Annotated in this window: 101 protein-coding genes, 1 tRNA gene and 1 pseudogene (2 of these 103 cut by a window edge); 70 read left to right on the forward strand and 33 right to left on the reverse strand. The window is 73.6% G+C overall.

Features of this window, described 5'->3' with window-relative positions; translation table 11 throughout:
- Positions 1-537 carry the 5' end (the start) of a polyprenyl synthetase family protein gene (locus ACIOHG_RS06355; protein WP_400945995.1) on the reverse strand. It extends 570 nt beyond the left edge of the window, so the window shows 537 of its 1,107 coding nt (coding positions 1-537); it begins with the start codon at positions 535-537; its stop codon lies beyond the left edge, outside the window.
- Between the two features lie 216 nt (positions 538-753).
- Between ACIOHG_RS06355 and metF the strand changes: the two genes are divergently transcribed.
- Together metF and ACIOHG_RS06365 are read left to right on the forward strand one after the other, a co-directional pair.
- The gene (gene metF, locus ACIOHG_RS06360) at positions 754-1,668 is read left to right on the forward strand and encodes a methylenetetrahydrofolate reductase [NAD(P)H] (RefSeq protein WP_400945997.1); all 915 of its coding nucleotides are present in this window, start codon (positions 754-756) and stop codon (positions 1,666-1,668) included.
- 506 nt (positions 1,669-2,174) lie between these two features.
- Positions 2,175-2,894, forward strand: coding sequence for a hypothetical protein (locus ACIOHG_RS06365; RefSeq protein ID WP_400945999.1), 720 nt, complete (start codon positions 2,175-2,177; stop codon positions 2,892-2,894).
- 7 nt (positions 2,895-2,901) lie between these two features.
- On the opposite strand, the gene ACIOHG_RS06370 is transcribed toward ACIOHG_RS06365, so the two are convergent.
- Both ACIOHG_RS06370 and ACIOHG_RS06375 read right to left on the reverse strand, forming a co-directional pair.
- Positions 2,902-4,293, reverse strand: coding sequence for a phytoene desaturase family protein (locus tag ACIOHG_RS06370; RefSeq protein WP_400946001.1), 1,392 nt, complete (start codon positions 4,291-4,293; stop codon positions 2,902-2,904).
- Between the two features lie 282 nt (positions 4,294-4,575).
- Positions 4,576-5,175 carry a DUF4126 domain-containing protein gene (locus tag ACIOHG_RS06375; protein ID WP_400946003.1) on the reverse strand — a complete coding sequence of 200 codons (600 nt, stop codon included), beginning with the start codon at positions 5,173-5,175 and terminating at the stop codon, positions 4,576-4,578.
- A 467-nt stretch (positions 5,176-5,642) separates the two neighbouring features.
- Between ACIOHG_RS06375 and ACIOHG_RS06380 the strand changes: the two genes are divergently transcribed.
- The 3 genes from ACIOHG_RS06380 to ACIOHG_RS06390 all read left to right on the forward strand — a co-directional run bounded on the left by ACIOHG_RS06380 (position 5,643) and on the right by ACIOHG_RS06390 (position 7,605).
- Positions 5,643-6,128: an SAV_6107 family HEPN domain-containing protein gene (locus ACIOHG_RS06380; protein WP_400946006.1), complete on the forward strand. Its 486-nt coding sequence runs from the start codon at positions 5,643-5,645 to the stop codon at positions 6,126-6,128.
- A gap of 116 nt (positions 6,129-6,244) precedes the next feature.
- Positions 6,245-6,997 carry a methyltransferase domain-containing protein gene (locus tag ACIOHG_RS06385; protein WP_400946008.1) on the forward strand — a complete coding sequence of 251 codons (753 nt, stop codon included), beginning with the start codon at positions 6,245-6,247 and terminating at the stop codon, positions 6,995-6,997.
- A gap of 230 nt (positions 6,998-7,227) precedes the next feature.
- Positions 7,228-7,605, forward strand: a complete 378-nt coding sequence (locus ACIOHG_RS06390) for a DUF3040 domain-containing protein (protein ID WP_400946010.1) — start codon at positions 7,228-7,230, stop codon at positions 7,603-7,605.
- Positions 7,606-7,689: 84 nt separating this feature from the next.
- On the opposite strand, the gene ACIOHG_RS06395 is transcribed toward ACIOHG_RS06390, so the two are convergent.
- From ACIOHG_RS06395 to ACIOHG_RS06410, 4 genes are all read right to left on the reverse strand, one after another.
- Positions 7,690-10,119: a transglutaminaseTgpA domain-containing protein gene (locus ACIOHG_RS06395; RefSeq protein WP_400946012.1), complete on the reverse strand. Its 2,430-nt coding sequence runs from the start codon at positions 10,117-10,119 to the stop codon at positions 7,690-7,692.
- Positions 10,116-11,435, reverse strand: coding sequence for a DUF58 domain-containing protein (locus tag ACIOHG_RS06400; protein ID WP_400946015.1), 1,320 nt, complete (start codon positions 11,433-11,435; stop codon positions 10,116-10,118). The genes ACIOHG_RS06395 and ACIOHG_RS06400 overlap by 4 nt, the downstream gene beginning before the upstream one ends.
- A 1-nt stretch (position 11,436) precedes the next feature.
- On the reverse strand, positions 11,437-12,384 hold the full coding sequence (locus ACIOHG_RS06405) for an AAA family ATPase (protein WP_400946682.1): 948 nt from the start codon (positions 12,382-12,384) through the stop codon (positions 11,437-11,439).
- A 233-nt stretch (positions 12,385-12,617) separates the two neighbouring features.
- Positions 12,618-13,133, reverse strand: a complete 516-nt coding sequence (locus ACIOHG_RS06410) for a beta-class carbonic anhydrase (RefSeq protein ID WP_400946018.1) — start codon at positions 13,131-13,133, stop codon at positions 12,618-12,620.
- A gap of 488 nt (positions 13,134-13,621) precedes the next feature.
- Between ACIOHG_RS06410 and rsmH the strand changes: the two genes are divergently transcribed.
- The 16 genes from rsmH (at position 13,622) to ACIOHG_RS06490 (ending at position 31,689) form a co-directional block, all read left to right on the forward strand.
- On the forward strand, positions 13,622-14,590 hold the full coding sequence (rsmH, locus tag ACIOHG_RS06415; RefSeq protein WP_400946021.1) for a 16S rRNA (cytosine(1402)-N(4))-methyltransferase RsmH: 969 nt from the start codon (positions 13,622-13,624) through the stop codon (positions 14,588-14,590).
- A gap of 39 nt (positions 14,591-14,629) precedes the next feature.
- Positions 14,630-15,169, forward strand: a complete 540-nt coding sequence (locus tag ACIOHG_RS06420) for a cell division protein FtsL (RefSeq protein ID WP_400946024.1) — start codon at positions 14,630-14,632, stop codon at positions 15,167-15,169.
- Positions 15,166-17,301, forward strand: a complete 2,136-nt coding sequence (locus ACIOHG_RS06425; RefSeq protein ID WP_400946027.1) for a peptidoglycan D,D-transpeptidase FtsI family protein — start codon at positions 15,166-15,168, stop codon at positions 17,299-17,301. Before ACIOHG_RS06420 ends, ACIOHG_RS06425 begins: the two co-directional genes overlap by 4 nt.
- Before the next feature lie 103 nt (positions 17,302-17,404).
- On the forward strand, positions 17,405-18,952 hold the full coding sequence (locus ACIOHG_RS06430; protein WP_400946029.1) for a UDP-N-acetylmuramoyl-L-alanyl-D-glutamate--2,6-diaminopimelate ligase: 1,548 nt from the start codon (positions 17,405-17,407) through the stop codon (positions 18,950-18,952).
- Positions 18,949-20,352 (forward strand): UDP-N-acetylmuramoyl-tripeptide--D-alanyl-D-alanine ligase, encoded by a 1,404-nt coding sequence (gene murF / locus ACIOHG_RS06435; RefSeq protein ID WP_400946032.1) that lies wholly within the window; start codon positions 18,949-18,951, stop codon positions 20,350-20,352. Before ACIOHG_RS06430 ends, murF begins: the two co-directional genes overlap by 4 nt.
- The gene (mraY, locus tag ACIOHG_RS06440; RefSeq protein WP_400946035.1) at positions 20,349-21,410 is read left to right on the forward strand and encodes a phospho-N-acetylmuramoyl-pentapeptide-transferase; all 1,062 of its coding nucleotides are present in this window, start codon (positions 20,349-20,351) and stop codon (positions 21,408-21,410) included. The genes murF and mraY overlap by 4 nt, the downstream gene beginning before the upstream one ends.
- Positions 21,407-22,831 (forward strand): UDP-N-acetylmuramoyl-L-alanine--D-glutamate ligase, encoded by a 1,425-nt coding sequence (gene murD, locus ACIOHG_RS06445; RefSeq protein ID WP_400946685.1) that lies wholly within the window; start codon positions 21,407-21,409, stop codon positions 22,829-22,831. Before mraY ends, murD begins: the two co-directional genes overlap by 4 nt.
- An 11-nt stretch (positions 22,832-22,842) precedes the next feature.
- A complete protein-coding gene (gene ftsW, locus ACIOHG_RS06450) occupies positions 22,843-24,210 on the forward strand; it encodes a putative lipid II flippase FtsW (RefSeq protein WP_400946037.1) in 1,368 nt (455 codons plus the stop codon).
- A 6-nt stretch (positions 24,211-24,216) separates the two neighbouring features.
- Positions 24,217-25,323, forward strand: coding sequence for an undecaprenyldiphospho-muramoylpentapeptide beta-N-acetylglucosaminyltransferase (murG, locus tag ACIOHG_RS06455; protein WP_400946039.1), 1,107 nt, complete (start codon positions 24,217-24,219; stop codon positions 25,321-25,323).
- Positions 25,316-26,092, forward strand: a complete 777-nt coding sequence (locus tag ACIOHG_RS06460) for a cell division protein FtsQ/DivIB (RefSeq protein WP_400946042.1) — start codon at positions 25,316-25,318, stop codon at positions 26,090-26,092. Before murG ends, ACIOHG_RS06460 begins: the two co-directional genes overlap by 8 nt.
- 334 nt (positions 26,093-26,426) lie before the next feature.
- Positions 26,427-27,629 (forward strand): cell division protein FtsZ, encoded by a 1,203-nt coding sequence (gene ftsZ, locus ACIOHG_RS06465; protein WP_400946045.1) that lies wholly within the window; start codon positions 26,427-26,429, stop codon positions 27,627-27,629.
- Entirely contained in the window at positions 27,626-28,360 is a 735-nt protein-coding gene (pgeF, locus tag ACIOHG_RS06470; protein ID WP_400946048.1) for a peptidoglycan editing factor PgeF, read from the forward strand. The genes ftsZ and pgeF overlap by 4 nt, the downstream gene beginning before the upstream one ends.
- Positions 28,357-29,145, forward strand: coding sequence for a YggS family pyridoxal phosphate-dependent enzyme (locus ACIOHG_RS06475; RefSeq protein WP_400946050.1), 789 nt, complete (start codon positions 28,357-28,359; stop codon positions 29,143-29,145). The genes pgeF and ACIOHG_RS06475 overlap by 4 nt, the downstream gene beginning before the upstream one ends.
- A gap of 205 nt (positions 29,146-29,350) precedes the next feature.
- Positions 29,351-29,968, forward strand: coding sequence for a cell division protein SepF (locus tag ACIOHG_RS06480; RefSeq protein ID WP_400946053.1), 618 nt, complete (start codon positions 29,351-29,353; stop codon positions 29,966-29,968).
- Positions 29,969-30,044: 76 nt separating this feature from the next.
- The gene (locus ACIOHG_RS06485; protein ID WP_400946056.1) at positions 30,045-30,332 is read left to right on the forward strand and encodes a YggT family protein; all 288 of its coding nucleotides are present in this window, start codon (positions 30,045-30,047) and stop codon (positions 30,330-30,332) included.
- Positions 30,333-30,378: 46 nt separating this feature from the next.
- The gene (locus tag ACIOHG_RS06490) at positions 30,379-31,689 is read left to right on the forward strand and encodes a DivIVA domain-containing protein (RefSeq protein WP_400946059.1); all 1,311 of its coding nucleotides are present in this window, start codon (positions 30,379-30,381) and stop codon (positions 31,687-31,689) included.
- Between the two features lie 341 nt (positions 31,690-32,030).
- Here the strand turns inward: ACIOHG_RS06490 and ileS are convergent, their stop codons facing one another.
- Positions 32,031-35,162 carry an isoleucine--tRNA ligase gene (ileS, locus tag ACIOHG_RS06495; RefSeq protein WP_400946062.1) on the reverse strand — a complete coding sequence of 1,044 codons (3,132 nt, stop codon included), beginning with the start codon at positions 35,160-35,162 and terminating at the stop codon, positions 32,031-32,033.
- 587 nt (positions 35,163-35,749) lie between these two features.
- Here ileS and ACIOHG_RS06500 point away from each other — a divergent pair.
- Positions 35,750-36,256, forward strand: a complete 507-nt coding sequence (locus tag ACIOHG_RS06500) for a TraR/DksA family transcriptional regulator (protein WP_400946065.1) — start codon at positions 35,750-35,752, stop codon at positions 36,254-36,256.
- 145 nt (positions 36,257-36,401) lie between these two features.
- Entirely contained in the window at positions 36,402-37,094 is a 693-nt protein-coding gene (lspA, locus tag ACIOHG_RS06505; RefSeq protein WP_400946688.1) for a signal peptidase II, read from the forward strand.
- A gap of 80 nt (positions 37,095-37,174) precedes the next feature.
- Here the strand turns inward: lspA and ACIOHG_RS06510 are convergent, their stop codons facing one another.
- Positions 37,175-38,701, reverse strand: a complete 1,527-nt coding sequence (locus ACIOHG_RS06510; RefSeq protein ID WP_400946068.1) for an FMN-binding glutamate synthase family protein — start codon at positions 38,699-38,701, stop codon at positions 37,175-37,177.
- A gap of 132 nt (positions 38,702-38,833) precedes the next feature.
- Between ACIOHG_RS06510 and ACIOHG_RS06515 the strand changes: the two genes are divergently transcribed.
- Both ACIOHG_RS06515 and ACIOHG_RS06520 read left to right on the forward strand, forming a co-directional pair.
- Positions 38,834-39,772, forward strand: coding sequence for an RluA family pseudouridine synthase (locus ACIOHG_RS06515; protein ID WP_400946071.1), 939 nt, complete (start codon positions 38,834-38,836; stop codon positions 39,770-39,772).
- A 1-nt stretch (position 39,773) separates the two neighbouring features.
- The gene (locus ACIOHG_RS06520; RefSeq protein WP_400946073.1) at positions 39,774-40,238 is read left to right on the forward strand and encodes a GNAT family N-acetyltransferase; all 465 of its coding nucleotides are present in this window, start codon (positions 39,774-39,776) and stop codon (positions 40,236-40,238) included.
- A gap of 46 nt (positions 40,239-40,284) precedes the next feature.
- On the opposite strand, the gene ACIOHG_RS06525 is transcribed toward ACIOHG_RS06520, so the two are convergent.
- On the reverse strand, positions 40,285-41,295 hold the full coding sequence (locus tag ACIOHG_RS06525; protein WP_400946076.1) for a mechanosensitive ion channel family protein: 1,011 nt from the start codon (positions 41,293-41,295) through the stop codon (positions 40,285-40,287).
- 149 nt (positions 41,296-41,444) lie between these two features.
- Between ACIOHG_RS06525 and ACIOHG_RS06530 the strand changes: the two genes are divergently transcribed.
- On the forward strand, positions 41,445-44,180 hold the full coding sequence (locus ACIOHG_RS06530) for an alpha/beta fold hydrolase (protein WP_400946079.1): 2,736 nt from the start codon (positions 41,445-41,447) through the stop codon (positions 44,178-44,180).
- On the forward strand, positions 44,177-45,043 hold the full coding sequence (locus ACIOHG_RS06535) for an ABC transporter permease (RefSeq protein WP_400946082.1): 867 nt from the start codon (positions 44,177-44,179) through the stop codon (positions 45,041-45,043). Before ACIOHG_RS06530 ends, ACIOHG_RS06535 begins: the two co-directional genes overlap by 4 nt.
- A gap of 24 nt (positions 45,044-45,067) precedes the next feature.
- Here the strand turns inward: ACIOHG_RS06535 and ACIOHG_RS06540 are convergent, their stop codons facing one another.
- Positions 45,068-45,625 carry a hypothetical protein gene (locus ACIOHG_RS06540; protein WP_400946085.1) on the reverse strand — a complete coding sequence of 186 codons (558 nt, stop codon included), beginning with the start codon at positions 45,623-45,625 and terminating at the stop codon, positions 45,068-45,070.
- 340 nt (positions 45,626-45,965) lie between these two features.
- Here ACIOHG_RS06540 and ACIOHG_RS06545 point away from each other — a divergent pair, with 340 nt between their 5' ends.
- Complete coding sequence (locus ACIOHG_RS06545; protein WP_400946088.1) at positions 45,966-46,427, forward strand: hypothetical protein; 462 nt, start codon at positions 45,966-45,968, stop codon at positions 46,425-46,427.
- A gap of 7 nt (positions 46,428-46,434) precedes the next feature.
- Here ACIOHG_RS06545 and ACIOHG_RS06550 read toward each other — a convergent pair whose 3' ends face one another.
- From ACIOHG_RS06550 to ACIOHG_RS06560, 3 genes are all read right to left on the reverse strand, one after another.
- Positions 46,435-48,312 (reverse strand): protein kinase, encoded by a 1,878-nt coding sequence (locus ACIOHG_RS06550; protein WP_400946090.1) that lies wholly within the window; start codon positions 48,310-48,312, stop codon positions 46,435-46,437.
- Positions 48,313-48,477: 165 nt separating this feature from the next.
- Positions 48,478-49,323 (reverse strand): hypothetical protein, encoded by an 846-nt coding sequence (locus ACIOHG_RS06555; protein WP_400946092.1) that lies wholly within the window; start codon positions 49,321-49,323, stop codon positions 48,478-48,480.
- A 108-nt stretch (positions 49,324-49,431) separates the two neighbouring features.
- Positions 49,432-50,439 carry a serine protein kinase RIO gene (locus tag ACIOHG_RS06560; protein ID WP_400946095.1) on the reverse strand — a complete coding sequence of 336 codons (1,008 nt, stop codon included), beginning with the start codon at positions 50,437-50,439 and terminating at the stop codon, positions 49,432-49,434.
- A gap of 307 nt (positions 50,440-50,746) precedes the next feature.
- On the opposite strand from ACIOHG_RS06560, the gene ACIOHG_RS06565 reads away from it, so the two are divergent.
- The 4 genes from ACIOHG_RS06565 to ACIOHG_RS06580 all read left to right on the forward strand — a co-directional run bounded on the left by ACIOHG_RS06565 (position 50,747) and on the right by ACIOHG_RS06580 (position 54,664).
- Positions 50,747-51,166 carry a helix-turn-helix domain-containing protein gene (locus ACIOHG_RS06565; protein ID WP_400946097.1) on the forward strand — a complete coding sequence of 140 codons (420 nt, stop codon included), beginning with the start codon at positions 50,747-50,749 and terminating at the stop codon, positions 51,164-51,166.
- Positions 51,166-51,546 (forward strand): DUF4180 domain-containing protein, encoded by a 381-nt coding sequence (locus tag ACIOHG_RS06570; RefSeq protein WP_400946099.1) that lies wholly within the window; start codon positions 51,166-51,168, stop codon positions 51,544-51,546. Before ACIOHG_RS06565 ends, ACIOHG_RS06570 begins: the two co-directional genes overlap by 1 nt.
- A 138-nt stretch (positions 51,547-51,684) precedes the next feature.
- On the forward strand, positions 51,685-53,964 hold the full coding sequence (locus ACIOHG_RS06575; protein ID WP_400946101.1) for a M9 family metallopeptidase: 2,280 nt from the start codon (positions 51,685-51,687) through the stop codon (positions 53,962-53,964).
- A 112-nt stretch (positions 53,965-54,076) separates the two neighbouring features.
- Positions 54,077-54,664 (forward strand): dienelactone hydrolase family protein, encoded by a 588-nt coding sequence (locus ACIOHG_RS06580; RefSeq protein WP_400946103.1) that lies wholly within the window; start codon positions 54,077-54,079, stop codon positions 54,662-54,664.
- Positions 54,665-54,671: 7 nt separating this feature from the next.
- Here ACIOHG_RS06580 and ACIOHG_RS06585 read toward each other — a convergent pair whose 3' ends face one another.
- Positions 54,672-55,766 carry a winged helix DNA-binding domain-containing protein gene (locus tag ACIOHG_RS06585; RefSeq protein ID WP_400946105.1) on the reverse strand — a complete coding sequence of 365 codons (1,095 nt, stop codon included), beginning with the start codon at positions 55,764-55,766 and terminating at the stop codon, positions 54,672-54,674.
- 171 nt (positions 55,767-55,937) lie between these two features.
- Here ACIOHG_RS06585 and dnaE point away from each other — a divergent pair, with 171 nt between their 5' ends.
- Entirely contained in the window at positions 55,938-59,471 is a 3,534-nt protein-coding gene (gene dnaE / locus ACIOHG_RS06590; RefSeq protein ID WP_400946107.1) for a DNA polymerase III subunit alpha, read from the forward strand.
- 78 nt (positions 59,472-59,549) lie between these two features.
- On the opposite strand, the gene ACIOHG_RS06595 is transcribed toward dnaE, so the two are convergent.
- The 3 genes from ACIOHG_RS06595 to ACIOHG_RS06605 form a co-directional block, all read right to left on the reverse strand.
- Entirely contained in the window at positions 59,550-60,275 is a 726-nt protein-coding gene (locus ACIOHG_RS06595) for an RDD family protein (RefSeq protein WP_400946110.1), read from the reverse strand.
- Positions 60,276-60,364: 89 nt separating this feature from the next.
- Entirely contained in the window at positions 60,365-60,814 is a 450-nt protein-coding gene (locus tag ACIOHG_RS06600) for a type II toxin-antitoxin system PemK/MazF family toxin (RefSeq protein ID WP_400946112.1), read from the reverse strand.
- Positions 60,815-60,868: 54 nt separating this feature from the next.
- Complete coding sequence (locus ACIOHG_RS06605) at positions 60,869-61,753, reverse strand: LysR substrate-binding domain-containing protein (protein ID WP_400946114.1); 885 nt, start codon at positions 61,751-61,753, stop codon at positions 60,869-60,871.
- 29 nt (positions 61,754-61,782) lie between these two features.
- Between ACIOHG_RS06605 and ACIOHG_RS06610 the strand changes: the two genes are divergently transcribed.
- From ACIOHG_RS06610 to ACIOHG_RS06640, 7 genes are all read left to right on the forward strand, one after another.
- Positions 61,783-62,652 (forward strand): dihydrodipicolinate synthase family protein, encoded by an 870-nt coding sequence (locus ACIOHG_RS06610; RefSeq protein ID WP_400946116.1) that lies wholly within the window; start codon positions 61,783-61,785, stop codon positions 62,650-62,652.
- A 148-nt stretch (positions 62,653-62,800) separates the two neighbouring features.
- Positions 62,801-63,829 (forward strand): aspartate-semialdehyde dehydrogenase, encoded by a 1,029-nt coding sequence (locus ACIOHG_RS06615; RefSeq protein ID WP_400946119.1) that lies wholly within the window; start codon positions 62,801-62,803, stop codon positions 63,827-63,829.
- Positions 63,830-64,057: 228 nt separating this feature from the next.
- Complete coding sequence (locus ACIOHG_RS06620) at positions 64,058-64,477, forward strand: hypothetical protein (protein ID WP_400946121.1); 420 nt, start codon at positions 64,058-64,060, stop codon at positions 64,475-64,477.
- A 154-nt stretch (positions 64,478-64,631) separates the two neighbouring features.
- Positions 64,632-65,828: an NYN domain-containing protein gene (locus ACIOHG_RS06625; protein ID WP_400946123.1), complete on the forward strand. Its 1,197-nt coding sequence runs from the start codon at positions 64,632-64,634 to the stop codon at positions 65,826-65,828.
- 82 nt (positions 65,829-65,910) lie between these two features.
- Positions 65,911-66,876, forward strand: coding sequence for an ABC transporter ATP-binding protein (locus tag ACIOHG_RS06630; protein WP_400946125.1), 966 nt, complete (start codon positions 65,911-65,913; stop codon positions 66,874-66,876).
- Positions 66,873-67,667 (forward strand): ABC transporter permease, encoded by a 795-nt coding sequence (locus ACIOHG_RS06635; protein WP_400946127.1) that lies wholly within the window; start codon positions 66,873-66,875, stop codon positions 67,665-67,667. Before ACIOHG_RS06630 ends, ACIOHG_RS06635 begins: the two co-directional genes overlap by 4 nt.
- Before the next feature lie 105 nt (positions 67,668-67,772).
- A complete protein-coding gene (locus ACIOHG_RS06640; protein ID WP_400946129.1) occupies positions 67,773-68,453 on the forward strand; it encodes a DUF2567 domain-containing protein in 681 nt (226 codons plus the stop codon).
- A 19-nt stretch (positions 68,454-68,472) separates the two neighbouring features.
- On the opposite strand, the gene ybaK is transcribed toward ACIOHG_RS06640, so the two are convergent.
- The 3 genes from ybaK to ACIOHG_RS06655 form a co-directional block, all read right to left on the reverse strand.
- The gene (gene ybaK / locus ACIOHG_RS06645) at positions 68,473-68,964 is read right to left on the reverse strand and encodes a Cys-tRNA(Pro) deacylase (RefSeq protein WP_400946132.1); all 492 of its coding nucleotides are present in this window, start codon (positions 68,962-68,964) and stop codon (positions 68,473-68,475) included.
- Positions 68,965-68,978: 14 nt separating this feature from the next.
- Positions 68,979-69,707 (reverse strand): LON peptidase substrate-binding domain-containing protein, encoded by a 729-nt coding sequence (locus tag ACIOHG_RS06650; protein ID WP_400946134.1) that lies wholly within the window; start codon positions 69,705-69,707, stop codon positions 68,979-68,981.
- Between the two features lie 84 nt (positions 69,708-69,791).
- Positions 69,792-71,450 carry an oxidoreductase gene (locus ACIOHG_RS06655; protein ID WP_400946137.1) on the reverse strand — a complete coding sequence of 553 codons (1,659 nt, stop codon included), beginning with the start codon at positions 71,448-71,450 and terminating at the stop codon, positions 69,792-69,794.
- Between the two features lie 95 nt (positions 71,451-71,545).
- On the opposite strand from ACIOHG_RS06655, the gene hisD reads away from it, so the two are divergent.
- The 8 genes and pseudogenes from hisD to hisF all read left to right on the forward strand — a co-directional run bounded on the left by hisD (position 71,546) and on the right by hisF (position 77,342).
- Positions 71,546-72,853 carry a histidinol dehydrogenase gene (gene hisD, locus ACIOHG_RS06660; RefSeq protein WP_400946139.1) on the forward strand — a complete coding sequence of 436 codons (1,308 nt, stop codon included), beginning with the start codon at positions 71,546-71,548 and terminating at the stop codon, positions 72,851-72,853.
- Positions 72,850-73,944: pseudogene (locus tag ACIOHG_RS06665) on the forward strand (histidinol-phosphate transaminase); the annotation flags it as partial. The gene hisD and the pseudogene ACIOHG_RS06665, both read left to right, overlap by 4 nt.
- A gap of 12 nt (positions 73,945-73,956) precedes the next feature.
- Positions 73,957-74,550 (forward strand): imidazoleglycerol-phosphate dehydratase HisB, encoded by a 594-nt coding sequence (gene hisB / locus ACIOHG_RS06670; protein WP_400946690.1) that lies wholly within the window; start codon positions 73,957-73,959, stop codon positions 74,548-74,550.
- A complete protein-coding gene (locus ACIOHG_RS06675) occupies positions 74,550-74,693 on the forward strand; it encodes a hypothetical protein (RefSeq protein ID WP_400688326.1) in 144 nt (47 codons plus the stop codon). The genes hisB and ACIOHG_RS06675 overlap by 1 nt, the downstream gene beginning before the upstream one ends.
- A 12-nt stretch (positions 74,694-74,705) precedes the next feature.
- Positions 74,706-75,341, forward strand: a complete 636-nt coding sequence (hisH, locus tag ACIOHG_RS06680) for an imidazole glycerol phosphate synthase subunit HisH (RefSeq protein WP_400946142.1) — start codon at positions 74,706-74,708, stop codon at positions 75,339-75,341.
- Between the two features lie 32 nt (positions 75,342-75,373).
- A complete protein-coding gene (gene priA / locus ACIOHG_RS06685; protein WP_400946144.1) occupies positions 75,374-76,102 on the forward strand; it encodes a bifunctional 1-(5-phosphoribosyl)-5-((5-phosphoribosylamino)methylideneamino)imidazole-4-carboxamide isomerase/phosphoribosylanthranilate isomerase PriA in 729 nt (242 codons plus the stop codon).
- Complete coding sequence (locus ACIOHG_RS06690) at positions 76,099-76,575, forward strand: Rid family hydrolase (protein WP_400946147.1); 477 nt, start codon at positions 76,099-76,101, stop codon at positions 76,573-76,575. The genes priA and ACIOHG_RS06690 overlap by 4 nt, the downstream gene beginning before the upstream one ends.
- Entirely contained in the window at positions 76,572-77,342 is a 771-nt protein-coding gene (hisF, locus tag ACIOHG_RS06695) for an imidazole glycerol phosphate synthase subunit HisF (RefSeq protein ID WP_400946149.1), read from the forward strand. The genes ACIOHG_RS06690 and hisF overlap by 4 nt, the downstream gene beginning before the upstream one ends.
- Before the next feature lie 19 nt (positions 77,343-77,361).
- On the opposite strand, the gene ACIOHG_RS06700 is transcribed toward hisF, so the two are convergent.
- From ACIOHG_RS06700 to ACIOHG_RS06710, 3 genes are all read right to left on the reverse strand, one after another.
- Positions 77,362-78,147 (reverse strand): VOC family protein, encoded by a 786-nt coding sequence (locus ACIOHG_RS06700; protein ID WP_400946152.1) that lies wholly within the window; start codon positions 78,145-78,147, stop codon positions 77,362-77,364.
- Between the two features lie 86 nt (positions 78,148-78,233).
- Positions 78,234-78,872: a TIGR03085 family metal-binding protein gene (locus ACIOHG_RS06705; RefSeq protein WP_400946154.1), complete on the reverse strand. Its 639-nt coding sequence runs from the start codon at positions 78,870-78,872 to the stop codon at positions 78,234-78,236.
- A 32-nt stretch (positions 78,873-78,904) separates the two neighbouring features.
- The gene (locus ACIOHG_RS06710) at positions 78,905-79,411 is read right to left on the reverse strand and encodes a hypothetical protein (RefSeq protein ID WP_400946156.1); all 507 of its coding nucleotides are present in this window, start codon (positions 79,409-79,411) and stop codon (positions 78,905-78,907) included.
- A gap of 144 nt (positions 79,412-79,555) precedes the next feature.
- Between ACIOHG_RS06710 and ACIOHG_RS06715 the strand changes: the two genes are divergently transcribed.
- From ACIOHG_RS06715 to ACIOHG_RS06810, 20 genes are all read left to right on the forward strand, one after another.
- Positions 79,556-79,870, forward strand: a complete 315-nt coding sequence (locus ACIOHG_RS06715; protein ID WP_400946158.1) for a hypothetical protein — start codon at positions 79,556-79,558, stop codon at positions 79,868-79,870.
- On the forward strand, positions 79,870-81,531 hold the full coding sequence (locus tag ACIOHG_RS06720) for a WXG100 family type VII secretion target (protein WP_400946161.1): 1,662 nt from the start codon (positions 79,870-79,872) through the stop codon (positions 81,529-81,531). Before ACIOHG_RS06715 ends, ACIOHG_RS06720 begins: the two co-directional genes overlap by 1 nt.
- 135 nt (positions 81,532-81,666) lie before the next feature.
- On the forward strand, positions 81,667-82,050 hold the full coding sequence (gene hisI, locus ACIOHG_RS06725; protein ID WP_400946163.1) for a phosphoribosyl-AMP cyclohydrolase: 384 nt from the start codon (positions 81,667-81,669) through the stop codon (positions 82,048-82,050).
- Positions 82,051-82,092: 42 nt separating this feature from the next.
- The gene (locus ACIOHG_RS06730) at positions 82,093-83,598 is read left to right on the forward strand and encodes an anthranilate synthase component I (protein ID WP_400946165.1); all 1,506 of its coding nucleotides are present in this window, start codon (positions 82,093-82,095) and stop codon (positions 83,596-83,598) included.
- 762 nt (positions 83,599-84,360) lie between these two features.
- Positions 84,361-84,948, forward strand: a complete 588-nt coding sequence (locus tag ACIOHG_RS06735) for a TIGR02234 family membrane protein (RefSeq protein WP_400946166.1) — start codon at positions 84,361-84,363, stop codon at positions 84,946-84,948.
- Positions 84,949-85,079: 131 nt separating this feature from the next.
- Positions 85,080-85,328: an HGxxPAAW family protein gene (locus ACIOHG_RS06740; RefSeq protein WP_400946169.1), complete on the forward strand. Its 249-nt coding sequence runs from the start codon at positions 85,080-85,082 to the stop codon at positions 85,326-85,328.
- A 109-nt stretch (positions 85,329-85,437) separates the two neighbouring features.
- Positions 85,438-85,962: a DUF2752 domain-containing protein gene (locus ACIOHG_RS06745; protein WP_400946171.1), complete on the forward strand. Its 525-nt coding sequence runs from the start codon at positions 85,438-85,440 to the stop codon at positions 85,960-85,962.
- A 166-nt stretch (positions 85,963-86,128) separates the two neighbouring features.
- Positions 86,129-86,941, forward strand: a complete 813-nt coding sequence (gene trpC / locus ACIOHG_RS06750) for an indole-3-glycerol phosphate synthase TrpC (protein WP_400710477.1) — start codon at positions 86,129-86,131, stop codon at positions 86,939-86,941.
- Between the two features lie 8 nt (positions 86,942-86,949).
- Complete coding sequence (gene trpM, locus ACIOHG_RS06755; protein ID WP_400946173.1) at positions 86,950-87,099, forward strand: tryptophan biosynthesis modulator TrpM; 150 nt, start codon at positions 86,950-86,952, stop codon at positions 87,097-87,099.
- 55 nt (positions 87,100-87,154) lie between these two features.
- Positions 87,155-88,384 (forward strand): tryptophan synthase subunit beta, encoded by a 1,230-nt coding sequence (trpB, locus tag ACIOHG_RS06760; RefSeq protein WP_400946175.1) that lies wholly within the window; start codon positions 87,155-87,157, stop codon positions 88,382-88,384.
- A 1-nt stretch (position 88,385) separates the two neighbouring features.
- A complete protein-coding gene (gene trpA, locus ACIOHG_RS06765; protein WP_400946177.1) occupies positions 88,386-89,195 on the forward strand; it encodes a tryptophan synthase subunit alpha in 810 nt (269 codons plus the stop codon).
- 175 nt (positions 89,196-89,370) lie between these two features.
- On the forward strand, positions 89,371-89,571 hold the full coding sequence (locus ACIOHG_RS06770) for a hypothetical protein (RefSeq protein WP_400946179.1): 201 nt from the start codon (positions 89,371-89,373) through the stop codon (positions 89,569-89,571).
- Between the two features lie 130 nt (positions 89,572-89,701).
- On the forward strand, positions 89,702-90,214 hold the full coding sequence (locus ACIOHG_RS06775; protein WP_400946180.1) for a MauE/DoxX family redox-associated membrane protein: 513 nt from the start codon (positions 89,702-89,704) through the stop codon (positions 90,212-90,214).
- A 95-nt stretch (positions 90,215-90,309) separates the two neighbouring features.
- On the forward strand, positions 90,310-91,167 hold the full coding sequence (locus ACIOHG_RS06780) for a DsbA family protein (protein ID WP_400946183.1): 858 nt from the start codon (positions 90,310-90,312) through the stop codon (positions 91,165-91,167).
- 81 nt (positions 91,168-91,248) lie between these two features.
- On the forward strand, positions 91,249-92,223 hold the full coding sequence (gene lgt, locus ACIOHG_RS06785; RefSeq protein WP_400946185.1) for a prolipoprotein diacylglyceryl transferase: 975 nt from the start codon (positions 91,249-91,251) through the stop codon (positions 92,221-92,223).
- A 198-nt stretch (positions 92,224-92,421) separates the two neighbouring features.
- Positions 92,422-93,162, forward strand: coding sequence for a VIT1/CCC1 transporter family protein (locus ACIOHG_RS06790; protein WP_400946187.1), 741 nt, complete (start codon positions 92,422-92,424; stop codon positions 93,160-93,162).
- A 423-nt stretch (positions 93,163-93,585) separates the two neighbouring features.
- Complete coding sequence (gene gltB / locus ACIOHG_RS06795; protein WP_400946190.1) at positions 93,586-98,181, forward strand: glutamate synthase large subunit; 4,596 nt, start codon at positions 93,586-93,588, stop codon at positions 98,179-98,181.
- The gene (locus ACIOHG_RS06800) at positions 98,174-99,634 is read left to right on the forward strand and encodes a glutamate synthase subunit beta (protein ID WP_400946192.1); all 1,461 of its coding nucleotides are present in this window, start codon (positions 98,174-98,176) and stop codon (positions 99,632-99,634) included. Before gltB ends, ACIOHG_RS06800 begins: the two co-directional genes overlap by 8 nt.
- A gap of 308 nt (positions 99,635-99,942) precedes the next feature.
- Complete coding sequence (locus tag ACIOHG_RS06805; protein WP_400946195.1) at positions 99,943-100,812, forward strand: helix-turn-helix domain-containing protein; 870 nt, start codon at positions 99,943-99,945, stop codon at positions 100,810-100,812.
- 60 nt (positions 100,813-100,872) lie between these two features.
- Positions 100,873-102,330: an aldehyde dehydrogenase family protein gene (locus ACIOHG_RS06810; protein ID WP_400946196.1), complete on the forward strand. Its 1,458-nt coding sequence runs from the start codon at positions 100,873-100,875 to the stop codon at positions 102,328-102,330.
- 52 nt (positions 102,331-102,382) lie between these two features.
- Here the strand turns inward: ACIOHG_RS06810 and ACIOHG_RS06815 are convergent, their stop codons facing one another.
- The 3 genes from ACIOHG_RS06815 to ACIOHG_RS06825 form a co-directional block, all read right to left on the reverse strand.
- A complete protein-coding gene (locus tag ACIOHG_RS06815) occupies positions 102,383-102,889 on the reverse strand; it encodes a GNAT family N-acetyltransferase (protein ID WP_400946198.1) in 507 nt (168 codons plus the stop codon).
- Between the two features lie 9 nt (positions 102,890-102,898).
- Positions 102,899-103,837 carry a hypothetical protein gene (locus ACIOHG_RS06820; RefSeq protein ID WP_400946201.1) on the reverse strand — a complete coding sequence of 313 codons (939 nt, stop codon included), beginning with the start codon at positions 103,835-103,837 and terminating at the stop codon, positions 102,899-102,901.
- A 165-nt stretch (positions 103,838-104,002) separates the two neighbouring features.
- Positions 104,003-105,838, reverse strand: coding sequence for a bifunctional metallophosphatase/5'-nucleotidase (locus ACIOHG_RS06825; RefSeq protein ID WP_400946203.1), 1,836 nt, complete (start codon positions 105,836-105,838; stop codon positions 104,003-104,005).
- Between the two features lie 356 nt (positions 105,839-106,194).
- On the opposite strand from ACIOHG_RS06825, the gene pyk reads away from it, so the two are divergent.
- Positions 106,195-107,622 (forward strand): pyruvate kinase, encoded by a 1,428-nt coding sequence (pyk, locus tag ACIOHG_RS06830; protein ID WP_400946205.1) that lies wholly within the window; start codon positions 106,195-106,197, stop codon positions 107,620-107,622.
- Between the two features lie 56 nt (positions 107,623-107,678).
- Here the strand turns inward: pyk and ACIOHG_RS06835 are convergent, their stop codons facing one another.
- Together ACIOHG_RS06835 and ACIOHG_RS06840 are read right to left on the reverse strand one after the other, a co-directional pair.
- Entirely contained in the window at positions 107,679-108,461 is a 783-nt protein-coding gene (locus tag ACIOHG_RS06835; RefSeq protein WP_400946207.1) for a helix-turn-helix domain-containing protein, read from the reverse strand.
- A 108-nt stretch (positions 108,462-108,569) separates the two neighbouring features.
- Positions 108,570-108,652: transfer RNA gene (locus ACIOHG_RS06840), tRNA-Leu, on the reverse strand.
- Between the two features lie 92 nt (positions 108,653-108,744).
- Between ACIOHG_RS06840 and ACIOHG_RS06845 the strand changes: the two genes are divergently transcribed.
- Entirely contained in the window at positions 108,745-109,398 is a 654-nt protein-coding gene (locus ACIOHG_RS06845; protein ID WP_400946209.1) for an ANTAR domain-containing response regulator, read from the forward strand.
- A 65-nt stretch (positions 109,399-109,463) separates the two neighbouring features.
- Here the strand turns inward: ACIOHG_RS06845 and ACIOHG_RS06850 are convergent, their stop codons facing one another.
- The 4 genes in view from ACIOHG_RS06850 to ACIOHG_RS06865 are tightly spaced (at most 17 nt apart) and all read right to left on the reverse strand, a layout consistent with a single transcriptional unit that may run on beyond the window.
- Positions 109,464-110,180: an ABC transporter ATP-binding protein gene (locus ACIOHG_RS06850; RefSeq protein WP_400946211.1), complete on the reverse strand. Its 717-nt coding sequence runs from the start codon at positions 110,178-110,180 to the stop codon at positions 109,464-109,466.
- Complete coding sequence (locus ACIOHG_RS06855) at positions 110,177-111,019, reverse strand: ABC transporter ATP-binding protein (RefSeq protein WP_400946214.1); 843 nt, start codon at positions 111,017-111,019, stop codon at positions 110,177-110,179. The genes ACIOHG_RS06850 and ACIOHG_RS06855 overlap by 4 nt, the downstream gene beginning before the upstream one ends.
- A gap of 8 nt (positions 111,020-111,027) precedes the next feature.
- Positions 111,028-112,845: a branched-chain amino acid ABC transporter permease gene (locus ACIOHG_RS06860; RefSeq protein WP_400946216.1), complete on the reverse strand. Its 1,818-nt coding sequence runs from the start codon at positions 112,843-112,845 to the stop codon at positions 111,028-111,030.
- A gap of 17 nt (positions 112,846-112,862) precedes the next feature.
- Positions 112,863-113,650, reverse strand: partial view of a branched-chain amino acid ABC transporter permease gene (locus tag ACIOHG_RS06865; protein WP_400946218.1) — the 3' portion only. The gene runs 142 nt beyond the window's last position; only the last 788 of its 930 coding nucleotides appear in the window; the start codon falls outside the window, past its right edge — the gene reads right to left on this strand; its stop codon occupies positions 112,863-112,865.

Here is a 113,650-nt window from a genome sequence, read left to right on the forward strand (position 1 = left end):
CACCTCGGTGCGCATCAGGTCGAAGGCCGGCTTCGCGGCCGAGACGGCCGCCGCCGACAGCCCCGAGCGGTGGAACAGCTCGTCGCACCAGATCAGCAGCAGGTCGCCGAGCAGCACGGCGGCCGAGGTCCCGTACTGCTCGCGGTCGCCGCGCCAGCCGCTGGCCCGGTGCAGGTTCTCGAAGCGGCGGTGGACGGCGGGCAGGCCGCGGCGGGTGTCGCTGCGGTCCATCAGGTCGTCGTGCACCAGGGCGCTCGCCTGCAGCAGTTCCAGCGCGGCGGCCGCCCGTTCGATGCCGGGGTCGTCGGCCGCGCCGCCGGCCGCCCGCCAGCCCCAGTAGCAGAACGCGGGCCGCAGCCGCTTGCCGCCGTCCAGCAGGAAGTCGCGCAGCGCGTCGGCGACCGGCCCGAGCTGGTCGGAGATGCCGGAGAGCAGGGCGGTCCGCTCGGCCATGAAGGTGCCGAGCGCGGTGTTGACGCGGTCGCGCACGTCCTCCGCGTCGACGGGGTTGCGGGGAAGGCGGATGGAGGAGGGCACCTGGAACTCCGGATCGTGGGCTGACAGTCAGACTAACGCGCCCGATCGGGTGCCCCGGCCCGCCGTCGGGCCCGCCCGCGCCCCGTCCAGCCGTTCGCCCGGTCGTTCGTCCAGCTGTTCGGGCAGTTCGGCGGGGGAGTGGCGGGATCTCATCCGGTGTCTCACGGGCTGGACGCCGTTTGTCCGGGCCGCGCCGCCGACGGCTAACCTGCCTGCATGGCACTCGGCATTCCCTCCACCAGAAGCGACCGCGCACAGACCGTGCGCGACCTGCTGGCGGCAGGCGACCGCTCCTTCTCCTTCGAGTTCATGCCGCCCCGCGGCGAGGAGGGCGAGCGCAAGCTCTGGGACGCGATCCGCCGGGTCGAGTGCCTGGAACCGAACTTCGTCTGCATGACCTACGGCGCGGGCGGCTCCTCGCGCGGCCGCACCGTCGACCTGGTCGGCCGGATCGCCACCGAGACGACGCTGACGCCGGTCGCCCACCTCACCGCCGTCGACCACTCGACCGCCGAACTGCGCAACATCATCGGCCAGTACGCGGACCAGGGCGTGCGCAACGTCCTCGCGGTGCGCGGCGACCCGCCCGGCGACCCGATGGGCGAGTGGGTCCGGCACCCCGAGGGCGTCGACTACGCCTACCAGTTGGTCGAACTCATCAAGGGCATCGGCGACTTCTGCGTCGGGGTGGCCGCGTTCCCGCAGATGCACCCGCGCTCCGAGAACTGGGACGAGGACATCCGGCACTTCGTCGCCAAGTGCCGGGCCGGCGCGGACTACGCCATCACCCAGATGTTCTTCGAGGTCGAGGACTACCTGCGGCTGCGCGACCGGGTCGCCGCGGCCGGCTGCGCGACGCCGATCATCCCGGAGATCATGCCGGTCACCAACATCCGCCAGCTGGTGCGCTTCCCGCAGCTCTGCGGCTCGGACTTCCCGCCCGAGTTCCGGCGCCGCCTCGAAGCCGCCGCCGAAGACCCGGCCGCCGTCCGCGCGGTGGGCCTGGAACACGCGACGGCCATGGCCGAAAGGCTCCTCGCGGAGGGCGCCCCGGGCCTGCACTTCATCACCCTCAACCACTCCACCTCCACCCTGGAGATCTACCAGAACCTGGGCCTCCACCAGCGTTGACCCCGCCTGCGGCGGGCTTCCGGGGGTTTCGCCTGCGGCGGGCTGATCGGGGCGAGGGGTGTTCGGCCCGCGGCCGGCTGTTGCGGGCGCCCCGGCCTGCGGCGGGCAGCTGGGGTGGAGGGTTTCGCCTCCGGCGGGCCGGTGGGGGCGATGGATGCTCGCTCTGCGGTGGGCGCCCTGGGTTTGGCGGTCGGTGCTTCCGGCGGGGCTGGGATTTCGCCTGCGGCGGGCTGGTCGGGGGCAGGAGCCTTCGGCCTGCGGCCGGGTGCGGTGTGGGTTGCCCCGGTCTGCGGCGGGCGTCGTGGGCTCGGTGGGCGGGGGTTTCGCCTGCGGTGGGCTGATCGGGGGCGGCCTGCGGCCGGGTGTTGAGGGGGCCCCGGCTTGGGGTTGGCGGTGGCTCTGGGCCGGGGTGGGGGCTGCCGGGTGGCGGGGCGGTCGGGGATGAGGTGGTGTTCGGCCGGAGGCTGTACAGTCGCCCGCAACTGTGCGGTGACGGAGGTGGCGGGATGGGCGTCGGGTACCTGCTCCTCTATGGCGCGCTGGGGGTGGTCGCGGTCTGGCTGACGGCCGAGTTGCTGTTGCAGAACCGGGCCGCGTTGCACTGGCGGGCGGTGGCGCTGGGCGGGTTCCTGGGCGTGGTGCTGGGGATGGCGATGTCCTCGGTGGCGGTGATAGCGGTGGGCGCGGGCGCCTTCGCGGTGGGGCAGGCGATGGTGACCGCCTCGGTGAAGCGCGGCCGCCCGGTCGGCCGGTCGCTGCGCCGGGCCGACGGGAGCCTGCCCGGTCCGCTGGCCCGGGTGCCGCTGCTGGCGGCCGCGACCGGCGGGGCCGCGGTGGTGGCCGAGGAGGCCGCCGCGGTGGAGCCGGTCGGCGAGGTCGGGCCGGTCGAGGACCAGCCGCTCGACGAACTGCCGTACGCGTACCAGGAGTTCCAGGAGCTGGACGCGGGCGTGTACGAGGAGGCGCCGGTCGTCCAGCAGGGGTACGTCCAGCAGGAGTACGTCCAGCCGCAGCAGTGGGTCGCGCAGCCGCAGCTGATCGGCTACGACCAGTACGGCCAGCCGGTCTACCAGTACCAGGACCCGTACGCGCAGCCCGGCTACCAGGACCCGTACGGCCAGCAGCAGTACCAGTACCCGCAGCAGCAGCCGTACATCCCCGAGCAGCCGGGCCCGGCCCAGGACCAGCAACAGCAGCAGAACTGGTACTACCAGCAGCAGTACTGACGCACCGTCAGGCCGGGCCGAGCAGGCCCGCGGTGATCGAGGCGGACATCCCGACCCGGGCCAGGCCGCCGCCGGGGTGGGCGTGCGCGCCGATCAGGTACAGGCCCGCCGGGCCGGGCTCGTTGGCGGTGGCGAGCCGCCCCCCGGCCAGCGAGGGCACCGGGACGGCGGGCGTCCAGCGGGTCTCCCGCCAGCGCAGGCGCGGGCGCAGGTCGAGCCCGGCGGCGGCCAGGTGGGAGAGCAACCGGTCGACCCAGGCGTCCAGTTCGGCGGTGGCCGGGGCGGGCCCGCCGGGCACCGTGACGGTCAGCACGGCGGCCTCCGCGTCCGGGCCCGGCACCAGCGAGGGGTCGTCGGGGCGCAGCAGTTGGACGGTCGGCCGCTCGGGCAGCGTGCCGTCGGTGAAGACCGCGCGGGCCTCGGCGGCACCGTCCGCGGCGTGCACGACGGTGCGGTGCGCGGTGCCGGCCGGGCGGGCCCCGTCCAGGGCGAGCAGCACGGTGCAGCGGCCGGGCGCGGGCGCGGCGGGCTCCGGGAAGCCCAGGCCGGGGACGGCGGAGAGCACCGCGTCGGCGGGCAGCACCCCGTCGTCGGTGCGGACGCCGGTGACCCGGCCGTCGGCGACGGTCTCCAGGGCGCGCACGGGCGTGTCGAAGCGGAACTCGACGCCGCGCTCCCCGCAGCGCGCGAACACCGCGTCGGCGAGCGCCCGCAGACCGCCGTCGACGTACCAGACGCCGAAGGACTGCTCCATGTACGGCAGCACCGTCGCCGAGGCGGGCGCGGTCCGCGGGTCCAGGCCGTACCGCAGCGCGTACTCGGCGAGCAGCGCGGCCGGGCCCGGCCCGCCGCCGAGCTCGCGGGCGGCGTCGGCCAGGGTGGGCCGGCCGCGCGGCAGCAGCCGGGACAGGCCGCGGCGCGGCGGCACCGGGTACGGGTCGGCCGGGTCGACGGCCGGCCGGGGCTCCTCCAGCAGCGGACGGCGGGTGGCCTCCCAGACGGTGCGGCCCCGGTTCACCAGCGCGCCCCAGCGCTCACCGGTGCCCGCGCCGAACGCGGCGTCCAGCGCCTGGCCGACCCCGCCCCGGGAGGCGTTCGGCAGCACCAGCTCGGTGCCGTCCGGGAACAGGTGCCGGCTCTCCGGGTCGACCGGCCGCAGCCCGACCAGCTGCTCCAGCGGCTCCCGACCGGTCTTCAGCGCGAGGTCCCGGTAGACGGCGGGCAGCGCGAGCAGGCCCGGCCCGGTGTCGAACCCGAAGCCGTCCCGCCGGTACGCCCCCACCTGGCCGCCGTGGGTCCCGGTGGCCTCCAGCACCGTCACCCGGTGCCCGAGGGTGGCCAACCTGGACGCGGCCGCGAGACCGCCCATACCTGCGCCGACGACGATGATCCGAGCCATGGCAGAAGATCCTAGGGGGTGCCCGCACGGCGGCTGCCCGAGGCCGGGAACGGCGCCTCCGGCGGGGCAGGCGGGGCAGGCGGGGCAGGCGGGGCGGCCGGGCCGGCCGGGGAACCGGGCCGGTGCGGGAGGGCGGGGCCTGCGCCCGGGCTGCCCGAGGCCGGGAAGGGCGCCTCTGGCGGGGGAATGGGTCCTGCGGTGGAGGGGGTGCCCGCACGACGGCTGCCGCCCGCGCCGGAGGGTGCGGGGCCTGTGGCCGGTGCGGCTGCCGCGGGCCGGGGCTCAGGCTGCGGCGGCCGCCCGGGAGAGGCGGCGTTCGCGGCGGCGGAGCCAGAAGCGGCGGATGCGGGAGACCGCGAACCAGACCAGCAGGAGTCCGAGGGCCAGCAGGACCGCCGACACCGAGGCCGCCAGCCAGGGGTGGAAGACCGCCAGGGTGACCAGGCCCGCCACCGAGAGGTCCTCGCCCAGGCTGACCACGATGTTCGAGGCCGGTTCGGGGGAGGTGTTCACCGCCATCCGCAGGCCCGCCTTGACGCCGTGGCTGAGCAGCGCCGTCGCGCCGCCGACCGCGCCCGCCGCGACCTCGCCCAGCGAGCCCGGGTCGTGCGCCGCCAGCAGCGCGCCCACCGTGGCGCCCGCGACCGGGCGGACGAAGGTGTGCACCACGTCCCAGACGCTGTCCACGTACGGGATCTTGTCGAGCACCGCCTCGCAGAGGAACAGCACCCCGGCGGCGATCAGTACGTCGGTGCGCTCCAGCACCGGCGGGACCGACTCGGCGCCGCCGAACCGCCCGAACAGGCCCAGCAGCAGCACCACGGCGTAGGCGTTGATCCCGCTCGCCCACCCGCTGGTGAAGATCAGCGGCACGGCCTCCACGGCGGCCCCCCTTCCACGCGCCCGCCCGCACCTCGGACGGGACCCGGCCACCGTACCGGGCCCCGCCGACCGGGTCGGGCGCCCGGCGGCCCGGGCGTCTGAGTACCCGTACTCAGATCACCGGTTGAGTACCCGGGCGGATTCCGCCGCCCGCCCCGGGACGGCAGAGTGGTGCGCACCGGGAAGGCCACCGCAGGGCGGAGCCTCCCGGAGCGCCCGGGGCCCGGGTCACCACCGTGGGGGAGAGGTGACCGGAACGCGGCCCGGGGCGCGCCGACGGCCGGAGAACGGGGGCCGGGCACCGCCGACACGGGGCGGCGGAGCCCGGCCCCCTCCCAGGGGGGACCGGCCGTGGGGACGACGGAAAGGGTGGAAAACGGCCCGAGTTGTCAGACCCCCCGTTCACGATGGATGCATGCGCGGGCCGACCGGCCCGGGCAAAGGTCCGGAGTGAACGGGGGAGACCCATGACCATCAGTCGTCCTGAGCCTGTCGCCCGCCCTGCCGTCGATCAACCCACCCTGCCCGCCGGTCGCGGTGGCGACGTCCACCCGGTGCTGCGCCGGGTCGCGCCGTCGCCCGCCGCCCTCGAACTGCTCCGCCACGCGCACCGCACCCTGGTGCACGCCCGGGGCCGGCAGGATCCGCTGGAGCGCTACGCCACCGCCCACCTCGCCGCCCTGCGCGCCACCGCGGCCGTGCTCGCCGTCCGGGGCCGCCCCGAGCGGCACCCGCGCCGCCGCCACGCGATCCGCCCCGCCTGGGAGCTGCTGCCCGAGGTCGCCCCCGAACTCTCCGAGTGGGCCGCCTACTTCGCGGCCGGCGCGCGCCGCCGGGCCGCCGCCGAGGCGGGCATCGCCGGTGCCGCCGGCGAGCGGGACGCGGACGACCTGATCCGCAACGCCGCCCTGTACCTGCGGATCGTGGAGCGCATCCTGGCCCTGCACCCCTGAGCCCGGGGCGGCCGCCCCGGCCCGGTGGCGCGCTGCGCCGGGCCCGGGCGGCCGGGGCACGGCGGATAAGGTGGGGGCGTTCCCGCCGTGGAAGACCTGCCAAGAGGGGTGCCGCCTTGTATCCGACTCGTCCCCGCAGTGCGCTGCGTACCGCCGTGGTGTGGGAGGTGGTGCGGGCGGCGCTGGAGCGCCGGGCCGCCGAGCTCGGACGGCCGGTGCTGGAGGTCGTCGACACCGGCGGCGGCACCGGCAACTTCGCCGTGCCCGTGGCCCGGCTCGGCCACCGGGTGACGGTGGTCGACCCCAGCCCGGACGCGCTGTTCGCGCTGGAGCGCCGGGCCGCCGAGGCCGGGGTCACCGACCTGGTCCGGGCCGTCCAGGGCGACACCCAGACGCTGCCCGAGCTGGTCCCGGCCGGCTCGGTGGACGCGGTGCTCTGCCACGGCGTCCTGGAGGTCGTCGACGACCCCGCCGAGGCGCTCGGCCACCTGGTCGGCACCCTGGCCCCGGGCGGCCTGGTCAGCCTGCTCGCCGCCAACCGGAACGGCGCCGTGCTGGCCCGCGCGGTGGCCGGCCACTTCACCGACGCCCGCACCGCGCTGGACGCGCCGGACGGCCGCTGGGGCGCCGGCGACCCGATGCCGCGCCGCTTCACCGGCGAGCAGCTCGACGCGCTCGCCACCGGGGCCGGGCTGAAGGTCGCCGCCGTGCACGGCATCCGGGTCTTCGCCGACCTGGTCCCGGGCGTCCTGGTCGACACCGAGCCCGGCGCGCTGGACGCGCTGCTCAAGCTGGAGCTGGCCGCCGCCGAGCAGCCCGCCTTCCACGCCGTCGCCACCCAGCTGCACCTGCTCGCCGCGGCGGTCTGATCCCCCGGCCCGGGCACCAACGCGGCGGTCCGCTCGTTGGGCTGGACGGGCCGTCCGCGGAGGCGGCCCGAGCCACGCCTGATTGACCACGCCGAACCGGGGCGGTGGACCGTATGATCTGGGTAAAGCCGGTAAGCATGACGGTCGGACCCGTGGGGCATATGGACCACACAGGCCCGAGCCAGGGGTGGCGGACCGGTCGCCCCGCGACCGACGAGTAGGAGGACTCCGTGCCGCTCTCGGAGCACGAGCAGCGACTGCTCGAGCAGATGGAGCGAGCGCTGTACGCCGAAGATCCCAAGTTCGCGTCGGCGCTCGAGGGAACCGGCCTGCGCACCTACACCCGCCGGCGGGTCTACCTGGCCGGGGCGGGGTTCGTGGCAGGCGTCGCGCTGCTGATGGGCGGCCTGGTCGCGCAGGTCATCTGGATCAGCGTGGCCGGGTTCCTGGTGATGCTCGGTTGTGCGGTCCTCGCGGTCACCGCCTGGCGGCGGGGCCCGGTCGGGCCCGGCCCGCGGCAGGTCGCGGCGCCACGCCGACGGGCGGGTGTGATGGACCGAATGGAACAGCGCTGGCAGCGGCGCCGCGACGAGCAGAGCGGGCTGTAGCAGCCGGACCGGCAACCACGTGGAAGAGCCGCCCGCGGAGAGGACCCCCTCTCCGCGGGCGGCTCTTCGCCGTGTCCGGCGGGCTCACCGGCCGTCGTCCGCGTCCTTCCCCCGGCGCAGCGGCCGGGCCAGCGCCGCGCGGAGCCGGGCCGAGCGGGCGGCGGAGCGTTCGCGCAGCGCGGCCGCCCGGTCCTGGGTCCGCCACCACAGCCGTACCGCGGAGGCCGGGAGCAGCAGGGCGCGCAGCCGGCGGCCCCGGCCGGCGCCGTCGAGCAGGCCCGCGCGGGCGGTGCGGACGTCGGCGCCGAGCTGCGGCGGCGGGTCGCTCTCCCGGGCGTACAGCACCCGTTCGGTGGCCAGCGCGACCCGGCCGGCGGCGGCCGCCGCCTCGGGGGCGAGACCGGCCTCCTCGGCGAGCCGGCGGGCGGCGTTGCGCGGGGTGCGGGCCTCGTCCGGCGGGAGGCCGAGGTCCCAGGCGGAGTCGATCAGCTCGGCCCAGGCGGCGAGCACCTGCGCGTCGGTGAGGCGCGGCCCGTCCTGGCCGGGCAGGTGGCGCCCGCCGCCGCCGAGCCGGCGGCGGCGGAGCCTGGTCCGCCAGAGCATCGGGAAGGCCAGCAGCAGGAGCGCCAGCACCACCGCGGCGGCGCCGACCAGCGCGGGCCAGCTCCGCCACCACGGGGTCGCGGCGGCCTTCACCTCGACGGTCGCGGCCTCGGCGCCGCATTCGCCGGTCTTGCGCTGCTGCGCGCTGCAGTTGCTGGACGGGGACGGCCCGGCCGAGGGCTGGTCGGTCGGCGCCGCGGTGGTCGGGGCGGCGCTGGGCGCGGCGGTCGGCGCGGTCTGCGGGACGGAGTACAGCGGCAGCGAGCCCTGGTTGGGGGTGGGCTCGAAGCGCATCCAGCCGAGGCCGTTGAAGTACAGCTCGGGCCAGGCGTGGTAGTTGGAGCTGCGCACCACCCGGTTCGAGGCGTCGCCGGTGCCGGGGGTGAAGCCGATCCCCACCCGGGCCGGGATGCCGAGCGACCGGGCCATCGCCGCCATGGTGGAGGCGAAGTGGACGCAGAAGCCCTCCTTGTCCTGGAGGAACTTGGCGATCGCGTCCGGGCCGGTGCGGGCCTCGATCTTGGTGTTGTAGGTGAACTGGCCGCCGGTGAAGTACTGCTGGAGGGCGACGGCCTGGTCGTAGGGGGTGGTCCGCCCCTTGGTGACCTGCTTGGCGGTGTCGCCGACCACGGCGGGCAGGCCGGCCGGCAGCGCCAGGTAGTGCTCGGCGATGTCGGCGGGCGGGGGCCCGGCGGCGCGCAGCTGGGCGGCGGTGGCGCCGACGGTGACCGAGCCGACCGTGTACGAGAGGCCGCCGGCCTTCTGGCCGTTGACGGCGCTCACGGTGCGCCCGGCCTTGTCGAAGCGCCAGTTCGCCGCGGACGGCAGCTGCACGTAGGACACCGGGTACGGCATCGGCAGCCAGGTGGTGTTGAGGTTGTCGGCGATCCTGACGTTGGTGCGGACCGTGGCGGTGGTGACGTTCGCGGCCAGCCCCTCGGGCGCGGGCAGGGTGGACGGCAGCGCCTCGGGGTTCTGGTCGCCGGCCCGCCACTCCTGGCCGTTGAACTCGGTGAGCGCGGCGATCCGCAGGTAGAGCTGGTTGACGTCGGGGGAGTCGGTGGAGAAGCGCAGCAGCTCGGTGTCGTCGCTGGAGCGCAGGTTGGCGGTGAGCGCGACGACCAGGTTGAGCGAGTGCTCGTCGCCCCGGCCGTTACCGCCGCCGCCCGTCCCGTTGCCGTGCCCGCCCAGGCCGTCGAACAGGCCGGTGCCGACCGCGGGCACGAAGGCCGGCAGCAGGAGGGCGGCGGCCAGTGCGATCACGCCGACCCGGCGGCCGCCGTTGGAGAGCCCCGCGGTGGCGCGGCCGGTGCCGTGGAAGACCCGGCCCCAGCGGGTCAGCCGGTCCTGGCCCTCGGTGTACAGCAGGACCAGGTAGCCGGCGGCCGCGCACAGGAACCACAGCCACATGCCGCCGGGGGAGCCGGCCAGGCCGCTGCCCACCGAGTACAGGGCGAGCAGCGGCAGGCCCGCGGCGGCGGCCCGGCGGTAGGTGACGGCGAGGGCGTCGACCAGGACGGCGACCAGGGCGACCGAGCCGACCACGATCAGCCGCAGGCCGTCGCTGGTCGGGGCCGGGATCGCGTACTCCTGGATGTCGTTGCCGCCGGAGCTCAGCAGCCCGGACAGGGCGTCCAGCGCGCCCGCGCCCGGCAGCACGCCGAAGGCCATCGAGGACTGCACGGTGGTGAGCATCAGCACGTACAGCACGGCGAGCAGCTGCAGCGGCGTCACCAGGGCGCGGGGCAGCGGCAGGACGCGCAGGCCGGCGCCGGCGCCGGCGGTGACCGCGATCATCAGCAGGCCGTGCGGGGCCAGCCCGAAGGAGTCCTTGAACAGCGGGGACAGGCACAGCGCCGCCAGGGCGGTGGCCAGGGCCGCGCAGAGCGTCAACTTGGCCCGGGTGGTCACGCGCCGACCTCGTCTCGGTAGGGAACGGAGTTCAGGGTGCGGTCCGCGCTCCGCCACAGGGCGGGCAGCGAGTCGCCGGCCCGGACCGGCAGGACCGTCCAGCCGGACTCGCGGAGCCGGGTCACCCGGGCGGCGGTCTGCTCGTCCGGGGTGTCCGGGAGGACGTGGCGCAGGCCGGACCAGGTGCCGGTGTCCAGCAGCAGGACGACCGCGCCGCCGGTGCGGCGGCGCAGCCGGGCCAGCCGGTCGGCCTGGTCCTCGTCGAGGGCGCCGACCACGGCGACCAGCAGGCCCTCGCCGTCCAGCCGGAGCACCTCCTCGGCGCGGGCCAGGGTGCCCAGGTCGGAGTGCTCGACCACGGCGAGGGCGTCCAGCAGCGCGCCGACCGACTCGGCGGCGGTGCTGCCGTGGGCGCTCTGCCCGGGCACCGTGCGGCCGGTGTCGGTGAGCAGCCTGGTCCGGTAGCCGCGCTGCACCAGGTCGACGCCGATCGAGGCGGCGGCGGACACCGCCCACTCGAAGGAGGAGGCCGGGCCGGAGCCACGGTGCGCGCCCTCCCGGGTGTCGAGCAGCACGGTGGCGCGGGCCTTGAGCGGCTGCTCCTCCCGGCGGACCATCAGTTCGCCGTACCGGGCGGTGGACTTCCAGTGCACCCGGCGCAGGTCGTCGCCGTGCCGGTACTCGCGCGGGATGACGTCGTCGTCGCCGGCCAGCGCCAGGGTGTGCGCGTTGGAGTCGCCCTGCCCGGCGGACTCGCCGGGCAGCCGGACCGGCGGCAGGTCCTGGGTCTGCGGGACGACGGTGAGCACGTCGGCGGCGCTGAACGCGCGGGTCAGCTCGCACATCCCGAACGGGTCGGACAGCCGGAGCTGGAGCGGGCCGAGCGGGTAGCGGCCGCGCAGGTCGGAGCGGACCCGGTAGGAGACCTCGCGGAAGCCGCGCGGCTCGACCCGGTCCAGCACGAAGCGCGGGCGCGGGCCCAGCACGTACGGGACCTTGTCCTCCAGCAGCAGCAGGCCGGTGGGCACCCGGGAGACGTTGTCCAGCCGCAGGTGCACCCGGGCCTCCTGGCCGGCGGCGGCCCGGTGCGGGCTGAGCCGGCGGCCCGAGGCGACCCGGTAGCGGGTGCGCACCAGCAGGCCGGCGGCGGCCAGCGGCAGCGCCGCCAGCAGCGCGCCGACCTGGAGCAGCGCGCCCTGGCCGAACACGAAGGCGCAGACGGCGGCGGTCAGGCCGGCGGCCAGGAAGGAGCGGCCGCGGGTGGTCAGCCCGCGCAGCGCCGCGCGCAGTCCGGAGACCCGGCCGGAGGCCGCCACCTCAGCGGCCCTGCGGGCGCGGGACGGGCTGTCGGGCCACCAGGTCGAGCACGACCTGCTCGACGGTGCGGCGGCTCAGCTGGGTCTCCGAGGTGGGCAGCAGGCGGTGCGCCAGTACCGGGACGGCGAGCGCCTGCAGGTCGTCCGGGAGCACGTAGTCGCGGCCGTCCAGGGCGGCGTGCGCGCGGGCGGCGCGGACCAGGTGCAGGGTGGCCCGGGGGGAGGCGCCCAGGCGCAGTTCGGGGCAGCTGCGGGTGGCGGCGACCAGGTCGACGGCGTAGCGGCGGACCGGGTCGGAGACGTAGACGGTCTTCACCAGCTCGATCAGCTTGAGCAGGTCGGCGGCGTGCGCCACCGGCTGCAGGTCGTCGAGCGGGTTGGCGGCCGAGTGCAGGTCGAGCATGGCGAACTCGGCGTCGGCGCTGGGGTAGCCGATCGAGATCCGGGCCATGAAGCGGTCGCGCTGGGCCTCCGGCAGGGCGTAGGTGCCCTCCATCTCGACCGGGTTCTGGGTGGCGATCACCATGAACGGCGAGGGCAGCTCGTGGGTGGTGCCGTCGATGGTGACCTGGCGCTCCTCCATCGACTCCAGCAGCGCGGACTGGGTCTTCGGCGAGGCCCGGTTGATCTCGTCGCCGACCACGATCTGCGCGAAGATCGCGCCGGGCCGGAACTCGAAGTCCCGCTGGTGCTGGTCGAAGACGTTGGTGCCGGTGACGTCCGAGGGCAGCAGGTCCGGGGTGAACTGGATCCGGCGCACCGTGCAGTCCACCGAGCGGGCCAGCGCCTTCGCCAGCATGGTCTTGCCGACGCCCGGCACGTCCTCCAGCAGCAGGTGGCCCTCGGCGAGCAGCACCGTCAGGGCGATCCGGACGGCCTCCGGCTTGCCCTCGATCACGCTCTCCACGGAGCCCCGGACGCGGCCCACGACCGCCGCCAGCTCGGCCAGCCCGGCGGGCTCCCGCCGGTCCTGGCGACCCGCCTGCGGCTGCTGCGCGCCCTGTCCGTTGATGGTCGTCACCCGTAACGCTCCCATGTTGCACAGTCGCCGGGCGGCTGGTTCGAGCCCGGTCCACCCCGAATACTTGGCGCATTCTTCCCTGTCGAACGGCCAGAAGTCACCCGCTCGGCCGACACGCGAAGGCTGTCCCGGTTTGGGACGGTCCGGTGGTCCGGACGGTTTCAGGAGATCTCGCGGAGCAGACCGGTGTGCACGTCGAAGACGAAACCGCGGACGTCCCCGGTGTGCGGCAGGAACGGGGAGGTGCGGACCCGCTGCATCGACTGCCGGACGTCGCGGTCCAGGTCGGTGAACGCCTCCACCGCCCACTGCGGGCGCTGGCCGACCTCCCGCTCCAGCTCGTGCCGGAAGTCCTCGGTCAGGCCGAGCAGGCCGCAGCCGGTGTGGTGGATCAGCACCACGGTGCGGGTGCCCAGGGCGCGCTGGCTGATCGTCAGCGAGCGGATGGTGTCGTCGGTGACCACGCCGCCCGCGTTGCGGATGATGTGCGCGTCGCCGAGCTCCAGGCCGAGCGCGGCGAACAGGTCGAGCCGGGCGTCCATGCACGCCACCACGGCGACCCGGCGGACCGGGCGGGCGTCCATGCCGCCGTCCCGGAAGGTCTCCGCGTACGAGCGGTTGGACACCACGAAGCGATCGGTCTCGGAGGGCCGCTCGGGGCCGGGGGCAGTCGCCATGGCGACGACGGTAGTGGCCGCGCGGCCCCGCCGGGGACGGAACGCGGTCGGGCCCTCGGCCCGGCCGCATCCCGTTCGGGCGGCTTCGCCCCGGTTCGCCCGGCGCGCCCGCCGACCGCCCGCGCCCCGGCCCGGCGGATCCGCCGCACCGCCCCCACCTGCGCGAACGGGTGCGTCCGCCCGGGTGGTGCACCGCCGTGGAGCGTTGACCGGCGGGGCGCGGGCGATAGGCTGGCGGGGCAGCGGAGCACGGCGGACGGCACCCGGTGAGCGGGGTGTCCGGCGCTCTCCGCGCCGGGTCGGCCCGCCCGTGCGCAGCCTGCGGCCTCCTCCCGCTCCGTGCCCACCTGGCGCACCTTCCCCGGTGCCGGGCGGTCGCTCCTTCCCCCAGCGAGCGGGCGGGGACCACGGGCGGCGTGCGGCGGGGCCGCCCGGGTGCGGGACAATGGCCCGGCCACACCGCACCTGAGGAAGGGCCCCGCCCCCGTATGAGTACCGACAGCCCTGCCCCCCGGCACGTCCCGGTGATGCTGGAGCGCTGCCTGGACGCCCTCGCCCCGGCGATCTCCGGGCCGGGCGCCGTGGTGGTGGACGCCACCCTGGGCCTGGGCGGCCACAGCGAGGCGCTGCTGACCCGCTTCCCCGAGGTCCGCCTGATCGCCGTCGACCGCGACCCGCGGGCCCTGGAGCTGTCCGCCGAGCGGCTGGCCCGGTTCGGCGACCGGGCCACCCTGGTGCACGCCGTCTACGACGAGATCCCGCGCGTGCTGGACGAGCTGGGCGTCCCCGAGGTGCACGGCGTGCTGTTCGACCTGGGCGTCTCCTCGATGCAGCTGGACGAGGCCGACCGCGGCTTCGCCTACTCCCAGGACGCCCCGCTGGACATGCGGATGGACCAGACCCGGGGCATCTCGGCCGCCGAGGTGCTGAACACCTACGGGCACGGTGACCTGGCCCGGATTCTCAAGGTCTACGGTGAGGAGCGGTTCGCCGGCAAGATCGCCTCCGCGGTGCTCCGGGAGCGGGCGAAGGAACCGTTCACCACCAGCGCGCGTCTGGTCGAGTTGGTGCGCAACGCCATCCCGGCCGCCACCCGGCGGACCGGCGGCAACCCGGCCAAGCGGACCTTCCAGGCGCTGCGGATCGAGGTCAACGGCGAGCTGGAGGTGCTGGACCGGGCGATTCCCGGCGCACTGGACGCCCTCGCGGTGGGCGGCCGGATCGTCGTGATGTCCTACCAGTCGCTGGAGGACCGCCTGGTCAAGCAGTACCTGCAGGCCGGCGCCACCTCCACCGCCCCGCCGGGCCTCCCGGTGATCCCGGAGGAGCTGCAGCCCTGGCTGAAGCTGCTCACCCGCGGTGCCGAACTGGCCACCGAGGAGGAGATCGAGGAGAACCGGCGCGCCGCGCCCGTACGGCTGCGGGTGGCGGAGAGGATCAGACGGACCCGGAGGTAGCCAGCCGCCGGGAGCAGCGGAGCGAAGGGGAGTGGAGCGGTGCCGGTGGCCGGCGGGCGGACCCGGGGGAGCGTCCCCGGGCAGGGGGGCAGGGCACGGATCACCGTCCGGCCGGGGGCGCGCCAGCTGCGCGGGCGCACCCCGTTCGCGGTGCTGGTGGTGGCCCTGCTGTCGGCCGGGCTGCTCGGCCTGCTGATGCTCAACACCGCCCTCAACGAAGGCTCGTTCACGCTGTCCCGGCTGAAGAAGCAGACCACCGACGCCACCGACCAGCAGCAGACCCTGCAGCAGCAGATCGCCGAGCAGTCCGCGCCCGACGCGCTGGAGCAGCGCGCCCGCGGCCTCGGCATGGTCCCCGGCGGCGACCCGGCCTTCCTCAACCCCGACGGCAGCGTCACCGGCAAGGCCCGGCCCGCCGAGGACAGCCCGCCGGTGCCGCGCTCCAGTGCCGAGCCCTGGCAGCGCCCCGGCGGCAGCCCCTCGCCCACCCCCGGCGCCACCACCAGCCCCGGCGACCCCGGCATCGAACTCGCCCCCGCCCCGCCCGTCGCCCCGTCCGCCACCGGGGCCGCCCGATGACCCGCCCGCCCGGCGACGGCCCCCGCCCGCGCCGCACCCCGTCCGCCGGCGGCCGCCCCGGCCCCGCCCGCCCCGCCGCCCCGCGCCGCCGGGTCGGCGAGCCGCGCCGCTCCGCCGACGGCACCCCGCCGCGCCCGGCCCGGCCGCGCCCCGCCTCGGCCGGGCACCGCCAGGTCGCCCCGCCGCGCCCCGGCGCCCGCCCGGCCCGCCGCCCCGGCCCGCCGCGCCGCCCGGCCCGCCCGGGCCCGCGCTCGATCAGACTGGCCGATCCGCGCCGCCGGCTGCGGCTGGTGACGGTCTGCCTGCTGCTGGTGTTCGCGGTCTTCGCGGCCCGGCTGGTGCAGCTCCAGCTGTTCGACTCGGACGAGATGGCGGCCGCCGCGGGCGCCAACAAGTACGTCCGGGTGGCGCTGCCCGCCGAGCGCGGCTCGATCTCGGCGGCCGACGGCACCGTGCTGGCGACCTCGGTGGACGCCTACGACCTGACCGCCGACCCGACCATGTTCACCCCCGCGGTGGCCCGGCTGCCGGACGCCCCGGAGCAGGCCGCCGCGCTGCTCGCGCCGATCCTCGGCCAGCCGAAGGAGAAGCTGGCCGAGAAGCTGCACCTGAACAGCAAGAACCCGAAGAGCCAGTACGCGCTGGTGATGGCCCGTCAGTCCCCGCAGGTCAAGGGGCAGATCACCGACCTGCGCAACCAGCTGGGCAAGCAGGCGGACACCGCGGCCTGCCGGGCCCAGCGGCTGCCGGTCGACAAGGGCGGCCGGCAGTTCCTGGACGCGTCCTGCGTGAACCCGCTGACCGGCCTGTTCTGGGAGCAGTCCACCCGGCGCAGCTACCCGGCGAACGGGCTGGCCGCGAACCTGGTCGGCTTCGTCAACGCCGAGGGCACCGGCACCGGCGGCCTGGAACTGCAGTACCAGCAGCAGCTGGCCGGCCGGGACGGCTACGCCACCTACGCGGCGTCGGCCGGCCGCCGGGTCGCCACCGCCGGGGGCAGCCGGGAGGACGCGGTGCCCGGCACCGACCTGCGGCTGACCGTGAACCCCGACGTCCAGTGGGCGGCCCAGCGCGCCATCACCGACCAGGTCGCCAACGCCGGGGCGGAGAAGGGCTACGTGGTCGTCCAGGACGTCCGGACCGGCCAGGTGCTGGCGATGGCCACCTCGCCCGGCTTCAACCCGAACGACCTGGCCTCGGCCCGGGCCGACCAGCTCGGCAACGCGGCGCTCCAGGACGCCTACGAGCCCGGCTCCACCGCCAAGCTGATGACCATGGCCGCGGTGCTGGACACCGGCACCGCCAAGTGGGACACCCACGTGACGGTGCCGAACACGCTGCAGCGCGCCGACCGGGTGTTCCACGACGACGTGGACCACGAGACCTGGTACCTGACGCTGGCGGGCGTACTGGCCAAGTCCTCCAACATCGGCACCATCGAGGCCGCCGAGCACCTGGGCCCGACCCAGGCCGAGTCCAACAAGGTGCTCGCCGGGTACCTCGACCGGTTCGGCATCGGCAAGCCCAGCGGGCTCGGCTTCCCCGGCGAGACCCGCGGCATCCTGGCCAAGCCGGAGGACTGGAACGGCTCGCAGCAGTACACCATCCCGTTCGGCCAGGGCCTGTCGGTGAACGCGCTGCAGGCCACCTCGGTGTTCTCCACCATCGCCAACGGCGGTGTGCGGGTCGCCCCGAGCCTGCTGGCCGGCACCACCGGCCCGGACGGCCGCTTCACCCCGGCCCCGGCCGGGGCGCAGACCAGGGTGGTGACACCGGAGACCGCGAAGACGCTGACCGAGATGCTGGAGTCCGTCGTCACCGACGAGCAGGGCACCGGCAACAAGGCGCAGATCCCGGGCTACCGGGTGGCCGGCAAGACCGGCACCGCGAACCGGGTGGACCCGAAGACCGGCAAGTACTCCGGGTACACCGCCTCCTTCATCGGCTTCGCGCCCGCCGACCAGCCCCGGGTGACGGTCTCCTGCGTCATCCAGGACCCGGTCAACGGGCACTTCGGCGGGCAGCTGTGCGGGCCCGTCTTCAAGCAGGTGATGGAGTTCACCCTCAAGACCCTCCAGGTCCCGCCGAGCACCAGCGAGGCACCGAACCTGGCCGTCGACTGGAAGCCCTGAGATGAGCGACACCCCCGAGCGCCCCGCGCGCGAAGTGAGCAGCGTCACGGCCGAGCAGACCCGGTTTGGCCCCGGGGGGCGTGCGGCCGATAGCCTTCCGGCCGTGCCGAAACCCGATCAAATCTCCGCGAGTCCGCCCCGTCCGAGCCGTACCGCGGCGCTGCCCCTCGCCGAGGCGGCCCGGCTGCTCGGACTGGCCCCCCTGGACGGCCCCGAGGTCACCGGCGTCACCCACGACTCCCGGGCGGTGCGGCCCGGCGACGTGTACGTGGCCTTCCCCGGCGCCAACCACCACGGCGCGGCGTTCGCCGCCGGCGCGGCGGCCGCGGGCGCGGTCGCGGTGCTCACCGACCCGGCCGGTGCCGAGCTGGCGGCCGGCGCCGGGGTGCCGCTGCTGGTGGTGGAGCGCCCGCGCGAGGTGATGGGCGCGCTGGCCGCCGCGGTCTACGGGGCGCCCAGCGCGAGCATGCTGATGATCGGTCTGACCGGCACCAACGGCAAGACCACCACCTCCTACCTGGTCGAGGGCGGCCTGCGCGGGGCCGGCCGGCTCCCCGGCGTGATCGGCACCGTGGAGATGCGGGTCGGCGACGAGCGGATCAAGTCCGAGCGCACCACCCCCGAGGCCACCGACCTGCACGCGGTGCTCGGCGTGATGCGCGAGGCCGGCGCCGACGCGGTGGTGATGGAGGTCTCCAGTCACGCGCTGGTCTACGGCCGCACCGACGGCGTGGTCTACGACGTGGCGCTGTTCAACAACCTGACGCCGGAACACCTCGACTTCCACCCCGACATGGAGGACTACTACCGGGCCAAGGCCCGGCTGTTCGAGGAGGGCAAGGCCCGCCGCGGCGTCGCCAACCGGGACGACTCCTACGGCCGCCGGCTGGCCGGCGAGGCCCGGATCCCGATGACCACCTTCTCGGCGGCCGGCGACCCGGCCGCCGACTGGCGCGCCGTCGACGTCCGGCTCGGCCCGGCCGGTTCGACGTTCCGGGTGCTCGGCCCGAACGGCGAGCGGGCCGACGCCGCGGTGCCGCTGCCCGGCCCGTTCAACGTGGCCAACGCGCTCGGCGCGATCACCGCGCTGGTCACCGCGGGCGTCGACCTGGACGCGGCGGTCGCCGGGGTGGCCGCCGTTCCCGGCGTGCCCGGCCGGCTGGAGAAGGTCGAGGCCGGCCAGGACTACGTCGCCGTGGTCGACTACGCGCACAAGCCGGACGCGCTCAGCGCCGTCCTCGCCTCGCTCCGCGAGGTCACCAAGGGCCGGCTGCACGTGGTGGTCGGCTGCGGCGGCGACCGCGACCCCTACAAGCGCGCGCCGATGGGCGCGATCGCCGCCCGGCTCGCCGACACCGCCGTCCTCACCAGCGACAACCCGCGCTCCGAGGACCCGCTGGCGATCCTCGCCACCATGCTGGCCGGCGCCACCGAGGTGCCCGAGCCGGAGCGCGGCGAGGTGCTCGCCGTCCCCGACCGGAGCGAGGCGATCGCCCTCGCGGTGTCCCGCGCGCACAGCGGCGACACCGTCCTGGTGGCCGGCAAGGGCCACGAACTCGGCCAGTACGTCAAGGGCGAGGTCCGCCCGTTCGACGACCGCCAGGTCCTGCGGGCCGCCATCGAGCAGACCACGACGGAGGCCGGACGATGATTCCCCTGACGCTCGCTCAGGCCGCGCAGGCGGTCGGCGGCACCCTGGACGGCGCCGACCCGGCGGCCGCGATCACCGGCGAGGTGGTCACCGACAACCGGCGGATCGAGCCCGGCGGGCTGTTCGTCTGCGTGCTCGGCGAGCGCGTCGACGGCCACGCGTTCGCCGAGCGGGCGGTCGCCGACGGCGCGGTCGCGGTGCTCGCCACCCGGCCGGTCGGCGTGCCCGCCATCCTGGTCGACGACGTGGTGGTGGCGCTCGGCCGGCTGGCCCGCGCCGTGGTGGCCCGGGCCGAGGACGTCCGGACCGTCGCGCTGACCGGCTCGGCCGGCAAGACCTCCACCAAGGACCTGATCGGCCAACTGCTCGGCAAGCACGGCGAGACGGTCTTCCCGGCCGGTTCGCACAACAACGAGATCGGCCACCCGCTGACCGCGCTGCGGGTCGCCCCGACGACCCGTCACCTGGTGATGGAGATGGGCGCCCGGCACAAGGGCGACATCGAGTACCTGACCGGGATCACCCCGCCCACCGTCGGCCTGGTCCTCAACATCGGCACCGCGCACCTCGGCGAGTTCGGCTCCAAGGAGGCCATCGCCGAGGCCAAGGGCGAGATGGTGGAGGCCCTTTCGGCCGACGGCGTCGCCGTGCTGAACGCCGACGACCCGCTGGTGCGGGCGATGCGCACCCGCACCAAGGCCCGGGTGGTGCTGTTCGGCGAGAGCCCGGACGCCGACGTCCGGGCCACGGACGTTCGCCTGGACGCCACCGGACGGCCACGGTTCACGCTCAGCACCCCGGCCGGTTCCGCACCCGTGCAGCTGCGCCTGTACGGTGAGCACCACATCTCGAACGCCCTCGCCGCCGCCGCGGTGGCGGTGGAGCTCGGGATGTCCGTCGACCGCGTCGCCGAAGCACTCAGCGAGGCGGGTGCGCTGTCCCGCTGGCGCATGGAGGTGGTCGACCGGGCCGACGGTCTGACCGTCGTCAACGACGCCTACAACGCGAACCCGGAATCGATGCGGGCCGCGCTGCGGACGCTGGCGACGATGGCGGGCACCGGCCCGGAGCGCCGCCGCACCTGGGCGGTGCTCGGCGAGATGCGGGAGCTCGGCGAGGACAGCCTCGACGAGCACGACGCCATCGGGCGGCTCGCCGTCCGGCTCGACATCAGCAAGCTGGTGGCGGTCGGCGGACGCGAGGCGGCCCGGATGGAACTGGGCGCGAGGAACGAAGGTTCGTGGGGTGAGGAGTCGGTGCTGGTGTCCGACACGGACGCGGCGATCGAGCTGCTGCGCAGTCAGGTCCGGCCGGGGGACGTGGTCCTGGTGAAGGCCTCCCGTTCGGTCGGCCTGGAGAAGGTCGCCGAGGCGCTGCTCGCGGACGGTGCCGCCGAGTGAAGCAGATCCTCTTCGCCGGCATGATCGGCCTGGTGCTGACCCTGCTCGGCACCCCCGCCCTGATCAAGCTGCTCGCCAAGCACGGCTACGGCCAGTACATCCGCGACGACGGCCCCAAGGCGCACCACAGCAAGAAGGGCACGCCCACCATGGGCGGCATCGCCTTCATCCTGGCGACCCTGATCGCGTACTTCGCCACCAAGGCGATAACGGGCGTGTCGCCCAGCGCCTCCGGCCTGCTGGTGCTCTTCCTCACCGCGGGCATGGGCCTGGTCGGCTTCCTGGACGACTACATCAAGGTGGTCAAGCGCCGCTCGCTGGGCCTGCGGGCCAAGGCGAAGCTGCTCGGCCAGTCCTTCGTGGCGCTGGCGTTCGCGGTGCTCGCCCTGCAGTTCCAGGACAACCGCGGCCTGACCCCGGCCTCCGACCACCTGTCCTTCGTGCAGGACTTCAAGTGGTCGATCGGCCCGGTGCTGTTCGTCATCTTCGCCTACTTCATGATCGCCGCGATGTCGAACGGCGTGAACCTGACGGACGGTCTGGACGGCCTGGCCACCGGCGCCTCGGTGATGGTCTTCGGCGCCTACACCTTCATCGGCCTGTGGGAGCACAGCCAGAACTGCGCCTACGCGATCCAGGCCACCGCCTCCTGCTACGACGTCCGCGACCCGCTGGACCTCGCCGTGGTCGCCGCCGCCCTGATGGGCTCCTGCTTCGGCTTCCTGTGGTGGAACACCTCGCCCGCCAAGATCTTCATGGGCGACACCGGCTCGCTCGCCCTCGGCGGCGCGCTGGCCGGCCTGGCCGTGGTCTCCCGCACCGAGCTGCTGCTCGCCGTGCTCGGCGGCCTGTTCGTGATCATCACTCTTTCGGTGATCATCCAGGTCGGCTCGTTCCGGATGACCGGCAAGCGCGTTTTCAAGATGGCGCCGCTCCAGCACCACTTCGAACTGAAGGGCTGGAGCGAGGTCCTGATCGTGGTCCGGTTCTGGATCATCCAGGGCCTGTGCGTCGCCGTCGGACTCGGACTCTTCTACGCGGGATGGGTGACCGGATGAACAACCCGGAGTGGGCCGGACTGCCGGTCGTCGTCGCCGGACTCGGCCTCTCCGGGATCAGTGCCGCCCGGGTCCTGCACGGGCTCGGCGCGCACGTCACCGTGGTCGACGGCGGGGACGGCCCGGGCCTCGCGGCCAAGGCCGCCCCCCTGGTCGACCAGGGCGTCACCGTCCGCCTCGGCGACGGCGCGAGCCTGCCCGCGGGCACCCGACTGGTCGTCACCTCGCCCGGCTGGGCCCCCGACGGCCCGCTGTTCGCGGCCGCCGCCGAGGCCGGCGTCCCGGTCTGGGGCGACGTCGAACTCGCCTGGCGGCTGCGCACCCCGCACCCCGCCACCGGCGAGCCCGCCCCCTGGCTGGCCGTCACCGGCACCAACGGCAAGACCACCACCGTGCAGATGCTGGCCTCGATCCTCACCGCCGCCGGCAAGCGGACCGCCGCGGTCGGCAACGTCGGCGTCTCCGTGCTGGACGCGGTGCTCGCCGAGGAGCCCTACGACGTGCTCGCCGTCGAGCTCTCCAGCTACCAGCTGCACTGGGCGCCCTCGCTGCGGGTGCACTCCGCCGCGGTGCTCAACCTCGCGCCCGACCACCTGGACTGGCACGGCTCGATGGAGGCGTACGCCGCCGACAAGGGCCGGATCTACGAAGGCAACCAGGTCGCCTGCGTCTACAACCTGGCCGACCCCGCCACCGAGGCGCTGGTCCGCGAGGCCGACGTCGAGGAGGGCTGCCGGGCGATCGGCTTCGGCCTCGACGCGCCCGCCGTCTCCCACCTCGGCGTGGTCGACGGCCTGCTGGTCGACCGGGCCTTCGTCGCCGACCGGGCCAACTCCGCCGCCGAGCTGGGCGCCGTCGCCGACGTGAACCCGCCCGCGCCGCACAACATCGCCAACGCGCTCGCCGCCGCCGCGCTCGCCCGCGCCTACGGGGTCGACGCCAAGGCCGTCCGGGACGGCCTGCGCGCCTTCAGCCCCGACAAGCACCGGATCGCGCACGTCGCCGAGGTCGACGGCGTGACCTGGATCGACGACTCCAAGGCCACCAACACCCACGCCGCCGCCGCCTCGCTGGCCGCCTACCGGCCCGTGGTGTGGATCGCCGGCGGCCTGGCCAAGGGCGCCGCCTTCGACGAACTGGTCGCGGGCGCCGCCGACCGGCTGCGCGCCGCCGTGCTGATCGGCCAGGACCGGCAGCTGATCCGCGAGGCGCTGGAGCGACACGCCCCCGACGTCCCGGTGTTCGAGCCCGCCCCGGGCCAGACTGGCGCCGAGGCGATGACCGCGATCGTCGCGGCCGCGGCCGCCGCCGCCGAGAAGGGCGACACCGTCCTGCTGGCACCGGCCTGCGCGTCGATGGACATGTTCACCCACTACGGCGAGCGCGGCGACCTGTTCGCCGCCGCGGTCCGCGCGCTGTAGCCCAGGAGGTCGTGGTGTCCACCAGCGAGAAGCCGCCGCGCGAACGCCTGCGGCTGATCTCGGCGACCACGACCACCTTCAAGTCGGCCGGCCCGGTCGCCCGGGCCCGGGCCGCCCGGGAGCGGTTCGGGTACCTGATGGCCCGTCCGCTGACGCCCTACTACCTGATCCTGGGTGCCGCCCTGCTGCTGGTGGTGCTCGGCCTGGTGATGGTGTTCTCGGCCTCGCAGTCCTTCGTCACCGAGCACGGCCTGCCGATGACGTTCTTCTTCCGCAAGCAGCTGCTCGCCCTGCTGCTCGGCGGCGCCCTCGCGGTGGTGCTGACCCGGACCCCGGTCAAGGCGCTGCGCCGGGCCGTCTACCCGCTGCTGTTCGGCGTGGTCGGCGCGCTGGTGCTGGTGGCGATCCCCGGGATCGGCTCGCGGATCAACGGCAACCGGAACTGGATCAACCTGGGCTTCTTCCAGGTCCAGCCCTCCGAGTTCGCCAAGCTGGCGCTGCTGCTCTGGGCGGCCGACCTGCTGGCCCGCAAGCAGCGCACCCACATGCTCGACCAGTGGAAGCACCTGCTGGTCCCGCTGGTGCCGGGCACCCTGGTGCTGATGGTGCTGATCATGATCGGCGGCGACATGGGCACCACCATGGTGCTGATCGCCATGCTGTTCGGGCTGCTCTGGATGGTCGGCGCCCCGCTGCGGCTGTTCGCCGCCACCCTCGGCATCGCGGTGGTCGCCTGCACCGCGCTGATCATCACCGTCCCGCACCGGCTGGGCCGGCTCTCCTGCGTCGGCGTCACCAAGCCCGACCCGAACCTGGACTGCTTCCAGGCCCTGCACGGCCTCTACGCCCTGGCGGCGGGCGGGCCGTTCGGGTCCGGACTGGGCGCCGGCGTCGAGAAGTGGGGCCAACTCCCGGAGGCGCACACCGACTTCATCTTCGCCGCGACCGGCGAGGAACTGGGCCTGGTGGGGACGCTGTCGGTACTCGCCCTGTTCGCGGCACTAGGCTACGCGGGTATCCGAGTGGCCCTCGGTACCGCGGACCCGTTCGTCCGGTACGCGGCGGGCGCCGCCACCACCTGGATCATGGCGCAGGCCGTGGTCAACCTGGGGTCGGCGCTGGGACTCCTGCCCATCGCGGGCGTCCCGCTGCCGCTGTTCTCGTACGGCGGTTCGGCGATGCTGTCGGCCATGTGCGCCATCGGGCTGCTGCTGTGCTTCGCGCGCAGCACCCCGGCGGCGAAGGCAGCGCTGGCTGCCCGGCCCCGCAAGTGGCGGAAGGGGGCCAACTCCCGGTTCGGGCCCGTCCTGGGCCGGGTGCTGCCAGGTAGGAAGACCACAGCGCGCGAGGCCGTCCGGCCGCCGCGCAGGGAGCGGTGAATTTCGGTGCATGTCGTACTCGCCGGCGGCGGGACCGCCGGTCACATCGAGCCGGCCATGGCGCTCGCGGACGCGCTGCGCAGGCACGACCCGTCCGTCGGGATCACCGCGCTCGGCACCGAGCGGGGCCTGGAGACCCGGCTGGTCCCGGAGCGCGGCTACGAACTGGCGCTGATCCCGGCCGTCCCGCTGCCCCGCAAGCCCACCCCGGAGCTGATCACCGTCCCCGGCCGGCTGCGCGGCACCGTGCGCGCCGCCCAGGAGGTGATCGAGCGGGTCAACGCGGACGTGGTGGTCGGCTTCGGCGGCTACGTGGCGATGCCCGCCTACCTGGCGGCCAAGCGGGTCGGGGTGCCGATCGTGGTGCACGAGGCGAACGCCCGCCCCGGCCTGGCCAACAAGATCGGCGCCCGCTACAGCGACTTCGTGGCGGTCTCCACCCCGGACTCCAAGCTCCGCGACTCGCGCTACATCGGCATCCCGCTCCGCCGCACCATCGCCACCCTGGACCGCGGCACCGTCCGCCCGGAGGCCCGGCACCACTTCGGCCTGGACCAGCGGCTGCCCACCCTGCTGGTCTCCGGCGGCTCGCAGGGCGCCCGCCGGCTGAACGAGACGGTGCAGGCGATCGCGCCCCGGCTCCAGCAGTACGGGGTGCAGATCCTGCACGCGGTCGGCCCGAAGAACGAGCTCCCGGCCATCGACGACATCCCGGGCATGCCGCCGTACCGGGCACTGCCCTACCTGGACCGGATGGACCTCGCCTACGCGGCGGCCGACATGATGCTCTGCCGGGCCGGCGCGATGACGGTGGCCGAGCTGGCCGCGGTCGGCCTGCCGGCCGCGTTCGTGCCGCTGCCGATCGGCAACGGCGAGCAGCGGCTGAACGCCCAGCCGATGGTGAAGGCGGGCGGCGGCCTGCTGGTCGACGACGCCGAGCTGACCACCGACTGGGTGCTGAAGAACGTCCTCCCGGTGCTCACCGACCCGGCCCGGCTGTGGGAGATGTCGCGCGCCGCCGCCGAGTTCGGCCGCCGGGACGCCGACGACCTGCTGGTGCAGATGGTCTACGAGGCGATCGAGGCCGCCCGCGGCGGCCGCCGCCGTGGCTGAGCAGGACGACGAGGAGGAGTTCGGGGCGGAGGAGGCCGACGAGGCCCGCCCGCCCCGGCTCCGGCTCTCCCGGCGCGGGGTCGCGGTGCTGGTGGCGCTGGGCGCGCTGCTGGCCGGCGGCCTCGGCTGGACGGTGTTCTTCTCGGCCGCCCTGGACGTCCGCCGGGTGGCGGTCCAGGGCCTGGACTCCGGGCAGTTGACCAGCGGTGAGGTCGAGCGGGCGCTCGGCGCCACCGCGCGCGGCCCGCTGGCCCGGGTCGACCTGGACGAGGCCCGGGCCGAGGTGGCGAAGGTGCCGCGGGTGGCCGAGGTCGAGGTCTGGCGCGGCTGGCCGCACACCCTGCGGGTGAAGGTGACCGAGCGCCGGCCGGTGGCCGCGGTCAAGGCCGACGACGGCCGGTTCGTCCAGGTCGACGCGCAGGGTGTGGAGTTCGCCACGGAACCGCAACCCCCGTCCGGCGTCCCGGTGGTGGCCCTGCAGCTGAGCGGGCCCGCGCAGGACGCGATCCAGGTGGTGGACCGCCCGGCGCTGGTCCGCTCGGCGATCACGGTGGCGGCCGGCCTGCCGCCGGCCGTGGCCAAGCAGGCCGGTTCGCTCACGGTCTACTCGTACGACGACATCCGGCTGCAGCTGGCCTCGGGCGCCACCGTGCGCTGGGGGAGCGCGGAGCAGACCGCCCGGAAGGCCGGGGTGCTGACCGCGCTGCTGGCCCGGAAAGCCGCGAATTACGACGTGAGTGCCCCGGATGCCCCGGCGGTATCCGGTTGATTTGGTAAGTTCTGTGCCGGGGGGCGGTATTGACGGAGCCACGGCTCCGGTCCGACCCTTGGTGGTCACCCCGGTTTCACCGGGGGGTCGATGATCACATAGGCTCAAAAGAAAAAGGGAAGCTCGGCGTGTTCGTTGAAACGCGCGCCGGTTGCGACCTACTGTCCTGTGTCAACGAGCTGTGCTCGACACCGCGGTGACACCGGCACAGCCATAACCCTCAACCTCAAGTTTAGGGTTCGGGTTGGAACCACGTGCTTCCCACCCATCGACATCCGTCGGCCTTCACAATCCAGGGGAGCCGACCCGGAAATTCGAGGCGAGAGGCCCCGACGTGGCAGCACCCCAGAATTACCTCGCGGTCATCAAGGTCGTCGGCATCGGCGGCGGCGGAGTCAACGCCATCAACCGGATGATCGAGGTCGGGCTCAAGGGCGTCGAGTTCATCGCGATCAACACCGACGCCCAGGCGCTGCTGATGAGCGACGCCGACGTGAAGCTCGACGTCGGCCGCGAACTGACCCGCGGCCTCGGCGCCGGTGCCAACCCCGAGGTCGGCCGCAAGGCCGCCGAGGACCACCGCGAGGAGATCGAGGAGGTCCTCAAGGGGGCCGACATGGTCTTCGTGACGGCCGGCGAGGGCGGCGGCACCGGCACCGGCGGCGCGCCCGTGGTGGCCAACATCGCCCGCTCGCTCGGCGCGCTCACCATCGGCGTGGTCACCCGCCCGTTCACCTTCGAGGGCCGCCGCCGCGCGAACCAGGCCGAGGACGGCATCGCCAGCCTGCGCGAGCAGGTCGACACCCTGATCGTCATCCCGAACGACCGGCTGCTGTCGATCTCCGACCGCCAGGTCTCGGTGCTGGACGCCTTCCGCTCCGCCGACCAGGTGCTGCTCTCCGGTGTGCAGGGCATCACCGACCTGATCACCACCCCCGGCCTGATCAACCTGGACTTCGCCGACGTCAAGTCGGTCATGTCGGACGCCGGTTCGGCCCTGATGGGCATCGGCTCGGCCCGCGGCGAGGACCGCGCGAAGGCCGCCGCCGTGATGGCGATCTCCTCCCCGCTGCTGGAGGCGTCCATCGACGGCGCCCGCGGCGTGCTGCTCTCCATCTCCGGCGGCTCCGACCTCGGCCTGTTCGAGATCAACGAGGCGGCCCAGCTGGTCAGCGAGGCGGCCCACCCCGAGGCGAACATCATCTTCGGCGCGGTCATCGACGACGCACTCGGCGACGAGGTCCGGGTCACCGTGATCGCGGCCGGCTTCGACGGCGGCCAGCCGCCGGCCATCGTCCGCGAGCCGGTGGTGAAGTCGACCTCCTCGGCCGCCGCCCCGGAGCGCCCGACCACCCGCCCGACCTACGGCAGCATCGGCTCGGTCACCCGCGCCGAGGAGCCGGCCCGCTCCCCGGAGCCCGCGGCCGCCCCGGTGACGGCCACCGCCCCGCCGGTGCCGCCGCAGGTGCAGCCGGTCCGGCAGCCCTACGTCGAGAGCCCCGCGGAGGAGCTCGACGTGCCGGACTTCCTGAAGTGATCGACAGGTTCTTCCGCGACGGTGCTCACTTCGCCTCCACCACCCGGTGGGGCGGGGTGAGCACCTCGCCGTACGGGGAGCTCAACCTCGGCGGTGCGGTGGGTGATTCGCCCGAATCCGTCAAGCAGAACCGTTTCTTCGCGGCCCGGGAGCTGGGCCTCGACCCGGCCGACGTGGTCTGGATGAACCAGGTGCACGGCGCCGAGGTCGCGGTGGTGACGGAGCGCCAGCCGGACGGCACCGCCCCGACGGTGGACGCGGTGGTCACCGACCGCCCGCTCGCCCTCGCGGTGCTCACCGCCGACTGCACCCCGGTGCTGCTGGCCGACCCCGCTGCCGGAGTGGTCGGCGCGGCGCACGCCGGCCGCCCGGGCCTGGCCGCCGGGGTGGTCCCCGCCGCGGTCGAGGCGATGCGCGCGCTGGGCGCCCGCCCCGAGCGGATGATCGCCGTCACCGGCCCCGCGATCTGCGGCCGCTGCTACGAGGTGCCGGCCGAACTGCGCGCCGAGGTCGCCGCCGCCGTCCCGGCCGCGCACGCCGAGACCTCCTGGGGCACCCCCGCGCTGGACCTCCCCGCCGGGGTCGCGGCCCAGCTCGCCGAGGCCGGCGTCCGGCGGGTCGAACTCTCGTCCGTCTGCACGCTCGAATCCCCGGACCACTACTCCTACCGCCGGGAGCAGCGGACCGGCCGACTCGCCGGCTACGTCTGGCTGGGGCCCTCACACTCATGACGAACGACATCTACGGTCCGTTCCCGGGCGCCCCCGCCTTCGCGGCCGGGCTGACGGGGGCTCAGCGGGCCCGCTTCGAACAGTTGGGCGCCAACCTGGAGGTGGTGGAGCGCCGGATCGCCGACGCCTGCGCCGCCGCCGGCCGCCCGCGCGCGGACGTCACGCTGGTCGTGGTCACCAAGACCTACCCGGCCGAGGACACCGCGCTGCTCGCCGGACTCGGCGTCACCGACGTCGCGGAGAACCGCGACCAGGACGCCGCACCCAAGGCCGAGCAGTGCGTGAACCTGCCGCTGACCTGGCACTTCGTCGGCCAGTTGCAGACCAACAAGGCCCGCTCGGTGGTCCGTTACGCGGACCTGGTGCACTCGGTGGACCGCGCGCGCCTGGTCGACTCGCTGGCCGCCGCCGTCCGCGCCGCCGAACGCCCGCCGCTGGGCTGCCTGGTGCAGGTCGCCCTCGACAAGGAGGCCGGGGAGGGCGAGCACCGCGCGGGCGTCGCCCCGTCCGAAGTGCTCGCGCTGGCCGACCGGATCGCCGACACGCCCGGGCTGCGCCTGGACGGTGTGATGACCGTCGCACCGCTGGCCGGACCCCTGGCCGGCGACCCGGCCCGGGCCTTCGAACGGCTCGCGGAAATCGCAAGCGCCGTACGTGCGGCCCATCCGGCTGCCACGATGGTTTCGGCAGGGATGAGTGGGGACTTGGAGCAGGCCATCGGCACCGGAGCGACACATGTACGCGTCGGTACGGCGGTGCTCGGAGTGCGGTCACCGCTCGGGTAACGTCACCGAGTAAGTAGATCAGACTGCAGGACAAAATAGGACAGAACCTAGCAGATGATCAGTCTGCTGGTAAACCGTGGATCGCACCGAGCGCACACCTCCGCGGCCTGACGGACCGCCGGCCCGACGAACCGCGCGAGACCGTCCGGGGCGGCGGCACCCGCAGGGCGGACGCGGTGGGCGCATGAGCGGAGGAGACAGCAGCATGGCCGGCGCGATGCGCAAGATGGCGGTCTATCTCGGCCTGGTCGAGGACGAGACCTACGACAGCCAGGGGTACGACCCCGACGACGACTACGACACCGACCCGGAGCCGATCCGCACCGGTCGGACCGAGGACCTCCGGGCCGAGCGGCCCGCCTCCGCTCCCGCCGAGCGACCCGCCCCCGTGGCCCAGATCGCCCCCCAGCCGGTGCCGGCCGCGGTGCCGATCCGGCAGGAGCAGCCGCGGATGGCACCCGTGTCGTCCATCACATCCGAGCGCCACCGCAACCTGGAGAAGAGCACCCCGGTGATCATGCCCAAGGTCGTCAACGAACGAGAGCCCTACCGCATCACCACGCTGCACCCGAGGACCTACAACGAGGCCCGTACCATCGGGGAACAGTTCCGCGGCGGGACCCCCGTGATCATGAATTTGACCGAGATGGACGACACGGACGCGAAGCGGCTCGTAGACTTCGCGGCTGGACTGGTCTTCGGTCTGCACGGCAGTATCGAGCGCGTGACGCAGAAGGTGTTCCTGCTGTCGCCTGCTAACGTCGATGTCACGGCGGAGGACAAGGCTCGGATCGCCGAGGGTGGGTTCTTCAACCAGAGCTGACCCGGCCACGACGACAGGTGTGGATCGAGCGACAGTGCGTCACTGACGGAACGTCGGCCAGGGAGAGGGAGACGCGATGATCTTCGGTTCGGTGCTCTACTGGGTGCTGACCGTGTTCCTGCTGATCCTGCTCTTCAGGTTGGTCATGGACTGGGTTTTCCAGTTCGCCCGCTCATGGCGTCCCGGGAAGGTCATGGTCGTGGTGCTGGAGGCCACGTACACTGTCACGGATCCGCCGCTCAAGCTTCTTCGGCGCTTCATCCCGCCGTTGCGTCTCGGGGGCGTGGCGCTCGACCTGTCCTTCTTCGTACTGATGATCATTGTGTATGTCCTGATCTCGCTCGTGCAGCGCCTGTCGTTCTGAACGATGCGACAGGATGCCGGTCCGACGATCACGTTGAGGTGAAGAGATGCCATTGACCCCCGAGGACGTTCGGAACAAGCAGTTCACGACCGTCCGCCTGCGCGAAGGCTATGACGAGGACGAGGTCGATGCCTTCCTCGACGAGGTCGAAGCCGAGCTGACCCGCCTGCTGCGCGAGAACGAGGACCTGCGCGCCAAGCTGGCCGCCGCCACCCGTGCTGCCGCCCAGAACCAGGCGAACATGCGCAAGGAGCAGCAGGCCCCGCAGGACGGCGGCCGCCCCGGCGCCCCGGTGCCCGCCGCCATATCCGGCCCGCCGGTGCCCGGCCAGCAGGGCCCCGGTCCGCAGCAGCTCGGCGGCCCGCAGCAGGGCATGGGCAACCAGCAGGGCATGGGTAACCAGCAGGGCATGGGCAACCAGCCGCTGGGCCTGCCGTCCGGTGCCCCGCAGCTCCCGGCCGGCCCGCAGCAGGGCATGGGCGGCCCGATGGGCAACCCGATGCAGCAGCAGATGGGCCAGACCATGGGCGGCCAGCAGCAACTGGTCCAGCCGATGGGCGGCCAGATGCTGCAGCCGATGGGCAACCCGATGCAGCAGCAGATGGGCCAGTCGATGGGCGGCCAGCAGCTCCAGCCCATGGGCGGGCAGCTGCAGCCGATGGGCAACCCGATGCAGCAGCAGATGCAGCAGCAGAACCCCGGCGGCGACAGTGCGGCCCGGGTCCTGGCGCTCGCCCAGCAGACCGCGGACCAGGCCATCTCCGAGGCCCGCTCCGAGGCCAACAAGATCGTCGGCGAGGCCCGCAGCCGCGCCGAGGGCCTGGAGCGGGACGCCCGCTCGAAGGCCGACGCCCTGGAGCGGGACGCCCAGGAGAAGCACCGCGTCGCGATGGGCTCGCTGGAGTCCGCCCGCGCCACGCTGGAGCGCAAGGTCGAGGACCTGCGCGCCTTCGAGCGCGAGTACCGCACGCGCCTGAAGTCCTACCTGGAGACCCAGCTGCGCCAGCTGGAGTCGCAGGCGGACGACTCGCTCGCCCCGCCGCGGATCCCCGCCACCGCCTCGCTGCCGCCGGCCGCGTCGTCGATGGCGCCCGCCGGTGCCAGCGCGATGTCCTCGGCGGCGCCGTCCTTCGGGTCGAACCCGTCCTTCGGCGGCAACCAGTCCTTCGGCGGCGCGTCCTTCGGCGGTTCGTCCGGCGCCCCGTCCTTCGGCGGGTCGAACGGTTCCAACGGCGCGATGGCCCCGGCGGGCATGACCCAGCCGATGGCGGCCGTCCGACCGCAGCCCCCGCAGCCGATGCAGCAGGCGCCCGCTCCGATGCGCGGGTTCCTGATCGACGAGGACGGCGACAACTAGGCGGTTCCGCAACACGAAGATCCGCCCGAGGAGGGGAGTTCCCTTCGTCGGGCGGATCTTTTTGCGTTCGGGGGTGGCTGCCCGCCGCGCCCTTGGCGGAGCGGGGAAGTGCTGCGCTTCGGCAGGACGGGGTGGCTGCCCGTCGCGCCCCTGGCGGGGTGGGAAAGCGCTGCGCTTCGGCGGGGAGGGGTGGGGAAGTGCTGCGCCCTTGGCGGGGCGGGGAAGCGCTGCGCTTCGGCTGGTCAGGAGGTCGAAGCGCAGCGCTTTCGCGTCTGATTGGTCGAAGCGCTGCGCTTGCACCCCCGTTGGGTCGAAGCGCAGCGCTTCTGTCTTTCGCTCGGTCAGGCCTTGCGGAGGGTGAACTCCAGGGCGAGGGGCTCGTCGGTGAAGCGGGGGGCGTCGGGGTCGGTGATGGTGAGGGTCAGGCTGTCGGCCAGCACCTCGGCGGCGACCAGGGACTGATGTTCCGTCAGGGCCGCGAGGGTGTCCCCGTCGGTGCTGGCGAACTGCAGGTGGATGTGGTCGGTGACCTCCAGGCCGGAGTTCTTCCGGGCATCCTGGATCAGCCGGACCGCGTCGCGGGCGACGCCGAGGCGCTTGAGCTCCGGGGTGATCTCCAGGTCGAGGGCGACGGTGGCGCCGGACTCGCCGGCCACGGACCAGCCCTCGCGCGGGGTCTCGGTGATGATCACCTCCTCGGGGGAGAGGGTGACCGTCTCGCCGGCCAGTTCGACCGAGGTGGCGCCGGTGGCGCGCAGCTCGGCGGAGAGCCGGGCGGCGTCGGTGGCGGCGACGGCCTTGGCGACGTCCTGGACGCCCTTGCCGAAGCGCTTGCCGAGGGCCCGGAAGTTGGCCTTGGCGGAGGTGTCGACCAGCGAACCGCCCGCTTCGGAGAGGGACTGCAGCTCCAGCACGTTGAGTTCGTCGGCGATCTGGGCGCGCAGGTCGGCGGGGACCTCCTCCCAGCCCTGGGCGGCGATCAGCGCGCGGGACAGCGGCTGGCGGACCTTGACGCCGGACTCCGCGCGGGCGGCGCGGCCGAGCTCGACCAGGCGGCGGACCAGCGCCATGTGGCGGGACAGTTCGGGGTCGACCAGCGTCCCGTCGGCGACCGGCCAGCTGCTCAGGTGGACGGAGACCGGGGCGTCCGGGGTGACCGGGACGACCAGGTCCTGCCAGACCCGCTCGGTGATGAACGGGGTGAGCGGGGCCATCAGCCGGGTGACGGTCTCCAGCGCCTCGTGCAGGGTGGCGAGCGCCGCGGCGTCGCCCTGCCAGAAGCGGCGGCGGCCGCGCCGGACGTACCAGTTGGACAGGTCGTCGACGAAGCCGGACAGCAGCTTGCCGGCCCGCTGGGTGTCGTACGCCTCGTAGGCGGCGTCGACCTCGCGGACCAGGGTGTTCAGCTCGGACAGCACCCAGCGGTCCAGCACCGGGCGGTCGGCCGGGGCCGGGTCGGCCGCGGCGGGGGACCAGCCGGCGGCGCGGGCGTACAGGGCCTGGAAGGCGACGGTGTTCCAGTAGGTGAGGAGGGTCTTGCGGACCACTTCCTGGATCGTGCCGTGGCCGACCCGGCGGGCCGACCAGGGGGAGCCGCCGGCGGCCATGAACCAGCGCACCGCGTCGGCGCCGTGCTGGTCCATCAGCGGGATGGGCTGCAGGATGTTGCCGAGGTGCTTGGACATCTTGCGGCCGTCCTCGGCCAGGATGTGGCCCAGGCAGACGACGTTCTGGTACGCGTTCTCGTCGAACACCAGGGTGCCGACGGCCATCAGCGTGTAGAACCAGCCGCGGGTCTGGTCGATCGCCTCGGAGATGAACTGCGCCGGGTAGCGCTGCTCGAACAGCTCCTTGTTGCGGTACGGGTAGCCGTACTGGGCGAACGGCATCGAGCCCGAGTCGTACCAGGCGTCGATCACCTCGGGCACCCGGACCGCGGTGGTGGAGCACTGCGGGCAGGGGAAGGTGACGGCGTCGATGTACGGGCGGTGCGGGTCCAGGCCGGACTGGTCGGTGCCGGTCAGCTCGGAGAGCTGGGCGAGCGAGCCGACGCAGGTCAGGTGGTCGTCCTCGCAGCGCCAGATCGGCAGCGGGGTGCCCCAGTAGCGGTTGCGGGACAGCGCCCAGTCGATGTTGTTGTTCAGCCAGTCGCCGAAGCGGCCGTGCTTGACCGTCTCGGGGTACCAGTTGGTGGCCTCGTTCTCGCGGATCATCGCGTCCTTGACGGCGGTGGTCCGGATGTACCAGGACGGCTGCGCGTAGTACAGCAGCGCGGTGTGGCAGCGCCAGCAGTGCGGGTAGCTGTGCTCGTACGGGAGGTGGCGGAACAGCAGGCCGCGGGCCTGCAGGTCGGCGACCAGGGTCTCGTCGGCCTTCTTGAAGAACACCCCGCCGACCAGCGGCACGTCGGCGGCGAAGGTGCCGTCGGTCTCGACCGGGTTGACCACGGGCAGGCCGTAGCGGCGGCAGGTGGCGAGGTCGTCGGCGCCGAAGGCGGGCGACTGGTGGACGATGCCGGTGCCGTCCTCGGTGGTGACGTAGTCGGCCGTCAGGACGTAGTGCGCGTCCGGGATCTCGACCAGCTCGAAAGGCCGCTGGTAGGCCCAGCGCTCCATCTCGGCGCCGGTGAAGGACTCGCCGGTGGCCTCCCAGCCCTCGCCGAGGGCCTTGCCGAGCAGCGGCTCGGCGACCACCAGGCGCTCGTCGCCGTCGGTGGCGACCACGTAGGTCACCTCCGGGTGGACGGCGGCGGCGGTGTTGGAGACCAGCGTCCACGGGGTGGTGGTCCACACCAGCAGGGCGGCGGTGCCGGCCAGCGGGCCGGAGGTGAGCGGGAAGCGGACGAACACCGAGGGGTCGACCACGGTCTCGTAGCCCTGGGCCAGCTCGTGGTCGGACAGGCCGGTGCCGCAGCGCGGGCACCACGGGGCGACCCGGTGGTCCTGGACCAGCAGGCCCTTGTCGAAGATCTGTTGGAGCGACCACCAGACCGACTCGATGTAGGACGGGTCCATGGTGCGGTAGGCCTCGTCGAGGTCGACCCAGTAGCCCATCCGCTCGGTCAGCTCGGTGAAGGCGTCGGTGTGCCGGGTCACCGACTCGCGGCACTTGGCGTTGAACTCGGCGATGCCGTACTTCTCGATGTCGGGCTTGCCGGAGAAGCCCAGCTCCTTCTCCACCGCGAGCTCCACCGGCAGGCCGTGGCAGTCCCAGCCGGCCTTGCGGGCCACGTGGTAGCCCTTCATGGTGCGGTAGCGCGGGAAGACGTCCTTGAAGACCCGGGCCTCGATGTGGTGGGCGCCCGGCATGCCGTTGGCGGTGGGCGGGCCCTCGTAGAACACCCACTCGGGGCGGCCCTCGGACTGCTCCAGGCTGCGCCGGAAGATCTTCTGGTCCCGCCAGAAGGACAGGATCCGGTGCTCCAGCGCGGGCAGCTCGACCTGTGCGGGGACGGCGTTGTAGGTGGGGGACATCGCGGGCTCTCAACCTCCGGCGGACGCGTGGACTGGCTCCGACGGAGGGACGAGGCGGCGAGCCGCCCCGCGGTACCACCCTCCTTGACCGCGCGCGCTGCGGCCCTCTCTTTGGGTTTGCGGCCGGGTCTAGTGGGCCCCTGGACTGCGGGCCGTTCTTCCGGCGGCTCCGGGGTGATCTTCCCGCCGCGCACACCCCCGGGCTCACACCGCCCCCGGGTCGCTCCTGGCTGCGTACGTCGGTACTCGTCCCATCTGCGCCTTGCAGGGCCCAGTGTATCGGCCTCCGCAAGCCGATTCGCGCACCCGCGGGCGGGACCCCGGGTGGTTAGCCGGGGGCGATCTGGGCACAACTTGTGCAGCACCGGCCCGGCGGCGGCTGCGCGGGTGGGATCGGCGCGGCGCTTCGGTATGTCCCATTGTGAGCGGATTCGATGAGGTTTATCGTTCCGGGACCGGCAAGATCGTCGGGAACCGACGCATCTGATCATTCGTGAATGAGGTCGAAAGCCATGGCGGAGAAGGCGACAGGAAACGTGACCACGAGGTCGCGCGAGGCCATGGCGGGCGACCCAGGGGAGGGGACCGTGAGCACCAGCACCGCACGGCGGAAGACCGGCACCACCGGACGCGAGGCGGCCACCGGCCGCAGCCACGTACCCGCGGGCTCCGGCGCCCGCGGCGCCGAGGCGGCCGACCCGGCCGACCTGCCGGTCCGCCCCGGGGAGGACCCGTGGACGGCCGAGGAGGTCACCGAGCTGCACGCCGAGCTGGCGGCCGACCTGCTCCGGCTGCGCGCCGAGATCGAGGCCTCCGAGGCCGCCGTGGCCGGCCTGATGCGCGACTCCAACGACGGCGCGGGCGACGACCAGGTCGACGCCGGCACCAAGAACATCAACCGGGAGAGCGAGCTCGCCCTCGCCAGCAACGCCCGCGACAGCCTGGCCCAGACCGAGCACGCCCTGGCCCGGCTGGAGGGCACCGGCTTCGGCCTGTGCGAGTCCTGCGGCCAGCCCGTCGGCAAGGCCCGCCTGCAGGCCTTCCCGCGCGCCACCCTCTGCGTCAGCTGCAAGGCCAAGCAGGAGCGCCGCTGACGCTCCGCGCCCGCCCCGCCCGCCGCGGTGGGCGGGCCGCTCCGGCGGCCGGGAGGCAATCCCGGCCGCGGCGGCCGTCGGGGCGGGCGGTGTCGTACTCTCGTCCCCGTAATGTCGACCGGTTTTCCCCACGGCAGCGGAGCGGATCATCAGCACGCCAGGTTCCCACCAGACCCAGGACGACGCCGTCCCCACCGCCCGGCCCAGCGCGGCGGGTGAGCCCGTGAGCGCGCCCGAGGAACAGCCGTCCGCCGGTGCCGGGGCGACCGCCGCCGAGGGCACCCGCGCCGTGGTGCGCCGCCGCCGGATCAGCCTGCTGCTGGCCGTCGCCCTGGTCGCCTACCTGGTCGACCTCGGCTCGAAGCTGCTGGTGGTCGCCAGGCTGGAGGGCCGGACCGAGCCGATCAAGGTGATCGGCGACTGGATGACCTTCCAGGTGATCCGCAACCCCGGCGCCGCGTTCAGCATGGGCCAGGCGATGACGGTGCTGTTCACCGCCATCGCGGCCGGCGTGATCGTGGTGATCTGGCGGATCGCCCGCCGCCTCTACAGCCTGCCCTGGGCGATCGCCCTCGGCCTGCTGCTCGGCGGCGCGCTCGGCAACCTCACCGACCGGCTGTTCCGCGCCCCCTCGGTGTTCCGCGGGCACGTGGTCGACTTCATCTCGGTCCAGCACTTCGCGGTCTTCAACCTCGCCGACTCGGCGATCGTCTGCGGCGGCATCCTGGTGGTGCTGCTCTCCTTCCGCGGCTCCAACCCGGACGGCAGCACGCACGGCGCCCCCGCGAAGGGCGAGGCGGAGCCCTCGGCGGAGAAGCCGGAGTCGGACGGCTCCTGACCCCGTACGCACCGGGGCCCGCCCCGCGCACCGGACGTCCACCGGGTGCGGGGCGGGCCCTTCTGCGCGTGGCGTCGGGCTCAGGCGGTCGGGCCGGCCGTGGACAGCGCGGTGATCTCCGCGGCCAGCTGCGGGCCGAGCCGGCCCCAGCCCTCCTTGTAGCCGTAGACCCCCGCCAGGGTGCGGGACTCGTAGTCGCCGTTCATCACCTCGATGTCCTCGGGGGTGATCAGCGACGGGTGGGCCACGCCCAGCGCCGAGGACACCTTCGTCAACTCCCGCCGCAGGGTGCGCAGGTAGACGGCGGCCCGGGTGGCCTTCGAGGCCGGGTCCAGGCCGCGGGCCAGCCACGGGTTCTGGGTGGCGATGCCGGTCGGGCACTTGTCGGTGTGGCACTTCTGCGCCTGGATGCAGCCGATCGACAGCATCGCCTCGCGCGCCACGTTGACCATGTCGACGCCCAGCGCGAAGGCCACCGCCGCGTTCTCCGGCAGGCCGAGCTTGCCGGAGCCGATGAAGGTCAGCTCGTCCGTCAGCCCCTGCTCGGCGAACGCCCCGTAGACCCGGGAGAAGCCCATCCGGAACGGCAGCGACACCGAGTCGGCGAACATCCGCGGCGCCGCGCCGGTGCCGCCCTCGCCGCCGTCCACCGTCACGAAGTCCACGCCGCGGTCGCGGCGGGCCATCAGGGCGGCCAGCTCCTGCCAGAACGCCATCTCGCCGACCGCGCTCTTGACGCCCACCGGCAGGCCGGTCTCGGCGGCCAGCAGCTCGACGAAGTCCAGCATCGAGTCCACGTCGCCGAACGCGCTGTGCCGGGACGGCGAGGCGCAGTCCACGCCCACCGGGATGCCGCGGATCGCGGCGATCTCCGGCGTCACCTTCGCGCCCGGCAGCATGCCGCCCAGGCCCGGCTTGGCGCCCTGCGACAGCTTGATCTCGATCGCCCGGACCGGGGCGCCCGCCACCACCTCCTTGAGCTTGTCGAGGTTGAAACTGCCGTCCTCGTTGCGGCACCCGAAGTACGAGGTGCCGATCTGCAGCACCAGTTCGCCGCCGCGCCGGTGGTACGGGGACAGGCCGCCCTCGCCGGTGTTGTGCAGCGCGCCGGCCAGCGCCGCGCCCTCGTTGAGCGCGCCGATCGCCGCGCCGGAGAGCGAGCCGAAGCTCATCGCGGAGACGTTCACCACGCTGGCCGGGCGGAACGCCCGGGCCCGGCCGCGCGGGCCGCCCAGCAGCTTCGCCGAGGGCAGCGGGGCCTGTGGGTCGTGCGGGTCGGGGAGGGCGCCCGCGAAGGTGCGCTGCTTCAGGTAGGCGTGGCCCTGGACGTGCGCGACGTCGACCTCGGTGCCGAAGCCGAAGTAGTTGTTCTGCTCCTTCGCGGAGGCGTAGATCCAGGTGCGCTGGTCGCGGCTGAACGGCCGCTCCTCCTCGTTGGAGGTCACGATGTACTGCCGCAGCTCCGGGCCGATCCGCTCCAGCAGGTAGCGGGCGTGGCCGACCACCGGGAAGTTGCGCAGCAGCGCGTGCTTCTTCTGGACCAGGTCGCGGGCAGCGAGCGCGGCGACCGCGGCGGCGGCCGCCGCACCGATCGTGCGGGCCTTCATGGACGTTCCCCCCATCGGGTCCGGCCCCGTCCTCGTCGACGGCGCCGTCGTGTGGTGCGAACCGATGCTAGGAGGCCCCGGTGAACGGCCTGCGGCCAGGGGGCGGGGTGCGGGTCGGGCATACTCGGGTGGGTGAGTATCGCAGCGCAGACCCGTAGCCTCCCCGTACCCGACGGCCTGGAGGGCGAGCGGCTGGACGCCGCCCTGGCCCGGATGTTCGGGTTCTCCCGCACCAAGGCCGCCGAGCTCGCCGCCGAGGGCAAGGTGACCCTGGACGGCGCGGTCGCCGGGAAGTCGGACCGGGTCACCGCCGGGTCCTGGCTGGAGGTCGAGATCCCGGCCCCCGCGGCGCCGGTGCAGATCGTCGCCGAGGCCGTCGAGGGCATGCGGATCATCCACGACGACGACCACGTCGTGGTGATCGACAAGCCGGTCGGCGTGGCCGCGCACCCCAGCCCCGGCTGGACCGGCCCCACCGTGATCGGCGGCCTGGCCGCCGCCGGGTACCGGATCTCCACCTCCGGCGCCGCCGAGCGCCAGGGCGTGGTGCACCGCCTCGACGTCGGCACCTCCGGGATCATGGTGGTCGCCAAGTCCGAGCGCGCCTACACCGACCTGAAGCGGCAGTTCCACGACCGGGTCACGGAGAAGAAGTACAACGCCCTGGTCCAGGGCCACCCCGACCCGATGTCCGGCACCGTGGACGCGCCGATCGGCCGGCACCCGTCCTCCGACTGGAAGTGGGCCGTGACCCGGGACGGCAAGCCCTCCGTCACGCACTACGACCTGATCGAGGCGTACCGGGCGGCCTCGCTGCTCGACATCAAGCTGGAGACCGGCCGCACCCACCAGATCCGGGTGCACATGTCGGCGCTGCGCCACCCCTGCGTCGGCGACCTCACCTACGGCGCCGACCCGACGCTGGCCAAGCGGCTCGGCCTGACCCGGCAGTGGCTGCACGCCGTCTCGCTGGGCTTCGAGCACCCCGAGGACGGGCGCTGGGTCGAGTTCACCTCCGAGTACCCCGAGGACCTGCAGCACGCGCTGGACGTCATCGCGGCGGAGAGCTGAGATGGCCGACGTCTCGATCCGGGCGGTCGACGGGGACGCGGACCTGGCGCTGGCGCGCGGCGTCCGGCACGAGGTGTTCGTGGTCGAGCAGGACGTGCCGCCGGAGCTGGAGTACGACGAGCTCGACGCGACCTCGCTGCACCTGCTGGCGGTCGGCCCCGACGGGGCGGCGCTCGGCACCGCCCGGCTGATCTCCGGCGCCGAGGCGCTGGCGGCCACCGGCGGCGTCGAGGGGCGGGTGCTGCTCGGGCGGCTCGCCGTGGTGAAGGCCGCCCGGGGCACCGGGCTGGGCGTCCGGCTGGTGCGCGCCGTCGAGGAGTCGGGGCGCGAGCGGGGCGCCCGCGAGGTGGAGCTGCACGCCCAGGTGCAGGCGCTCGGGTTCTACGAGCGGCTCGGGTACACGGCCGAGGGCCCCGAGTACCTGGACGCCGGAATTCCGCACCGGACGATGACGCGGGTGCTGTAGCCCCCCGGTCCGGCCGGGGGTGCCGGGGTCGGTGCCCCGCGCGCCCTCAGTCGGTCTTCACCCGGGGCAGCGCCTCCGGGTGACGGTCCCTCAGGTGGGCCACCAGGTGCTCGCGGACGGCGAACTTCAGCGCGGCCGCGTCGTCCGGGTCGGCGGCCGTCATGGTGGCCCGGACCACGATGGTCGACGGGGTGGTGTCGGTGACGTTCAGTGACCAGTCCCGGCCGTCCCACAGCTCGGTGGAGTCGAGGAAGTGCTTCAGCTCGGTGCGCAGCTCCGGCACCGGGGTGCGGTGGTCGAGCTGGAGCAGCACCCAGGCCAGCAGGTCCGGGGCCCGCCGGGTCCAGTTCTCGAAGGGCTTGGAGACGAAGTACGAGACCGGGACCACCAGGCGGCGGTCGTCCCACAGCCGCAGCACCAGGTAGGACAGGGTGAGCTCCTCGACGATGCCCTGCTGGCCCTCCAGCACGACGGTGTCGCCGATCCGGACGGTGTCGCCGAAGGCGATCTGCAGGCCGGCGAAGAGGTTGCCGAGGGTGGACTGGGCGGCGATGCCCGCCACGATGCCGACGATGCCCGCCGAGGCGAGCAGGCTCGCGCCGACGGTGCGCATCGCGTCGAAGGTCAGCAGCATCGCGCCGCCCGTCACCACCCAGATCAGGGCGGAGCCGACCCGGCGGGCCATGTTCAGCTGGGTGCCGACCCGGCGGACCCGGGAGGCGTCCTCGGTGATCGTCTCGTAGCGGCTGAAGACCGCCTCCAGGGCGGCGGCCAGCACCCGGACGGAGAGCCAGCCGAGCGAGGCGAACAGCACCAGGAGCACGACGTGGTGGGTGGCGCTGTCGTTCGTGTGGAAGATCCGGCGGACCGGGCGGGCGGCGAGCAACAGGGCCGACAGCACGACGAGTTGGAGCGGAATCCGGCAGCGGCGCAGCAGCGCCCAGACCGGGGCGTCCGGGTGGGCGGCGGCGACCCGCTGGAGCACCTGGTCGACCACCCAGCCGACCAGCAGGGTGACCAGGATCGCGGCGAGCAGGCTGAGGAGTGGCCAGAACACGGGGCACCTCGGGGGCGGGGGATTCGTACTTTAGCGTGCGGTATGCGGCGGTTCGGGGATTTCGCGCCCACGAGCGGCCGGGGGGCGGGAGCAGGCCGTGCCGGGGCGTTGACGGGAGTCCTACTTGCCGCCCGGCTAGGATCTTCGGCATGGGCTTCGGTGGGGCGTGGCGCGGGTGGTTGACGCGGCGTAGGGCGGTGCTGGCCGGTGGGGTGGCGGCGGTGCTGCTGGTCGGTGGCGGGGCGTTCGCGGTGGCGGGGGAGCCCGCGCCGGTGCACCGGGAGGATCGGTTCCTGGAGCTGCCGGAGGCCGCGGGGAGCGCGCAGACCGTCCGGATCGACACCTCGTTCTTCACGTCCGGCGGGGCCGGGCGGCGGCCGGCGGTGCTGCTGGCGCACGGGTTCGGCGGCTCGAAGGAGGAGCTGCGGGCGCGGGCCGAGGAGTTGGCGCGGTCCGGGTACGCGGTGCTGACCTGGTCGGCGCGCGGCTTCGGGAAGTCGGGCGGGCGGATCGGGCTGGACCGGCCGGAGGCCGAGGTCGCGGACGTCTCGCGGCTGGTGGACTGGCTGGCGCAGCGCCCCGAGGTGCAGTTGGACGGGCCCGGCGACCCCCGGGTGGGTGTGACGGGCGCGTCGTACGGCGGGGCGGTCTCGCTGCTGGCGGCCGGGTCCGACCCGCGGATCGACGCGATCGCGCCGCAGATCACCTGGTGGAACCTGGCGGACGCGCTGTTCCCGCAGGCGGCGCAGGGGAGTTCGGCCGCCGACGGGGTGTTCAAGAAGCTCTGGGCCGGGATCTTCTTCACCACCGGCTCGGCCGGTTTCGGCGCCCCCGGGGCGCCGCCGGAGCGGGCGCCGGGCCCGGTGGGCTGCGGCCGGTTCCGGGACGAGCTGTGCGCGATGTACAACCGGGTCGCGGCCGCCGGGCGGCCGGACGCGGAGGCGGTGCGGCTGCTGGAGGCGTCCAGCCCGTCCTCGGTGGCCGACCGGATCAAGGTGCCGACGCTGGTGGTGCAGGGCCAGCAGGACTCGCTGTTCCCGCTCGACCAGGGCGACCGGATCGCCAGGGCGGTCGCCGCGAACGGCGCGCCGGTGGCGGTCGACTGGTTCGGCGCGGGCCACGACGGCGGGCAGGAGACCAGCACCCGGGCCGACGCCCGGGTGACCGCCTGGTTCGACCACTACCTGAAGGGCGCGGGCAACGACACCGGCCCGGCGTTCCGGGTGACCAGGACCGGCGGCGTCGACTCGACCGGCTTCCAGGCGGTGCTGCGCGGCGCCGACGCCGACGCGTACCCCGGGCTGGGCGGCACCGCGCGGCGCGCGGTGGAGCTGACGGGCCGTGAGCAGCAGCTGGCGAACCCGCCCGGCGGCTCGCCGCCGAACATCTCGACGCTGCCCGGGATCGGGGCGCTGGCCCAGCTGTCCTCGGTCGGCGCGGGCCTGTCGATCGACTTCCCCGGCCAGTTCGCCTCCTTCGAGTCCCGGCCGCTGGACGGCCCGCTGCACCTGACGGGCGCGCCCGCGGTCGCGGTGCGGGTGAAGGCGGACACCCCCGAGGCGGTGCTGTTCGCCAAGCTGTACGACGTCGCCCCCGACGGCAAGCAGACGCTGCCGCAGCAGCTGGTCGCCCCGCTCCGGGTGACCGGCGCGGACGCGGCCGACGGCCGCACCGTGCAGGTGGCGCTGCCCGCCGTCGACCACGAGTTCGCGGCCGGGCACCGGCTGCGCCTGGTGCTGGCCAGCACCGACCTGGCGTACGCCTCGCCGCAGCAGGCCGCCACGTACACCGTCGCGGTGGCCGGGGAGTTGGGCGTCCCGACGGTCGAGCAGCTGCACACCGAGGCCGCGCCGCTGCCCCGGCGGACCTGGGTGCTGCCGCTGGTGGCGCTGGCGCTCGGCGCGCTGCTGGTGTTCGCCCGGCGGCGGCGGGACACCGCGCCAGCGCCCGATCCGGCGCTGGCCGGGGTGCCGCTGCAGATCAGCGGCCTGACGAAGAAGTACAAGGGCTCGACCGACCGGTACGCGGTGCGCGACCTGTCGTTCCGGGTGGAGGCCGGGCAGGTGCTCGGCCTGCTCGGGCCGAACGGCGCGGGCAAGACCACCACGCTGCGGATGCTGATGGGCCTGATCCGCCCCGACGCGGGCGAGATCCGGGTGTTCGGACAGGCGATCCGCCCCGGCGCGCCGGTGCTGTCCCGGGTCGGCGCGTTCGTCGAGGGCGCGGGCTTCCTGCCGCACCTGAGCGGCCGGGCCAACCTGGAGTCGTACTGGGCGGCCACCGGCCGGCCGGTCGAGGACGCGCACTTCGCGGAAGCCCTGGAGATCGCCGGCCTCGGCGAGGCGCTGGAACGCGCCGTCCGCACGTATTCGCAGGGCATGCGGCAGCGGCTGGCCATCGCGCAGGCCATGCTCGGCCTGCCCGACCTGCTGATCCTCGACGAGCCGACCAACGGCCTGGACCCGCCGCAGATCCGCGAGATGCGGGAGGTGATGGTCCGTTACGCCGCCGCCGGGCGCACCGTCATCGTCTCCAGCCACCTGCTCGCCGAGGTCGAGCAGTCCTGCACCCACCTGGTGGTGATGGAGCGCGGCCGCCTGGTGGTGGCCGGGCCCACCGCGGAGATCACCGGCGCGGGCGAGCAGCTGCTGGTGACCGTCGACGACGGCTACGAGGGCGCCGCCGCGGTGGCCGAGAAGCTGGCCGCGCTGGACGGCGTGGCCGAGGCGGCGGCCGTGGACGGCGGGCTGCTGGTCCGCCTGGACGGCCTGCCCGCGAGCCGGCTGACCGCCGAACTGGTGCGCCTGGGCGTGCCGGTGGCCGGGGTCGGACCGCAGCGACGGCTGGAGGACGCCTTCCTGTCCCTGATCCGAGGAGCGGCATGAGTACTGTGACGCCTGTCGACCCGGGCACCGCCGCGCCCGGCTACCGGCCCGGCCGGACGCTGCCGCTGCGGGTCGAGGCGATGCGCCAACTGCGCCGCCGCCGCACCCTGGTGATCGGCGCGGTGCTCGCGCTGCTGCCGTTCGTGGTGCTGGCCGCCTTCCAGATCGGCGGCACGCCCGGCCGGGAGAACCGCACCACCTTCATCGAGCTGGCCACCGCGTCCGGGGTCAACTTCGCCACCACCCTGCTGTTCATGGGCACCGGCTTCCTGCTGGTCATCCCGGTCGCGCTGTTCTGCGGCGACAGCGTCGCCTCCGAGGCGAGCTGGTCCTCGCTGCGCTACCTGCTGGCCGCGCCGGTGCCCCGGGCCCGGTTGCTGGCGCGGAAGTTCACCGTGGCGCTGGCGTTCTCGGCCGCCGCCGTGGTGCTGCTGCCCGCGGTCGGGCTGCTGGTCGGCACCGCCGCGTACGGGTGGGGCGACCTGAAGCTGCCGACCGGGGCGACGCTGTCGGCGGGCGAGGCGCTGCCCCGGCTGGCGATCGCGGTGCTGTACGTCTTCCTCGCCGAGATCGTGGTCGGCGCGCTGGCGTTCTGGCTCTCCACGGCGACGGACGCCCCGCTCGGCGCGGTCGGCGGGGCGGTCTTCGTGTCGATCGTCACCGGGGTGCTGGACGCGGTGACCGCCCTCGGTTCGCTGCGTGAGTGGCTGCCCGCGCACTGGCAGTACGCCTGGGCGGACGCGCTGCAGCCGCAGTTGGAGTGGGGCGGCATGGTGCAGGGCGTGGTGCTGTCGCTGTCGTACTCGGTGGTGCTGCTGGCGCTGTCGTTCCGCGGGTTCGCGGCGAAGGACGTGGTGTCCTGACGGCGCCCGCTCCTTGACGGGTGCTCAGCGGGCGCCGTCGCGGATCAGCAGCAGGTCGAGGCCGAGGCGCTGGGCCTCGGCGGCCCAGCGCGGCAGGTGCTCGGTGAGGAACCAGGCGGCCTCGTCGAGGTCGTCCTCGTCCAGGCCGTCGAGTTCCTGCTCGGCGATCGACGCCGGGTCCAGGCGCGCGAGTTCGGCGAGCAGGGCGGCGGTGCCGGTGCGGTCGGCGAGGGTCGGGAACGGCCAGGAGTCGGCCGCCGCGGTCGGGAAGGCCCAGCGGCGGGACCAGAACGCGGTGAGCGTCGGCAGGCCGAACTTCAGGAAAAGTTCGGTGAGTTCGTCCCAGTGCCGACCCGGGACGATCACCTCGCCGAGCGGCGTCCCGAGTGCGCCCGCCAGGGCGGGCAGCAGCGCGGTGTAACAGGAGTCCGCTCCCGTCCGCAGCCGCCCGGAGAGCAGCTCGTCGAGCGCGGGGGAGCCCGGTACTTTCGGGAGCGCCGCGCCCGAGCCGGGCAGTCGGAGCAGCAGGGCGGCGTCCACCGCGAAGGCGGCGAAGTACTGGTCGGCCATGGCCCGCAGCATGGCCGGGAACTGTGACAACTCCGTTGCCCGGGAGGGGAGTCGGCCAGGTTCTGCTACCCCGGTGGCGGGAATCCTGAAGGCAGGTGCACAGCGTGCGAACGGGGGAATTCGCGTGGGCTTTCTGATCTTCCTGGCCGTGTGCGGCGGGATCGTCTGGCTGATCACCCGGGGAACGGGGTCGTCGGCCTCCTCGCGGCGGCGCTCGCGCTACGGCCGGGGCGGCGGTGGCGGGAGCGACGGCGGTGGTGGGGGCGGCTGCGGAGGCGGCGGTGGTTGCGGAGGAGGGGGAGGCGGCTGTGGCGGTGGTTGCGGCGGCGGTGGCTGACGGCGGGCCGGGCCGGTGAACCGGTGGCGGTACGAACGGCGGCTCGCCCGGGTACGGGCCGCCGTGGCGGCGCTGGAGCTGCCCGAGGCGGTCTTCCGGACCTGCCCGTACCGGCCGCGCACCCTGGTGGAGACCGGGCTGCGGCAGTGGCTGGGCTGCTGCGGGGCCGCGATGCTCGACCGGCAGGTGATCGGCATGCCCTCGCACGCGGTGGACGAGGCCTGGCACGGGCTGATCCTCTGCACCGCCCGCTACCGGGCGTTCTGCCGGGAGGCGTACGGCGGTTTCCTGCACCACCACCCGCAGGGCGGGGAGCCCCCGGGCCCGCGCGGCCGGGCCGGAACGATGGCCGAACAGCTCCACCGGACGGCGGTGGCCTGGGAGTTCTTCGCCCGGCCGGGCGAGGAGTGCGTGCTCTGGGACCTGGACCTGCGGGTCGGCGTCGCGGAGCCGTGGAGCACCGGGCCGCCGCACTGAGCAGTCGTCAGGAGAAGCGGAACAGCTGGGACTTGGCGCCGGGGGTGCAGCTGTCGACGGTGAGCTGCCCACTGCCGTGGTCGGTGAGGCAGCTCTGCGGGCCGTAGCCGAACTTCAGCTGGAAGGTGCCGGAGCCGGCGTCCGTGAGGGACCAGGTGGTCATGTCGCCGTAGGAACTGGAGCCGGCCAGTTCGGCCAGGCTGGGGCTGCCGGCGTAGTTGGCGCCGAGGCTGATGCCGCTGCCGGCCTTGCAGGCGGTGAAGGTGGTCTGGTTGAAGTTGTCGGTGGCCTTGATCCAGCCATAGGCGGTGTAGCCGCCGGTGACGACGGCGATTCCGGCGCTCACGGCGTCCTCCTTGAGCCCGACGGCCTGGCCGCTGCCGACGTTGACCAGGCGGCCCCAGCCGGAGCCGCCGCAGCCGTTGGCGGGGGTGGGGGGCTTGGGCTGGGTCGGGGTGGTGCCGCTGCCCGAGCCGGCCGAGCCGCCACCGCCGCTCGCGCTGCCGCCGTTGGCCGAACCGCCGTTGCCGGTACCGGGGTTGCTGCCGGTGCCCGGGTTCGAGCCGGTGCCGGGATTGCTGCCGTTGCCGGTTCCGGTGCCCGGGTTGCTGCCGGTGCCGGTGCCGGTGCCGCTGCCGTTGCCCGTGCCCGGGGCGGTGCCCGCGCCGGTGCCGTTGTTCGCGGCCGGGTCGCCGTTCGGCGGGGCTGGGGTCTCGGTGCCGGGCGGGGTGGTGCCGGGCGTGGTGGCGGTGGCGGCCGGGCCGGTGGTGGCGGGGGTGCTCGGGGCGGTGCCGCCGGGGGCGGCGGTCGCGCCGGGGCCCTGGGCGGTGGACCCGGTCGCGGGCTTGTGCTGCCAGGGCAGCAGGTCGAGTTGGTGGGCCGTCACACCGCCGCCGGTGACCAGGATCAGCGGGAGGACCATGGTGACCAGTCGGCGGCGGGTGTTCGGTCCGGGTACCCGGCCGGTGGTCGGGACGGTCGCGGCCTCGGAGGCGGGCACCGCCGGGGCGGCGGGGGTCACCGGCTCGGGAAGTGAGACGATCGCGCCCAGCCCGGCGGGGGAGGACATCGCGGCCCGGGTGGCGGCGGCCATCGCGGCGGCGTCCGGGTAGCGGTCCTCGGGCAGCTTGGCCAGCGCCCGGGCGACCACGGCGCGGACCGGTGCGGGGACGGCCGCCGGCAGCTCGGGGACCGGCTCGCGGACGTGCTTGAGCACCACTTCGAGCGGTGTGCCGCCGGTGAACGGCGGCTGGCCGGCCAGGAGTTCGTACAGCACCACGCCGACCGAGTAGAGGTCGGAGACGGCGGAGGCGTCCCGCCCCTCGGCCCGTTCGGGGGCCATGTAGAGGGCGGTGCCGATCACCGCGTGGGCGGTGGTGATCCGGGTGTCGGCGAGGGTCCGGGCGATGCCGAAGTCGGTGACGGTGATCCGGCCGTCCTGATCGATCATCAGGTTGGACGGCTTGATGTCGCGGTGCACGATGCCCTGCTGGTGAGCGGCGTGCAGGGCGTCCAGGACCTGGGCGGCGATGTCCAGCGCGCGGTCCGGCGGCAGGCCCTTGCGGTCGCGGGCCTTGTCGAGCGGGCGGCCGGTGAGCAGCTCCATCACGATGTAGGCGGTCTTCGCGCCCGGCTCGGAGTCGTCCTCGCCGTAGTCGTGGATGTGCACCACGCCGCGGTGGTTCAGCGCGGCGAGCACGGTGGCCTCGCGGCGGAAGCGGGCGGCGAAGAGCTCGTCCTCCATCAGTGCGGGCAGCACGATCTTCACCGCGACCTGGCGGCCCAGCACCTGGTCGTCGGCCCGCCAGACCTCGCCCATCGCGCCGCTGCCCAGCCGCTCGGTGAGCGTGTAGCGGCCCCCGAGCACCGTCCCCCGACCCCACATGTCCCGCGTCCCCCGAGCGTGTTGTACGACCTGTCAGCAGCGATTCTGACCGTTCGAACGTCGGAGGGGAAGTTCGGCCCCGCACTCCGTCCGGCCCGGCCGCAGCGACCCTAGCACCTGTTGTGTCACGCAACTGCTGTGCACGGAGTGCTGACTGACATACGGTCAACGGGCGCAGAGGGAGCCATGAACGCCCTCGGGATCGGAGATCCGGAGACGCACCTGGGCGGAGGGGACGCGTTCGACGCTGCGCCCGGAGCAGGTGAGGAAGACCGACATGCCGTTCTGGTCGCCGAGGTAGACGACCCGTTCGCGGTGGTGAGTGTCGTCCAGGTCGGTCCAGGCCGCATCGGCGGCGATCGGACGGGCCCCGAGAACGTGGGACAGCAGGGTGGGGGCGCCCCGAGTGCGGAGCGCCTCCCCGTCGGAGTACGCGCGTTCGCCGAGGTGCAGTCCGAGAATCAGGCAGCCGACGACGGCGGCGACCAGGCAGACGAAGGCGGCCGGCAGTCCGCGACGCAGGAGCAGGTAGGCCCCGGGGCCGAAGAGGACGACGCCGAACAGCACGGTGGAGGCCAGCATGGTCGAGTCGAACGGGTCGGGGTTTCCGGGCAGCAGCACGACCAGGCCGAGGCCGGCACCCAGCCCCGTGGCCCAGGCGGCCGGGTGAGCGCTCAACAGGCGTCGGGTGCGGGCCGGGATCAGGTAGCCGCCCGCAGCGGCCCCGAGCGGGAGGACGATCGGCAGGAACAGGGCGGCGAGGACGGCGAGGACAGGGCAGGCACGGGTGAGCAGTGTCTGCTTGTCGACACCGGCCTGCTCCGGGGTCAGGCCGAGCGCGCGGAAGTACTCGCCGAGGGCGTAGTCGCCGAGGGCGAGGACCAGCAGAGTGAGCAGGGCGAGGACGGTGGCGACCAGCTGCAGCAGTTCCTTGGTGCTGGGCGGCGGGGGCTGTTCGCGATCGGCGGGGAGTGAGGGGAGGGGCGTGGACATCGGGGGCGCGGTGGTCATGGTTGCTCCGGGGCTTTCGGGCGGGGCGGGCAGCGTAAGCGATGCGACGGACAGCGCCAGGTCCCGGAGGGCGGTCGGGGCGGTTGGGCCGCCCTCCGGGGGCGGAGGTCAGCGGCGCAGGCGGGCGTCGGCCGCCAGGGACTCGACCAGTTCCTCGACCCGGGCCGGGGGGAGGCCGCGGGAGACGAACCAGGCGCCGACGTTGCGGACGTCCCGCTCCAGGAAGGAGAGGCCGCGCGGGTTGGCCACCACGTCGACGATCTGCGGGACGTCGATGATCACCAGGCGGCCGCGGTGGACCAGGATGTTGTAGGCCGAGAGGTCGCCGTGGGCGTAGCCGTCGAAGGCCAGCACCGAGAGGCTGCGGCCCAGTTGCTCCCACAGGTCGTCGACGTCGGCCTCCTCGGCCCGGAGCTGGGCCAGCCGGGGTGCGGCCGTGCCCTGTGCGTCGCCGATGAACTCCATCAGGATCTCGGTGCCGGTGATCTGCACCGGGTACGGCACGGCCACGCCGGCCGACCAGAGGCGGCAGAGCGCGTTGAACTCGGCGGCCGCCCACTGGCCGGCGATCGCCTCCTTGCCGAAGGCCGTCCGCTTGGCCATCGCCCGGCTGATCCGGGACTCCTTGTGCTGGCGGCCCTCCAGGTAGCCGGAATCGCGGTGGAACATCCGGTGCTGGGCGTCCCGGTACCGCTTGGCGGCCATCAGGGTGCGGCGCCCGGTGCCGGGGACGGCGCGCTCCAGCAGGAAGACGTCGGCCTCCTTGCCGGTCTTCACGATGCCGAACTCGGTGTCGACGGCCGCGAGTTCGGTGACCACCCAGTCGGGGCGGGGCTCGGGCCCCTTCTCGGTCGGGGTGGACTGGTCCCAGGTCGACCAGCGGTCGCCGGTGGGCGGGCCGTCCGTGACCGGGGCGGCGGGGAAGTCCGCGAGGAAGCCGGCGGAGGCGTCGTCATCACCGTCGTGGTCGTCGTGGCCGTCGGGTCCGGCGGACGGGAAGTACAGGTACTCGGGTTCGTTCGCATCGTCGAAGCGGTCCGCCTTGCGGCCGCGACGCGTGGCGCCCTTGGGGCGGATGCGGGAGAAGGAATCGTTGTCGGCAAAGCGCTCGCGCACTGCGGTGGCTCCTGAGGAGAGGCCCACCGGGGCGCGGAAGTGAGGCGCTGTCAGCCGGTGGGGCGAAGACGAGAAGGAAGGGCGTGTGGCGCGCAGGCGAAGGCGCACCGCGTCGTGGCGGCAACCATCGAGGCACACCTCCTTCTACTTCTCGTCAGGTCCTCGCAGGTCGAGGACGGGATCACCTTAGCGGGACACCGCCCCCATGAGGCAAGCGATTTATTTCGGACCGCCCGGCCGTGGATGCAAATGCACGAATACTTCTCTTTCATTCCGTAAGATGGGGAGTGATAGGGAAGGAAAGAGGATGCAGGAGTTCTACTCCGTCGAGGACGTGGCCGAGCTGCTCGGGCTGCACGTGAAGACCGTCCGCGGCTACGTGCGGGACGGGAAGCTGAAGGCGGTCCGGATCGGGAAGCAGTACCGGATCGCCCGGGCCGAGGTCGAAGCGCTGACCGGCACCCCAACCCCGGCGCCGGCGGGGGCCGTGCGGGCGGAGGTCTCGGCGGTGGTGCAGGTCGAGGGGGTCGACCGGGCCGGGGCGGACCGGCTGGTGACGGCGGTGCTGGCGGCGGCCGGAGCCTGGTCCGGGGGGCCGCGCCCGCTCTGGGTGCAGGCGGTGCGGGAGGAGGAGCGCGGTGCGCTGCGCTTCGTGGTGCTCGGCCCGCCGCGCCGGGTGGGGGACGTGCTGGTGCTGATCGAGGAACTGACCGGAGGCGGGATCTGATGGACGTTCAGGAGCTGGGCGGCGTCAAGGTGCTGGTGTGCCCGGCGGAGGGCGAGCCGGTGGCGGGGGAGCGGCAGGCGCTGGACCTGCTGGGCGACGCGTACTACCGGGAGGCGTCCTGGGTGGCGGTGCCGGTGGAGCGGCTGGGGGCGGAGTTCTTCCGGCTGCGCAGCGGCGTGGCGGGCGCGGTGGTGCAGAAGTTCGCCCAGTACCGGTCCGGTCTCGCCGTGGTGGGGGACGTCGCGGCGCACCTGGAACGCTCGGACGCGCTGCGGGACTTCGTCCGGGAGAGCAACCGGGGCGGGCAGCTCTGGTTCGTCGCGGACCTGCCGGAGCTGGCCGGGCGGCTGGCCAACTCGGGGGTTATGCCCGGCAGTTGATCTGTTCTCCGGGTCTTCCCGATGACAGGTGACATGTGTAATTGTACATGTCACCTGGCTGTCGGGCGGTGTCCCGACGGCTTCCGACCCTCCGCCGTGCCCCCAACACGGCGTCACCCCAGGCCCGGAGGCCCCCACGTGCGAACCTTCCGGATACCGTGCGCGTCCCTGACGCGCACGCTCACCCTGCTGCTCTCCTTCTGCCTGGCCCTCGGCTTCCTCGGCGCGCTGGCGCCCGGGGCCCGGGCCGCCGCCGACCCGGCCGCGCCGGACGGGCGGAGCGCGAAGGCGGCGAACGCGGCGAAGTCCGCGCCCCGCGCCACCGAGGCGGCCGAGCGCCGCAAGGACTCCGCCCGGGACGTCCGCGCCGACGCCCGCAAGCGGCCCCCCGTCAGCATCACGGGCGAACCCACCGCCGCCGCCCAGTCGCTGGCCGCCGCGGCGGCCTGCAACACCTCCGACTTCACCGGCCGGAGCGGCAGCGCCCTGGTGACGGCGATCAAGTCGGCGAGCGTGGACTGCGTCAACACCCTGTTCGCGCTCCAGGGCAACGACGCCAAGCTGGCCTTCAACGAGTCGCAGATGGTCACCGTGGCCAACGCGCTGCGCAGCGTCTCGGCCAACTACCCCGGCGACGACTCCACTTCGGCCACCCAGATCGTGCTCTACCTGCGGGCCGGCTACTACGTGCAGTGGTACCACTCGGACGTGGTCGGCAGCTACGGCAGTGCCCTGAAGTCCGCGATCGAGGGCGGCCTGGACGCGTTCTTCGCCGCGCCCCGCTCGCAGGACGTCAACGACGCCAACGGCGCCACGCTGTCCGAGGCGGTCACCCTGATCGACAGCGCCGCCGAGAACGCCCGCTACCTGAATGTCGTCAAGCGCCTGCTGAACGGCTACAACAGCAGCTACGACGCGTCCTGGTACATGCGTGCCGCCGTCAACAACACCTACACGGTGCTCTGGCGCGGCCACCAGAACAGCGACTTCCCGGCCGCCGTGCAGGCCGACCCGAGCGTGCTGGACGCCCTGCAGTCCTTCGCCTCCCGCAACAACGCGATGCTCGGCGGCGACAACGGCTACCTGGTCTCCAACGCCGGCCGCGAGATGGCCCGCTTCCTCCAGTACCCGGCGCTGCAGGCCAAGCTCCGCCCGATGGTGAAGGGCCTGCTCGACCAGAGCTCGATCACCGGCCGGACCGCCGCGCTCTGGGTCGGCCTGGCCGAGATGACCGACGGCTACGACAAGGCCAACTGCGCCTACTACGGCACCTGCGACCTGGCCAACCGGCTGAAGGCCGCCGTGCTGACCGTCAACTACACCTGCAGCCCGTCGATCCGGATCGTCGCCCAGGCGCTGACCGCCGACCAGCTGAACACCGCCTGCACCAGCCTCAAGGGCCAGGACGCCTACTTCCACGGCGTGGTCAAGGACAACGGGCCGGTCGCCAACGACAACAACGCCACCATCGAGGTGGTGGTCTTCCACTCCAGCAGCGACTACCAGACCTACGCCGGCCTGATCTACGGCATCTCCACCGACAACGGCGGCATGTACCTGGAGGGCGACCCGGCCGCGGCCGGCAACCAGCCGCGGTTCGTCGCCTACGAGGCCGAGTGGGTCCGTCCGGCCTTCCAGATCTGGAACCTCAACCACGAGTACACCCACTACCTGGACGGCCGCTTCGACATGGCCGGCGACTTCGACTCCGGCATGGTCACCCCGACCGTCTGGTGGGTCGAGGGCTTCGCCGAGTACGTCTCCTACTCGTACCGGGGCGTCGAGTACACCGACGCGATCACCCAGGCCGGCCTGCACACCTACCCGCTGTCCACGCTGTTCGACACCACCTACCAGAACACCGACCAGACCCGGACGTACAACTGGGGCTACCTGGCCGTCCGCTACATGCTCCAGTCGCACCGGGCCGACCTGGACGCCGTGCTCGCCAAGTACCGGGCCGGTGACTGGAACGGCGCCCGCACCATCCTGAAGACCACCATCGGCACCCGCTACGACGCCGACTTCAACGCCTGGCTGACCGCCTGCAACGCCGGCAACTGCGGCGCCCCGACCACCCCGAGCGCCCCGGAGTGCACCGGCGCCGACACCCGGCAGCTGGACAAGAACTGCCGCCGCTCCAACGTCGCCGCCACCACCGGCAACTACGCGTACTTCTACCTGTACGTCCCGGCCGGCACCCCGGTGCTGACCATCACCACCGCCGGCGGCACCGGCAACGCCGACCTGTACTACAGCGCCGGCAACTGGGCCACCACCGGCTCCTACACGGCGAAGTCCGCCACCGCGGGCAACACCGAGACGATCACCGTCACCAACCCGCCCGCGGGCTGGAACTACCTCAGCCTCTACGCCCAGCAGGGCTTCGCCGGGACGTCCGTCACCACCTCGTACTGACCGCCCCGCCGCACCGAAGGCCCGGCCCACCCACCGGTGGGCCGGGCCCCGGCACGTCCGGCGATGGGAGATCATGGAGGGTCCGCAGCCCGAGCACCGAGGAGCCTCCCCCGTGGCCGAGATCGTCCTGTTCCACTCCGCGTACGGCCTGCGCCCCGCCGTGCACGAGGCCGCCGACCGGCTGCGCGCCGCCGGGCACACCGTGCACACCCCCGACCTGTACGAGGGCCGGACCTTCGACGACCTGGAGGAGGGCATGGCGTACCGCGACGAGGTCGGCAACGACGACCTGCTGCGCCGCGCCGTCACGGCCGTCGCCCCGCTGCTGCCGGCCGAACCCGGGCTGGTGTACGCCGGGTTCTCGCTCGGCGGCTCGCTCGCCCAGAACCTGGCCCTCGCCGACGAGAAGGCCCGCGCCCTGGTGCTCTTCCACGGCACCTCCGACCTGCGGGAGGACGCCGCCACCGAGATCCCGGTGCAGCTGCACGTCGCCGAACCCGACCCGTTCGAGTCCGACGACTGGCTGAACACCTGGTACCTGTGGATGACCCGGGCCGGCGCCGACGTCGAGGTGCACCGCTACCGGGGCGCCGGGCACCTCTACACCGACCCCGAGCTGCCCGACCACGACGCCGAGGCCGCCGAGCGCACCTGGGCCGCCACGCTGGCCTTCCTGGAAGAGGTCGACCAGCAGCACTGACGGGCCGTCAGGACGCGAACACCACCTCGCGGCGCTCCGCCTCCGGCTCCAGGAAGGCCAGCAGCCGCTCGCCCTCCGCGACCAGTTCGGCGCGCCGCCCGTGCGGCAGCAGCGGGGTGAGGACCAGCCGCGCCGTACCGCGCGCGCAGGTGTGCGCCCAGACGCCCGCGACCAGGCCGTCCACCAGGTAGGAGGCCAGCAGGGTGCCGTTGACCGCCCGGTAGACCTGCCGGTGGATCGCGGCGGGCAGCATCCTGGTCCGGTCGGCGTGCGAGAGCAGCGCGGCGTCCCACTTCGGCAGCAGCCGCACCGGCAGCTCCCGGCCCGGGTCGACGTCCACCGGCGGCGCGTCCGGCAGGTCCAGCAGCTCGCGGCCGTCCTCGGCCCGGTAGCGGACCAGGGCGCCCAGCTCGGCCAGCGCCGGGTCGAGCTGACGCAGCCGCAGCCCGGTGAAGTGCGCGACGTCGGCCCGGGAGGCCGGGCCGTAGCCCGCCAGGTAGCGGCGCACCAGCCGGGCGGTGGCGGCCGGCTCCGGCGGCAGCGCGCCCGGCCACAGCACCGTCGAGGGGCCGCCGTGCGCCCGCCAGTGCCCCGACGGGGCGACGTGCACCAGCGGGAGCAGCGCCCGCGGCCAGTGCAGCAGGTCCGCGGCGCGGGCCCGGCCGCCGGACGCCTCGGCGGTGTGCGCGCGCAACTCCTCGGCGGTGCGCGGGACGGCGGCGAACTCCCGCAGCGACGCCTCCAGGGCGGCCTCGTCCAGTCCGGCGTCCTGGTGCCGCCCGCGCAGGTCCTTCAGCCACTGCGCGCGCCAGGCGGCCGCCAGGTGCCCGTAGTCCTCGCCCGGCACCAGGTGCAGGGTGCCGCGCATCAGGGTGGCCTTCACCACGGTGCCGTCCAGCAGCGCGGCCTCCAGCTGCCGGTGCCCGAAACCGGGCAGCCGAGCCCACAGCGCGAGGTGCGGCGAGGGCGAGTACTGCGCCTGCAGCGCGGCCAGCCGGGTCACCGCCGCGGCCACCGGCAGCGGGGTGTCGGCGTCCAGCAGTTGGCGTTCGAAGTACGAGACGGTCAGCTCACGATCGGACAGCGTACGGACGGCGGGCATCGCCTGGTCCCCCTCTTTCCTCGGCTTTCCTCGGCCTGCGCCGGTCAACCTACAGAGTGTCGGAGGGGGACTAGACTCGGGGGCGCGATCCCGGAAGCCGTGGTCCGAGCCCTGGTGGTGGCTCGGGCCTCACGTGTTTCGGCCCTCACCCAGGACCTCGGAGGACCCGCCTTGAGCGACCAGCCGTACGCGCACCTGCACGTCCACACCGAGTACTCGATGCTGGACGGCGCCGCCCGGCTGAAGCAGCTCTTCCAGGAGGTCGAGCGGCTGGGGCAGACCCACGTCGCGATGACCGACCACGGCAACATGTACGGCGCCGCCGAGTTCCACAAGCAGGCGACGGCGGCCGGGATCACCCCGGTGATCGGGATCGAGGCGTACGTCGCGCCCGAGTCCCGCTCCAACACCAAGCGCGTCCTGTGGGGCCAGCCGCACCAGAAGAAGGACGACGTCTCGGCGTCCGGCGCCTACACCCACAAGACCATCTGGGCCCGGAACAAGGAGGGCCTGCACAACCTCTTCAAGCTGACCTCGCGCTCCTACGCCGAGGGCTGGCTGGTGAAGTGGCCGCGGATGGACAAGGAGATCATCGCCGAGCACGCGGCCGGCCTGATGGCCACCACCGGCTGCCCGTCCGGCGAGGTGCAGACCCGGCTGCGGCTGGGCCAGTTCGACGAGGCGGTCCGCTCGGCCGGCGAGTACCAGGACATCTTCGGCAAGGAGAACTACTTCCTGGAGCTGATGGACCACGGCCTGGAGATCGAGAACCGGGTCCGGGACGGCCTGATCGAGATCAGCCGGAAGCTGAACATCCCGCCGGTGGTCACCAACGACTCGCACTACACCACCGAGGGCGACGCGGGCGCCCACGACCTGCTGCTGTGCGTGCAGACCGGCAAGAACCTCTCCGACCCGGACCGCTTCCGGTTCGACGGCACCGGCTACTACATCAAGTCGGCCGCTGAGATGTACGGCCTGGACACCTCGGACGCCTGGCAGGAGGGCTGCCGCAACAGCCAGCTGCTGGTCGCCGAGCGGGTCGACACCAGCGGCATGTTCGAGTTCAAGAACCTGATGCCGCGCTTCCCGATCCCGGAGGGCTTCGCCTCCGAGGCGGAGTTCTTCCGGGCCAAGGTCTGGGAGGGCATGGACTGGCGCTTCCCGGGCGGCTACGACGAGGAGCACCGCAAGCTCGCCGAGTACGAGATGGACACCATCGTCCAGATGGGGTTCCCGGCGTACTTCCTGGTGGTCGCCGACTTCATCATGTGGGCGAAGAGCCAGGGCATCGCGGTCGGCCCCGGCCGCGGCTCGGCGGCCGGCTCGCTGGTCGCCTACGCGATGGGCATCACCGACCTCGACCCGATCCCGCACGGCCTGATCTTCGAGCGCTTCCTCAACCCCGAGCGCATCTCGATGCCCGACGTCGACATCGACTTCGACGAGCGCCGGCGCGGCGACGTGATCCGCTACGTGACCGAGAAGTGGGGCGCCGACAAGGTCGCCATGATCGTCACGTACGGCACCATCAAGGCGAAGGCCGCCATCAAGGACTCCTCCCGGGTCCTCGGCTACCCGTACGCGATGGGCGACCGGATCACCAAGGCGATGCCGCCGGACGTGATGGGCAAGGGCATTCCGCTGTCCGGCATCACCGACCCCGCGCACCCGCGCTACGGCGAGGCCGGCGAGATCCGCAGCCTGTACGAGAACGACCCCGACGTCCGCAAGGTGATCGACACCGCGCGCGGCATCGAGGGCCTGATCCGGCAGCCCGGCGTGCACGCGGCCGGCGTGATCATGTCCGCCGAGCCGCTGACCGACCACATCCCGGTCTGGACCCGGCACTCCGACGGCGTCACCATCACCCAGTTCGACTACCCCACCTGCGAGGGCCTCGGGCTCCTCAAGATGGACTTCCTCGGACTGCGCAACCTGACGATCATGGACGACGCGGTCAAGGCGATCGAGAAGAACAAGGGCGTCAAGATCGAGCTGCTCCAGCTGCCGCTGGACGACAAGCCCGCCTACGAACTCCTCGCCCGCGGCGACACGCTGGGCGTCTTCCAGCTCGACGGCGGCCCGATGCGCTCGCTGCTGCGCCTGATGAAGCCCGACAACTTCGAGGACATCTCCGCCGTCCTGGCGCTCTACCGGCCGGGCCCGATGGGCGTCAACTCGCACACCAACTACGCGCTCCGCAAGAACGGCCAGCAGGAGATCACCCCGATCCACCCGGAGCTGGAGGAGCCGCTGCGGGAGATCCTGGAGCCCACCTACGGCCTGATCGTCTACCAGGAGCAGGTGCAGAAGGCCGCGCAGATCCTGGCCGGCTACTCGCTCGGCCAGGCTGACCTGCTGCGCCGGGCGATGGGCAAGAAGAAGAAGGAGATCCTGGAGGCCGAGTTCGTGCCCTTCCGGAAGGGCTGCCGCGAGCGCGGCTACTCGGACGCCGCGATCCAGGCCGTCTGGGACGTGCTCGTCCCGTTCTCCGGCTACGCCTTCAACAAAGCGCACACCGCCGGCTACGGGCTGGTCTCCTACTGGACGGCCTACCTCAAGGCCAACTACCCGGCCGAGTACATGTCGGCGCTGCTCACCTCGGTCAAGGACGACAAGGACAAGTCCGCGGTCTACCTCAACGAGTGCCGCAAGATGGGCATCCAGGTGCTGCCGCCGGACGTCAACGAGTCGGACGCCGACTTCACCCCGCACGGCAGCGACACCGTCCGGTTCGGCCTGACCGCGATCCGCAACGTCGGCGGGCCGGTGGTGGAGTCGATGATCCGGACCCGCAAGGCCAAGGGGAAGTACACCTCCTTCCCGGACTTCCTGGAGAAGGTCGAGTCGGTGGTCTGCAACAAGCGCACCGTCGAATCGCTGATCAAGGCCGGCTCCTTCGACTCGCTCGGGCACACCCGCAAGGGCCTGACCGCCCAGTTCGAGCCGATGATCGACAACGTGGTCGGGATCAAGCGCAAGGAGGCCGAGGGCCAGTTCGACCTGTTCGGAGGAGACAGCGTCTCGGACGAGCCGAGCTTCGGGCTGGACGTGGTGTTCTCCGACGAGGAGTGGGAGAAGTCCTTCCTGCTCACCCAGGAGCGCGAGATGCTCGGCCTGTACGTCTCCTCGCACCCGCTGCACGGCATCGAGCACCTCCTCGCCGACAAGGCGGACTGCGCGGTCGCCGACCTCGCCGAGCGGCCGGACGGCACGATGGTGACCATCGGCGGCATCATCTCCGGCCTGCAGCGCAAGATGACCAAGCAGGGCAACGCCTGGGCGATCGCTACCGTCGAGGACCTGGCCGGCTCGATCGACTGCATGTTCTTCCCCGCCAGCTACCAGCTGGTCGCCTCGCAACTCGTCGAGGACGCCGTGGTGTTCGTCCGCGGCAAGCTCGACCGGCGGGAGGACGTGCCCCGGCTGATGGGCATGGAGCTCTCGGTGCCGGACCTGAGCACCATCGGGGCCCAGCTGCCGATCGTGATCACCGTGCCGGAGGGCAAGCTGACCCCGCCGATCGTCGGCCGGCTCCGCGAGGTGCTGGTCCACCACAAGGGCAGCACCGAGGTGCACGTCCACCTGCGCGGCGAGCACAAGACGGTGGTGCTGCGGCTGGACCGGCACCGGGTGAAGACCGACCCGGCGCTGTTCGGCGACCTCAAGCAGCTGCTCGGCCCGAGCTGCCTGGCGAGCTGACGGACCGTCGCCCGGCGCACGGCGAGGGGCCCCGGCGGAGCGTGGTGACTCCGCCGGGGCCCCTCGCGCCGCGCGGGCTCAGTTCTCCTTGACCACGACGGTCTTGGCGGCCTTGTCGTGGAAGGTCTGCTGGAGCGGCTTGTCCCACAGCTGGGAGAGGCCGTTGACCAGCACGATCAGACCGCCGACGAACGGGATGATGTACGGGCCGCCCCAGACGCCGGCCCGGGTCCACAGCTCGTTGTCGGTCGGGCGGGCACCGGTGGCGACGCTGACCACCCGCAGCTTCATGGCCTTCTTGCCGACGGTCTGGCAGTGCTGGGTGGTCATCAGGACGCCGTCGTAGACCACGTAGAGCAGCGCGACCAGGAACCAGTAGCCGAAGCTGCCCACGCCGAAGGTGACGGAGGAGATCGCGACCGCGACGATCATGATGATGATGCCGTCGATCAGGCGGGCCACGAAGCGGTCCACCGGGGTGGCCAGGGTGCGGGTGCCCGGGGTCGGCGGCACGCCGGGCGGCGGGGTCGGGGCGATCCAGCCCGGCAGCTGGCCCTGCGGGGCCGCGTAGCCCGGCTGGCCGTAGGGCTGCTGACCGTAGCCCGGCTGCTGCTGGTCGTAGCCGGGCTGGCCGTAGCCCGGCTGCTGACCGTAGCCCTGCTGACCGTAACCGGGCTGCTCACCGTATCCGGGCTGCGGCTGGCCGTAACCCGAGGCCGGCGGCTGCTGGCCGTACGGGTTGGGGTCCTGCGGCTTCTGGTACGGATCCTGCGGCCCGTAGCCAGGAGGGGTGTTGCTGCTCATGCTGCCGACTCCAGGTCAACTGTTGGGAATGCTGCTGCCGTTGTACCCGGAATCGGGTGAACTACGGAAGACGATCCGACAATCGTTACTCAGTGCCATTGGTAACGGCGCTTCAACGAGTCGACCACCAGCTGGAAACGGGCCCGGTCCAGGGCGCACGCCTCGCGCCGCATCCCGCCGTCGTGCACCCGGAACACCCGGTCCAGGGCCACCCAGGAGTCCCGCCCGCTGCGGTCCCACGGGCCCGCGCCCAGCGGCACCCAGTCCGCGTCGTGGTCGTGGCCCTTGCTGGACAGCATCACCGTCAGCAGCGAACCGCCCGCCTCCCGGGCCACCACCAGCACCGGCCGGTCCTTGCCGCGCCCGTCGTTCTCCTCGTACGGCACCCAGGTCCAGACGATCTCGCCCGGGTCCGGGTCGCCGTCGTGGTCCGGCGCGTACGCCGTGCGCACCCCGCCGATCCGCTCGGCGACCACCTCCACGGTGGCGTCCGCCCCGAACCGGCCGGGCTGCTCCGTCTGCTCGTTCGAATCATGCATGGCCGAAGGCTACCGAGCCGGGCGCCAACCGTCCCCGGGGGTACGGGTTTTCGCTCAGGACGCCCGCAGCCCGGCCGGGACCACCGCGTGCAGGGCCGCCGCGAACGCCGCCACCGCCGGGTGCGCCGCGCCGCCCGCCCGGAACGCCGTCCTGGTCCGGCGGTGCACCGGCAGCCGGGTCAGCACCACCCCCGGCGGGCACGGCTCGGCCCCCAACTGCGGGACCAGCGCCACCCCCTGGCCCACCGCCACCAGCGCCAGCTGGGCCGCGAAGTCGTCCACCCGGTGCCGGACCCGCGGGGCGAAACCGGCGGCCTGGCAGACCCGCAGCGTCATCGCGTGGCAGAGCGTCCCGGCCGGGGCGGTGATCCACGGGCCGTCCCGGTGGTCGGCCGGGACGCCCGCGCCCCGGGCCGCCAGGTACATCGGCTCGGCGAACACCGGCCCGGTCAGCGCGATCCCCGGCTCCGGCTCGGCCGGCACCAGGTCGTACTCGTGCACCAGCGCCACGTCCAGCTCGCCCGCGCGCAGCGCCCCCGCCACCGCCGCCGGGTCCACCTCGCTCACCATCGCCTCCAGCGCCGGGTGCCGGGACGCCAGCTCGGCCAGCGCCGCCGGCACCAGCGCCCGGACCGCCGACGGATAGGCGCCGATCCGCAGCGGACCGGCCAACCCCCGCCGGGCGTGCGCCAGTTCGGCGTCCGCCCGTTCCAGCAGCTCCAGCACCGCCTCGGTGTGCCGGACCAGGTTCCGCCCCGCCGGGGTCAGCGCCACCCGCCGCCCGGTCCGCTCCAGCAGCGGCACCCCCGCCTCCCGCTCCAGCACCGACAGCTGCTGGGACACCGCCGAAGGACTGAACGCCAGGGCCTCCGCCACCGCCGCGATCGTCCCGTGGTGGGCCAGTTCGCGCAGCAGCCGCAGTCGTCGCACATCGAGCATCGGCCCAGCTTACGAGAAGCATCGGAAACGTGAACTGGACCCGCACGGTCGCCGCCCGGCAGGCTTCCCGCATGGAACTCCACGGCATCCACGTCCCGCTGGTCACGCCCTTCACCGCCGACGGCGCCGTCGCCCTCGACGCCCTGGAACGGCTCGCCCGCGACAGCCTGGAGGCCGGCGCGGCCGGCCTGGTCGCCCTCGGCACCACCGGCGAACCCGGCTCGCTGAGCACCGCCGAGCAGGACGCCGTGATCGAGCTCTGCCGCCGCGTCACCACCGAGCACGGCGCCGTCCTCACCGTCGGCGCCGGCCACGGCGGCACCGCCCGCACCGCCGAGGCGCTGGCCGCGCTCGACGGCCGGGCCGACGCCGCGCTGGTCGCCGTCCCCGCCTTCGTCCGCCCCGGCGAGGCCGGCGTCCTCGCCCACTTCCGGGCCCTCGCCGCGCACGCGCCCGTGCCGCTGGTGATCTACCACATCCCCTACCGCACCGGGCAGCCGCTCGGCGCCGCCACCCTGCTCGACCTGCTGGCCACCCCCGGCGTCGCGGGCGTCAAGTACGCGCCCGGCGGCATCGACGAGGAGACCGTCGCCCTGCTCGCCGCCGAGCCGCGCGGCGTGCTGGCCGGCGACGACCTCTTCCTCTCCCCGCTGCTGGCGATGGGTGCCGACGGCGGCGTCCTGGCCTCCGCCCACCTGGAGACCGCCCGCTTCGTCGCCCTGCACCGGGCCTGGCAGGACGGCGACGCCGCGCTCGCCCGCAAGCTCGGCGCCGAACTCGCCGAGGTCTCCCGGGCCGCCTTCGCCGGACCCAACCCCACCGCGCTCAAGGCCCTGCTGCACCGCGACGGCCGGATCCCCACCCCCGCCGTCCGGCTGCCCCTGCTCGCGCACGGCTGACCCGCACGCAGGATTTCCCGTTCCGGGGCGCCCCGGCAGGAGGGCTTGTCGAGCTGGACGGCAAGCGTTCACGCTTTGGGACGGCTCCGCGAAAACCCGCTCTGACAAGGCATGATGAGTGAGCAGAACCGGTAGGAGGAGGAGACGGATGAGGATCGGCATCGTAGGAGCCACCGGCCAGGTCGGCGGCGTGGTCCGCGAGATCCTGGCGGAGCGCCAGTTCCCGGTGGACCAGCTGCGGCTGTTCGCCTCGGCCCGCTCGGCGGGGCGCACCCTGCCCTGGAAGGACACCGAGGTCGCCGTCGAGGACGCCGCCACGGCCGACTACAGCGGCCTCGACATCGTGATCTTCTCGGCGGGCGGCAGCACCTCCAAGGCCCTCGCCCCCAAGGTCGCCGCCGCCGGAGCCGTCGTCATCGACAACTCCTCCGCCTGGCGCCGCGACCCCGAGGTCCCGCTGGTCGTCGCCGAGGTCAACCCCGACGCGATCGCCGACCGCCCCAAGGGCATCATCGCCAACCCCAACTGCACCACGATGGCCGCGATGCCGGTGCTGCGCCCGCTGCACGAGGAGTCCGAGCTGGTCGCCCTGGTGGTCGCCACCTACCAGGCGGTCTCCGGCTCCGGCCTGGCCGGCGTCTCCGAACTGCACGAGCAGGCCCGCAAGGTCGTCGACGGCGCGACCGCGCTGGTCCACGACGGCGCCGCCGTCGAGTACCCCGCGCCCGGCGTCTACCGGCGCCCGATCGCCTTCAACGTCGTCCCGCTCGCCGGGTCGCTCGTCGAGGACGGCAGCAACGAGACCGACGAGGAGCAGAAGCTCCGCCACGAGAGCCGCAAGATCCTCGGCATCCCCGGGCTCAAGGTCTCCGGCACCTGCGTCCGGGTCCCGGTCTTCACCGGCCACTCGCTCCAGGTCAACGCCCGCTTCGCCCGCCCGCTCACCCCCGAGCGCGCCACCGAACTGCTCACCGGTGCCCCCGGCGTCGTCCTCACCGACATCCCCACCCCGCTCCAGGCCGCCGGCCAGGACCCGAGCTACGTCGGCCGCATCCGCGCCGACGAGACGGTCGACCACGGGCTGTCGCTGTTCCTCTCCAACGACAACCTCCGCAAGGGCGCGGCCCTCAACGCCGTCCAGATCGCCGAACTGGTCGCGGACGAGCTGCGCGGCTAGAACTGCGGAACCAGGGGCGCGGGGATTCCTGCGCGCCAGTGTGCGACCAGGGGCGCGGGGAACGGCGCGAGGCGGAAGAAGGCCGTCGGCAGGGCCGCAGCACGGGCAGTCACCTGCACGCGCGGGCGACCATACCGACCGGCCCACCCCTCGCGCCGGACCCCGTGCCCCGCATTGCTCTACGCTCCGTCACATCACGCGAAAAAACGTCGAGTTGGGGGCAGCAGCATGAGCACCGAAATCGTCCAGCTGGTCGAACAGGCCGGCCCGTACCTCACCGCCGCCGTCGGCGCCTACGGCGCGGCCGTGCTCACCCGGGCGGAGGACGCCGCCGCCGACGCCACCGCGAACCTCGGCCGCCGCCTGCTGCAGACCGTGCTGCGCCGCCGCCCCGACCGGGCCGCCGCGCTGGAGACCGCCGTCGACCACGCCGTCCAGCTCCCCGGCGACCAGGACGCTGCCGCCGCGCTCCGCCTCCAGTTCAAGCTGGCCCTGCTGGAGGACCCCGAACTGCGGCGCGCCATCACCGAGTTGCTGCCCGCTCATGCCCCCGGTTCGATCACCATCACCGCCTCCGGCGAGCGCTCCGTCGCCGCCTACCACATCGGCACCGCGATCACCGGCGACGGCCACCCCACCGCCGGCTGAGCCGCCGGGGGTCCCGCGGCCGCGGGACCCCCGGGCGCGGGACCCCCGGGCGCGGTTCGCCGGGCGAACGCGGGGGAAAGGTGTGCCCAACGGCCGCCGGACCGCCGCGCGGCGCCCCCACCGCCGGGGCCGGGCCGAGGAGGAGGTTCCGGAGATGGACCGCTGTGTCGTCCTGGTCGACGCGGGCTACCTGCTGGGAGCGGCCGCCAGCCTGCTCGCGGGCGAACCCGGCCGGTCCCGGATCGCCGTGGACCACCCGGTGCTGATCAGCGCGCTGCGCGAACGCGCCGAGGAGGAGACCGGCCTCCCGCTGCTGCGGATCTACTGGTTCGACGCCGCCGTCGACCGCCGCCCCGCCCCCGAGCACCGCCGCCTGCGCGTCCTGCCCCGGGTCACCGTCCGGCTCGGCGCGCTCACCCGGGCCGAGGGCCGCTGGGTGCAGAAGGGCGTCGACGCCGCCATGCACGCCGAGCTCAGCGAACTCGCCCGCAACCACGCCTGCGCCGACGTCGTGCTGGTCACCGGCGACGGCGACCTGCTGCCCGGCGTCGCCTCCGCCAAGGAGCACGGGGTGGCCCTGCACCTGTGGGCGCTGGAGGCCGCCGACGGGGACTTCAACCAGTCCGAGGAACTGGTCGGCGAGGCCGACGAGCGCCGGGTGCTGGACCGCGCCTGGATCGAGCGCTGGGCCCGCCCGCGGGAGGCCGCCGCGCCCGTCGCCCTGCCGGTGGCCCCCGTCGCCGTGCTGGCCCCGCCGCCCGCCGCGGTCGCCGTGCTGCCGGTCGCCGCGCCGCGCCCCCGCCCGGTGCCCGCCCCGCCCGCGCCCGCCGCCCGCACCGCCCCGCTCCGGGTCATTCCCACCCCGAAGGACCTGGCCGGCCGGGCCGCCACCGTGCCCGCCGGCCCCGGCACCGCCACCGGCGGGCCGGTGCTGCGCTGGTCCTCCGACCGCGGCTGGGTCGACCACCGGGCCGACACCGCCACCGCCGCCGACGCGCTGCCCACCCTGGACCGGCTCACCACCTCCGCCCAGCGCTGGGCCGACCGCGAGGAGGACATCACCAGCGTCGGCGGCGACCCGCAGGAGGTCGGCCAGGTGTTCGCCCGCCGCTGGCTCGACCGCCTCCCCGCCGACGGGCACCCGGCCCTGCTGTGGACCGACCACCCGCGCATCCCGCACCGCCTGGACGGCGAACTGCTGCGCTACGCCGCCCGGTTCGGCCTGCTCGCGCACAAGGAGGACCAGATCGACGAGCAGGACAGGTACGCCATCCGGGAGGGCTTCTGGAAGGAGCTGGCCGCCCGGGTCCCCGACGCCCGGCAGCCGCCCGCCCTGCCCGAGGACGCCTGAGCGCCGCCGGGAGCCGGGGCCGGCCGTCCGAGCCGCCCCCGCGTGTCCGGAACGTCCCTTACGGCGCGTAGAGTCTTCCGTCGTGAGCAAGGCACCTCAGGGCTGCTGCACGGTCAGCGGCCTGGTCAAGACCTACCGGACGGGCGCCACGGTGGTCCGGGCCAACGACGGCATCGACCTCGCCGTCCGGCGCGGCGAGGTGTTCGGGCTGCTCGGGCCCAACGGCGCGGGCAAGTCCACCCTGGTCCGCCAGCTCACCGGGCTGCTCCGCCCCGACGCCGGCCGGATCGACCTGCTCGGCCACGACATCGTCCGGCACCCCGAACGGGCCGCCCGGCTGCTCGGCTACCTCGGCCAGGAGTCCAGCGCCCTCGACGAGCTCACCGTCGCCCTCGCCGCCGAGACCACCGGACGGCTGCGCGGCCTCGGCCGGGCCGCCGCCCGGGCCGAGAGCGCCGCGGTGATCACCGAGCTCGGCCTCGAAGCGCTCGCGCACCGCCCGCTCGCCAAGCTCTCCGGCGGCCAGCGCCGCCTCGCCTGCTTCGCCGCCGTCCTGGTCGGCGAACGCCCGCTGCTGGTCCTGGACGAGCCCACCACCGGCATGGACCCGGTCGCCCGGCGCGCCGTCTGGGACGCCGTCGACCGCCGCCGCGCCGAACGCGGCACCACCGTGCTGCTGGTCACCCACAACGTCATCGAGGCCGAGACCGTCCTCGACCGGGTCGCCGTCGTCGACAACGGCAAGGTGATCGCCTGCGACACCCCCGGCGGGCTGAAGGCCCTGGTCGACGGGCACGTCCGGCTCGACCTGGTGTGGCGCACCGAGGCCCCGCTGACCGTCCCCGCCGTGGCCGAGCTCGCCGAACGCGCCGAGCGCACCGGCCGCCGCTGGACCCTGCGCACCACCCCCGACGAGGCCCGCGACCTGGTCGCCGCCGTCACCACCGGACCGGCCTTCGCCGCGCTCGACGACTTCACCCTCGCCACCCCCACCCTGGAGGACGCCTACCTTCGGCTCGGCGGCCGGCACGGAGGACTCGCCCGATGACCCTGCTCGACACCCCGGCGCTCACCACCGGCCCCGCCCCGCTGGCCCCCGCCGCCCGGCTGCTGCCCGCGCTGGCCGCCGTCTACCGGGCCCAGCTGGCCCGGGCCCGGGTCTCCCGGATCCCGCTGCTGTTCGTCGCCACCTTCCAGTCCGTCGGCATCCTGGTGATGATGCGCGGCGTCGTCGACCCCGGCGACAACCCGTCCGCGCACGCCGTGGTGGCGGGCTCCGCCGTCCTGGTGGTCGCCTTCGTCGCGCTCAACCTGCTCGCCCAGTACTTCGGCCGGCTCCGCGCCACCGGCGGGCTCGACCACTACGCCACGCTGCCGGTGCCGCCCGCCTCGGTGGTGCTCGGCACCGCCGCCGCGTACGCCTCCTTCACCGTGCCCGGCGCGCTGGTCACGGCCGGCCTCGGCGGCTGGATGTTCGACCTGCCGCTCGGCCGGCTCTGGGTCCTGCTCGCCGTCGTCCCGCCGGCCGGCGCCGCGCTGGCCGGGCTCGGCGCCGCGCTCGGGCTGCTCGCCCCCCGGCCGGAGCTCGCCACCCTCGCCGGACAGCTCGGCATGTCCGCGGCCCTGCTGCTCGGCGTCCTGCCCGCCGCCCGGCTCCCCGAGCCCGTCCAGTGGCTGCGCGACCTGTTGCCCTCCAGCTACGGCGTCGACGCCTTCGCCCGCACCTTCGCCCCCCGCCCCGACTGGGGCCTGGTCGCCCTCGACCTCGGCGTCTGCGCGGCCGTCGGCCTGGTCTCGCTCACCCTCGCCACCTGGGCCTACCGGCGGGCCACCCGCTGAAGCGCTCCCGCTCCGGGACCGGGGGACGGGGGCGGGGCGCTCCCGCTCCGGGGGTTCGCGTGACGGCATCGACAGGTGAGGGTTCCGACGTGAAACGATGGGGACGTGACCGTACCGAACACACCTGCGGGTAGCACGCCCGGGCCTGACCCGTTCGCGGCCCCGCCGCACCCGTCGCAGCAGCCCTCCCTCCCCGAGCGGACGCCGCTCGGGCCCGAGTTGCGGATCGGCGCGATCATCACCGCCGTCGGGGTGCTCCTCGGCGGTGTGCTCGGCCTGCTGTGGCTCTGGCTCGCCCCCCGGATCGGGTACCAGGTCTCGGGCAACCGGATCCTGTACCGCGACCCCGAGGGCGAGGAGCTGATCGGCGCGGTCGGCGTCTTCGCCACCCTCGGCCTGGCCCTCGGGCTCGTCACCGCCCTCGCCGCCTTCCTCTGGACCCGGGCCCGCGGCGGCGGCATCGCCGTCGCGGTCGGCCTGGCCCTGGGCGGCCTGCTCGGCTCCCTCGGGGGCTGGCAGCTCGGCATCCGGCTCGGCCCGACCGCCGACCTGCGGGCGCACGCCCTCGCGGTCGGCGACGGCGGCCGGTTCGACGGGCCGCTGGAGCTCTCCGCGCACGGCGCGCTGCTGGTCTGGCCGATGACGGCGATGATCGCGCTGCTCGCCCTCTCCGCGACCTTCGGCAAGCGCGAGCCCGACCGCCCGCCGTACTGGGCGATGCCCCCGCAGGCGCCGCAGCCCCCGCAGCCGCCGCAGTCCCCGCAGTTCCCGGCGGACCGCGGCTGAAGCACCGGCGCCGCCCGGGTCAGTCCCGGGAGATCGGGGCGGTGACGGCCGCCGTGAGCCGGACCAGTGCGGCGGGGGCGAGCTCCACCTCCAGGCCGCGGCGGCCGGCCGAGACGTAGACGGTGGGCCAGTCGTGCAGGGTGCGGTCGACGACGGTGCGCAGCCGCTTGCGCTGGCCGAGCGGGGAGATGCCGCCCAGCACGTAGCCGGTGGAGCGCTCGGCGGCGGCCGGGTCGGCCATCGCGGCGCGCTTCGCGCCGAGCGCGCCGGCCAGCGCCTTGAGGTCGAGCCGGCCGGAGACCGGGACGACGGCGACGGCGAGCGCGCCGTCGGCCTCGGCGAGCAGGGTTTTGAACACCCGGCCCGGGTCGACGCCCAGCACCTCGGCGGCCTCGGTGCCGTAGGAGGCGGCGGCCGGGTCGTGGGTGTACTCGTGCACGGTGAACGGGACGCCGGCGGTGTCGAGGGCGACGGTGGCGGGGGTGCCGCCGGCGGTCTTCTTCCTGGCCATGGGGCGGTGGGTCCTCAGTTCGGGCTGAACGCCTGGCGGGTGAGGTCGGCGGCGGGCAGCGAGGGCAGCCGGGCGATGACGGCGCTCTCGTGCCGCAGCAGTTCGAGCTCGCGGGCGAGGCGCTGCGCGGTGTCGGGGCTGGCGAGCAGCTCCTGCTTGACGTGGGTGGGCAGCGAGGCGGCGGCCGCGACCAGGTAGGAGAGCACCTGCGGGTCGTCGGGCAGCTGCTGTTCGGTGGCGAGGGTGGCCTCGCGGGCCCCGGCCAGCCGCTTCTGGTAGGTGCGGAAGGCCCGTTCGACGCCGGCCGAGAGCGCGCCGGAGCCCTCGCCGGGCCGCTCGGTCAGCACGGACACCTCGCCGACCAGGTAGGGGCCGGTGGCGTCCACGGAGCGCAGCCGGAACCGGGTGGTGCCGGTGACCAGGAGTTCGTAGTGGCCTTCGGGCTGCTCCTGGACGGAGGCGACGTCGGCGACGCAGCCGACCGGGTGGAGGGCGTCGAGCGGGTCGCCGCCGGGCGCGCCGAGGCCGTCCAGCGGGCCGGCCGGTTCCTCGCGCTCGCGGACCGGCGCGACCTCGCGGCCGTCCCGGATGGCGACCACGCCGAACCGGCGCGGCGCGTCCTCGGGCAGTTCCCGCAGGTCGGCGACCAGGCGGCGGTAGCGCTCCTCGAAGACGTGCAGGGGCAGCACCAGGCCCGGAAAGAGGACCGTGTTCAGCGGGAAGAGCGGGAGCCGATCAGTCACGGCGGACAGCGTAGTTGGCTGCGGGCCGCCGCCGCGCCGGGGTTCCCGGCCCGGGAGCGGCGGCGAGGGCCGTGGCGGGGGCGGTCAGCCGCGCTGGAGCAGGCGGGTGGCGCCGGCGACGGCGGTGGTGGCGAGCACCCAGCCGGTGAGCACCAGGGCGGCGGCGACCCACTGGCCGTGGGTGTCCGGGTTCCAGCCGGACTGGCCGAGGTCGACCAGCGGCAGCACCTTGCTGGCGGCGTACAGCGGGGCGCTCCAGGTGGGGACCTCGTCGGCCTTGAGCGGGGCCGGCGGGTGCGCGGCGAAGTACGCGGTGCCGAGCGCCCAGGCGAGCACCAGCCAGGCGGCGGCCCGGCCGGGCCGGTAGCCGTAGCCGATGGCGACGTCCTGGAGGTGGCCCCAGATCCGGCCGGGCAGCGGGAGGGTGTGCCGGCGGCGGCGCTGCTTGGCGTGCAGCACGCTGCGGGCGTCCTCGTCGGCGCCGTCCCGGCGCAGCGCGGCGGCGAGCTGCTCGTACGCCTCGGGCCGGAACTCCCGGCCGGAGTCGACCCAGGCGATCCGGCGCTCCAGCGGGAAGGGCTCGGCGGGGCGGAGCGCCTCGTAGGTGAAGCCGGTGAGCGAGACGTGGTGGTCGGTGGGCCAGCTGCCCGGAGCGTCGATCAGGTTGCCGACCCGGGCCCGGCTGAGCGAGACCGCCCCGGTCGGCGGGACCTCGCAGGTGAAGCGGAGCTCGGGGGACTGGATGCGGCTGAGCGAGAGCTCCTCGCCGGGGCCGAGGTGGAACTCGGCGAGCGAGATCAGGCAGGCGTTCTCGAAGCGGGCGTCGGAGAGCCGGACCCGGCCCCAGGAGCGGAACGGGGTGTAGACGACGTTCCGGCGGTCGACGACGGTGGCCGCGGGCGCGCCGTAGCCGGAGCCGTAGACCGAGCGCGAGGCGGTCCAGTCGGCGTCCTCGGAGCTGGCCAGGTACAGGGTGTGGCCGATGCTGATCCGGGCGGCGTCCAGCGCGTTGGGGTTGCCGGGGGCGGCGTGCAGCTGGGCGCCGCGGAGCGCGAGGCGGCCGCCGATCCGGGCCGAGCGGAGGCTCAACTCGCCCTGGAGCTCCAGGCGTTCGGCCTCGACGTCCTGGTTGACGGTGAGCCCGTCGGCGGAGATCGCCCGGCCGTACAGGTCGGGGCCGACGGCGCTCTGGTTGAGCAGCAGGTCGGTGCCGATCCGGGCGTCGGTGAGCCGGATGCCGTCGCGTATGCCGCAGCGGGCGAGGTGCACGTCGCCCTCGCTGGCCAGCCGGGAGGCCTCGATCCGGGGGAGGCGGCAGGAGACCAGCCGCAGGGTGCCGATCGCGGCCTCGGAGATCAGCAGTTTGCGGTCGAAGCGGCAGAGCTGGAACTCCACGTAGCTGTCGATCCGGCCGCCGGCCAGCCGGAGCGGCCCGGTGATCTCGGCGCCGGTCAGCTTCAGCGAGGCGACCTTGCCGGGGCGGGGCGGCGGGCCGGCCAGCAGCAGCCGGGAGATCACCTCGGCCCGGACGGTGCGCCCGGCGTCCCAGGGCTCGTCGGCGAACGGGTCGTCCGGGCCCTCCGCCGCGCCGTCGGGGCGGACGGCCTCCCCGGCCGGTGCGGGCAGGTAGAGCCCGGCCCGGGGGAGCGGGCGCTCGCTGCGCAGGTCGTAGACCTCGCCGTTGCGGAACGCCTCCCAGAGGCCGCGCTCGGTCTCGGTCCAGTCGTCCGGAGCCTGCTCCACCGTTCCCCCATGATGATCTTGAATCCGTCTCACCTTTCGTATCACGGACTGAAATGCCCGGCTGCCGCTTTTCACCACTCCTTACACTTGGCGCTGTGATCTCTCGAATCGACCTCCGCGGCTCCTCCACGGACCCGCGAGACGTGCTGCCCCGTGCCGAGTTCGACGTCGAGGCCGCCCTGGAGAAGGTGCGGCCGATCGCGGAGGACGTCCGCCATCGCGGGGTCGCGGCGCTGATCGAGATCACCGAGCGCTTCGACGGCGTCCGGCTGGAGTCGACCCGCGTCCCGGCCGAGCAGCTCGCCGAGGCGCTGGAGCAGCTGGACCCGAAGGTCCGCGCCGCGCTGGAGGAGTCGATCCGCCGGGCCCGCGCCGTGCACGGCGACCAGCGCCGGGTCGGCCACACCACCCGGGTGGTGCCCGGCGGTACCGTCACCCAGCGCTGGGTGCCGGTCGACCGGGTCGGCCTGTACGTGCCCGGCGGCCTCGCGGTCTACCCGTCCTCCGTGGTGATGAACGTGGTGCCCGCCCAGGAGGCCGGGGTGGCCGGCATCGCCGTCACCTCGCCGCCGCAGAAGGCGTTCGGCGGCCGGGTCCACCCGACCATCCTGGCGGCCTGCGCGCTGCTCGGCGTGGACGAGGTGTACGCGGTCGGCGGCGCCCAGGCGGTGGCGATGTTCGCGCTCGGCACCGAGGAGTGCGCGCCCGTCAACCTGGTCACCGGCCCCGGCAACATCTACGTCGCCGCCGCCAAGCGCCTGTTCGCGGGCCGGATCGGCATCGACTCGGAGGCCGGTCCGACCGAGATCATGGTGCTCGCCGACGACACGGCGGACGCCGCCGAGGTCGCCGCCGACCTGATCAGCCAGGCCGAGCACGGCCCGACCTCCGGCTCGGTGCTGGTCACCGCCTCCCCGCTGCTGGCCGACGCCGTCGAGGCCGAGCTGAAGACCCAGGTCGCCCGGACCAGGCACAGCGAGCGGGTGGCCGAGGCGCTGGGCGGCCCGCAGTCCGGCATCATCCTGGTCGACGGCCTGGAGCAGGGCCTGGCCGTGGTCAACGCCTACGCCGCCGAGCACCTGGAGATCCAGACCGCCGAGCCGCACGCCGTCTCCGAGCGGGTCCGCAACGCGGGCGCGATCTTCCTCGGCCGCTACACGCCCGTCTCGCTGGGCGACTACGCGGCCGGTTCCAACCACGTGCTCCCCACCGGCGGCTGCGCCTGCCACTCCTCCGGCCTGTCCGTGCAGACCTTCCTGCGCGGCGTCCAGGTCGTCGAGTACGACCGCGAGGCGCTGGCCGGGATCGCCGCGCACGTGGTCAACCTGTCCGAGGCCGAGGACCTGCCCGGTCACGGCGACGCTGTGAAGGCTCGATTCGACTGGACGGTTCCCGGCACGTGACGAAGATCGACGACCTCCCCGTCCGCGACGAGCTGCGCGGCCAATCGCCCTACGGCGCACCGCAGTTGGACGTCCCCGTCCAGCTCAACACCAACGAGAACCCGTACCCGCTGCCCGAGCCGCTGGTGGCCCGGATCGCCGAGCGGGTCGCCGAGGCCGCCCGCCACCTCAACCGCTACCCGGACCGGGACGCGGTCGAGCTGCGCACCGGCCTGGCGACGTACCTGAGCGACACCACCGGGTACGCCGTCGGCACCGAGCAGGTCTGGGCCGCCAACGGCTCCAACGAGGTGCTCCAGCAGCTGCTGCAGACCTTCGGCGGGCCCGGCCGCACCGCGATCGGCTTCGAACCCTCGTACTCGATGCACGCCCTGATCGCCCGCGGCACCGGCACCGAGTGGGTCTCCGGCCCGCGCAACGCCGACTTCACCATCGACCTGGACGCCGCCCGCGCCGCGATCGCCGAGCTGCGTCCGAACGTGGTGTTCGTCTGCTCGCCGAACAACCCGACCGGCACCGCCGTCGCGGCCGAGACCGTGCTCGCGCTGTACGAGGCCGCGCAGGCCGCCGGGCCGAGCATGGTGGTGGTCGACGAGGCGTACGTCGAGTTCTCGCACCGCGCCTCGCTGCTGCCGCTGCTCGAAGGCCGCCCCCACCTGGTGATCAGCCGCACCATGTCGAAGGCGTTCGGCGCGGCCGGGCTGCGGCTCGGCTACCTCGCCGCCGACCCGGCCGTGGTGGACGCCGTCCAGCTGGTCCGGCTGCCCTACCACCTGTCGGCCGTCACCCAGGCCACCGCGCTCGCCTGCCTGGAGCACACCGACACGCTGCTCGGCTACGTGGCACAGCTGAAGGCCGAGCGCGACCGGGTGGTGCTCGCGCTGCGCGAACTGGGCCTCGACGTGACCGACTCCGACGCCAACTTCATCCAGTTCGGTCGCTTCGCCGACACCCACGCGGTGTGGCAGGCGATCCTCGACCAGGGCGTGCTGATCCGCGACAACGGCGTGCCCGGCCGGCTGCGCGTCACCGCCGGCACCCCCGCCGAGAACGACGCCTTCCTCAGCGCCGTGTCGCAAGCAACCAAGGAGCTGCAACCCCGAATGTCCCGCATCGGCCGCGTCGAACGCACCACCAAGGAGACCTCCGTCCTGGTCGAGATCGACCTCGACGGCACCGGCAGGACGGAGGTCTCCACGGGCGTCGGGTTCTACGACCACATGCTCGACCAGCTCGGCCGCCACGGCCTCTTCGACCTCACCGTCAAGACCGAGGGCGACCTGCACATCGACACCCACCACACCATCGAGGACACCGCCCTCGCGCTCGGCGCCGCCTTCAAGCAGGCGCTCGGCGACAAGGTCGGCATCTACCGGTTCGGCAACTGCACCGTCCCGCTGGACGAGTCGCTCGCCCAGGTCACCGTCGACCTCTCCGGCCGCCCGTACCTGGTGCACACCGAGCCGGAGCACATGGCCCCGATGATCGGCGCCTACGACACCACGATGACCCGGCACATCCTGGAGTCCTTCGTCGCCCAGGCGCAGATCGCGCTGCACGTGCACGTGCCCTACGGCCGCAACGCGCACCACATCGTCGAGTGCCAGTTCAAGGCGCTCGCCCGGGCGCTGCGCTACGCCTCCGAGCGCGACCCGCGCGCCGCCGGCATCCTTCCCTCCACCAAGGGCGCGCTCTGATGGCCACGCTGCTGATCGTCCTCGGGCTGTTCTTCGCGGGCGGCGTCTGGTCGTTCTGGAAGCAGAAGCTGCCCAAGGGCGTCGTCCTCGTCCTCGCCTTCGCCTCGGCCATGTGCCTGGCCGCCGGCATCATGCGCCTCTAGGAGACCCCTCACATGGCCAAGAACGTCGTGGTGCTGGACTACGGCTCCGGCAACCTGCGCTCCGCCCAGCGCGCCGTCGAGCGCACCGGCGCCACCGTCACCGTCACCTCGAACTTCCAGCAGGCGCTGGACGCCGACGGCCTGCTGGTCCCCGGCGTCGGTGCCTTCGAGGCCTGCATGCGCGGCCTGAAGGCGGTCCGCGGCGAGCAGGTGATCGGCCGCCGGCTGGCCGGCGGCCGCCCCGTGCTGGGCATCTGCGTCGGCATGCAGATCCTGTTCGAGAAGGGCGTCGAGCACGGCGTCGAGACCGCCGGCTGCGACGAGTGGCCCGGCGTGGTCGAGCCGCTGGACGCGCCGGTCGTCCCGCACATGGGCTGGAACACCGTCGACGCGCCCGAAGGCACCCGGATGTTCGCCGGGATGGACGCCGACACCCGGTTCTACTTCGTGCACTCCTACGGCGTCCGGCACTGGGTGCTGGAGACCCACTCGGAGAAGATCCGCGCCCCCAAGGTGGCCTGGGCCACCCACGGGCAGCCGTTCGTCGCCGCCGTGGAGAACGGCCCGCTCTGGGCCACCCAGTTCCACCCCGAGAAGTCCGGCGACGCCGGCGCCGCCCTGCTGACCAACTGGGTCGACACCCTCTGACGCCCCTCTGACGACTGAGAGTCCTCCACACCATGACCAACCGCCTCGAACTGCTGCCCGCCGTCGACGTCCGCGACGGCCAGGCGGTCCGCCTGGTCAAGGGCGCCTCCGGCACCGAGACCTCCTTCGGCGAACCGCTGGCCGCCGCCCTGGCCTGGCAGAACGCCGGCGCCGAGTGGCTGCACCTGGTCGACCTGGACGCCGCCTTCGGCACCGGCAGCAACCGCGAGCTGCTCCGCGAGGTCACCGGCCGCCTCGACATCAAGGTCGAGCTGTCCGGCGGCATCCGCGACGACGAGTCGCTGGCCGCCGCCCTCGCCACCGGCTGCACCCGGGTCAACCTCGGCACCGCCGCCCTGGAGGCCCCCGAGTGGGTCGCCAAGGTCATCGCCGAGCACGGCGACCAGATCGCCGTCGGCCTCGACGTGGTCGGCACCACCCTGCGCGGCCGCGGCTGGACCCGCGACGGCGGCCAGCTCTACGACGTGCTGGCCCGCCTCGACGCCGAGGGCTGCGCCCGCTACGTGGTCACCGACGTCAACCGGGACGGCACCCTGACCGGCCCCAACCTCCAGCTGCTGCGCGACGTCTGCGCCGCCACCGACCGGCCCGTGGTCGCCTCCGGCGGCGTGTCCTCGCTCGACGACCTGCGGGCCATCGCCACCCTGGTGCCGGCGGGAGTCGAGGGCTCGATCGTGGGGAAGGCGCTCTACGAGCAGAAGTTCACCCTCGAAGAGGCCCTGGAGGCTGTGTCCCGATGACCGACGAAACCCCGGCCGCCACCCCCGCCCGCAGCGCCGCACCGTCCCCCGCCGAGGACCGCTACGGCTCCTCCCGGGCGGTGGCGGCCGGGGACTTCGTCCTGGTCGCGGGCTGCACCGCCCGCCGCCCCGACGGCGTGCTCGACCACGAGGGCGACCCGTACGGGCAGACCGTCGCCGCCTTCGCCGCGGCCCTCGACGCCCTCGCCGAGCACGGCCTCGGCGCCGCCGACGTGGTCCGCACCCGGATCTACCTCACCCACCTCCGGGACCGCGACGAGGCCGCCCGCGCCCACCAGGAACTCTTCGCCGCCGTCCGGCCCGTCACCACCGTGGTCGTGGTCCAGGCCCTGACCGACTCCCGGACGATGGTCGAGGTCGAGGTCGACGCCCACCGCGCCCGCCCGGCCGACAGCTCGACCCGCACGCCGGACCGCACCTCGGACCGCATTTCGGAAGGCACCCAGCCGTGACACTCGCCGTACGCGTCATCCCCTGCCTCGACGTGGACGCCGGACGCGTCGTCAAGGGCGTCAACTTCCAGAACCTGCGCGACGCCGGCGACCCCGTCGAACTCGCCAAGCTCTACGACGCCCAGGGCGCCGACGAGTTGACCTTCCTCGACATCACCGCCTCCTCCGGCTCCCGGGAGACCACCTACGAGGTGGTCCGCCGCACCGCCGAGCAGGTCTTCATCCCGCTCACCGTCGGCGGCGGTGTCCGCGCCGTCGAGGACGTCGACCGGCTGCTCCGGGCCGGCGCCGACAAGGTCGGCGTCAACACCGCCGCGATCGCCCGCCCCGAGCTGGTCCGCGAGATCGCGCAGCGCTTCGGCCGCCAGGTCCTGGTCCTCTCGGTCGACGCCCGCCGCTGCCCCGAGGGCACCGAGACCGCCTCCGGCTTCGAGGTCACCACCCACGGCGGCCGCCGCGGCACCGGCCTGGACGCGATCGAGTGGGCGGTGCGCGCCGCCGAACTCGGCGCCGGCGAGATCCTGCTCAACTCGATGGACGCCGACGGCACCAAGGACGGCTACGACCTGGAGCTGATCCGGGCCGCCCGCAAGGCCGTCTCCGTCCCCGTCATCGCCTCCGGCGGCGCCGGCAAGCTCGCCGACTTCGCCCCCGCGGTCGACGCCGGCGCCGACGCCGTCCTGGCCGCCAGCGTCTTCCACTTCGGCGACCTGACCATCGGCCAGGTCAAGGACGAGCTCCGCGCCACCGGGCACCCCGTCCGCTGAGCCGCCCCGCCCCGCCGTCTCAGCCGCGGCGGGGCTCCGGTTCCAGGACGGCGAACTGGGCGCCGAACGGGTCCGCCAGGACCGCGATCCGGCCCACCGTGGGGACCGGCTCCGGCGGGACCAGGACGCTGCCGCCGGAGCGGCGGACCTGATCGGTGGTCAGCAGCGCGTCCGCGACCGCGAAGTGCAGCAGCCAGCCCACGTCCACCCGCGGGTGCACGCCCGCCACCCCGCCGAACGAGGCCGCGAACTCGTCCGCGCCCTCCGCCGTCCGCAGCACCGTGTACGCCGTGTCCGGCACGCCGCTGTCCCGGGTCCGCCAGTCGAACAGCCCCTGGTAGAACCGGAGCGCGCCCGCCGCGTCAGGCGTGTGCAACTCGGCCCAGCACAGCGCGCCCACCTCGCCCACCGCGTCCAGGCCGACCGTTCCGCCCGGCTCCCAGACCGCGAACCGGCCGCCCGCCGGGTCGGTCAGCTGCGCGAACCGCCCCTGCCCCGGCACCTCCGAGGCCGGGACCCGCACCGTGCCGCCGGCCCGCTCCGCCCCGGCGGCGGCCGCCGCCGCGTCCGCCGTCCGGAAGTACACCGTCCAGGCGGGCAGCGCCGCCTCCTCGGTCAGCGGACCGGCCGCCGCCACCGTCCGGCCCGCCAGCCGGAAGTACCCGTAGCCGCCCGCCTCCGGGCCGCCCGCTGGGTCGAACGACCAGCCGAACACCGCGCCGTAGAACAGCGCCGACTCGGCGACGTCCGGACTGCCGAGATCGATCCAGCTCGGCGAACCGGGCCAATACGCGGTGCTCACCATGCGCGCACGCTCCTGAGGGAGAACGGGAAACCGGGGTGCCGCCAGGCTGGCACACCACCGGCCCCGCCCGGCCGCCCGACGCGCCGTCAGGCCGCCGGCAGCGGCAGCACGTGGGCCAGCGCCTCCACCGCGCCCGGCTCGCCCTCCGCCACCACCGCGGCCCGCGCGCCCCGCCCGTACAGGAACAGCACCAGCTCGCCCGGCCCGCCCGTCACCGTCACCACCGGCGCCCCCTTCCGACGCACCGTCACCTCCCGGCCGTCCGGGTGCACCAGCCGCAACGAGACCGGCGACCGGGCGTCACCGAACCGGGCCACCATCGGCACCCGCTTCCACAGCGCCTCCGCCAACTCCCCGTCCAGCGGTTCCGGTTCGAACTCCACCGCCCGCCGCACGTCCTCCGCGTGGACGAAGAACTCCACCAGGTTCGCCGCCCCGTCCACCCCCGGCAGATTGAACGGCGACCAGGCCGGCGGCCCCGACCGGAACGACTTCACCAACTCCCCGAACGGCCGCTCCGCCGCCCTCCCCTGCACCCGCTCCGTCCAGCCCGCCAGCCCCCGCACCCGGATCCCCGCCGCCGCGTCCGGCCGCCCCTCCCGCACCACCAGGTGCGCCGCCAGATCCCGCACCGCCCACCCCGCACACAACGTGGCCCCCTCCGGCCCCGCCCCCACCATCAACCCGCTCAACCGGGCCCGCTCACGCTCCACAAGACTCACCATGCCCCCACCCTACGGGCGGGGTGGGGCCGCTTTCAGCGGAGCTGAGTGCTGGGGTGCGGCCCCTTGGGCCACTGGGAGAACGTCACGGTGCAGTTCACGTCCCGGTATCCCTCGTTGTAGAAGCCCATGAGCGGGCCGATCGGGTTGTTGAAGTACGGGCCACCGCCGTTCTGCCGCTTCTCCACCTCTTCCACGACAGGCTTGCAGAGTTGCACCAAGGTCCGGCCGAGCGTGGTGTTGTCCGTCAGCCCCTCCGGGAGCTTGATGGCCGCCACGGTCTGGGCGTCGTGCGGCTGGTCGCATGGGACGACCGTGTAGTCCTTGACGTCGCTGTACGACGGGATCAGGAAGCAGGTGTTCACCGGATAGAACGGATATGGGTACGTCTTGGTCGGGGTCGGTGAAGGTGTCGGGGAGGCGCTGGGGGGAGGGGGTGGAGGGGCGGCGGCCGGGTGGTGGGGGTCCGGCCAGAGGAGGACGGTGGCGGCGGTGACGGCCGCGGCGGCGGATGCGAGGAGTGCCTTCTGGCGACGAGTCATGTCAACCCCCTGGATTCGTGGCCATTCTGCTGGGGCGGCGGGGGGTGCGTCAGCCCTTCCGGGAGATCTGTTTGCGAAGCCTTTGCGTGATGATCAGTACGATGACCGGCCTGTTGCGTGGTCATCTGAGGAAGGGCAACTGGCATGGGGGACAGCGGGTTTCGGGTGCAGCCCGAAACACTCGACCGGTATTCGGCGCTGCTGGCGGAACAGGCGGAGCTGCTGGAGCGGATAGCCGCCGCGACGGCGGCGATCAGCATCTCGTCGGACGCGTTCGGCCACCTGCCGAACGCCCAGCACCTGGCGTCGGCGTACCAGGAGCACGCGAGCGCGAGCCGGGAGAACCTGGGCGGGCTGGGACGGGCGGTGCACGGGACGTCGCAGGGGCTGACCGGGGTGGCGCAGAACTACGCGGAGAACGAGCAGTACCTGGGCGGCACGATGGGCGGTGGCCGCTGATGGGCCGGCACGGTTCCTCGCACGGCGGCAGCTCCGGCGGCTCGCACGGTTCGTCCGGCGGCTCGCACACGCCGTCCACCCACACCCCGCCGCCGCAGCACGCGCCGGCCCCGGCTCCGGCCCCGTCGCACCCGCAGCAGCCGTCGCACCCGCAGCAGCCGGGCCACCCGGCGAACCCGACCCACCCGGCGAACCCGACCCACCCGACGAATCCGGCGCAGCCCGCGCACCCGGCCGATCCGGCGACCGGCGACGCGGGCGGCGACGCCCCCGCGGACCCGCGGACCGGCTGGTTCGGCGGGAAGCTGCAGGAGGCCGGGTCCGCGGCGGCCGGGAAGCTGGGGGAGCGGGCCGGCGACTGGGTCGGCGACAAGGTCTTCGGCCCGGCCGACCCCGAGGGCGGCGCGGAGTCCGGCGGCGCGGAGTCCGGCGGCGAGCAGTCCGGCGCCGAGGAGCCCGGTGGCGAGCAGTCCGGTGGCGAGGAGCCCGGCGGCGCGGCGGAGGGCGCCGCCGAGGGGATCGGCACCGGCGCCGCCCTGGGCCGGGCCGTCGGCGGGTTCGTCGGGACGGCGCCGATGCCGTACCCGGCCGGGACCGGCGGTCTCGGGCCGGTGGCCGACCCGCTGGGCGGCAGCGACGCCTACGCCTGGGCGCACGCCCAGGTGCAGCGGGAGATGGAGGCGCTGGCCCCCGCCGCGCACCCGGACCGGGACGGCCTCGGCGGGATGCTCGACGAGGCGGTCGAGTACGCGCTGGAGCAGTCCGGCCTGATCGAGATGCTGGAGAAGGTCACCGGCAACCTCGCGGAGCTGAACGCGGCGGCCGAGGAGTGGCAGGCCCAGGCGGCCGCGGTGCACTCGGTCGCGAGGGAGGTCCGCTCGGGCGCGGTGCCGCTCGCGGAGGACTGGGCGGGCAGCGCGAGCGACGCGTTCGGCGGCCACATGGGCGAGGTCGCGGACGCGCTCGACCAGACCGCGGACGGGATGCTGGAGACCGCGCGGATCATCAACTCGGCGGCGCAGGAGTGCGCGACGGCCGAGGGCATGGTCGTGCAGATCATCAGCGAGGCGATCGAGGCGCTGATCGTCTCGCTGGCCGCGGAGGCGGTGATCGCGGTGGTGACGGCGGGCATCGGCCTGATCGCGGATGCTCTGCTGACCGAGGCGGAGATTGCCGTCTTCGTCGCCCGGGTCGGCCGGGTCTCGACCCAACTGGCCGAGAAGCTGGAGGAGTTGCTTCAGGCACTGAAGCAGCTGGGCAGCGCGGTCAAGGCGGTCCGGAACATCGACACGGCGCGCAAGGCGCTGACCGAGCTGAAGAACGTCAAGACCGCCGTCCAGGGCCTGCGGGAGCTGGAGGAGGGCGAGGGCATGGCCGCGAAGGCGGCCAAGTTCGCCGACGGCCAGGTCACCGACCACGTCCGGTCGGCCTTCGACGACGCGATCGGCGCGGGCGACGACGGCGTCGAGCACGGCGACGGCACGGTGAAGGGCACCCTCAAGGCGGCCGGTCAGTCCGCCTGGGGAGCGGCCAAGGAGGGGCTGAAGAGCGACACCAACAAGGAGGCCGTGAAGCAGGAGCTGCTGCACGACCTCGGCCTGGCGAACGACCCGGCGCCGTACCGGGTGGACGAGTCGCGGATCGCCACCGCCTTCGGCTGATCCCGGGCCCCATGCCCCGACGGGCCGGCAGCCGGACCATCCGACCGCCGGCCCGTCCCGCCGTCCGGACGATCCGACCGCTGGCCCGTCCCGTCGTCCGGACAGCGCCCCGGCGGACCCCGGCGGCCTGCGAGAATGGGCCGCATGTCGACCAACCCCGCCGCCCCCGGCAGCACCGCCCTGGACCCGGCGATCGCCGCCCGCCTCAAGCGCACCCCGGACGGCCTGCTGCCCGCCGTCGCCCAGCAGTACGACACCGGCGAGGTGCTGATGCTCGGCTGGATGGACGACGAGGCGCTGCACCGCACGCTGACCACCGGCCGCTGCACGTACTGGAGCCGCAGCCGCAACGAGTACTGGGTGAAGGGCGACACCTCGGGGCACGTCCAGCACGTCAAGCAGGTTGCGCTGGACTGCGACGGCGACACCCTGCTGGTCAAGGTCGACCAGGTCGGCGCGGCCTGCCACACCGGTGACCGGACCTGCTTCGACGCCGACGTGCTGCCGCTCGCCCAGTAGCCTTTCCCCGACCAGCCCGCCCTCTCATCCGATCGGTGTCCCATGGAACTTGAGGCTTTCCGCACGCTCGCCGCCGACACCCGGGTCATCCCCGTCACCCGCAGGCTCCTCGCGGACGGCCTCACCCCGATCGGCGTGTACCGCAGCCTCGCCGCCGAGCGGCCCGGCACCTTCCTGCTGGAGTCCGCCGAGCAGGGCCGCAGCTGGGCCCGGTACTCCTTCGTCGGGGTGCGCTCCGGCGCGGTCCTGACGGTCGGTCAGGACGGCGGCGCCCGCTGGCTGGGCGAGCCGCCGGTCGGCATCCCCACCACCGGCGACCCGCTGGAGGTGCTGCGCGCCACGCTGACCGCGCTGCACACCCCCCGCCGCCCGGACGACGGCCTGCCGCCGCTCACCGGCGGCCTGGTCGGCTACCTCGGCTACGACGTGGTGCGCCGCCTGGAGAAGCTGCCGGACCTCACCCCGGACGACCTGAAGCTGCCCGAGCTGACGCTGCTGCTCGCCACCGACCTCGCCGTCCTCGACCACGTCGACGGCACCGTGCTGCTGATCGCCAACGCGGTCAACCACAACGACCTGGCCACCGGGGTCGACGAGGCGTACGCGGACGCCGTCGCCCGGCTCGACGCGATGGAGGCGGACCTGCGCCGCCCCGTCGACCCGGGCCTGGCCACGTACACCCCGACCGCCGTCGACGCGCACTCGCCGTTCGGCGGCGAGCCGTACCGCAAGGCCGTCGAGGTGGTGAAGGAGCGGATCCGGGCCGGCGAGGCGTTCCAGGTCGTCCCCTCGCAGCGCTTCGAGGCGCCCTGCCCGGCCTCCGCGCTCGACGTCTACCGGGTGCTGCGCACCACCAACCCCAGCCCGTACATGTACCTGTTCCGCTTCCCCGGGCCGGACGGCGGCGCGGCGGGCGGCTTCGACGTGGTCGGCTCCAGCCCGGAGGCGCTGGTCAAGGTGACCGGCGGCGAGGCGATGCTGCACCCGATCGCCGGCACCCGGCACCGCGGGGCGACCGCGCACGAGGACGCCGAGCTGGCGGCCGAACTGCTCGCCGACCCCAAGGAGCGGGCCGAGCACCTGATGCTGGTCGACCTGGGCCGCAACGACCTCGGACGGGTCTGCGCACCCGGCTCGGTCGAGGTGGTCGAGTTCATGACGGTCGAGCGCTACAGCCACGTCATGCACATCGTCTCCACCGTCACCGGCAAGGTCGCCGAAGGCCGCAGCGCCTTCGACGTGCTCACCGCGTGCTTCCCGGCCGGCACGCTCTCCGGCGCGCCCAAGCCGCGCGCCATGCAGATCATCGAAGAACTCGAACCCACCCGCCGCGGCCTCTACGGCGGCTGCGTCGGCTACCTCGACTTCGCCGGCGACTCCGACACCGCCATCGCCATCCGCACCGCCGTCATCCGCGACCGCACCGCCTATGTCCAGGCCGGTGCGGGCGTGGTCGCCGACTCCGACCCGCACTCCGAGGACACCGAGTGCCGCAACAAGGCCGCCGCCGTCCTCCGCGCCGTGGCCACCGCCAACACCCTGCACTGACCCCCGCCGACATCCGGCCGCAGACCCCCGCGCGCTGCCGGGCCGGAACGTTTGCCCGCTGCGCGGGGCGTGGGGCGGCTGTTCTCCTGCCCGGCTCCGCCGCCCCGCCGGAGGCGCTCTGCTGCCCGGCTCCGCGGAGGCGTTCGGGTGCCGGTGTCCGGGGGCCTTGGATGCCCGCTGCGCGGGGGCGTGGGGCGCTCGGCTCCGCCGCCCCGCCGGAGGCGTTCTCCGGCCCGGCCCCGCGGGTCCCCGGCCGGAGGCGTTCGGGTGCCGGTGTCCGGGGGCCTCGGATGCCCGCTGCGCGGAGGCGTGGGACGGCTGTTCTTCTGCTCGGCTCCGCCGCCCTGCCGGAGGCGTTCTCCGGCCCGGCCCCGCCGGTCCCCCCGCCGGAGGCGCTCTGCTGCTCGGCTTCGCGGGTCCCCGGCCGGAGGCGTTCGGGTGCCGGTGTCCGGGGGCCTCGGATGCCCGCTGCGCGGAGGCGTGGGACGGGTGTTCTCTGGCCCGGCTCCGCCGTCCCGCCGGAGGCGTTCTCCGGCCCGGCCCCGCCGGAGGCGTTCTGCTGCTCGGCTTCGCGGGTCTCCCGCCGGAGGCGTTCGGGTGCCGGTGTCCGGGGCCTTGGATGCCCGCTGCGCGGGGCGGGTGTTCTCCTCTTTCCTGTCCGGCCTCCGCAGGTCCCCCTGCCGGAGGCGTTCGGGTGCTGGTGCCCGGGGGTGGCGGAGGGGCGGTGGGTGGGGCGGGTGTTCGGTCGGGGACACTGGGGGGGTGAGTGAGACCTCCGCTGTTCCGAAGTCCCGGCGCACGCTCGGGACGATGCTGTTGCTGACCGCGCTGGGGGCCGGGCTGGTGCTGACCTCGATGGGGCGGACCTGGGCGGAGGGGGTGGCGCCCGGGATGGGGGGCGGGCGGGTCGCGGTGAGTGCGACCGGGAGCCGGCTGACGGCGCTGCCGACGGGGATGGCGCTGGTGGCGATGGCGGCGGCGGTCGCCGTGTTCGCGGTGCGCGGCCGGGCCCGGGTACTGGTGGGCGGGCTGACGGTGCTGGCGGGTGCGGGCGCGGTCGTCGGCGCCCTGGTCGGGTGGACCGACACGGCCGGGCTGCACGCCGTCGCGGCCGGTCAGCTCGCCCTGAGCAGCGGCCGCGCCGAGGAGATCACCCGGACGGCGTGGCCGTGGGTCGCGCTGGCCGGCGGCCTGCTGCTGGCGGCGGCCGGCGCGCTGACGGTGCGTTTCGGCGCGGGCTGGCCGGCCATGGGGTCGCGGTACGAGGCGCCGACCCGGCGGGCGACGCCGGGCAGCGGTCCGGCGGACCTGTGGAAGGCGCTGGACCGGGGCGAGGACCCGACCGGCTGACTGTGGGCGGGGCCACGGCCGCCCCGGCTTGGGGGTGCCGTGTTCGGCCCGGCACAATGGAGGGGTCAACCCGTCGAGCGCCGCCCAGGACCGCCCGAGCGGGCCCCGGAGAAACAAGGAGCACCAAAAAGATGGCTGCAGCAGCGCACGGCCACACCCCCGCCGCGTGGACCGGAGTGGTCATTGCCTTCGTCGGCTTCTGCGTGTCCGGCGTCGCCATGATCATCCCGAACGTGGTGCTGGTGATCGCGGGTTTCGCCGTGGTCCTGATCGGTGGCGTGGTCGGCAAGGCGATGTCGATGGCGGGCATGGGCAAGCAGCCCAGCAAGAACTTCGCCCCGCTGCCCGCCGAGGAGCGCAGCGCGGTCACCGCGGGCTGACCGGGCGGATCGACGAGGACGGCGGGCCGCGGCCCGCCGTTCGGCGTTTCCGGACGAACCGGCGGCGGTATGGTCCCGTCCCGGCCGGACCCGGGGCACAATCGTGCCCGTGAACGCTCCCGCCGCCCCCCAGCCGGTCCCGCCCCGCCCCGCCGGGCCCCCGGACTCGACCGGGCTCACGGACTCGACCGGGCCCAAGGCCCCGACCAGCCCCGCGGGCCCCGCCGCCGCGCTGCGCCGCCTGGTCCGCCCGCTGGCCGCGCTGGCGGCGGTCGCGCTGCCCGCGGCGTTCGTCGCGGCGGTGGACCCGAACACGCCCGGCCACTACCCGGTCTGCCCGCTGCTGCGGGCGACGGGCTGGTGGTGCCCGGGCTGCGGGGGGCTGCGCTGCGTGCACGCGCTGACGCACGGCGAGCTGCTGACGGCCGCGCACGACAACCTGCTGGTGACGCTGGCGGCGTTCGCCGCGCTGGCGCTGTGGGCCCGCTGGGCGGTCCTGGCGGCGCGCGGGCGGCCCGCGCCGGGGTGGCGGATCACCGGCCGGCAGGCGGCGGTGCTGGTCACGGTGCTGGTGGTGTTCGCGGTGGTGCGCAACCTGCCGGTGGGCGCGCTGCTGGCGCCGCCGGCGGTCTGAGCGCGCGCCGGGCGGTCCGCTGGGCGAGACGCGCGCCGGACGGATGCGGAACGCGCCCCCCGCTCCCGATACCATCGAGGTGCCGGGCCGGTTCGGTCCGCCCGGCGCACCAACGCAGCAGGCCGCACCCGCGGAACGACCTGCGGAACACGATGGGGGCGCACGCGTGACTGTGCTCGACGAGATCATCGACGGGGTCCGGGAGGACCTCGCCGAGCGACAGGCCCGGGTCTCCCTGGACGAGCTCAAGGAGCTCGCCGCGAAGGCGCCCGAGGCGAAGGACGGCGTGGCCGCGCTGCGCGGCGACGGCGTCCGGGTGATCTGCGAGGTCAAGCGCTCCAGCCCGTCCAAGGGCGCGCTGGCGGCGATCGCCGACCCGGCCGCGCTGGCGGTCGACTACGCGGCCGGCGGCGCCGCCGCGATCAGCGTGCTCACCGAGCAGCGCCGCTTCGGCGGCTCGCTGGCGGACCTGGACGCGGTCCGCGCGGCGGTCGACACCCCGGTCCTGCGCAAGGACTTCATCGTCACCGCGTACCAGCTCTGGGAGGCCCGCGCGCACGGCGCGGACCTGGCGCTGCTGATCGTGGCCGCGCTGGAGCAGCCGGCCCTGGTCTCGCTGATCGAGCGGGCCGAGTCGATCGGGCTGACCCCGCTGGTCGAGGTGCACGACGAGGAGGAGATCGCCCGCGCGGTGGACGCCGGCGCGCGGATCATCGGCGTCAACGCCCGCAACCTGAAGACCCTGGAGGTCGACCGGAACACCTTCGGCAACGTGGTGGACGCCATCCCGGCGCACGTCGTGAAGGTCGCCGAGTCGGGGGTGCGCGGGCCGCACGACCTGATCACCTACGCCAACCAGGGCGCCGACGCGGTGCTGGTCGGCGAGTCCCTGGTGACCGGCCGGGACCCGCGGGCCGCGGTCGCCGACCTGGTCGCCGCCGGGGCGCACCCGGCGCTGCGCAACAACGGGCGGGGCTGACCCCCGCCATGACGATCGCCGCCCGCCTCGCCCCCGGCTGCCGCCCGCGCGGCTGCCGCGCGCCCGCCCGCCGGGTGCTGGGGCGGCGGGTGCGCTACGTGATCGGCTGCGAGCCCGGACAGGTCCCCGGACGTCGATGGCACGGAACCCGCGGCTGAACCACGCCGCCCGTTCCACCTTTCCTGCCGTCACCTTCCAGACAGAGGACGAGTCATGTCCGAGCTCCACCTTCCGGGTACCCAAGTCCCGGACACTCGCGGCTACTTCGGCGCCTACGGCGGCCGCTTCATCCCGGAGGCGCTGGTCGCCGCGGTCGAGCAGGTCGCCGAGGAGTACGAGAAGGCGAAGGCCGACCCGGCGTTCGCCGCCGAACTGGACGCCCTGCTCAAGGACTACACCGGCCGGCCCAGCGCGCTCACCGACGTCCACCGGTTCTCCGCGGAGGCCGGCGGGGCGCGGGTCCTGCTCAAGCGCGAGGACCTGAACCACACCGGCTCGCACAAGATCAACAACGTGCTGGGCCAGGCGCTGCTGACCCGCCGGATGGGCAAGACCCGGATCATCGCCGAGACCGGCGCCGGCCAGCACGGCGTGGCCACCGCCACCGCCTGCGCGCTGTTCGGCTTCGACTGCACCATCTACATGGGCGAGGTCGACACCCAGCGGCAGGCGCTGAACGTGGCCCGGATGCGGATGCTGGGCGCCGAGGTGATCCCGGTGAAGTCCGGCAGCCGCACTCTGAAGGACGCCATCAACGAGGCGTTCCGGGACTGGGTCGCCAACGTCGACTCCACCCACTACCTGTTCGGCACCGTCGCGGGCCCGCACCCGTTCCCGATGATGGTCCGCGACTTCCACCGGGTGATCGGCGTCGAGGCCCGGCAGCAGGTGCTGGACCGCACCGGGCGGCTCCCGGACGCGGTGGTCGCCTGCGTCGGCGGCGGCTCCAACGCGATGGGCATCTTCCACGAGTTCATCCCGGACGAGGGCGTCCGCCTGATCGGCTGCGAGGCGGCCGGCGAGGGCGCCGAGACCCCGAAGCACGCCGCCACCCTGACCAAGGGCGACCCGGGCGTGCTGCACGGCTCGCGCACCTACGTGCTGCAGGACGAGGACGGCCAGACCATCGAGTCGCACTCGATCTCGGCCGGCCTGGACTACCCGGGCGTCGGCCCGGAGCACGCCTGGCTGAAGGACACCGGACGGGCCGAGTACCGCCCGGTCACCGATGCCCAGGCGATGGCGGCGCTGCGGCTGCTGTCCCGCACCGAGGGCATCATCCCGGCCATCGAGTCCGCGCACGCGCTGGCCGGTGCGCTCGAACTCGGCCGCGAGCTGGGCCCGGAGGCGACGATCCTGGTGTCGCTGTCGGGCCGCGGCGACAAGGACATGCACACCGCCGCCGAGTACTTCGGCCTCTACGACGCCGAGGGGACCAACTGACATGGCCGACACCAAGCTCACCACCGCCCTGCGCGCCGCGAAGGCCGAGGGCCGGGCGGCCCTGATCGGCTACCTCCCGGCCGGCTTCCCGACCGTGGACGGCGGCATCGCCGCGATCGACGCCCTGATCGAGGGCGGCTGCGACGTCGTCGAGATCGGCCTGCCGCACTCCGACCCGGTGCTGGACGGCCCGGTCATCCAGACCGCGGACGACATCGCGCTGCGCGGCGGCGTGAAGATCAAGGACGTGCTGCGCACCGTCGCCGAGGTCGCGGCCGCCCACCCGGCCGTCCCGGTCCTGGTGATGACGTACTGGAACCCGGTCGACCGCTACGGCACCGCCCGGTTCGCCGCCGACCTGGCGGCGGCCGGGGGAGCGGGCTGCATCCTGCCCGACCTGCCGGTCGAGGAGTCCGCGGAGTGGCGCAAGGCCGCCGCCGAACTCGGCCTGGACACCGTGTTCGTGGTCGCGCCGTCCTCCAAGGACCCGCGGCTGGCCGAGGTCACCGCGGCCGGCTCCGGCTTCGTGTACGCGGCCGCCGTCATGGGCGTCACCGGCACCCGGGCCGCCGTCGGCGACCTCGCCGAGGACCTGGTCGCCCGCACCCGGGCCACCACCGACCTGCCGGTCTGCGTCGGCCTCGGCGTCTCGAACGCCGACCAGGCCGCCCAGGTGGCGTCCTTCGCGGACGGCGTGATCGTCGGCTCCGCGTTCGTCCAGCGCCTGCTGGACGCCGGCACCCCGGAGGCGGGCACCGCCGCCGTCCGGGCGCTCGCCGCCGACCTGGCCGAGGGCGTCCGCCGGAAGTAGCGCACCCTTGCCCGAACGGGGCCCCGACCGTGCACCGGTCGGGGCCCCGTTCGGCGTTCTCCCGCACCGCCGGACGGCTGCTCACCGGTACGGGTGAAATCCCGGGCGCCGGGCCACCCGTGGCGGTCCGCCCCCGTTGACCGGGAGGGCGGTTCGTCGGCGGAAGGAGAGCCGGATGGTGCGGGTGCAGCGGTCGGTGCTGGCGCGGGCCGCCGCGGCCGGGCTGGCGCTCGGCGTGGCGTTCGCCGGAAGCTCCGGGGTGGAGCGGGAGTTGGCCAGGCGCGGGGCGGAGCGGGCCCAGCGGGAGGCGGTGGTGTGCGCCCGACCGCCGTCCTGGGAACAGCCGGTGCCGCGCTGCGGGCCGCCCGGACGATGATCCGAAGAGTCGGACATGTGACCGCACAACGTCCCCCATAAGGCTTAACTCCCCAATGCGGAGGAACCACCCGACCTCCCCTACGGTTCATCAGGCAGCGAACGTCCGGAACACGCCCGAGGGGGATCTGATGGCCAGTCAGCACGCCGACCGCGGCCGGGTGAACGGCCTGCGGCGGGTGTGGGACGGCCCGGCCGCCGAGTGGATCGGGCTGGCGGTCCGGCTGGGCCTGGCCGTGGTGTGGGGCTGGGCGGGCCTGGCGAAGGTCTCCGACCCGGCCGAGGCGGCCCAGGCCGTGCGGGCCTACGAGATCCTGCCCGAGTCGCTGGTGAAGCCGGTCGGCTGGGGCCTGCCGTTCCTCGAACTGGCGCTGGCCGTCCTGCTGGTGCTGGGCCTGGGCGTGCGGATCGTGGCGGTGGTCTCCGCCGTGCTGCTGCTGGTCTTCATCGCCGGCATCTCCTCCGCCTGGGCGCGCGGCATCTCGATCGACTGCGGCTGCTTCGGCGGCGGCGGCGCGGTGGACGAGTCGAAGACCGAGTACCTGCAGGAGATCCTGCGCGACTCCGGCTTCCTGCTGCTGTCGGCGTGGCTGGTGCTGCGCCCCCGCACCAAGCTCTCGCTGGACGCCTGGCTGGCCGCCTGACCCGCCAACTCCCCTTCCAGCGGCGCCGTTCCGACCGGCGCCGCCCCGACCAGAGCCGCCCCCGGACCGGCCCGAGCACCGATGAGCGACGAGACATGAGCGACAAGAACCGAGAAGGCAAGCGCAACGCCCGCGAGCGGATGCAGGAGGTCCGGGCCGCCGAGGAGGCCAAGGCCCGGCGGAACAAGAAGCTGGTGGTCGGCGGCGTGGTGGTGGTCGTGATCGCGGCGGCCGTGGGCATCGGCGTGGCGGTGCAGAACCAGCGCTCCAAGCCGGAGACCCCGACGGCCGCCCCGGCGGGCACGATCGGCGACAAGAACCTGGTCGTCCCGGTCGGCGGCTCCGACGCCCCGGCCACGCTGACGGTCTACGAGGACCCGCGCTGCCCGGCCTGCGGCAGCTTCGAGCGGAGCTTCTCGCCGACGGTCGACCAGTTGGAGGACGCCGGCAAGATCTACGTCAACTACCACCTGGTCTCGTTCATCGACCGCTCGCTCGGCGGCAGCGGCTCCAAGTACGGGGCGAACGCGCTGGCCTGCGCACAGGACGCCGGGCACTTCCGCGACTACCACGACGTGCTGTACCGCAACCAGCCCGACGAGACCGAGGACACCTTCGGCACCAAGCAGACCCTGATCGACCTGGCCAAGCAGGTCCCGGGCCTGGACACGCCGGCCTTCCAGTCCTGCGTGAAGGACAACAAGTTCTCCGGCTGGGTCTCCGCCGTCCAGCAGGACTTCGACAAGTCCAGCTACAAGTCGACCCCGACGGTGCTGCTCAACGGCCAGCCGGTGTACCCGAAGAAGGGCGAGGAGCAGATCACCCCGGAGAACCTGGTGAAGTGGGTCGACGAGGCCAACCAGGGCAAGAAGCTCGGCACCCCCGGCTCGCACGGCCAGAGCCCGGCGCCGTCCTCGACCGCCGGCGAGTCGAACACCCCGCCGTCCCCCTGACACCCGCCGGGAGGAGTGACGCTACCGTGACCCGCTCCGGTGCCGGTGCGGCGGGCGGGACACGGTAGCGTCGGGCTTGCCATGGAACTCGCATACATCCCGAGCCCGTCGCGGGGCGTCCTCGACCTGGGGCCGATCCCGCTGCGCGCCTACGCCTTCTGCATCATCATCGGTGTCGTCGTGGCCGTGTGGCTCGGCAGCAAGCGCTGGGTCGCCCGCGGCGGCGGCAAGCACACCGTCGGCGACATCGCGGTCTGGGCGGTGCCGTTCGGCCTGGTCGGCGGCCGGCTCTACCACGTCATCACCGACAACCAGCTGTACTTCGGCGAGGGCAAGCACCCGATCGACGCGCTGAAGATCTGGCAGGGCGGCCTCGGCATCTGGGGCGCGATCGCCTTCGGCGCGGTCGGAGCCTGGATCGGCGCCCGCCGCCGCGGCGTCCCGCTGCCCGCCTACGCCGACGCGATCGCCCCCGGCATCGCGCTGGCCCAGGCCTGCGGCCGCTGGGGCAACTGGTTCAACCAGGAGCTGTACGGCCGCCCGACCACGCTGCCGTGGGGCCTGGAGATCGACAAGACCCTGCCGAACGGCGAGGTGATCAAGGGCGTCTTCCACCCGACCTTCCTGTACGAGTCGCTCTGGTGCGTGCTGGTCGCCGTCCTGGTGATCTGGGCCGACAAGCGCTTCACCCTCGGCCACGGCCGGGCGTTCTGGCTGTACGTCGCCGCCTACACGGTGGGCCGGTTCTGGACCGAGTGGCTGCGGATCGACGAGGCGCACCGCTTCTTCGGCCTCCGCCTGAACGACTGGACCGCGATCCTGGTCTTCGTCGGCGCGATCGTCGCCTTCGTCCTCACCGGCAGGCTCCGCCCCGGCCGGGAGGACCCGGACGCGATCGACCCGCAGGCCACCAAGGAGCGCGCCGAGGCCGCCGCCGCGGCGTCCGCCGAGCCCGCAGAGTCCGCCGAGCCCGCGGACGTTCCCGCAGAGGAGCCCGCAGAGACCTCCGTCGAGGCCGCGCAGAGCACCCCGAAGGACGTCGAGAAGCCGTCCTGAGCACCTGAGCAAGCGAGTCGCCCACCGCTGGGGCCGTTCCCGTCGATCCGGTCGGGGGCGGCCCCAACTGCCTTTGGGCAGGCTTACTTTGCTGGAACGCCGCAGGTGGAACGGCTAGGTTCGAAGGGCACCGGTCCACCCGAGCCCGGCCGACGCGCGGCCAGGGGGATCCGCCGTGCCCGGAAGGGGAGCCGCCGCATGAGCACCGTCACCACCGATCAGCCCACCGAGAGCCCGCAGGCCCGGATACCCGACGCCGACCACCACCGGGACGTCAACGGCGGCTGGCTGCGCCCGGCCGTGTTCGGCGCGATGGACGGCCTGGTGTCGAACTTCGCGCTGATGACCGGCGTGGTCGGCGGCGCGGCCGCCCCGGGCACCGTGGTGCTGACCGGTCTGGCCGGCCTGGCGGCGGGTGCCTTCTCGATGGCGGCCGGCGAGTACACCTCGGTGGCCTCCCAGCGCGAGCTGGTCGAGGCCGAGCTGGAGGCCGAGCGGCTGGAGCTGCGGCGCAACCCGCAGGGCGAGCTGGCCGAGCTGGCCCAGCTGTACGTGGCCAAGGGCGTCGACCCGGAGCTGGCCCGCGAGGTGGCCCGCCAGCTGTCCGCCGACCCGGAGACCACGCTGGCCGTGCACGCCCGCGAGGAGCTGGGCGTCGACCCGGACGACCTGCCCTCGCCGCTGGTCGCCGCCGCCTCCTCGTTCGGCTGCTTCGCGCTCGGCGCGCTGCTGCCGGTGCTGCCCTACCTGCTGGGCGCCACCGCGATCTGGCCGGCCGCGCTGCTGGCGGTGCTCGGCCTGTTCGCCTGCGGCGCCGTGGTGGCCCGGGTGACCGCCCGCAGCTGGTGGTACAGCGGGCTGCGGCAGCTGGTGCTGGGCGCCTCCGCGGCCGGCGTGACCTACCTGCTGGGCCGGCTGATCGGCGGGGCGGTCGGCTGACCGGCCACCCGGACGGGCCTGTACGAAAACCCATAACACTGCATGGTTATGCTGCGGAGCGAGTGATGTTCCGCACAGCGCCCAGTGGGGCCGCCTTGCCCTGGTCTCGACATCCGGTCACCGACCCGCACATTCCCACTCCGGGCCGACGGTCCACCGAGGAATCGCAGGTCGACGCCGCCGGACAAGTGCGACGGGAGCGTTTCGCCCCTGTTTCGCCCGCTCGGGCGAAGGGCACACTGGTGGGGACGCGCGACGCTGCGCCTCCCCCCATCCGCCCCGTGACCTGCGGATTATGTCCGGGATGTGGACGACGAATCCCACTTCCCGGCTTGTTGGGCATCATGTAACCTGCACGAAATCGCATCAGGGCCAACGTCGTCCCTTTGCATAGAGCAACTGTTTACGACGACGGGAGAGCCGATGCTGTCCGCATCCACGCCCTCCGGCCACGAGAACGCGAAGGCCGCCGGCCCGTACGCGCTCGTTCCGGACGCGCGCCCCCAGGCCCAGGGTCTGTACGACCCGCGCAACGAGCACGACGCCTGCGGCGTCGGCTTCGTGGCCACGCTGACCGGCATCGCCGACCACAAGATCGTCGAGCAGGCGCTGACCGTGCTGCGCAACCTGGAGCACCGCGGCGCCACCGGCGCCGAGCCGGACTCCGGCGACGGCGCGGGCATCCTGACCCAGGTCCCGGACGCCTTCCTGCGCGCCAAGGTCGACTTCGAGCTCCCCGCCGCCGGCGGCTACGCCGTCGGCATCGCCTTCCTCCCCGAGGACGACGCGGCCGCCGCGGCCGCCGCCACCCGGATCGAGGTCATCGCGGCCGAGGAGGACCTGACCGTCCTCGGCTGGCGCGACGTCCCCGTCACCCCCGACCTGCTGGGCGCCACCGCCCGCTCCGCCATGCCGCGCTTCCGGCAGCTGTTCGTCACGCACGCGGAGCGCACCGGCATCGAGCTGGACCGGGTCGCCTTCGTGCTGCGCAAGCGCGCCGAGCGGGAGGCCGGAGTGTACTTCCCCTCGCTCTCCGCCCGCACCCTGGTCTACAAGGGCATGCTGACCACCGGCCAGCTGGAGCCCTTCTTCCCCGACCTGTCGGACCGGCTCTACGCCTCCGCGATCGGCCTGGTGCACTCGCGCTTCTCCACCAACACCTTCCCGTCCTGGCCGCTCGCCCACCCGTACCGCTTCGTCGCGCACAACGGCGAGATCAACACGGTCAAGGGAAACCGGAACTGGATGACCGCCCGGGAGTCCCAGCTCGCCACCGACCTGATCCCCGGCGACCTGGACCGGATCTTCCCGGTCTGCACCCCGGACCACTCCGACTCGGCGTCCTTCGACGAGGTGCTGGAACTGCTCCACCTCGGCGGCCGCTCGCTGCCGCACGCGGTGCTGATGATGATCCCGGAGGCGTGGGAGAACCACGCCACCATGGACCCGGCCCGCCGCGCGTTCTACCAGTACCACTCCAACCTGATGGAGCCCTGGGACGGCCCGGCCTGCGTCACCTTCACCGACGGCACCCGGATCGGCGCCGTCCTGGACCGCAACGGCCTGCGCCCGGCCCGGTACTGGATCACCGAGGACGGCCTGGTCGTGCTCTCCTCCGAGGTCGGCGTGCTCGACATCGACCAGGAGAAGGTCACCCGCAAGGGCCGCCTGCAGCCCGGCCGGATGTTCCTGATCGACACCGCCGAGCACCGGATCGTCGAGGACGAGGAGATCAAGTCCGCCCTCGCCGCCGAGCACCCCTACGAGGAGTGGGTCGCCGCCGGGCAGATCCAGCTCGCCAAGCTCCCCGAGCGCGAGCACATCGCCCACACCCACGCCTCGGTGACGCGCCGTCAGCAGACCTTCGGCTACACCGAGGAGGAGCTGCGGGTCATCCTCGCGCCGATGGCGAAGACCGGCGGCGAGGCGCTCGGCTCGATGGGCACCGACTCGCCGATCGCCGCGCTCAGCGAGAAGCCGCGCCTGCTGTTCGACTACTTCACCCAGCTGTTCGCCCAGGTCACCAACCCGCCGCTGGACGCGATCCGCGAAGAGCTGGTCACCTCGCTGCACAGCAACCTCGGCCCCGAGGGCAACCTGCTGGACGCCACCCCGGCGCACTGCCGCTCGGTCGGCATCACCTTCCCGGTGATCGACAACGACGAGCTGGCCAAGCTCGTCCACATCAACGCCGACGGCGACCAGTCCGGCCTGAAGGCCGTCACGCTCTCCGGCCTGTACAAGGTCGCGGCCGGCGGCGCGGGCCTGGCCGCCCGGCTCGCCGAGATCGCCGCCGAGGCCGACGCCGCGATCGCCGACGGCGCCCGCATCGTCGTCCTCTCCGACCGGCACTCGGACGCCGAGCACGCGCCGATCCCGTCGCTGCTGCTCACCTCGGCGGTCCACCACCACCTGATCCGCACCAAGCAGCGCACCCAGGTGTCGCTGCTGGTCGAGGCCGGCGACGTCCGCGAGGTGCACCACGTCGCGCTGCTGGTCGGCTACGGCGCCGGCGCGGTCAACCCGTACCTGGCCATGGAGACGGTCGAGGACCTGGTCGCCCAGGGCGTGTTCGTGTCGGGCATCGAGCCCGAGAAGGCGATCAAGAACCTGATCAAGGCGCTCGGCAAGGGCGTCCTGAAGGTGATGTCCAAGATGGGCATCTCCACCGTCGCCTCCTACCGCGGCGCGCAGGTCTTCGAGGCCATCGGCCTCTCCCAGGAGCTGGTGGACGCCTACTTCGCCGGCACCACCACCAAGCTCGGCGGCATCGGCCTGGACGAGATCGCCAAGGAGACCGCCGCCCGCCACGCCAAGGCCTACCCGGCCTCCGGCATCCCCGCCGCGCACCGCGCGCTGGAGATCGGCGGCGAGTACCAGTGGCGCCGCGAGGGCGAGCCGCACCTGTTCGACCCGGAGACCGTGTTCCGCCTCCAGCACTCCACCCGCACCAAGCGCTACGACGTCTTCAAGCAGTACACGGACCGGGTGAACGCCCAGTCCGAGCGCCTGATGACGCTGCGCGGCCTGTTCCAGCTGGACGCCCTCGGCCGGACCCCGATCCCGATCGAGGAGGTCGAGCCGGTCTCCGAGATCGTCAAGCGGTTCTCCACCGGCGCGATGTCCTACGGCTCCATCTCGATGGAGGCGCACGAGACCCTCGCGATCGCGATGAACCGGCTCGGCGCCAAGTCGAACACCGGCGAGGGCGGCGAGGACCCGGAGCGCCTGTACGACCCCGAGCGCCGCTCGGCGATCAAGCAGGTCGCCTCCGGCCGGTTCGGCGTCACCTCCGAGTACCTGGTCAACGCCGACGACATCCAGATCAAGATGGCCCAGGGCGCCAAGCCCGGCGAGGGCGGCCAGCTGCCCGGCCACAAGGTCTACCCGTGGGTGGCGAAGACCCGGCACTCGACCCCGGGCGTCGGCCTGATCTCCCCGCCGCCGCACCACGACATCTACTCCATCGAGGACCTGGCCCAGCTGATCCACGACCTCAAGAACGCCAACCCGCAGGCCCGCGTCCACGTGAAGCTGGTCTCCGAGGTCGGCGTCGGCACGGTCGCGGCCGGCGTCTCCAAGGCGCACGCGGACGTGGTGCTGATCTCCGGCCACGACGGCGGCACCGGCGCCTCCCCGCTCACCTCGCTCAAGCACGCGGGCGGCCCCTGGGAGCTCGGCCTTGCCGAGACCCAGCAGACCCTGCTGCTCAACGGCCTGCGCGACCGCATCGTGGTGCAGACCGACGGCCAGCTGAAGACCGGCCGCGACGTGGTCATCGCCGCCCTGCTGGGCGCCGAGGAGTTCGGCTTCGCGACCGCCCCGCTGGTGGTCTCCGGCTGCATCATGATGCGGGTCTGCCACCTGGACACCTGCCCGGTCGGCGTCGCCACCCAGAACCCGGTGCTGCGCGAGCGCTTCACCGGCAAGCCCGAATTCGTGGTCAACTTCTTCGAGTTCATCGCCGAGGAGGTCCGCGAGATCCTCGCCGGGCTGGGCTTCCGCTCGATCGAGGAGGCCGTCGGCCACGCCGAGCACATCGACGCCCAGGCCGCCGTCGACCACTGGAAGGCCGCCGGACTCGACCTGGCCCCGCTGTTCCACGTCCCCGAGCTGCCCGAGGGCGCGGCCCTGCACCGCACCACCGAGCAGGACCACGCCCTCGACAAGGCCCTCGACAACCAGCTGATCGAGCTGGCCGAGGACGCCCTGGAGCGCGGCGAGGCGGTCCGCATCCAGCTGCCGATCCGCAACGTCAACCGCACCGTCGGCACCATGCTCGGCCACGAGGTCACCAAGCGGTACCGCGGCGCGGGCCTGCCCGAGGGCACCATCGACGTCACCTTCACCGGCTCGGCCGGCCAGTCCTTCGGCGCCTTCGTGCCCAGCGGCGTGACGCTGCGCCTGGAGGGCGACGCCAACGACTACGTCGGCAAGGGCCTGTCCGGCGGCGTGATCGTGGTCCGTCCCGCCCGGGACGCCGCCGCGATCGGCGCCGACGCGCAGAACCACGTGATCGCCGGCAACACCATCGGCTACGGCGCCACCTCGGGCCGCATCCACCTGCGCGGCAAGGCCGGCGAGCGGTTCGCGGTCCGCAACTCCGGCGCCACCCTGGTGGTGGAGGGCGTGGGCGACCACGGCCTGGAGTACATGACCGGCGGCCGGGTGCTGATCCTCGGCGAGACCGGCCGCAACCTGGCGGCGGGCATGTCCGGCGGCATCGCCTACGTGCTCGACCTCCGCCCGGCCAACGTCAACAGCGGCATGGTGGGCATCGAGGCCCCGAGCGCCGACGACCGCGAGTGGCTGCGCGAGACCGTCCAGCAGCACTACGAGGAGACCGGCTCCACCGTCGCCGCCGAGCTCCTGGCGGACTGGGGCAGCGGCGTCTCCCGCTTCTCCAAGATCATGCCGACCGACTACAAGGCCGTGCTCGCCGCCAAGGACGCTGCCGAGCGCGACGGCCTCTCCGAGGCCGACACCACTCGCAAGATGATGGAGGCGGCACATGGCTGACCCCAAGGGCTTCCTGACCACGCCCAAGCAGCTCGCGGAGCGCCGTCCGGTGGACGTCCGGCTCCGGGACTGGAACGAGGTCTACGTCGAGCGCAGCCTCCTTCCGATCATCAGCAAGCAGGCCGGCCGCTGCATGGACTGCGGCATCCCGTTCTGCCACAACGGCTGCCCGCTCGGGAACCTGATCCCCGAGTGGAACGACCTCGCCTACCGGGACGACTGGACCGGCGCGATCGAGCGGCTGCACGCCACCAACAACTTCCCGGAGTTCACCGGCCGTCTGTGCCCGGCCCCGTGCGAGTCGGCGTGCGTCCTCGGCATCAACCAGGACGCGGTGACCATCAAGAACGTCGAGGTCACCATCATCGACAAGGCCTGGGACCGCGGCGGGGTCACCCCGCAGGTCCCGGAGCGGCTGTCCGGCAAGACCGTCGCCGTGGTCGGCTCCGGCCCGGCTGGCCTGGCCGCCGCCCAGCAGCTCACCCGGGCCGGCCACACCGTGGTGGTGTACGAGCGCGCCGACCGGATCGGCGGCCTGCTGCGCTACGGCATCCCCGAGTTCAAGATGGAGAAGCGCCACATCAACCGCCGCATCGAGCAGATGCGCGCGGAGGGCACCCGGTTCCGCACCGGCGTCGAGGCCGGCGTCGACATCACCGGCCAGGACCTGCGCGCGCGCTTCGACGCGGTCGTGATCGCGGCCGGCGCCACCACCGCCCGCGACCTCCCGGTCCCCGGGCGGGAGTTGAACGGCGTCCACCAGGCGATGGAGTACCTGCCGCTGGCCAACAAGGTCCAGGAGGGCGACTACGTCGACTCCCCGATCTCGGCCAAGGGCAAGCACGTGGTCGTCATCGGCGGTGGCGACACCGGCGCGGACTGCGTCGGCACCGCGCACCGCCAGGGCGCGCTGTCGGTCACCCAGCTGGAGATCATGCCGCGGCCCTCCGAGGAGCGCCCGGCGGGCCAGCCCTGGCCGACCATGCCGATGACCTACAAGGTCACCTCCGCGCACGAGGAGGGCGGCGAGCGGGTGTACTCCGTCTCCACCACCCACTTCGCGGGCGACGAGGACGGCAACGTCCAGGAACTGCACCTGGTCGAGGTCGAGTTCAAGGACGGCAAGTTCGAGCCGGTCCCCGGCAGCGAGCGGTCGATCCCGGCCCAGCTGGTCACCCTCGCCATGGGCTTCACCGGCACCGACGTCAAGAACGGCCTGGTCGAGCAGCTGGGCGTCGAGCTCGACGCCCGCGGCAACGTCGGCCGGGACGGCAAGTTCGGCACCAACGTCGACGGGGTGTACGTTTGCGGTGACGCCGGTCGCGGTCAGTCGCTGATCGTCTGGGCGATCGCGGAGGGCCGCTCGGCCGCCGCGGCGGTCGACAAGTACCTGGGTGGCAAGACCCCGCTCCCCGCCCCGATCAAGCCGACCGACCGTCCCCTGGTGGTCTGACCGACCACCGCCCCCAGAACGCCCGGGCCCCCCGCACGGGGGCCACGGCCGACAGACACCGACCCGCCAGAGCCGCCGGGACCGGTTATTACGACGCCTGCCCATTCCCCGACCAGGTAAGGGCAGGCGTCGCTGTCGTTCCCGGGCCGCACTGCCGGACGTGCTCCCGGCGCTGTCCTGACCGGCGGCGAAACCCGGGCGACCACAACGGCTTGGCCAAATACCGGAAGGCCCTCGCGGAGTGTCGCCGCGCAGTGGCAGACTGCATCCCACGGGATTCCGACGGTCGCTCCGGGGCGGAGGTTTGCATGACTGGCCTGCAGACGGGCAGCGGTGCGACCGCGCGTCGCATCCAGCTGGGTGCCCAACTGCGCCGCCTGCGCGAGTCCCGGGGCGTGACCAGGGAGGACGCGGGCTACTCGATCCGGGCCTCGGAGTCCAAGATCAGCCGGATGGAGCTCGGCCGGGTCGGCTTCAAGCAGCGCGACGTCGCGGACCTGCTGACGCTGTACGGGGTGGAGGACGAGGAGTCCCGGGCCGCCCTGCTCGGCCTGGTCGGCGAGACCAACACCCCGGCCTGGTGGCACGGTTACGGGGACGTCATCCCCGGCTGGTTCCAGACGTACCTCAACCTGGAGGACGCGGCGAACCTGGTCCGCAGCTACGAGGTGCAGTTCGTCCCGGGCCTGCTGCAGACCCCGGAGTACGTGCACGCCGTGATGCGGGCCGGCAGCCCCGCCGCGCCCGAGGAGGAGATCGAGCGCCGCGCCGCCGTCCGGCTGCGCCGCCAGCAGCGCTACCTGGCGGCCGACACCACGGCCCGGCTGGAGCTGATCGTGGACGAGACGGCGCTGCGCCGCCCGTGCGGCGGCGAGGGGGTGATGCGCGCCCAGCTGGAGCGGCTGGCCGAGCTCTCGCTGCGGGAGACCATCAGCCTGCGGGTGCTGCCGCTCGGGATGGGCGCGCTGGCGGCCGACAGCGGGGCGTTCACGCTGCTCTGCTTCCCCGAGCCGGACCTCGCGGACGTGGTCTACGTCGAGCAGTTCACCACCGCGCTGTACCTGGACAAGCCGGCCGAGGTGGAGGAGTACGCCGCGGCGCTGGACCGGGTCGCGGCGGCCGCGCTGTCCGAGGACGGAACCAGGGCGCTTCTCGCGGAGATCCTCCAAGAGGGCTAGTGCGCAATTAAGATGATGATCCGTCAGTAGATGATCATCAGCGCCGAAAGGGTCCTCTCGATGTCCTTGATCGCGGAACTCGCCCAGCAGTACATCGACGGCCAATGGCGGCCGGGCACCGGCTCCTGGGACATCGTCGACCTCGACCCCTACACCGGCGAGAAGCTGGCCTCCTTCACGGTGGCCACCGCCGAGGAGATCGACCAGGCCTACCGCGCCGCCGAGCGCGCCCAGCCCGCCTGGGCCGCCACCAGCCCCTACGAGCGGCGGCTGGTCTTCGAACGGGCCCTGCGGGTGGTCGAGGAGCGCGAGGAGGAGATCCTCCGGGCGATGACCGCCGAACTCGGCGGCACCCTGCTCAAGTCCGCCTTCGAACTCTCCCTGGTCCGCGAGATGCTGCGGGAGGCCGGCTCGCTCGCGCTGCGCGCCGAGGGGAAGATCCTGCCCTCGCCGGTGCCCGGCAAGGAGAACCGGCTCTACCGGCTCCCGGTCGGCGTGGTCGGCGTGATCAGCCCGTTCAACGCGCCGGTGTTCCTCTCGCTGAAGGCCGTCGCCCCCGCGCTCGCCCTCGGCAACGCCGTCGTCCTCAAGCCGCACCAGGACGCCCCCGTCACCGGCGGCACCCTGATCGCCAAGGTCTTCGAGGAGGCCGGCCTGCCCGCGGGCCTGCTCAACGTCGTGCTCACCGACATCGCCGAGATCGGCGACGCCTTCATCGAGCACCCCGTGCCCAAGGTGATCTCCTTCACCGGCTCCGACTCGGTCGGCCGGCACGTCGCCACCGTCGCCGCGGGCCACCTCAAGCGCACCGTGCTCGAACTCGGCGGCAACAGTGCCCTGGTGGTGCTCGACGACGCCGACCTCGACTACGCGGTCGACGCCGCGGTGGCCAGCCGCTACCTGCACCAGGGCCAGATCTGCATGGCCGCCAACCGCATCCTGGTCGACCGCAGCGTCTTCGCCGAGTTCAGCGAGAAGTTCACCGCCAAGGCCGCCGCCCTGGTGGTCGGCGACCCGGGCGACCCCGCCACCCAGCTCGGCCCGCTGATCAACTCGGCCCAGGCCGAGGCGATCACCGGCGAGGTCGAGCGGGCGATCGCCGACGGCGCCCGCCCGCTGCTGCACGGCAGCACCGTCGGCACCCTGGTCCGCCCCAGCGTGCTGACCGACATCCCGGCCGACGCGCCGATCCTGCGCCGCGAGGTCTTCGGCCCCGTCGCGCTGCTGATCCCGTTCGACGGCGAGGACGAGGCCGTCCGGATCGCCAACGACACGCCCTTCGGGCTCTCCGGCGCCGTGCACACCGCGGACGTCGAGCGCGGCGTGCGGTTCGCGCAGCGGATCGACACCGGCATGATGCACGTCAACGACGGCACCATCGCGGACGAGGCGGTGGTCCCGTTCGGCGGCGAGAAGAGCTCCGGCACCGGCCGGCTCAACGGCGACAGCAGCATCGAGGCGTTCACCACCGTCAAGTGGATCTCGATCCAGCACGGGCGCTCGCAGTTCCCGTTCTGACCCTCCGCCCGGGTCGGGCCGCACCGTCAACGGTGCGGCCCTGCCCGGGAGTTCAGTGCTCCGTGCGGAGCACGAAAGCCTCCAGCTCGGTGCCGTACCAGCGGTCGGTGCGGCCCAGCGGCGTCATGCCCAGGCGCCGGCAGACGGCGATCGAGGGCGCGTTGCCGGGGCGGACCACGGCGTGCACCTCGGGCAGGGCGGCCCGCTCCAGGACGGCGCGGGCGGCCTCCGTCGCGTAGCCGCGGCCCCAGCTGTCCGGGTGGAAGTGCCAGCCCACCTCGACCTCGCCGTCGCCGCCGGGGATCGGCACCAGCAGCACCGAGCCCGCCACCACGCCGGTCTCCCGGACCTCGACCGCCCAGACGCCGAACCGGCCGTCCGGCGTGCAGCGGGCGGCGAACCGCCCGATCAGGGCGTCGGCCTCGGCCGGCGAGGCGAGGGCGCGCGGCTCGGCGCCCAGCCAGCGGGCCACCTCCCAGCGGGAGTAGAGGTCGTACGCGCGGTCGCGGTCGGCCGGGCCCCAGGGGCGCAGCAGCAGGCGGTCGGTGGTGGTCGGCACGACAGCAGGCTACTGCGGCCGGACCAGGGCCGTCAGCGGGACCTGCGGCCGCCCGTCGGCGAGGCCGAGGACCACCCGGGTGCCGAGCGGGCGGGAGAGCCGGAACTCGACCGGGGCCGAGTACAGGGCCATGGTGCACGCCTCGTGCGGGCCGAGCCTGCGCGGGGTGGCGTGCCCGATCAGCACCACCGCGAGGTCGGTCTCGTAGACCGTGCCGGGGTCGAGCGTCGCGCAGCCGAACGGGACGCCCGCGGTGAGCACCAGCCCGTCGGCGGAGACCGAGCGCAGGCCGGTGCCGATGCCGTCGCCGGACCAGGTCGGGACGGTGGCGGGCGGCGGCTGCTGGGGGAGCACGGCCGGGTAGCGGAACGGCGCGGCGTAGCCCTCGATCGTGAACTCCCAGGTGCCGATGGTGGCCCGGCCCCGGCTGGTGGTGACCTCGGCGGTGCCGGGCCGGACGGCGGTGACGGCGAGCCGGGCGCCGCAGTCCCCGGAGCAGGCGCCGTCGTGGTGGGTGAGCCCGTCCAGCACGTCCTGGGCGGAGCGCTGCGGCAGGGCGAGGGTCGAGCCGTCGGCGAACCGGACCTCGGAGAGGCCGGAGACCGAGACCGGCAGCGCGGTGCGCAGGTCGAGGTGCCCGTTGAGGTAGGCGGCCTTGTCGGCGCCGCCGTGGAAGGCGTCGGCGGGCAGCCACTCCGCAGGGGCGTCGATCGGGTAGTAGCCGTGCTCCCAGGTCTGCTGCGCGGCCGAGCCGGGCCAGGCCGCGGCCACCCGGGCGGCCTGCTCGGCGGCCGAACCGGTGGCGGGCCGCACCTCGGGCCCGGCGGTGAGCAGCGTGGGCAGTGGCGCTCCGCCGGGTCCGGCCAGCCCCGCCGCTCCGCCCGACCCGCAGCCGCTCAGCAGTAGCGCCCCCAGTGCCGCCGCCAGGATGGTGATCCGTCCGCGCATCGCGCGTCCCCCGTTCAATGGCCGTTCCGTTGACGGGAGTTGGACGGGGCACCCGGCGGACCGGTTCCCGGGGTGCCGGGGAAACGGTGCCGGGGGAAATGCCGCAGGGGCCGCCCCGGCGATCCGGAACGGCCCCCGCACGCGAGGAACTGAGGAACTGAGGGACTAGAAGACCGGCACGCCGGCCCGGACCAGGCGCCAGCCGCTCTTGCCGAAGAAGTCGGCCGGGTCGATGACGCCCTTGGCCTTCACCCAGGCGATCATGGTGTTGCGGATCTCGTCGGAGTTCGCCCACACCTGCTGGGCCTTGGCGACGTGCGGGAAGTTGCCGCCGCCGTTGGCGCGGTAGTTGTTGACCGCCAGGACGAACTGCGCGGCCGGGTCGACCGGGGCGCCCTGGTACGACAGGTTGACGATCCGGCTGCCGACCGGCTGCGCGATGTCGATGTCGTAGCTGACGCCGTAGAGCGAGTCGTAGTTGTAGTCGGGGGTGTTGTTGGACTGGTTGGTCAGGGTGTCCGGGTTGATCGGCGCACCCGGGGCGACCTGGGCGTAGTACTTGGCGGAGTACTCCAGGTAGTCCTTGATCTGGGCACCCGTCAGCAGGCGGGCCTCCAGGGTGTTCTCGTAGATGTACAGGCCGGCCGCGTCGCGCAGCTTGACCTGCCCGGACGGGATGGCGGCGGTCCGGTTGAACGGGGCGGCCTGGGCCAGCACCGGCAGGTTGGCGTACTGGCCGCCGGCCAGCGCGGTGCGCACCGCGTCGGCCTGGACCCGGCCGATCAGGTCGATGATCGGGGTGTCCTTGAACCGGGCCTCGGCGATGGAGAGGTTCTCCTTGCAGGTGCCGATGACCTGGTTGACGTAGGCCACGACCTTCTGGTGCTGGGCCTCGACCAGCTTGGTGATCTTCGGGTCCTCGGCGACCGTGTTGGAGTTCAGCAGGCTCGCGGTCACGCCGGTGACGGTCCAGTGGCCGCGGGAGAACTCGACCTCGAAGTCGAAGCAGGTCAGCCGCTCGCCCCAGAGCGCGGGCTCGGACAGCACGACGTTCTTGCCGGTCTGCTGGTTGACCACGATCCGCTGCGGGATCTCCTTGTGGGCGTGGCCGACCAGGATCGCGTCGATGCCCGGCACGGTGGCGGCCAGCGCGGCGCCCGCGTTCTCCGCGTAGGGCAGCTGGTCGCCCCAGGAGGACGGGTCGTCGATGCCGGTGTGGGCGGTGACCACGACCACGTCGGCGCCGGCGGCGCGGACCTTCGGCACCCACTTGGCGGCGATCTCGGGGATGCCCGGGAAGGTCAGCTTGCCCTGCACGTTGGCCTTGTCCCAGATCGCGATGCCCGGGTTGGTCAGGCCGAGGATGCCGACCCGGATCGGGCGGCCGTGGCCGAGGTGCAGCTCGCGGATCACGTACGGCGGGAAGGCCGGCTTCTCGTTCTTGGCGTCCAGCGCGTTGGCGCCCAGCAGCGGGAAGTCCAACTGGCCCTGGTAGGCGCGCAGCAGCGGGATGCCGTAGTTGAACTCGTGGTTGCCGAGGGCGGCGGCGTCGTAGCCGATCGCGTTCATCGCGGCGGCCATCGGGTGGCGCGGGGCCTTCTTGCCGGTGATCGGCTCGACCCGGGCGAAGTAGTAGGCGAGCTGGGTGCCCTGGATGGTGTCGCCGGCGTCGATCAGCAGGGTGCGGCCGCGGCCCTTCGCCGCGCGGACCTGCTCGACCAGGGTGGAGATCTTGGCCAGGCCGACGTCGTTGTGCGCCTTGTCGTCGTACTCGGAGTCGGTGAAGTACTCCCAGTTGAGGACGTGGCCGTGCAGGTCGGTGGTGCCCATCACGGTGAAGTTCGCCTTGAACGGGGCGTGGCCCCGGCCGTGGGACTCGTCCCGGTCGAGGTCCGCGGCCGTGGCGGGGGTGGCCGCGGCGGCGGACAGGCCGCCGACCAGGGCGGCCCCGGCCGCGGTGGCGGCGGAGCGGGTGACGAAGTCACGGCGGTTCAGGGTCATCGAGGACTCCAAGTCGGGGCATGCGGGGCGTGCGGGCCGTCAACCGGGACCGGGAGGAGGGCAGCTGACACCCCGCCACCCGTGGTGACGCGCGTAGAAAACGCGTCTGGCAGTCTGCCCGGTTCTCGCCGCCGGGACCAGACCCGCGAGCTTTCCAACAGGTGAGATCCCGGTTACCCACCCGTGACGGCGCCCGCTCCGACCGCACGCGCGTGCGTCAACGGCGCGGGCCGCGGACCACCCTCCCGCCACCCGCCGCGGCAGCGTGGTCCGTTCACCGGATATTTCGCCAACTGCCATGGCGGGACTGGCCGGAACCGCGCTGTTACGTCCCGGTAATGCCTAGGCTCTGCGGTATGCGCCGAGCAAAAATCGTTTGTACTCTCGGGCCCGCCGCGGACTCGTACGACCAGATCAAGGCCCTGGTCGACGCCGGCATGGACATCGCCCGACTGAACCTCAGCCACGGCTCCCACGCGGAGCACGAAGACCGCTACCACCGGGTCCGCAAGGCCTCCGACGAGACCGGCCGCAGCGTCGGCGTGCTCGCCGACCTGCAGGGCCCGAAGATCCGGCTGGACACCTTCGCCGACGGGCCGGTCCTGCTCGAACGCGGGGACGAGTTCACCATCACCGTCGAGGACGTCCCGGGCGACCGGGAGATCTGCGGCACCACCTACAAGGGCCTCGCCGCGGACGTCTCGCGCGGCGAGCGGATCCTGGTCGACGACGGCCGGGTCTGCCTGGAGGTCACCCACGTCGAGGGCCCCCGGGTGCACTGCATCGTCATCGAGGGGGGCCTGGTCTCCGACCACAAGGGCCTCAACCTCCCCGGGGTCGCCGTCTCGGTGCCCGCGCTCTCCGACAAGGACGTCGAAGACCTGCGCTGGGCCCTGCGGACCGGGGCCGACATCATCGCGCTGTCGTTCGTGCGCAGCGGGAAGGACGTCGACGAGGTGCACCGGATCATGGCCGAGGAGGGCCGCCGGATCCCGGTCATCGCCAAGATCGAGAAGCCGCAGGCGGTGGAGGACCTCGAATCCATCGTGGACGCCTTCGACGGCATCATGGTCGCCCGCGGCGACCTGGGCGTCGAACTCCCGCTGGAGCAGGTGCCGATGGTCCAGAAGCGGGCGATCAAGCTGGCCAAGCGCAACGCCAAGCCGGTGATCGTCGCCACCCAGATGCTGGACTCGATGATCAACGCCTCCCGGCCGACCCGCGCCGAGGCCTCCGACGTCGCCAACGCGGTGCTGGACGGCACCGACGCGGTGATGCTCTCCGGCGAGACCTCGGTCGGCAAGTACCCGGTCGAGACGGTGAAGACGATGGCCCGGATCGTCGAGGCCGCCGAGGAGGACGTCCTGGCGGCCGGCCTGCCCGCCCTCACCGCCAGCAGCAAGCCGCGCACCCAGGGCGGCGCGGTCGCCCGCGCGGCCGCCGAGATCGGCGACTTCCTGAACGCCAAGTACCTGATCGCGTTCACCCAGAGCGGCGACACCGCCCGCCGGCTGACCCGCTACCGCTCGCCGATCCCGGTCCTGGCGTTCACCTACGAGCCCGCCGTGCGCAGCCAGTTGGCGCTCACCTGGGGCGTGGAGACCTTCCTCGGCCCGTTCGTCACCACCACCGACGAACTGGTCGCCCAGGTCGACTCCGCGCTGATCGGCCTGGGCCGCTGCAAGCCCGGCGACACCGTGATCATCACGGCCGGCTCCCCGCCCGGCCTGGCCGGCTCGACCAACCTGGTCCGGGTCCACCACGTCGGCCAGCCCGCCAACTGACCCCGCCCCGGAGGAGCCGCCCCGTTCGGGGCGGCCCCTCCGGCCCGCCCGCACCATCAGTCCTTCGGGCCGACGTGCGCGTCCAGGAGTTCCACGGCGGCCCGGCGGGCGATCGAGACGTTCACCGCTCCGGACGCCCGCCGGTTCGATTTCCACGGCACGCCGACGGCATCGAGGGTGTCGGTGAACAGCCGCACGATGTCGGGCGAGGTGTTGGTGAAGAGGTACCGCGGGTATGCGTGGCGCCGGACCTCGCCGCGCACCGTCCGGGTCGCCCGGTTGGTGATCCGACAGCCGTCGGAGTGGATCAGCCCGCGCAGCAGCTCCCAGGGGTGGCGGTCGGCCAGCTCCTGCTGCCAGGGCTCGAGGACGATGGGGCGCTCGTGCTTCTTCCCGGGACCGTGCTGGGGGAAGTGGCAGACCAGGTGGGTCGAGTAGACCTTGACGTCCTGGCAGCCGGTACGGCGGACTCGGCAGGGCCGGTTGTGGGGCAGCACCACGCGCATGGCCCGCTCGACGGAGTCCACCACCCCGGGCCACTTGTCGTCGCAGCTGATCGAGAGAGCCGGGCTGCGGTGCTGCGCGGGGTGCACGATGTGGCCGTCCCCGAGGTAGAGGCCGAGGAGGTAGCAGTAGGCGGGGCCGTCGAGGGGATCGCCGAAGCAGCGAGGGCAGGTCGACCGTTTCCGGCCGGGGAGCATGCCCCGTCCGGCCAGGTCGCGGTGTTTCCACCACGCGACCGTGCCGCTCGGCACGCACAGCCTCCGGGCGACGTCGGCGTTCGGGACCCCCTGTCGCAGCAGGTGGGTCGCCTGGTCCCGGATCGATCGCTCAACCATGGCGACAGCTTCGCCGGTAGGAGGCCCGCGAGGGGCTGACTTGCCGGGCTTCACCCCAAAAGGTGAGCCGTCGGCAGTCCTGCCCTTTGATCGAAAAGTCATCGTGCGTGCCGGGTGCGGGATTCGAACCCGCAAGCCCTCTCGGGCAGATGTGTTTGAGACATCCGTGTATGCCGTTCCACCAACCCGGCGAGGGCGGGTGGGAGAAGGATACCCTGTGCGCGCTCCCGGTTGCAGCTGGGTAGGCTCGTGCATGCAGCACCCCGCCGGACCGAGGAGCCCCGTGAGCACCGCCGACGAGCAGGCCCAGCCGCTTGACACCGACTCGCCCCAGATCACCCGAATCGTCATCGCCGAGGACGAGGCGCTCATCCGCCTCGACCTGAAGGAGATGCTGGAGGAGGAGGGCTACACCGTGGTCGGTGAGGCCGGTGACGGCGAGACCGCGGTGAAGCTGGTGGAGGAGCTCAAGCCCGACCTGGCCATCCTGGACGTCAAGATGCCGGTGCTGGACGGCCTGTCCGCCGCCGAGCGGATCCACGAGCAGCACCTGGCGCCGGTGCTGATGCTCACCGCGTTCTCCCAGCGCGAGCTGGTCGACCGGGCCCGGGACGCCGGCGCGATGGCCTACATCGTCAAGCCGTTCAGCAAGAGCGACCTGGTGCCGGCGATCGAGATGGCGGTCTCCCGCTACACCGAGATGCGCACCCTGGAGCAGGAGATCGCGGACCTCTCGCAGCGGCTGGAGACCCGCAAGCTGGTCGACCGGGCCAAGAGCGTGCTGCAGACCAAGTTCGGGCTGAACGAGCCCGCCGCGTTCCGCTGGATCCAGAAGACCTCGATGGACCGCCGGATGACCATGGCCGCCGTCGCCGAGGCCGTGATCGAGGAGGGCGCCGCCCAGGACCGCAAGAAGGCCGAGGCCGCCGAGAGCTGATCCACCCGGCACACGACGGTGCCCCGGCCCCCGCGAGGGGGCCGGGGCACCGTGCTGACGGGAGGTCAGTCCTCGCCGAGGTACTGGCGGCGCACCGAATCGTCGTGCAGCAGCTCCGCGCCGGTGCCGGAGAGGGTGATCTCGCCGGTGGTCATCACGTACGCCCGGTCGGAGAGCGAGAGCGCGGCCTGCGCGTTCTGCTCGACCAGCAGGACGGTCATGCCGGAGGCCTTCAGCTCCACGATGGTCGCCATGATCTTCTGCATCATCAGCGGGGACAGGCCCATCGAGGGCTCGTCCAGCATGAGCAACCTGGGCCGGGACATCAGCGCGCGGCCCATGGCGAGCATCTGCTGCTCGCCGCCGGAGAGCGTGCCGGCGGCCTGCCGGCGGCGCTCGCCGAGGATCGGGAAGAGCGTGTAGGCGCGCTCGACGTCCTCGGTGATGCCGGCCGCGTCCTTGCGGAGGAACGCGCCGAGGAGCAGGTTCTCCTCGATCGTCATCCGCGGGAAGATGTGCCGGCCCTCGGGGGAGTGCGCCAGGCCCAGCGACACGATCTTGTGCGCGGGAACGGTGTCGATCGCCGCGCCCTCGAACAGGATCTTGCCCGCAGTCGGCCGGAGCAGGCCGGAGAGCGTGCGCAGGGTGGTGGTCTTGCCGGCGCCGTTGGTGCCGATCAGCGTGGTGACCTCGCCCTGGTTCACCGTGAAGCTGATGCCCTTGACGGCCTTGATCTTGCCGTAGGCGACGTGGAGGTCCTCGACCTCGAGCAGAGCGGTCACTGGTCGTCCTCCGTACCTGCGGTGGTGCCTTCGAGCGGGGTGCCGAGGTAGGCGGTGATCACGCGCTCGTCGTTCTGGACGGTCTCCTTGTCGCCCTCGACGATCTTCTGGCCCTGGACGAGCACGGCGGTGCGGTCGCACAGGTTGAAGATGAACTTCATGTCGTGCTCGATGACCAGGATGGCGATCCCCTTGTCGCGGATCGCGAAGACCAACTCCTCGGCGGCGTTGGTCTCCTGGGGGTTCATGCCGGCCGTGGGCTCGTCCAGCAGGAGCACCCCGGGCTCGCTGGCGAGCGCGCGGGCGATCTCCAGCTTGCGCTGCTCGCCGTAGGGCAGGTTGCGGGCCAGGTGCTCGGCCTTGTGGGCGAGGCCGCAGAACTCCAGGAGCTCCATGGCCTTCGCGCGGCTCTCGGCCTCGGCCCGCTTGTAGCCGGGACCGCGCAGGATGGCCGAGAACAGGCCCTCCTTGGTGCGGGTGTGCCGGCCGACCAGGACGTTCTCCAGGACGGTCATGTTGGCGAACAGCCGGATGTTCTGGAAGGTCCGGGCGATGCCCGCCTGGGTGACCAGGTGCGGCTTGGGCGGCAGCACGGTGCCCTTGTACTTCACCGTGCCCTCGGTGGGCACGTAGAGGCCGGTGAGGCAGTTGAAGAAGGTGGTCTTGCCGGCGCCGTTGGGGCCGATCAGACCGACGATCTCGCCCTCGCCGACGGTCAGGTCGACGTTGCTGACGGCGGTGAGGCCGCCGAAGCGCATGATGACGCCGCTGGCCTCGAGCAGGGGGGCGGGCCCCGGGGTGCCTGCCGGGCGCGGGCCCGGGACGGTCTGGGTGGTCATGGTGTGTCTCACGCCCCTGCGGTGGTGAGGCCGGCGGGGCCGGGTTCGGTACGGGCGGGGTCGTCGGCCCCGGCGGGGGCCGCCGGCTCGTCGTGCTCGTGGAACTCCAGCCGGGCGCGGCGGTTGGCGATCAGGCCCTCCGGCCGCAGGCGCATCAGGAGGACGAGGGCGATGCCGAAGACCAGGAGCTGGTACTCCTTCAGGAAGACGAGCTTCTCGGGGATGAGGTACAGCAGGGTGGCGCCGAGCAGCGGGCCGGCGATGGTGCCCATGCCGCCGAGGACGACGGCGGCGACCAGGAAGGCGCTGTTCGGCGGGACGGCGCCGGCGAACTGGTAGGGGTCCGGGACGACGCTGTAGCTGACGTGCGCCATCACGGTGCCGGCCAGGCCGGCCAGCGCGGCGCCGAGGGCGAAGGCGAGCAGCTTGAGCTTGAAGCCGTTGATGCCCATCGCCTGCGCGGCGGTCTCGTCCTCGCGGATGGCGACCCAGGCGCGGCCGATCCGGGAGTCGTTGGCCCGGCTGAAGACCGTCACGACGAACGCGGTGACCAGCAGCATCAGCAGGAAGTAGTTGGCGAAGCGGCCGAGGGTGAACGAGCCGAAGGTGTGCGCCTGGCCGAAGTCGAACCCGAGGATGTCGAGGTCGGGGATGTTGCGGATGCCGTTCGGGCCGTTGGTGACCTTGGGGCCGGAGACGCCGTCGAGGCTGTTGACCGCGATCCGGAAGATCTCTCCGAAGCCGAGGGTCACGATGGCGAGGTAGTCGCCGCGCAGCCGCAGGGTCGGGGCGCCGATGACGACGCCGAAGACCAGGGCCGCGGCCATGCCGACCAGGGCGGCGCCCCAGAACGGCAGGTGCAGGCCGACGGGGGAGCTGGTCGAGCCGGAGACCAGGGCGGCGGCGTAGGCGCCGACGCCGAGGAAGGCGACGTAGCCGAGGTCGAGCAGGCCGGCCAGGCCGACGACGACGTTCAGGCCGAGCGCGACGGTGGCGAAGATCAGGATGTTGACGCCGACCGAGGCGAAGTGGTCGTCGCTCTGGGTGAACGGGAAGGCGGCGGCCGCGGCGAAGGCGGCCCCGGTGGTGGTGCCGCGGTGCCGGGCGGTCAGGGCGGTGAGCCGGGAGATCAGTCCGGCGCGCATCAGGGCCCAGGCGCCGAGGCAGGTGAGGACGAGGAAGCCGATGAACAGCTCGCCGTACTCGGTGACGATGCCGTAGGTGAAGACGGTCAGGCCGAGGGCGGCGACCGCGATGACGATCAGCGTCTCGACCCAGCGGTTGAGCGGCTTCACCGGGGCCAGGTCGGGGTTGGGGCCGACCAGGCGGGCGAAGGCGCCCAGGTAGTGGCGGACGGTGGCGGGCACGCCGCCGGAGGACGGGCGTCCGACGGCGGAGCCGCTCTGCGGCAGGCCGAGCGCGCCGATCAGCGGGAGCAGGGAGGCGACGCCGGCGATCCAGCCGCCGGGCTCCAGGTTGGCGAGGCCGCCGAGTTCGGTGGCGATCGCGATCAGGGTGAACCAGGTGGTGGCCGCGGCGGCCGCGCCGAGGACGAGCGCCGGCGCCTCGGGGCCGGCGGGGGTGAGCCAGCGGGTGCCCTTCACGCCGTACAGCGGCAGCGCGAAGAGCGCGACGAGCAGGCCGGCCACGAGGGTCAGGATCTGCAGGCCGCCGGGGTAGCCGTCGACGGTCAGGTCGCCGGGGAACTCCGAGGTCCAGGTCCAGTGGATGAACGTGGCGGCGGCGGTGGCGAGGCCGCCCGCGAGGACGAGCGCCTTGGCCGCCGCGAGCGGCAGCGGGAGGGCGGGGCTCTTGGTGGTGGTCATGGTGGCTGCTCCGTTCCTCAGGCTCGGTCCGCGACGCGCTCGCCGAGCAGCCCTTGTGGCCGCACGAGGAGGACGACGATCAGGAGGACGAAGGCCCAGACGTTGGCCCAGGAGCCGCCGCCGAGCTGGTGCATGCCGGGGATCTCCTGGATGTACGCGGTGGCCAGGGCCTCCGCGACACCGAGGACGAGGCCGCCGAGCATGGCGCCGTAGATGTTGCCGATGCCGCCGAGGACGGCCGCGGTGAAGGCCTTGAGGCCGGCGAGGAAGCCCATGGTGGGGGCGACCTGGCCGTAGCGCAGCCCCCAGCCGATGGCGGCGACGGCGGCGAAGGCGGCACCGAGGGCGAACGCGATCACGATGATGCGGTCGGTGTTGATGCCCATCAGCTTGGCGGTGTCGGGGTCCTGCGCGGTGGCCTGCATGCCGCGGCCGGTGCGGGTCTTGCCGACGAAGGCGGCGAGCGCGCCCATGCAGAGCGGGGCGGCCACGAAGAGGAAGATGTCGGCGGGCTGCAGGGTGACGCTGCCGACGTGGTAGGGGCCGCCGGGCAGCTGCGGGAAGCTGCGGCCGGACTTGGCGCCGGGGTAGAACTGCTCGACGACCTGCTGGAGCGCGAGGGAGAGGCCGATCGCGGTGATCAGCGGGGCCAGCTTCGGGGCGCCGCGCAGCGGGCGGTAGGCGAAGCGCTCGGCGGCCACGGCGACGATGACGGAGACCAGCACGCCGCCGAGGAGCATCAGCGGCAGGGCGAGCCAGATCCCGATGCCGTCGGGCAGGACCATGTAGGTGGTGAGGGCTCCGA

It is taken from the genome of Kitasatospora sp. NPDC088134, assembly GCF_044741705.1.
Classification (GTDB): domain Bacteria; phylum Actinomycetota; class Actinomycetes; order Streptomycetales; family Streptomycetaceae; genus Kitasatospora.

Coding starts and splice junctions, on each gene's coding strand:
- ACIOHG_RS06535 (WP_400946082.1), top strand. CDS start 44,177: ATGAGTACTGTGACGCCTGTCGACCCGGGCACCGCCGCGCCCGGCTAC.
- ACIOHG_RS06365 (WP_400945999.1), top strand. CDS start 2,175: ATGGGCGTCGGGTACCTGCTCCTCTATGGCGCGCTGGGGGTGGTCGCG.
- ACIOHG_RS06600 (WP_400946112.1), bottom strand. CDS start 60,814: ATGCATGATTCGAACGAGCAGACGGAGCAGCCCGGCCGGTTCGGGGCG.
- ACIOHG_RS06530 (WP_400946079.1), top strand. CDS start 41,445: ATGGGCTTCGGTGGGGCGTGGCGCGGGTGGTTGACGCGGCGTAGGGCG.
- ACIOHG_RS06380 (WP_400946006.1), top strand. CDS start 5,643: ATGACCATCAGTCGTCCTGAGCCTGTCGCCCGCCCTGCCGTCGATCAA.
- ACIOHG_RS06820 (WP_400946201.1), bottom strand. CDS start 103,837: ATGCGCGGACGGATCACCATCCTGGCGGCGGCACTGGGGGCGCTACTG.
- ACIOHG_RS06800 (WP_400946192.1), top strand. CDS start 98,174: ATGGCTGACCCCAAGGGCTTCCTGACCACGCCCAAGCAGCTCGCGGAG.
- ACIOHG_RS06690 (WP_400946147.1), top strand. CDS start 76,099: ATGACCGACGAAACCCCGGCCGCCACCCCCGCCCGCAGCGCCGCACCG.
- ACIOHG_RS06775 (WP_400946180.1), top strand. CDS start 89,702: ATGGCCAGTCAGCACGCCGACCGCGGCCGGGTGAACGGCCTGCGGCGG.
- ACIOHG_RS06615 (WP_400946119.1), top strand. CDS start 62,801: ATGAGGATCGGCATCGTAGGAGCCACCGGCCAGGTCGGCGGCGTGGTC.
- ACIOHG_RS06565 (WP_400946097.1), top strand. CDS start 50,747: ATGCAGGAGTTCTACTCCGTCGAGGACGTGGCCGAGCTGCTCGGGCTG.
- ACIOHG_RS06605 (WP_400946114.1), bottom strand. CDS start 61,753: ATGCTCGATGTGCGACGACTGCGGCTGCTGCGCGAACTGGCCCACCAC.
- ACIOHG_RS06860 (WP_400946216.1), bottom strand. CDS start 112,845: ATGACCACCACCAAGAGCCCCGCCCTCCCGCTGCCGCTCGCGGCGGCC.
- ACIOHG_RS06550 (WP_400946090.1), bottom strand. CDS start 48,312: ATGTGGGGTCGGGGGACGGTGCTCGGGGGCCGCTACACGCTCACCGAG.
- ACIOHG_RS06805 (WP_400946195.1), top strand. CDS start 99,943: ATGACTGGCCTGCAGACGGGCAGCGGTGCGACCGCGCGTCGCATCCAG.
- murF (WP_400946032.1), top strand. CDS start 18,949: ATGATTCCCCTGACGCTCGCTCAGGCCGCGCAGGCGGTCGGCGGCACC.
- ACIOHG_RS06510 (WP_400946068.1), bottom strand. CDS start 38,701: ATGAAGGCCCGCACGATCGGTGCGGCGGCCGCCGCCGCGGTCGCCGCG.
- ACIOHG_RS06730 (WP_400946165.1), top strand. CDS start 82,093: ATGGAACTTGAGGCTTTCCGCACGCTCGCCGCCGACACCCGGGTCATC.
- metF (WP_400945997.1), top strand. CDS start 754: ATGGCACTCGGCATTCCCTCCACCAGAAGCGACCGCGCACAGACCGTG.
- ACIOHG_RS06410 (WP_400946018.1), bottom strand. CDS start 13,133: ATGGCGACTGCCCCCGGCCCCGAGCGGCCCTCCGAGACCGATCGCTTC.
- ACIOHG_RS06485 (WP_400946056.1), top strand. CDS start 30,045: ATGATCTTCGGTTCGGTGCTCTACTGGGTGCTGACCGTGTTCCTGCTG.
- ACIOHG_RS06675 (WP_400688326.1), top strand. CDS start 74,550: ATGGCCACGCTGCTGATCGTCCTCGGGCTGTTCTTCGCGGGCGGCGTC.
- ACIOHG_RS06790 (WP_400946187.1), top strand. CDS start 92,422: ATGAGCACCGTCACCACCGATCAGCCCACCGAGAGCCCGCAGGCCCGG.
- pyk (WP_400946205.1), top strand. CDS start 106,195: ATGCGCCGAGCAAAAATCGTTTGTACTCTCGGGCCCGCCGCGGACTCG.
- ybaK (WP_400946132.1), bottom strand. CDS start 68,964: ATGGCCAGGAAGAAGACCGCCGGCGGCACCCCCGCCACCGTCGCCCTC.
- ACIOHG_RS06540 (WP_400946085.1), bottom strand. CDS start 45,625: ATGCTGCGGGCCATGGCCGACCAGTACTTCGCCGCCTTCGCGGTGGAC.
- ACIOHG_RS06625 (WP_400946123.1), top strand. CDS start 64,632: ATGGACCGCTGTGTCGTCCTGGTCGACGCGGGCTACCTGCTGGGAGCG.
- ACIOHG_RS06720 (WP_400946161.1), top strand. CDS start 79,870: ATGGGCCGGCACGGTTCCTCGCACGGCGGCAGCTCCGGCGGCTCGCAC.
- ACIOHG_RS06780 (WP_400946183.1), top strand. CDS start 90,310: ATGAGCGACAAGAACCGAGAAGGCAAGCGCAACGCCCGCGAGCGGATG.
- trpB (WP_400946175.1), top strand. CDS start 87,155: ATGTCCGAGCTCCACCTTCCGGGTACCCAAGTCCCGGACACTCGCGGC.
- lgt (WP_400946185.1), top strand. CDS start 91,249: ATGGAACTCGCATACATCCCGAGCCCGTCGCGGGGCGTCCTCGACCTG.
- ACIOHG_RS06740 (WP_400946169.1), top strand. CDS start 85,080: ATGGCTGCAGCAGCGCACGGCCACACCCCCGCCGCGTGGACCGGAGTG.
- gltB (WP_400946190.1), top strand. CDS start 93,586: ATGCTGTCCGCATCCACGCCCTCCGGCCACGAGAACGCGAAGGCCGCC.
- ACIOHG_RS06520 (WP_400946073.1), top strand. CDS start 39,774: ATGGCCGACGTCTCGATCCGGGCGGTCGACGGGGACGCGGACCTGGCG.
- ACIOHG_RS06570 (WP_400946099.1), top strand. CDS start 51,166: ATGGACGTTCAGGAGCTGGGCGGCGTCAAGGTGCTGGTGTGCCCGGCG.
- ACIOHG_RS06855 (WP_400946214.1), bottom strand. CDS start 111,019: ATGACCACCCAGACCGTCCCGGGCCCGCGCCCGGCAGGCACCCCGGGG.
- rsmH (WP_400946021.1), top strand. CDS start 13,622: ATGAGTACCGACAGCCCTGCCCCCCGGCACGTCCCGGTGATGCTGGAG.
- hisH (WP_400946142.1), top strand. CDS start 74,706: ATGGCCAAGAACGTCGTGGTGCTGGACTACGGCTCCGGCAACCTGCGC.
- ACIOHG_RS06585 (WP_400946105.1), bottom strand. CDS start 55,766: ATGCCCGCCGTCCGTACGCTGTCCGATCGTGAGCTGACCGTCTCGTAC.
- trpA (WP_400946177.1), top strand. CDS start 88,386: ATGGCCGACACCAAGCTCACCACCGCCCTGCGCGCCGCGAAGGCCGAG.
- hisI (WP_400946163.1), top strand. CDS start 81,667: ATGGGCCGCATGTCGACCAACCCCGCCGCCCCCGGCAGCACCGCCCTG.
- ACIOHG_RS06370 (WP_400946001.1), bottom strand. CDS start 4,293: ATGGCTCGGATCATCGTCGTCGGCGCAGGTATGGGCGGTCTCGCGGCC.
- ACIOHG_RS06700 (WP_400946152.1), bottom strand. CDS start 78,147: ATGGTGAGCACCGCGTATTGGCCCGGTTCGCCGAGCTGGATCGATCTC.
- priA (WP_400946144.1), top strand. CDS start 75,374: ATGACCAACCGCCTCGAACTGCTGCCCGCCGTCGACGTCCGCGACGGC.
- ACIOHG_RS06480 (WP_400946053.1), top strand. CDS start 29,351: ATGGCCGGCGCGATGCGCAAGATGGCGGTCTATCTCGGCCTGGTCGAG.
- ACIOHG_RS06810 (WP_400946196.1), top strand. CDS start 100,873: ATGTCCTTGATCGCGGAACTCGCCCAGCAGTACATCGACGGCCAATGG.
- hisB (WP_400946690.1), top strand. CDS start 73,957: ATGTCCCGCATCGGCCGCGTCGAACGCACCACCAAGGAGACCTCCGTC.
- ACIOHG_RS06635 (WP_400946127.1), top strand. CDS start 66,873: ATGACCCTGCTCGACACCCCGGCGCTCACCACCGGCCCCGCCCCGCTG.
- ACIOHG_RS06620 (WP_400946121.1), top strand. CDS start 64,058: ATGAGCACCGAAATCGTCCAGCTGGTCGAACAGGCCGGCCCGTACCTC.
- trpM (WP_400946173.1), top strand. CDS start 86,950: ATGACGATCGCCGCCCGCCTCGCCCCCGGCTGCCGCCCGCGCGGCTGC.
- ACIOHG_RS06475 (WP_400946050.1), top strand. CDS start 28,357: ATGACGAACGACATCTACGGTCCGTTCCCGGGCGCCCCCGCCTTCGCG.
- ACIOHG_RS06490 (WP_400946059.1), top strand. CDS start 30,379: ATGCCATTGACCCCCGAGGACGTTCGGAACAAGCAGTTCACGACCGTC.
- ACIOHG_RS06835 (WP_400946207.1), bottom strand. CDS start 108,461: ATGGTTGAGCGATCGATCCGGGACCAGGCGACCCACCTGCTGCGACAG.
- ACIOHG_RS06825 (WP_400946203.1), bottom strand. CDS start 105,838: ATGACCCTGAACCGCCGTGACTTCGTCACCCGCTCCGCCGCCACCGCG.
- ACIOHG_RS06595 (WP_400946110.1), bottom strand. CDS start 60,275: ATGAGCAGCAACACCCCTCCTGGCTACGGGCCGCAGGATCCGTACCAG.
- ACIOHG_RS06710 (WP_400946156.1), bottom strand. CDS start 79,411: ATGACTCGTCGCCAGAAGGCACTCCTCGCATCCGCCGCCGCGGCCGTC.
- murD (WP_400946685.1), top strand. CDS start 21,407: ATGAACAACCCGGAGTGGGCCGGACTGCCGGTCGTCGTCGCCGGACTC.
- ACIOHG_RS06715 (WP_400946158.1), top strand. CDS start 79,556: ATGGGGGACAGCGGGTTTCGGGTGCAGCCCGAAACACTCGACCGGTAT.
- ACIOHG_RS06425 (WP_400946027.1), top strand. CDS start 15,166: ATGACCCGCCCGCCCGGCGACGGCCCCCGCCCGCGCCGCACCCCGTCC.
- ACIOHG_RS06555 (WP_400946092.1), bottom strand. CDS start 49,323: ATGACCACCGCGCCCCCGATGTCCACGCCCCTCCCCTCACTCCCCGCC.
- ileS (WP_400946062.1), bottom strand. CDS start 35,162: ATGTCCCCCACCTACAACGCCGTCCCCGCACAGGTCGAGCTGCCCGCG.
- ACIOHG_RS06770 (WP_400946179.1), top strand. CDS start 89,371: ATGGTGCGGGTGCAGCGGTCGGTGCTGGCGCGGGCCGCCGCGGCCGGG.
- ACIOHG_RS06705 (WP_400946154.1), bottom strand. CDS start 78,872: ATGGTGAGTCTTGTGGAGCGTGAGCGGGCCCGGTTGAGCGGGTTGATG.